109 protein-coding genes and 3 pseudogenes (1 of these 112 cut by a window edge) are annotated in these 111550 nt (G+C 70.7%); 54 read left to right on the top strand and 58 right to left on the bottom strand.

What is annotated here, in order from left to right:
- The 8 genes in view from AC3EO4_RS26195 to AC3EO4_RS26160 are tightly spaced (at most 44 nt apart) and all read right to left on the bottom strand, a layout consistent with a single transcriptional unit that may run on beyond the window.
- Positions 1-1483, bottom strand: partial view of a serine/threonine-protein kinase gene (locus AC3EO4_RS26195; protein WP_431898332.1) — the 5' portion only. It extends 17 nt beyond the left edge of the window; 1483 of the gene's 1500 nt are visible here — the first part of the coding sequence; the start codon lies at positions 1481-1483; its stop codon lies off the left edge, out of view.
- Positions 1484-1527: 44 nt separating this feature from the next.
- Positions 1528-2712, bottom strand: coding sequence for a sensor histidine kinase (locus AC3EO4_RS26190; RefSeq protein WP_431898330.1), 1185 nt, complete (start codon positions 2710-2712; stop codon positions 1528-1530).
- Positions 2709-3371 carry a response regulator transcription factor gene (locus AC3EO4_RS26185; protein ID WP_379580903.1) on the bottom strand — a complete coding sequence of 221 codons (663 nt, stop codon included), beginning with the start codon at positions 3369-3371 and terminating at the stop codon, positions 2709-2711. The genes AC3EO4_RS26190 and AC3EO4_RS26185 overlap by 4 nt, the downstream gene beginning before the upstream one ends.
- Before the next feature lie 10 nt (positions 3372-3381).
- Complete coding sequence (locus AC3EO4_RS26180) at positions 3382-4617, bottom strand: S1C family serine protease (RefSeq protein WP_431898328.1); 1236 nt, start codon at positions 4615-4617, stop codon at positions 3382-3384.
- A gap of 40 nt (positions 4618-4657) precedes the next feature.
- Positions 4658-5599 carry a VWA domain-containing protein gene (locus AC3EO4_RS26175; protein ID WP_431898326.1) on the bottom strand — a complete coding sequence of 314 codons (942 nt, stop codon included), beginning with the start codon at positions 5597-5599 and terminating at the stop codon, positions 4658-4660.
- Entirely contained in the window at positions 5596-6759 is a 1164-nt protein-coding gene (locus AC3EO4_RS26170) for a DUF58 domain-containing protein (protein ID WP_431898324.1), read from the bottom strand. Before AC3EO4_RS26170 ends, AC3EO4_RS26175 begins: the two co-directional genes overlap by 4 nt.
- Positions 6756-7733 (bottom strand): AAA family ATPase, encoded by a 978-nt coding sequence (locus AC3EO4_RS26165; protein ID WP_379580907.1) that lies wholly within the window; start codon positions 7731-7733, stop codon positions 6756-6758. The genes AC3EO4_RS26170 and AC3EO4_RS26165 overlap by 4 nt, the downstream gene beginning before the upstream one ends.
- Complete coding sequence (locus AC3EO4_RS26160) at positions 7730-7885, bottom strand: hypothetical protein (protein WP_379580908.1); 156 nt, start codon at positions 7883-7885, stop codon at positions 7730-7732. The genes AC3EO4_RS26165 and AC3EO4_RS26160 overlap by 4 nt, the downstream gene beginning before the upstream one ends.
- Positions 7886-8041: 156 nt before the next feature.
- Here AC3EO4_RS26160 and AC3EO4_RS26155 point away from each other — a divergent pair, with 156 nt between their 5' ends.
- Positions 8042-8953, top strand: coding sequence for a dienelactone hydrolase family protein (locus AC3EO4_RS26155; RefSeq protein WP_379580909.1), 912 nt, complete (start codon positions 8042-8044; stop codon positions 8951-8953).
- Positions 8954-8955: 2 nt separating this feature from the next.
- On the opposite strand, the gene AC3EO4_RS26150 is transcribed toward AC3EO4_RS26155, so the two are convergent.
- The 4 genes from AC3EO4_RS26150 to AC3EO4_RS26135 all read right to left on the bottom strand — a co-directional run bounded on the left by AC3EO4_RS26150 (position 8956) and on the right by AC3EO4_RS26135 (position 11944).
- On the bottom strand, positions 8956-9522 hold the full coding sequence (locus AC3EO4_RS26150; protein ID WP_379580910.1) for a hypothetical protein: 567 nt from the start codon (positions 9520-9522) through the stop codon (positions 8956-8958).
- Positions 9519-10046 (bottom strand): LGFP repeat-containing protein, encoded by a 528-nt coding sequence (locus AC3EO4_RS26145; RefSeq protein ID WP_431898321.1) that lies wholly within the window; start codon positions 10044-10046, stop codon positions 9519-9521. The genes AC3EO4_RS26150 and AC3EO4_RS26145 overlap by 4 nt, the downstream gene beginning before the upstream one ends.
- 136 nt (positions 10047-10182) lie before the next feature.
- The gene (locus AC3EO4_RS26140) at positions 10183-11568 is read right to left on the bottom strand and encodes a glycine--tRNA ligase (protein ID WP_379580912.1); all 1386 of its coding nucleotides are present in this window, start codon (positions 11566-11568) and stop codon (positions 10183-10185) included.
- A 94-nt stretch (positions 11569-11662) separates the two neighbouring features.
- Positions 11663-11944, bottom strand: coding sequence for an antibiotic biosynthesis monooxygenase family protein (locus tag AC3EO4_RS26135; protein ID WP_379580913.1), 282 nt, complete (start codon positions 11942-11944; stop codon positions 11663-11665).
- A 38-nt stretch (positions 11945-11982) separates the two neighbouring features.
- Here AC3EO4_RS26135 and AC3EO4_RS26130 point away from each other — a divergent pair, with 38 nt between their 5' ends.
- From AC3EO4_RS26130 to AC3EO4_RS26120, 3 genes are all read left to right on the top strand, one after another.
- The gene (locus AC3EO4_RS26130; protein ID WP_379580914.1) at positions 11983-12528 is read left to right on the top strand and encodes a hypothetical protein; all 546 of its coding nucleotides are present in this window, start codon (positions 11983-11985) and stop codon (positions 12526-12528) included.
- A gap of 9 nt (positions 12529-12537) precedes the next feature.
- Positions 12538-12876 carry a DUF6703 family protein gene (locus tag AC3EO4_RS26125; protein ID WP_379580915.1) on the top strand — a complete coding sequence of 113 codons (339 nt, stop codon included), beginning with the start codon at positions 12538-12540 and terminating at the stop codon, positions 12874-12876.
- A gap of 75 nt (positions 12877-12951) precedes the next feature.
- A complete protein-coding gene (locus AC3EO4_RS26120) occupies positions 12952-13827 on the top strand; it encodes an alpha/beta hydrolase (RefSeq protein WP_431898318.1) in 876 nt (291 codons plus the stop codon).
- Here the strand turns inward: AC3EO4_RS26120 and AC3EO4_RS26115 are convergent.
- The 6 genes from AC3EO4_RS26115 to AC3EO4_RS26090 form a co-directional block, all read right to left on the bottom strand.
- Positions 13760-15277, bottom strand: a complete 1518-nt coding sequence (locus AC3EO4_RS26115) for an aldehyde dehydrogenase family protein (protein ID WP_431898316.1) — start codon at positions 15275-15277, stop codon at positions 13760-13762. The genes AC3EO4_RS26120 and AC3EO4_RS26115 overlap by 68 nt on opposite strands.
- Before the next feature lie 10 nt (positions 15278-15287).
- The gene (gene gcl / locus AC3EO4_RS26110) at positions 15288-16997 is read right to left on the bottom strand and encodes a glyoxylate carboligase (protein WP_431898314.1); all 1710 of its coding nucleotides are present in this window, start codon (positions 16995-16997) and stop codon (positions 15288-15290) included.
- On the bottom strand, positions 16994-17821 hold the full coding sequence (locus tag AC3EO4_RS26105; RefSeq protein WP_431898312.1) for an NAD(P)-dependent oxidoreductase: 828 nt from the start codon (positions 17819-17821) through the stop codon (positions 16994-16996). The genes gcl and AC3EO4_RS26105 overlap by 4 nt, the downstream gene beginning before the upstream one ends.
- On the bottom strand, positions 17818-18576 hold the full coding sequence (locus tag AC3EO4_RS26100; protein WP_431898310.1) for a hydroxypyruvate isomerase family protein: 759 nt from the start codon (positions 18574-18576) through the stop codon (positions 17818-17820). Before AC3EO4_RS26100 ends, AC3EO4_RS26105 begins: the two co-directional genes overlap by 4 nt.
- 649 nt (positions 18577-19225) lie before the next feature.
- Positions 19226-20122 carry a succinate--CoA ligase subunit alpha gene (gene sucD / locus AC3EO4_RS26095; RefSeq protein WP_431898308.1) on the bottom strand — a complete coding sequence of 299 codons (897 nt, stop codon included), beginning with the start codon at positions 20120-20122 and terminating at the stop codon, positions 19226-19228.
- The gene (locus AC3EO4_RS26090) at positions 20122-21354 is read right to left on the bottom strand and encodes a succinate--CoA ligase subunit beta (protein ID WP_431898306.1); all 1233 of its coding nucleotides are present in this window, start codon (positions 21352-21354) and stop codon (positions 20122-20124) included. The genes sucD and AC3EO4_RS26090 overlap by 1 nt, the downstream gene beginning before the upstream one ends.
- Positions 21355-21452: 98 nt before the next feature.
- On the opposite strand from AC3EO4_RS26090, the gene AC3EO4_RS26085 reads away from it, so the two are divergent.
- The 3 genes from AC3EO4_RS26085 (at position 21453) to AC3EO4_RS26075 (ending at position 26195) form a co-directional block, all read left to right on the top strand.
- Positions 21453-23774 (top strand): hypothetical protein, encoded by a 2322-nt coding sequence (locus AC3EO4_RS26085; RefSeq protein WP_431898304.1) that lies wholly within the window; start codon positions 21453-21455, stop codon positions 23772-23774.
- A gap of 865 nt (positions 23775-24639) precedes the next feature.
- On the top strand, positions 24640-25374 hold the full coding sequence (locus AC3EO4_RS26080) for a GntR family transcriptional regulator (protein WP_379578185.1): 735 nt from the start codon (positions 24640-24642) through the stop codon (positions 25372-25374).
- Between the two features lie 644 nt (positions 25375-26018).
- Complete coding sequence (locus AC3EO4_RS26075) at positions 26019-26195, top strand: hypothetical protein (RefSeq protein ID WP_379578187.1); 177 nt, start codon at positions 26019-26021, stop codon at positions 26193-26195.
- Between the two features lie 111 nt (positions 26196-26306).
- Here AC3EO4_RS26075 and AC3EO4_RS26070 read toward each other — a convergent pair whose 3' ends face one another.
- The 7 genes and pseudogenes from AC3EO4_RS26070 to AC3EO4_RS26040 all read right to left on the bottom strand — a co-directional run.
- Positions 26307-27302 carry a TerC family protein gene (locus tag AC3EO4_RS26070; RefSeq protein WP_431898302.1) on the bottom strand — a complete coding sequence of 332 codons (996 nt, stop codon included), beginning with the start codon at positions 27300-27302 and terminating at the stop codon, positions 26307-26309.
- Complete coding sequence (locus AC3EO4_RS26065) at positions 27299-27748, bottom strand: hypothetical protein (RefSeq protein WP_379578191.1); 450 nt, start codon at positions 27746-27748, stop codon at positions 27299-27301. Before AC3EO4_RS26065 ends, AC3EO4_RS26070 begins: the two co-directional genes overlap by 4 nt.
- Positions 27748-29232: an Nramp family divalent metal transporter gene (locus AC3EO4_RS26060; RefSeq protein WP_431898299.1), complete on the bottom strand. Its 1485-nt coding sequence runs from the start codon at positions 29230-29232 to the stop codon at positions 27748-27750. Before AC3EO4_RS26060 ends, AC3EO4_RS26065 begins: the two co-directional genes overlap by 1 nt.
- A gap of 130 nt (positions 29233-29362) precedes the next feature.
- On the bottom strand, positions 29363-31480 hold the full coding sequence (locus AC3EO4_RS26055; RefSeq protein ID WP_431898297.1) for an acetate--CoA ligase family protein: 2118 nt from the start codon (positions 31478-31480) through the stop codon (positions 29363-29365).
- Positions 31480-32703: a formyl-CoA transferase gene (frc, locus tag AC3EO4_RS26050; RefSeq protein ID WP_379578197.1), complete on the bottom strand. Its 1224-nt coding sequence runs from the start codon at positions 32701-32703 to the stop codon at positions 31480-31482. Before frc ends, AC3EO4_RS26055 begins: the two co-directional genes overlap by 1 nt.
- A 10-nt stretch (positions 32704-32713) precedes the next feature.
- The gene (locus AC3EO4_RS26045; RefSeq protein ID WP_431898295.1) at positions 32714-34378 is read right to left on the bottom strand and encodes a thiamine pyrophosphate-binding protein; all 1665 of its coding nucleotides are present in this window, start codon (positions 34376-34378) and stop codon (positions 32714-32716) included.
- A 91-nt stretch (positions 34379-34469) separates the two neighbouring features.
- Positions 34470-34946 (bottom strand): annotated as a pseudogene (locus AC3EO4_RS26040) (hypothetical protein); the annotation flags it as partial.
- Here AC3EO4_RS26040 and AC3EO4_RS26035 point away from each other — a divergent pair.
- Positions 34878-35051, top strand: a pseudogene (locus tag AC3EO4_RS26035) (hypothetical protein); the annotation flags it as partial. The pseudogenes AC3EO4_RS26040 and AC3EO4_RS26035 overlap by 69 nt on opposite strands.
- A gap of 318 nt (positions 35052-35369) precedes the next feature.
- Here AC3EO4_RS26035 and AC3EO4_RS26030 read toward each other — a convergent pair.
- Positions 35370-36128, bottom strand: a pseudogene (locus AC3EO4_RS26030) (MoeA family protein); the annotation flags it as partial.
- Positions 36129-36283: 155 nt separating this feature from the next.
- Here AC3EO4_RS26030 and AC3EO4_RS26025 point away from each other — a divergent pair.
- From AC3EO4_RS26025 to ligD, 11 genes are all read left to right on the top strand, one after another.
- The gene (locus tag AC3EO4_RS26025) at positions 36284-37279 is read left to right on the top strand and encodes a 2-dehydropantoate 2-reductase (protein ID WP_431898293.1); all 996 of its coding nucleotides are present in this window, start codon (positions 36284-36286) and stop codon (positions 37277-37279) included.
- 122 nt (positions 37280-37401) lie between these two features.
- Positions 37402-39294, top strand: coding sequence for a molybdopterin oxidoreductase family protein (locus AC3EO4_RS26020; protein ID WP_379578205.1), 1893 nt, complete (start codon positions 37402-37404; stop codon positions 39292-39294).
- Positions 39294-40985: an NADH-ubiquinone oxidoreductase-F iron-sulfur binding region domain-containing protein gene (locus tag AC3EO4_RS26015; protein WP_431898291.1), complete on the top strand. Its 1692-nt coding sequence runs from the start codon at positions 39294-39296 to the stop codon at positions 40983-40985. Before AC3EO4_RS26020 ends, AC3EO4_RS26015 begins: the two co-directional genes overlap by 1 nt.
- Positions 40982-41824, top strand: a complete 843-nt coding sequence (locus AC3EO4_RS26010; protein ID WP_431898289.1) for a 2Fe-2S iron-sulfur cluster-binding protein — start codon at positions 40982-40984, stop codon at positions 41822-41824. The genes AC3EO4_RS26015 and AC3EO4_RS26010 overlap by 4 nt, the downstream gene beginning before the upstream one ends.
- Entirely contained in the window at positions 41817-42656 is an 840-nt protein-coding gene (gene fdhD, locus AC3EO4_RS26005) for a formate dehydrogenase accessory sulfurtransferase FdhD (protein WP_431898287.1), read from the top strand. The genes AC3EO4_RS26010 and fdhD overlap by 8 nt, the downstream gene beginning before the upstream one ends.
- 128 nt (positions 42657-42784) lie before the next feature.
- Positions 42785-43693, top strand: coding sequence for a metal ABC transporter substrate-binding protein (locus tag AC3EO4_RS26000; RefSeq protein WP_379578213.1), 909 nt, complete (start codon positions 42785-42787; stop codon positions 43691-43693).
- Entirely contained in the window at positions 43681-44463 is a 783-nt protein-coding gene (locus AC3EO4_RS25995) for a metal ABC transporter ATP-binding protein (RefSeq protein WP_379578215.1), read from the top strand. Before AC3EO4_RS26000 ends, AC3EO4_RS25995 begins: the two co-directional genes overlap by 13 nt.
- Positions 44460-45296, top strand: coding sequence for a metal ABC transporter permease (locus tag AC3EO4_RS25990; protein WP_431898284.1), 837 nt, complete (start codon positions 44460-44462; stop codon positions 45294-45296). The genes AC3EO4_RS25995 and AC3EO4_RS25990 overlap by 4 nt, the downstream gene beginning before the upstream one ends.
- Positions 45293-45682, top strand: coding sequence for a Fur family transcriptional regulator (locus tag AC3EO4_RS25985; protein WP_379578219.1), 390 nt, complete (start codon positions 45293-45295; stop codon positions 45680-45682). Before AC3EO4_RS25990 ends, AC3EO4_RS25985 begins: the two co-directional genes overlap by 4 nt.
- A gap of 117 nt (positions 45683-45799) precedes the next feature.
- Complete coding sequence (locus AC3EO4_RS25980; RefSeq protein ID WP_379578221.1) at positions 45800-46348, top strand: CGNR zinc finger domain-containing protein; 549 nt, start codon at positions 45800-45802, stop codon at positions 46346-46348.
- 7 nt (positions 46349-46355) lie between these two features.
- Positions 46356-47306: a non-homologous end-joining DNA ligase gene (ligD, locus tag AC3EO4_RS25975; RefSeq protein WP_379578223.1), complete on the top strand. Its 951-nt coding sequence runs from the start codon at positions 46356-46358 to the stop codon at positions 47304-47306.
- A gap of 9 nt (positions 47307-47315) precedes the next feature.
- On the opposite strand, the gene AC3EO4_RS25970 is transcribed toward ligD, so the two are convergent.
- A complete protein-coding gene (locus tag AC3EO4_RS25970; RefSeq protein ID WP_379578225.1) occupies positions 47316-48107 on the bottom strand; it encodes an isoprenyl transferase in 792 nt (263 codons plus the stop codon).
- Entirely contained in the window at positions 48104-48841 is a 738-nt protein-coding gene (recO, locus tag AC3EO4_RS25965) for a DNA repair protein RecO (RefSeq protein ID WP_379578227.1), read from the bottom strand. The genes AC3EO4_RS25970 and recO overlap by 4 nt, the downstream gene beginning before the upstream one ends.
- A 118-nt stretch (positions 48842-48959) precedes the next feature.
- Between recO and AC3EO4_RS25960 the strand changes: the two genes are divergently transcribed.
- Both AC3EO4_RS25960 and AC3EO4_RS25955 read left to right on the top strand, forming a co-directional pair.
- Positions 48960-50471 carry a CDP-alcohol phosphatidyltransferase family protein gene (locus AC3EO4_RS25960; protein WP_431898281.1) on the top strand — a complete coding sequence of 504 codons (1512 nt, stop codon included), beginning with the start codon at positions 48960-48962 and terminating at the stop codon, positions 50469-50471.
- The gene (locus tag AC3EO4_RS25955) at positions 50468-51172 is read left to right on the top strand and encodes a DUF5941 domain-containing protein (RefSeq protein ID WP_431898279.1); all 705 of its coding nucleotides are present in this window, start codon (positions 50468-50470) and stop codon (positions 51170-51172) included. Before AC3EO4_RS25960 ends, AC3EO4_RS25955 begins: the two co-directional genes overlap by 4 nt.
- Positions 51173-51430: 258 nt before the next feature.
- On the opposite strand, the gene AC3EO4_RS25950 is transcribed toward AC3EO4_RS25955, so the two are convergent.
- Positions 51431-52096 (bottom strand): class I SAM-dependent methyltransferase, encoded by a 666-nt coding sequence (locus tag AC3EO4_RS25950; RefSeq protein WP_379578233.1) that lies wholly within the window; start codon positions 52094-52096, stop codon positions 51431-51433.
- A 154-nt stretch (positions 52097-52250) separates the two neighbouring features.
- Entirely contained in the window at positions 52251-53531 is a 1281-nt protein-coding gene (locus AC3EO4_RS25945) for a serine hydrolase domain-containing protein (protein WP_379578235.1), read from the bottom strand.
- Positions 53532-53811: 280 nt separating this feature from the next.
- Here AC3EO4_RS25945 and AC3EO4_RS25940 point away from each other — a divergent pair, with 280 nt between their 5' ends.
- Both AC3EO4_RS25940 and AC3EO4_RS25935 read left to right on the top strand, forming a co-directional pair.
- Entirely contained in the window at positions 53812-54942 is a 1131-nt protein-coding gene (locus tag AC3EO4_RS25940; RefSeq protein ID WP_379578237.1) for a hypothetical protein, read from the top strand.
- On the top strand, positions 54939-55652 hold the full coding sequence (locus AC3EO4_RS25935; RefSeq protein ID WP_379578239.1) for a hypothetical protein: 714 nt from the start codon (positions 54939-54941) through the stop codon (positions 55650-55652). The genes AC3EO4_RS25940 and AC3EO4_RS25935 overlap by 4 nt, the downstream gene beginning before the upstream one ends.
- Positions 55653-55698: 46 nt before the next feature.
- Here the strand turns inward: AC3EO4_RS25935 and AC3EO4_RS25930 are convergent, their stop codons facing one another.
- The gene (locus tag AC3EO4_RS25930) at positions 55699-57141 is read right to left on the bottom strand and encodes a glycoside hydrolase family 64 protein (protein ID WP_431898278.1); all 1443 of its coding nucleotides are present in this window, start codon (positions 57139-57141) and stop codon (positions 55699-55701) included.
- 160 nt (positions 57142-57301) lie between these two features.
- Here AC3EO4_RS25930 and AC3EO4_RS25925 point away from each other — a divergent pair, with 160 nt between their 5' ends.
- Positions 57302-58663, top strand: coding sequence for a glycoside hydrolase family 16 protein (locus AC3EO4_RS25925; protein ID WP_431898276.1), 1362 nt, complete (start codon positions 57302-57304; stop codon positions 58661-58663).
- Here AC3EO4_RS25925 and AC3EO4_RS25920 read toward each other — a convergent pair.
- Positions 58647-59816 carry a hypothetical protein gene (locus AC3EO4_RS25920; protein ID WP_431898275.1) on the bottom strand — a complete coding sequence of 390 codons (1170 nt, stop codon included), beginning with the start codon at positions 59814-59816 and terminating at the stop codon, positions 58647-58649. The two genes, AC3EO4_RS25925 and AC3EO4_RS25920, sit on opposite strands and share 17 nt — an antisense overlap.
- Positions 59817-59960: 144 nt before the next feature.
- On the opposite strand from AC3EO4_RS25920, the gene AC3EO4_RS25915 reads away from it, so the two are divergent.
- The 3 genes from AC3EO4_RS25915 to rocD are packed head-to-tail and all read left to right on the top strand — an operon-like array spanning position 59961 to position 62533.
- Complete coding sequence (locus tag AC3EO4_RS25915; protein WP_358138444.1) at positions 59961-60473, top strand: Lrp/AsnC family transcriptional regulator; 513 nt, start codon at positions 59961-59963, stop codon at positions 60471-60473.
- A 51-nt stretch (positions 60474-60524) separates the two neighbouring features.
- Positions 60525-61322, top strand: coding sequence for a dimethylargininase (ddaH, locus tag AC3EO4_RS25910; protein WP_379578248.1), 798 nt, complete (start codon positions 60525-60527; stop codon positions 61320-61322).
- 2 nt (positions 61323-61324) lie between these two features.
- The gene (gene rocD / locus AC3EO4_RS25905; RefSeq protein ID WP_379578250.1) at positions 61325-62533 is read left to right on the top strand and encodes an ornithine--oxo-acid transaminase; all 1209 of its coding nucleotides are present in this window, start codon (positions 61325-61327) and stop codon (positions 62531-62533) included.
- A gap of 49 nt (positions 62534-62582) precedes the next feature.
- Here the strand turns inward: rocD and AC3EO4_RS25900 are convergent, their stop codons facing one another.
- The 4 genes from AC3EO4_RS25900 to AC3EO4_RS25885 form a co-directional block, all read right to left on the bottom strand.
- Complete coding sequence (locus tag AC3EO4_RS25900) at positions 62583-63812, bottom strand: CU044_5270 family protein (protein ID WP_431898272.1); 1230 nt, start codon at positions 63810-63812, stop codon at positions 62583-62585.
- The gene (locus AC3EO4_RS25895) at positions 63805-64380 is read right to left on the bottom strand and encodes an RNA polymerase sigma factor (protein ID WP_379578352.1); all 576 of its coding nucleotides are present in this window, start codon (positions 64378-64380) and stop codon (positions 63805-63807) included. The genes AC3EO4_RS25900 and AC3EO4_RS25895 overlap by 8 nt, the downstream gene beginning before the upstream one ends.
- Positions 64381-64446: 66 nt before the next feature.
- Positions 64447-65148: a class I SAM-dependent methyltransferase gene (locus AC3EO4_RS25890; protein ID WP_431898270.1), complete on the bottom strand. Its 702-nt coding sequence runs from the start codon at positions 65146-65148 to the stop codon at positions 64447-64449.
- On the bottom strand, positions 65138-66646 hold the full coding sequence (locus AC3EO4_RS25885; RefSeq protein ID WP_431898268.1) for an alkaline phosphatase D family protein: 1509 nt from the start codon (positions 66644-66646) through the stop codon (positions 65138-65140). The genes AC3EO4_RS25890 and AC3EO4_RS25885 overlap by 11 nt, the downstream gene beginning before the upstream one ends.
- A 201-nt stretch (positions 66647-66847) precedes the next feature.
- Between AC3EO4_RS25885 and AC3EO4_RS25880 the strand changes: the two genes are divergently transcribed.
- Together AC3EO4_RS25880 and AC3EO4_RS25875 are read left to right on the top strand one after the other, a co-directional pair.
- Positions 66848-68125, top strand: coding sequence for a Glu/Leu/Phe/Val family dehydrogenase (locus tag AC3EO4_RS25880; protein WP_379578258.1), 1278 nt, complete (start codon positions 66848-66850; stop codon positions 68123-68125).
- 58 nt (positions 68126-68183) lie between these two features.
- Entirely contained in the window at positions 68184-68663 is a 480-nt protein-coding gene (locus AC3EO4_RS25875; protein WP_379578260.1) for a cupin domain-containing protein, read from the top strand.
- A gap of 40 nt (positions 68664-68703) precedes the next feature.
- Here AC3EO4_RS25875 and AC3EO4_RS25870 read toward each other — a convergent pair whose 3' ends face one another.
- Entirely contained in the window at positions 68704-69075 is a 372-nt protein-coding gene (locus tag AC3EO4_RS25870; protein ID WP_379578262.1) for a VOC family protein, read from the bottom strand.
- A gap of 39 nt (positions 69076-69114) precedes the next feature.
- Positions 69115-69561: a MarR family winged helix-turn-helix transcriptional regulator gene (locus tag AC3EO4_RS25865; RefSeq protein WP_431898265.1), complete on the bottom strand. Its 447-nt coding sequence runs from the start codon at positions 69559-69561 to the stop codon at positions 69115-69117.
- A 48-nt stretch (positions 69562-69609) separates the two neighbouring features.
- Between AC3EO4_RS25865 and AC3EO4_RS25860 the strand changes: the two genes are divergently transcribed.
- The 4 genes from AC3EO4_RS25860 to AC3EO4_RS25845 all read left to right on the top strand — a co-directional run bounded on the left by AC3EO4_RS25860 (position 69610) and on the right by AC3EO4_RS25845 (position 74280).
- Positions 69610-70665 (top strand): substrate-binding domain-containing protein, encoded by a 1056-nt coding sequence (locus AC3EO4_RS25860; RefSeq protein ID WP_431898263.1) that lies wholly within the window; start codon positions 69610-69612, stop codon positions 70663-70665.
- A gap of 27 nt (positions 70666-70692) precedes the next feature.
- Positions 70693-72078: an APC family permease gene (locus AC3EO4_RS25855; protein ID WP_431898261.1), complete on the top strand. Its 1386-nt coding sequence runs from the start codon at positions 70693-70695 to the stop codon at positions 72076-72078.
- A gap of 51 nt (positions 72079-72129) precedes the next feature.
- Positions 72130-73140, top strand: coding sequence for an acetamidase/formamidase family protein (locus AC3EO4_RS25850; protein ID WP_379578269.1), 1011 nt, complete (start codon positions 72130-72132; stop codon positions 73138-73140).
- Positions 73141-73455: 315 nt separating this feature from the next.
- Positions 73456-74280: a trypsin-like serine peptidase gene (locus tag AC3EO4_RS25845; protein WP_431898258.1), complete on the top strand. Its 825-nt coding sequence runs from the start codon at positions 73456-73458 to the stop codon at positions 74278-74280.
- 137 nt (positions 74281-74417) lie between these two features.
- On the opposite strand, the gene AC3EO4_RS25840 is transcribed toward AC3EO4_RS25845, so the two are convergent.
- From AC3EO4_RS25840 to AC3EO4_RS25830, 3 genes are all read right to left on the bottom strand, one after another.
- Positions 74418-75329 (bottom strand): Gfo/Idh/MocA family protein, encoded by a 912-nt coding sequence (locus tag AC3EO4_RS25840; protein ID WP_431898256.1) that lies wholly within the window; start codon positions 75327-75329, stop codon positions 74418-74420.
- Between the two features lie 94 nt (positions 75330-75423).
- Positions 75424-76335: an NAD-dependent epimerase/dehydratase family protein gene (locus tag AC3EO4_RS25835; RefSeq protein WP_431898254.1), complete on the bottom strand. Its 912-nt coding sequence runs from the start codon at positions 76333-76335 to the stop codon at positions 75424-75426.
- A 108-nt stretch (positions 76336-76443) separates the two neighbouring features.
- Complete coding sequence (locus AC3EO4_RS25830) at positions 76444-76797, bottom strand: YrdB family protein (protein WP_379578277.1); 354 nt, start codon at positions 76795-76797, stop codon at positions 76444-76446.
- Between the two features lie 114 nt (positions 76798-76911).
- Between AC3EO4_RS25830 and AC3EO4_RS25825 the strand changes: the two genes are divergently transcribed.
- A complete protein-coding gene (locus AC3EO4_RS25825; RefSeq protein ID WP_379578278.1) occupies positions 76912-77610 on the top strand; it encodes a TetR/AcrR family transcriptional regulator in 699 nt (232 codons plus the stop codon).
- A gap of 104 nt (positions 77611-77714) precedes the next feature.
- On the opposite strand, the gene leuA is transcribed toward AC3EO4_RS25825, so the two are convergent.
- Both leuA and ddaH (AC3EO4_RS25815) read right to left on the bottom strand, forming a co-directional pair.
- Positions 77715-79421, bottom strand: a complete 1707-nt coding sequence (gene leuA / locus AC3EO4_RS25820) for a 2-isopropylmalate synthase (RefSeq protein WP_431898251.1) — start codon at positions 79419-79421, stop codon at positions 77715-77717.
- A 153-nt stretch (positions 79422-79574) separates the two neighbouring features.
- A complete protein-coding gene (gene ddaH / locus AC3EO4_RS25815; protein WP_379578282.1) occupies positions 79575-80333 on the bottom strand; it encodes a dimethylargininase in 759 nt (252 codons plus the stop codon).
- Positions 80334-80371: 38 nt separating this feature from the next.
- Between ddaH (AC3EO4_RS25815) and AC3EO4_RS25810 the strand changes: the two genes are divergently transcribed.
- The 5 genes from AC3EO4_RS25810 to AC3EO4_RS25790 all read left to right on the top strand — a co-directional run bounded on the left by AC3EO4_RS25810 (position 80372) and on the right by AC3EO4_RS25790 (position 85265).
- Entirely contained in the window at positions 80372-80617 is a 246-nt protein-coding gene (locus AC3EO4_RS25810) for a DUF2630 family protein (RefSeq protein ID WP_379578284.1), read from the top strand.
- Positions 80618-80680: 63 nt separating this feature from the next.
- Complete coding sequence (locus tag AC3EO4_RS25805; RefSeq protein ID WP_431898248.1) at positions 80681-81667, top strand: GNAT family N-acetyltransferase; 987 nt, start codon at positions 80681-80683, stop codon at positions 81665-81667.
- 143 nt (positions 81668-81810) lie between these two features.
- The gene (locus tag AC3EO4_RS25800; protein WP_431898246.1) at positions 81811-83181 is read left to right on the top strand and encodes an MFS transporter; all 1371 of its coding nucleotides are present in this window, start codon (positions 81811-81813) and stop codon (positions 83179-83181) included.
- Between the two features lie 78 nt (positions 83182-83259).
- Complete coding sequence (locus AC3EO4_RS25795) at positions 83260-83922, top strand: response regulator transcription factor (RefSeq protein ID WP_431898244.1); 663 nt, start codon at positions 83260-83262, stop codon at positions 83920-83922.
- Positions 83919-85265: a sensor histidine kinase gene (locus AC3EO4_RS25790; protein WP_379578292.1), complete on the top strand. Its 1347-nt coding sequence runs from the start codon at positions 83919-83921 to the stop codon at positions 85263-85265. The genes AC3EO4_RS25795 and AC3EO4_RS25790 overlap by 4 nt, the downstream gene beginning before the upstream one ends.
- On the opposite strand, the gene AC3EO4_RS25785 is transcribed toward AC3EO4_RS25790, so the two are convergent.
- Positions 85244-86155, bottom strand: coding sequence for a TAXI family TRAP transporter solute-binding subunit (locus AC3EO4_RS25785; RefSeq protein ID WP_431898241.1), 912 nt, complete (start codon positions 86153-86155; stop codon positions 85244-85246). The two genes, AC3EO4_RS25790 and AC3EO4_RS25785, sit on opposite strands and share 22 nt — an antisense overlap.
- A gap of 235 nt (positions 86156-86390) precedes the next feature.
- On the opposite strand from AC3EO4_RS25785, the gene AC3EO4_RS25780 reads away from it, so the two are divergent.
- The 7 genes from AC3EO4_RS25780 (at position 86391) to AC3EO4_RS25750 (ending at position 92678) form a co-directional block, all read left to right on the top strand.
- A complete protein-coding gene (locus AC3EO4_RS25780; RefSeq protein ID WP_431898240.1) occupies positions 86391-87920 on the top strand; it encodes an endonuclease/exonuclease/phosphatase family protein in 1530 nt (509 codons plus the stop codon).
- Between the two features lie 63 nt (positions 87921-87983).
- A complete protein-coding gene (locus AC3EO4_RS25775; RefSeq protein ID WP_379578298.1) occupies positions 87984-88286 on the top strand; it encodes an urease subunit gamma in 303 nt (100 codons plus the stop codon).
- Complete coding sequence (locus AC3EO4_RS25770) at positions 88283-88594, top strand: urease subunit beta (RefSeq protein WP_379578300.1); 312 nt, start codon at positions 88283-88285, stop codon at positions 88592-88594. Before AC3EO4_RS25775 ends, AC3EO4_RS25770 begins: the two co-directional genes overlap by 4 nt.
- Positions 88587-90284, top strand: coding sequence for an urease subunit alpha (locus tag AC3EO4_RS25765; RefSeq protein ID WP_379578302.1), 1698 nt, complete (start codon positions 88587-88589; stop codon positions 90282-90284). The genes AC3EO4_RS25770 and AC3EO4_RS25765 overlap by 8 nt, the downstream gene beginning before the upstream one ends.
- A complete protein-coding gene (locus AC3EO4_RS25760) occupies positions 90284-91030 on the top strand; it encodes an urease accessory protein UreF (RefSeq protein ID WP_431898237.1) in 747 nt (248 codons plus the stop codon). The genes AC3EO4_RS25765 and AC3EO4_RS25760 overlap by 1 nt, the downstream gene beginning before the upstream one ends.
- A gap of 143 nt (positions 91031-91173) precedes the next feature.
- Positions 91174-91845: an urease accessory protein UreG gene (ureG, locus tag AC3EO4_RS25755; protein WP_431898235.1), complete on the top strand. Its 672-nt coding sequence runs from the start codon at positions 91174-91176 to the stop codon at positions 91843-91845.
- The gene (locus tag AC3EO4_RS25750; RefSeq protein WP_431898234.1) at positions 91845-92678 is read left to right on the top strand and encodes an urease accessory protein UreD; all 834 of its coding nucleotides are present in this window, start codon (positions 91845-91847) and stop codon (positions 92676-92678) included. The genes ureG and AC3EO4_RS25750 overlap by 1 nt, the downstream gene beginning before the upstream one ends.
- A 111-nt stretch (positions 92679-92789) precedes the next feature.
- Here the strand turns inward: AC3EO4_RS25750 and AC3EO4_RS25745 are convergent, their stop codons facing one another.
- The gene (locus AC3EO4_RS25745) at positions 92790-93281 is read right to left on the bottom strand and encodes a MarR family winged helix-turn-helix transcriptional regulator (protein WP_379578310.1); all 492 of its coding nucleotides are present in this window, start codon (positions 93279-93281) and stop codon (positions 92790-92792) included.
- A gap of 101 nt (positions 93282-93382) precedes the next feature.
- On the opposite strand from AC3EO4_RS25745, the gene AC3EO4_RS25740 reads away from it, so the two are divergent.
- A complete protein-coding gene (locus tag AC3EO4_RS25740; protein WP_431898232.1) occupies positions 93383-94606 on the top strand; it encodes an MFS transporter in 1224 nt (407 codons plus the stop codon).
- Here AC3EO4_RS25740 and AC3EO4_RS25735 read toward each other — a convergent pair.
- Positions 94555-94917 carry a DUF1304 domain-containing protein gene (locus AC3EO4_RS25735; protein ID WP_379578314.1) on the bottom strand — a complete coding sequence of 121 codons (363 nt, stop codon included), beginning with the start codon at positions 94915-94917 and terminating at the stop codon, positions 94555-94557. The two genes, AC3EO4_RS25740 and AC3EO4_RS25735, sit on opposite strands and share 52 nt — an antisense overlap.
- Positions 94918-94957: 40 nt before the next feature.
- On the opposite strand from AC3EO4_RS25735, the gene AC3EO4_RS25730 reads away from it, so the two are divergent.
- Entirely contained in the window at positions 94958-95419 is a 462-nt protein-coding gene (locus tag AC3EO4_RS25730; RefSeq protein WP_431898229.1) for a hypothetical protein, read from the top strand.
- Positions 95420-95536: 117 nt separating this feature from the next.
- On the opposite strand, the gene era is transcribed toward AC3EO4_RS25730, so the two are convergent.
- The 8 genes from era to AC3EO4_RS25690 form a co-directional block, all read right to left on the bottom strand.
- The gene (gene era, locus AC3EO4_RS25725) at positions 95537-96439 is read right to left on the bottom strand and encodes a GTPase Era (RefSeq protein WP_379578318.1); all 903 of its coding nucleotides are present in this window, start codon (positions 96437-96439) and stop codon (positions 95537-95539) included.
- Positions 96440-96453: 14 nt separating this feature from the next.
- A complete protein-coding gene (locus AC3EO4_RS25720) occupies positions 96454-96936 on the bottom strand; it encodes an NUDIX domain-containing protein (protein ID WP_431898227.1) in 483 nt (160 codons plus the stop codon).
- 1 nt (position 96937) lies between these two features.
- Positions 96938-97258, bottom strand: a complete 321-nt coding sequence (locus AC3EO4_RS25715; RefSeq protein ID WP_379578322.1) for a cytidine/deoxycytidylate deaminase family protein — start codon at positions 97256-97258, stop codon at positions 96938-96940.
- 9 nt (positions 97259-97267) lie between these two features.
- Complete coding sequence (locus AC3EO4_RS25710) at positions 97268-97921, bottom strand: hypothetical protein (RefSeq protein WP_379578324.1); 654 nt, start codon at positions 97919-97921, stop codon at positions 97268-97270.
- Positions 97922-98370: 449 nt separating this feature from the next.
- Positions 98371-99663 carry a hemolysin family protein gene (locus AC3EO4_RS25705; protein WP_379578326.1) on the bottom strand — a complete coding sequence of 431 codons (1293 nt, stop codon included), beginning with the start codon at positions 99661-99663 and terminating at the stop codon, positions 98371-98373.
- On the bottom strand, positions 99660-100136 hold the full coding sequence (ybeY, locus tag AC3EO4_RS25700; RefSeq protein ID WP_431898225.1) for an rRNA maturation RNase YbeY: 477 nt from the start codon (positions 100134-100136) through the stop codon (positions 99660-99662). The genes AC3EO4_RS25705 and ybeY overlap by 4 nt, the downstream gene beginning before the upstream one ends.
- Before the next feature lie 40 nt (positions 100137-100176).
- Positions 100177-101211 carry a PhoH family protein gene (locus AC3EO4_RS25695; RefSeq protein WP_379578330.1) on the bottom strand — a complete coding sequence of 345 codons (1035 nt, stop codon included), beginning with the start codon at positions 101209-101211 and terminating at the stop codon, positions 100177-100179.
- A 90-nt stretch (positions 101212-101301) separates the two neighbouring features.
- Positions 101302-101646, bottom strand: coding sequence for a histidine triad nucleotide-binding protein (locus AC3EO4_RS25690; RefSeq protein WP_379578332.1), 345 nt, complete (start codon positions 101644-101646; stop codon positions 101302-101304).
- Between the two features lie 300 nt (positions 101647-101946).
- Between AC3EO4_RS25690 and AC3EO4_RS25685 the strand changes: the two genes are divergently transcribed.
- Complete coding sequence (locus tag AC3EO4_RS25685) at positions 101947-102426, top strand: SigE family RNA polymerase sigma factor (protein WP_183660508.1); 480 nt, start codon at positions 101947-101949, stop codon at positions 102424-102426.
- Complete coding sequence (locus AC3EO4_RS25680) at positions 102423-103040, top strand: hypothetical protein (RefSeq protein WP_379578334.1); 618 nt, start codon at positions 102423-102425, stop codon at positions 103038-103040. The genes AC3EO4_RS25685 and AC3EO4_RS25680 overlap by 4 nt, the downstream gene beginning before the upstream one ends.
- A 2-nt stretch (positions 103041-103042) precedes the next feature.
- On the opposite strand, the gene AC3EO4_RS25675 is transcribed toward AC3EO4_RS25680, so the two are convergent.
- From AC3EO4_RS25675 to hrcA, 3 genes are all read right to left on the bottom strand, one after another.
- A complete protein-coding gene (locus AC3EO4_RS25675) occupies positions 103043-103774 on the bottom strand; it encodes a 16S rRNA (uracil(1498)-N(3))-methyltransferase (RefSeq protein ID WP_379578336.1) in 732 nt (243 codons plus the stop codon).
- A gap of 129 nt (positions 103775-103903) precedes the next feature.
- Complete coding sequence (gene dnaJ, locus AC3EO4_RS25670; RefSeq protein ID WP_379578338.1) at positions 103904-105040, bottom strand: molecular chaperone DnaJ; 1137 nt, start codon at positions 105038-105040, stop codon at positions 103904-103906.
- 11 nt (positions 105041-105051) lie between these two features.
- Positions 105052-106056, bottom strand: coding sequence for a heat-inducible transcriptional repressor HrcA (gene hrcA / locus AC3EO4_RS25665; RefSeq protein ID WP_379578340.1), 1005 nt, complete (start codon positions 106054-106056; stop codon positions 105052-105054).
- A 141-nt stretch (positions 106057-106197) separates the two neighbouring features.
- On the opposite strand from hrcA, the gene AC3EO4_RS25660 reads away from it, so the two are divergent.
- Genes AC3EO4_RS25660 through AC3EO4_RS25650 form a run of 3 tightly spaced genes read left to right on the top strand, consistent with a single transcriptional unit; the run spans position 106198 to position 108429 of the window.
- The gene (locus AC3EO4_RS25660; RefSeq protein ID WP_431898223.1) at positions 106198-106812 is read left to right on the top strand and encodes a hypothetical protein; all 615 of its coding nucleotides are present in this window, start codon (positions 106198-106200) and stop codon (positions 106810-106812) included.
- On the top strand, positions 106799-107605 hold the full coding sequence (locus tag AC3EO4_RS25655) for a DUF3097 domain-containing protein (RefSeq protein WP_379578344.1): 807 nt from the start codon (positions 106799-106801) through the stop codon (positions 107603-107605). Before AC3EO4_RS25660 ends, AC3EO4_RS25655 begins: the two co-directional genes overlap by 14 nt.
- Positions 107605-108429 (top strand): DUF4870 domain-containing protein, encoded by an 825-nt coding sequence (locus AC3EO4_RS25650; RefSeq protein ID WP_431898222.1) that lies wholly within the window; start codon positions 107605-107607, stop codon positions 108427-108429. Before AC3EO4_RS25655 ends, AC3EO4_RS25650 begins: the two co-directional genes overlap by 1 nt.
- Positions 108430-108507: 78 nt before the next feature.
- Here the strand turns inward: AC3EO4_RS25650 and hemW are convergent, their stop codons facing one another.
- Positions 108508-109728 carry a radical SAM family heme chaperone HemW gene (hemW, locus tag AC3EO4_RS25645; RefSeq protein ID WP_431898220.1) on the bottom strand — a complete coding sequence of 407 codons (1221 nt, stop codon included), beginning with the start codon at positions 109726-109728 and terminating at the stop codon, positions 108508-108510.
- 123 nt (positions 109729-109851) lie between these two features.
- On the opposite strand from hemW, the gene AC3EO4_RS25640 reads away from it, so the two are divergent.
- Complete coding sequence (locus AC3EO4_RS25640; protein WP_379578350.1) at positions 109852-111099, top strand: glycoside hydrolase family 18 protein; 1248 nt, start codon at positions 109852-109854, stop codon at positions 111097-111099.
- Positions 111100-111550: the final 451 nt, after the last annotated feature.

Below are 111550 nucleotides of genomic sequence, written 5' to 3'. Positions count from 1 at the left end.
CGCGCACGTACCGCATCAGCGGGCCGTCCTTCAGCCTGCCTTTCCGCTCGGCCTTGATCAGGTCCCTGGTGAGCCTGAGGACCTTCTCCCTGGCGTCCGCCTCTTCGCCCTCCTGCACCTTCATCCCCGCCTCGCGGATGTCCTCGTGGGCCTTGTACGCCAGGTCGGGCTCGATCCCGCCGGCCGCCTCCTGCTCCAGGACCGCCCTGTCGAAGCCGCCGAGCCACTTCTGCCAGCCCCCGGCGGGCGTGTACTCGGAGGCCTCCCCCGCGTAGGGATCGTCGCCCTCGTCGCCCTCGTCGCCCTCGGTGTCGCCGGGGCTCGGCGTCTGCGCCTCGGTCAGCGACTGCACCGAGGAGGGCGACGGCGACGGATTCGTCTCGGCGGTCGTGACGGCCACCGCGGTGGGCGTGGGCGAAGGCTCCTCCCCCCCACCGCTGTTGAGCGCCGTCACCCCGATCGCCACCGCCGCGATCAGCGCCACCCCCGCGAGCGCCTGCACCACCAGCTTCCTGTTCGGCGAGGAGGATCCTGACGCTCCCTCACCGGTCAGCATCGCGCCCGTCACGGGCACCGGGGCGCCGCGCATGTCCGTCGTCCGCGAAGGGTCATGGGCCGGCAGGACCGCCGTCGGGTTCGGCGCGGCAGGAGGGATCGGGTTCGGCACGGTCTGAGGGAAGGCGAAGGCGGCGAAGGCCTGCCGGACCTGCTCGGCGCCGTCGGGCCGCTCGGCGGGGTCCTTGGCCAGCATCGACAGCACCAGCCTGTCGAGCGCGGCCGGGACGTCGGGGCGCACCTGACTGGGCGGCACGGGCGTCTCGAAGACGTGCTTGCGCATGAGGTCGGCCGCGCCGCCCGAGAACGGCGGCTGGCCGCAGAGCAGCTCGTAGGCGACGCAGCCCAACGCGTACAGATCGGAGGCCGCGGTGCCCGCCTCGCCGTTGATCTGCTCGGGCGCGAGGTAGGCGGCCGTGCCGACGACGGTGCCGACCGTCGTCAGGCGGGAGGCCTCGCTGGCCACCTGCGCGATGCCGAAGTCGACGATCTTGAGTGTGCCGTCCGCGGTCCTGTGCAGGTTCGCGGGCTTCACATCACGGTGGATCACGCCCGCCTTGTGCGCCGCGTCGAGGCCCGCGGCGGCCTGGCTCATCAGCCGGCACACCTCGGGGATGTTGTACCTGTGCCCGTCGGCCAGCTCGTCGGCCAGGCTGCGGCCCGTCAACAGCTCCATCACCAGGTACGGGCGCCCGTCCTGCTCACCGGTGTCGAAAACGGTCACCACGTTGCTGTGCACGATCTGGGCGGCGGCCCGCGCCTCGCGAGCGAACCGCTCACGTGCCGCGGGCTGCGTCACCTGCGGAGCCAGAATCTTGACGGCGACAGCCCTGCCGGTCCGCGGGTCGTGTCCCCGCCAGACCTCGCCCATTCCACCGCGCCCGATCGGCTCGTCCAGCTGGTAGCGCCCGTCCAGCATCTCCGGCATATTTCCCGCCAATGGCTCAGAAGTCCTCGGTATTCCGAGCCAACCTATATCTTGACGACCCCGCCGAGTGGATTGATCGTCGGCGCCGCCGTCTCCGCGCCCTCGCGGGACGGCAGCCACAGCACGAACGTGCTGCCGCGTCCCAGCTGGGAGAAGACCGCCACCTGCCCACCGTGCGACTCCACGATCTGCCTGACGATGGCCAGGCCGAGTCCCGTGTGCCGGTCCCTGCGGCTCGCCTCGCCCCGCCAGAACCTGTCGAACACCCGCGGCCTGTCCTCCTCCGACAGCCCGGGGCCCGAGTCTCTGACCGCCACCCACAGCCAGCCGCCCTCGCGTCCCGCCGCCACCTCGACCCTGCCGCCGGGCGGCGAGAGCCGTACGGCGTTGGACAGGAGGTTGGCCACCGCCCTGCGGAGCGCGTCGTGATCGCCCGTCATGTCGAGCTCCCCGGCGAACGAGCCGGCCAGCGTGAGGCCCCGCTCTCGGGCCGGTGCCGCGTACTCCTCGCCCGCCTCGGCCGCCACCACGGCCAGGTCGAGGTCGGCGTCGGAGAAGGCGCTGCCCTGGCGCCTCGCGCTGGCCAGCAGGTCCTCGACCAGCCTGGTCATGCGGGTGGTCGCGCGATCCACGATGGCGACCGCGCGCTCCCGCTCCTCCTCCGTCGCCTCGGGCGAGGCCAGGACGGCGTCGACGTTGGTCCTGATGATGGTCAGCGGGCTGCGCAACTCGTGGGAGGCGTCGTCGATCAGCTGCCGCTGCGCCCTGAACGCCTCCTCCAGCCGGTCCAGCATCGTGTCGACGGTGTCGGCCAGGTCCCGCAGCTCGTCCTTCGGCCCCCCGAGCCTGATCCGCCTGGACAGGTCCATGGCCTGGATCTCGTCGGTGGTGCGGGTGATCGCCCTGACCGGGCGCAGCACCCCACCCGACAGGATCCAGCCGATGCCGAGGCTGGCCAGGAACAGGAAGGCGAGCGTGGCCAGCGAGTAGTCGCGCAGGGTGGCCATCGTCTTCACGTTGATGGCGTTCTCGACCTCCCTGACGTAGACGACCTGCTCTTTGCCCACCTGCTGGCCGTTGATGTACGTCTTGGCGAAGGCGGTCGTGTACGGCCGCTGCTCGGTCGTCATGGAGACGGCGAGATAGATGCCGCCGAGCACGAGCGCGGCCAGCAGGAACAGCAGCGCCGAGTAGAGCACGGTCAGCCTGAACCTGATCGTGTGGATCATGCGTTCTCCCTCAGCCGGTAGCCCCTGCTGATCACGGTCTCGATCAGGCCGTCCTCCTGCAGCTTGCGGCGCAGGTTGCCGACCGTGACGCGGACGGTGTTGGTGAACGGGTCGGCGTGCTCGTCCCACACGTGCTCCAGCAACTCCTCACTGGAGACGACATGGCCGGGCCTGGTCATCAGATAGTGGAGCACGCCGTACTCCTTCGGCGTCAGGGCCAGCGACCTGCCCCCGAGCGAGACCTCCATGCGTGCGGTGTCGATCCGCAGCGCTCCCACCTCCAGCACGGAGGTCCCGCCGGTCTCCCTGCGCAGCAGCGCCCGCACCCTCGCCAGCAGCTCGGGGAAGGCGAACGGCTTGACCAGGTAGTCGTCCGCGCCCTCGTCGAGACCCCTGACCCTGTCGTCGAGGCGGTCGCGGGCGGTCACCATGATGATGCGCACGCCGCTGCCCGTCGCCCGCGCCATACGGCAGAGCTGGAACCCGTCCCCTCCTGGCAGGTTGAGGTCGAGCAGCACCAGGTCGTAGCCGTTCAGCTGGAGCTTCTCCGCCGCCGTCGGCGCGTCGTAGGCGACGTCCACGGCATAGCCCGCACGGACCAGGCCGACGCGCAACGCGTCCACCAGGTCTTCTTCGTCCTCCACGACGAGCAGTCGCATGCTGTGCACCCTAGTTTCGGATGAGTCGTTCCGCGATGGGCGCGGCCCTGTCCATGGGGATGGCGAACCCGATGCCGATGTTCCCCCCGCCCCTGCTCGTGGCGATCGCGGTGTTCACGCCCACGACCTCTCCGCGCGCGTTGACGAGCGGCCCGCCCGAGTTTCCCGGGTTGATGGAGGCATCGGTCTGTACGGCGGTGCGCCGGCTGCTCCCCAGGCCGACCTCCCTGTCCAGCGCGCTCACGATGCCGGCGGTGACCGTGCCCGACAGTCCCAGCGGTGAACCGATCGCGAGCACCTGGTCGCCGACGGCCAGGTCGCCCGACCGGCCGAGGGTCGCGGGCGTCAGGCCCGAGGCGTCGTCGACCTCCAGCACCGCCAGGTCCTCGTCCTGGTCGGCGCCCACCACCCGCGCGCCGAGCCTGCGACCGTCGTTGAGCACCACGGTGGCCCTGGAGGCGGCGCCGACGACGTGGGCGTTGGTGAGGACGTGGCCGCTGCCGTCGATCACGAACCCGGAGCCGCCGCCCCGCCTGGTCTCGACCGAGACCACACTGGGCAGCACCTGGGCCGCGGTGCCACTGAGCCCCTGGCCCGGAGTCGCCCGGCCCGGAGTCGCCCGGCCCGGAGTCGCCTGGCCCGGAGTCGCCTGGCCTGGGCTCGCCTGGTCTGGCGTCGTCTGACCTGGGCTCGCCTGGCCCGGCATCGTCTGGTCTGGGCTCGCCTGGTTCGGGCTCGTCTGGTCTGGCGTCGGCTGGCCTGTGCTCAGCTGGCCGGGGCTCGGGCGCTGGACGGCGGGCGCGCTGGGCAGGGCCGCGGGGGCAGGCTCGGACCCTTCGACGAGCCTCACCCCCGCGACACCCGCCACCCCACCGGTGACCGCGGCCACGAGCGCCGCGGCCACCAGAACACGGCCCCTGGACGCGCCCGCCGCCTGGGTCCCCGCGGCAGGCGGTGGCACAGGCCGTTCGGGCAGACTCGAGGGAAGCTCCCTGGAGTGGAAGTCGGGACCGCGCGGGCGCGCCCCGAGACCCGGCATGAAGGACCGCGAGCCGCCGGAACCCGCACCCGACCCCCCAGCCACCCCCACACTCGCCTCCACGGCAGACCCCACGCCGACGGCCGCGCCCTGCGCCATGCCCGCGCCCTGCGCCATGCCCGCGCCCTGCACCACGCCCGTGCTGTGCGCCGTGCCCTCGCCCTCGCCGCCGCCCGCACCCGCACCTTCGCCCACCCTCGTGCTCATTATGTGGTTCCTCATTGTGTACTGGTTCATTATCCGCACCTCACGGCAGCCTGGAGAACCACAGCATCGACCCGAGCGCGGCCAGCGCCGCCAGCAGCAGACCCGCGCCGACGAACCACGGCCAGACCTCCTGCCGCTCGACGCGGAACCCGACCGAGGTGCCGATGTCGTCGTACACCGCCTGCAACTCGTCCCCGCTGGCCGCCTCGTAGAAGCCGCCACCGGCCGCGCGGGCGAGCTCCTGGAGCGCGGGCCCGTCCACCGGTACGGGAATCCGGTTGCCCTGGATGTCGATGGCGCCGGTCGGTGTGCCGTACGCGATGGTCGTGACCGGCACTCCGTGCTCGGCGGCCTCTCCCGCCGCCTCGGAAAGCGAGCGGCCCGTGGTGTTGGAACCGTCGGACAGCAGCACGATGTGCGCGGGCGGCGGCTCCTGCTCGGTGTCCAGCCGCCGGATGGCCTCCAGCGAGGAGTGAACGGCCTCGCCGATGGCGGTGCCCGAGGAGGTGGTGAGCCTGCCGAGCGCGCCCAGCACCGCCTGCCTGTCGGTCGTCGGCGGTACGGCGACGCCCGCCTGCCCGGAGAAGGCGACCAGCCCCAGGTTGAAGCGCGGCGGGAGGCCGTTGACGAACTGGCGGGCGGCCTCGCGGGCGGCGGTGAAGCGGTCGGGGGCGACGTCAGTCGCCTCCATGGAGGCCGACACGTCGAACGCGACCATGATCGTGGCCCGCTCCCTCGGCACCTGGACCTCGGCCGTCGGCCTGGCGAACCCGACCACCAGCAGCACCAGCATCGCAAGCAGGGCGGCGGCGGGCGCGTGCCTGCGCCACCCCGGGCTCTCGGGCGCGACCTTGTCCAGGAGGTCGAGGTTGCTGAAGCGGACCGCGTAGGCGCTGCGCCGCATGGACATCACCACGTAGGTCGCGGCGATGAGCGCGACCGGGATCAGCAGGAGCAGCCAGATCGGCGAAAGGAGCGTCATGCCGCGTCACCTCCCGGTCCCCGCCATGACGATGGCCGGGGGCGACCCACGGAGCCCGGCCCCTGCCATGACGGCACCCCAGGACCGGCCGGGCGCTCCATGGAGCCCGAGCCACTCCGTGACGGCACCCCAGGACCCGCCAGGCCCTCCACAGAACCCGGGCCACTCCGTGACGGCACCCCAGGACCCGCCGGACCGTCCGCGGAGTCCGGGCCTGTGGGGCGGGAGCGAGCGCCGTCCGGGGGACGCGCGGAAGGGCCCGCGAGGCGGGCGAGTCTGCGCTGGCGCAGCACGTGCTGGACGAGGTCGCGCACCCAGTCCCCGTCTGTCCGCAGGCGTAGGTGCGCGGCGCCGACCGAGCGCAGCCCTGCCGCGATCCGCTCCCGCTGCTCGGCGGCCGCCTGCGCGTACCGCCGCCGCAGCCGGGCGTCGCCCGTCGACACCTCCCTGCGCCGCCCGCTCTCCGGGTCGACGAGCGTCAGCACGCCGACGTCCGGCAGGGCGAGTTCGCGAGGGTCGACGACCTCGACGGCCAGCACCTGGTGTCCTGCCCCGAGCCGCCGTACCGCCCCCGCCCACGTCGACGGATCGTCGAGGAAGTCCGACACGACGACGACGAGCCCGCGCCGCCGTACCAGCCGCCCGAGCTGCTCGGCGGCGGCCCCGAGGAGCGGCTCCCGCACCCCTGGCGAGGTGCGGGGCAGCGCGAACATCGTCTGGAGCAGCGCCATCAGGTGCGGGCGTCCCGTCCTGGCCGGCACCGTACGGATCCCTCCGCCGTGAAGCAGGTGGGCGCCGATCCTGTTGCCGGTGCGCTGGGTCAGGAATCCGACGGCCGCGACGGCGGCCAGCGCCAGCTCCCGCTTCTCCATCGCGGCCGTGCCGAAGTCCATGCTCGCGGTGGCGTCGAGAAGCGCCCAGATCTCCAGCTCCCTGTCCACGATCAGGTCCCTGACGTGCGGCGAGTCGGTGCGGGCGGTGACGTTCCAGTCGATCCGCCGCACGTCGTCGCCCACCTGGTACGGCCTTGCCTCGGCCGGCTCGCTGCCCTGCCCTGGCACGAGGCCGAGGTGCTCGCCCTGCAGCAGGCCGTCGAGGCGCCGGGTGACGACCAGTTCGAGCCTGCGCAACGCCGGTTCGGCGGCGAGGTGGTTCCTCATGCCGCCTCCTGCTGCGGGGCGATCACCGGCATCGGCACGGCCTCGATGAGCCGGTCGACGACGCTCCTGGCGGAGACGCCGTCGGCGAGCCCGTCGAACGACAGCACGAGCCGGTGCGCGATCACGTCGTGCGCCAGCGCGCGCACGTCGTCGGGCAGCACGTACTCCCTGCCCCTCATCAGTGCCAGGGCCCGCGCCGCCGCCAGCAGGCCGAGCGTGGCGCGCGGCGATGCGCCGAACGCCAGCGCCCGCCCGACGTCCTGCAGGCCGTGTCTGGAGGGCTCTCTCGTGGCGTGGACCAGGCGCACCGCGTACTCCGCGATCGCATGGTGGACGAACACCTCCTCCGCTCGCCGTTGCAGCGCGACGATCCGTTCAGGGTCGAGTACGGCCTGCGGAACGGGCGGGTCGACGCTCATCCGGTAGACGATCGCCAGTTCCTCCGACTCACTGGGATAGCCCACGTCGATCTTCATCAGGAAGCGGTCGCGCTGCGCCTCGGGCAGGTGGTAGACGCCCTCGGACTCGATCGGGTTCTGTGTGGCCAGCACCAGGAACGGCGCGGGCATGGGGTGGGTGACGCCGCCGATGCTGACCTGGCGCTCCGCCATGATCTCCAGCAGCGCCGACTGCACCTTGGCGGGCGCCCTGTTGATCTCGTCGGCGAGCACGAGGTTGGCCATGACGGGTCCGAGTTCGATGTCGAAGCTCTCGGTGGACGGGCGGTAGATCCTGGTTCCGACGATGTCGGAGGGCACCAGGTCGGGTGTGAACTGGATGCGCGCGAACGACCCGCCGACCACCGTGGCGAGTGTCTCGGCGGCGAGCGTCTTGGCGATGCCCGGCACTCCTTCGAGCAGGCAGTGGCCTTTGGCGAGGACGGCGACGACCAGGCGTTCGACCATGTGGTCCTGCCCGACGATCACCCTCTTCACCTCGAACAGCGCCCGTTCCAGCAGCTCTGGTTCGGTCATGGCTGGACCGGCCGCGGGCAGTCGTCCAGCACGACCCTCAGCTCGACGGCCTGCGGGCCGGGGTCGGCGAAGGAGGCGGCGCTCCCCGTCATGACGAGCGCGACACCGGCCAGGACGACGGCCCCCACCTTCCAGCGTGATGTGCGTGCCATGGATCCTCATGTCCCTTCGTAGGTTCACGAGGAATGTCATCAAACCGCCACGAAAACCGGCGTAACGCTCGCCTTTATCTGAATTTTCGGTCGCGCACCGCTGCGGCCGTGGAGAGCTTTACCGGGCCTTTCGGTCGCGCGACCTACGATCCCGGCATGATGTCACCCTTCAAGCGTTACCTCGCCGAAGAGATCGCACTCGATCACGTCGAAGGGCTCATCCCCCGCCGCGAAGCCCTGCGCAGGCTCGGCCTGCTCGGACTCGGCCTGCCCGCCGCCACCGCGCTGCTGACCGCGTGCGGGGCGGGCGCGGAGGGCGCGGCGACGGCCACGCCCACGCCCGGTCCCGCGTCCGGCGCGCCCGTCTCCCCCGCAGGACCCTCTCCGCTTCCGGCCGAGGCCGTCACGTTCGCGGGGCCCGAGGGCGTCACTCTGCTGGGAGCGTGGGCGCAGGCACAGGAGCCCAAGGGCGCGGTCCTGGTCATCCACGAGAACCGCGGGCTCAACGACCACACCCGCTCGGTCGCGGGACGGCTGGCGGCCGACGGCTACTCCTCGTTGGCGCTCGACCTGCTGTCGCGCGAGGGCGGCACGGACTCCTTCGGCGACACCGCGCAGGTCACGGCCAAGCTCGGCGAGATCCCGCCCGAGCGGTTCGTCGCCGACATGAAGGCCGCGCTGGGCGAGCTGTCCAGGCGGGAGAACGGCGCGAGGCTGGGCATGGTGGGGTTCTGCTTCGGCGGCGGCATGACGTGGCTGCTGCTGGCCAACGCGGAGCCGCGGCTGTCGGCGGCGGCGCCGTTCTACGGCCCCCTGCCCGACGGCGCCGACTTCGCCGGCAGCAAGGCGGCCGTCCTCGGCATCTACGCCGAACTGGACGACAGGGTGAACGCCACCCGCGACGCGGCGCGGACCGCGCTGGAGAAGGCGGGTCTCAAGCACGAGATCGTCACCTTCCCCGGCGTCGGCCACGCGTTCTTCAACGACACGGGCCCGCGGTACAACGCGCAGGCCGCGGCGCAGGCCTACCAGCGGGTCATCGCCTGGTTCGGCACGTACCTGGCCTGAGCTCAGCCGTTGTCGATCTTGACCTGGTACTTCCACTCGGCCCACGCCCACGGCTGCCCGTACGTGCCGGTCGAGCATCCGGGCCGCGTGCCGCAGACGTCGGCCCGGACGTCGAAGCGGTACGTGCGAGCCGAGTACGGATCGACGAGGTCATAGGTCTCGACGGGCTTGGCCGCCGAGGTGGTGAACGTCCTGGGGATGCGCGCGACGCCGTTCCCCCAGATGCGCATCGAGAACCTGCCGCCCTCGAAGGCGCGGCCGAACATGAACCTGATCTTGCGCTGGTGCCGCACAAAGCTGACCGACAGCACCCGCATCTGGCCGTTGACGTGCGAGAAGGCGATCTGCCCGTAGTCGAAGGACTGGCGGCGGCCGGGCGGCTCGAAGGTCTCCTGCGCGTCGCCGACCGGGCAGCCGAGGACGGCGCGGCCGCCGAGCAGGTCGTAGCGGATCCGGATCTGCTGGTCGCGGATCTCGAAGTCGCACGTCCGCGCGGACGCGGGGGCGGCGGGGAAGGCCAGGGCGGCGGACGCCACGACGAGGGCGGCCGCGGCGTTGAGCCCGCTCATGCGTCCGCCGACACCGACACGGTCCACCCCTGGCGGCAGACGTCGCCCAGCGGCTTGTCGTCGCAGCCGCGCACGCGGAAGGTGAAGTGGCCGCCGGGCCCGTGGAAGGAGGCCGTCCCGCGTACCCGCAGCCCGTCGCGCCTGGTGTAGGTGCCGTTCGCGATGTGCGTGGAGCGCACGAGGATCTCGAAGTAGTCGTAGTTGAACGGGTTGCTCGGGCCCCACCTGACGTAGGCCCTGCCGTCCTTGCCGTAGGCCGCGACGATCATGCGCCCGCCCTGGTCGGGCGACCAGGCGATCTGCCCGTTGGCGAAGGTCTGGCGGCGGGCGTTGCTGTTGGCGATGCCCTTCTCGGTCGAGGCGGGGCAGCCGAACACCCCGCCCTCACCGCCCATCGTCTGCCAGTACTCGCCGATGAGGCCGTAGGGCTGGATCGCGCAGGAGCTCGTCCTCGCCTGGGCGGGGGTGGCCGCGCCCGCGACGGCGAGCGCGGCGACCATCCCGAGAGTGATTGCTCGTCTCATGGGCGAAAACGTAGATCGCGCCCCGGATGGCCTACATGAGTACAGGGGTACTCAGATCCGGCGGAGAGGGGACTCATCGCCCATCCCCGCCGGCCGACCGCCGGTCGGCGGGCGGAGCCGCCCGCCGACCCCAGGCTCAGTCGTTGAGGTGCTGGCGGAGGTAGGACTCGACCTGGTCGAGCGCGATGCGCTCCTGCCCCATCGAGTCGCGCTCGCGGATGGTCACGGCATGGTCCTCGAGGGTGTCGAAGTCGACCGTGATGCAGAACGGCGTGCCGATCTCGTCCTGGCGGCGGTAACGGCGGCCGATGGCGCCCGCGTCGTCGAACTCGACGTTCCAGCGCCTGCGCAGCTGGGCGGCCAGGTCCTTGGCCTTGGGCGACAGGTCGGCGTTCCGCGACAGCGGCAGGACCGCGACCTTGACGGGCGCGAGCCTGTGGTCGAGGCGCAGCACCGTGCGCTTCTCCATGACGCCCTTGGCGTTGGGAGCCTCGTCCTCGTTGTAGGCGTCCAGCAGGAAGGTCAGCGTGGCGCGGTCGACACCGGCGGCAGGCTCGATGACGTACGGCACGTAGCGCTCGCCGGTGTCCTGCTCGAAGAACGACAGGTCGACACCCGACGCCTTGGAGTGGGCGGTGAGGTCGAAGTCGGTGCGGTTGGCGATGCCCTCGAGCTCACCCCACTCGGAGCCGGCGAAATTGAAGCGGTACTCCACGTCGACGGTGCGCTTGGAGTAGTGGGACAGCTTCTCCTTCGGGTGCTCGTAGAGGCGGAGATTGTCCTTGTTGATGCCCAGGTCGGAGTACCAGCGGTAGCGCTCGTCGATCCAGTACTGGTGCCACTCCTCGTCGGTGCCCGGCTTGACGAAGAACTCCATCTCCATCTGCTCGAACTCGCGGGTGCGGAAGATGAAGTTGCCCGGCGTGATCTCGTTGCGGAACGACTTGCCGATCTGGCCGATGCCGAACGGCACCTTCTTGCGCGCCGACTGCTGCACGTTGGCGTAGTTGATGAAGATGCCCTGCGCGGTCTCGGGGCGCAGGTAGGCCAGGCCCGACTCGTCCTCGACGGCGCCGAGGTAGGTCTTCAGCAGGCCGCTGAACTGGCGCGGCTCGGTGAAGGTGCCCTTGTTGCCGCAGTTGGGGCAGGTGATGTCGGCCAGGCCGTTCTCGGGGGCCTTGCCGTGCTTCTCCTCGTAGGCCTCGATGAGGTGGTCGGCGCGGAAGCGCTTGTGGCAGGACTGGCACTCGGTCAGCGGGTCGGTGAAGGTCTCGACGTGGCCGCTGGCCTGCCACACCTCAGGGGCCAGGATGACGCACGAGTCGAGGCCGACCACGTCTTCGCGGGCCTGCACCATCGACAGCCACCACTGGCGCTTCACGTTGTTCTTCAGCTCGACGCCCAGCGGACCGTAGTCCCACGACGCGCGCAGGCCTCCGTAGATCTCGCTCGAGGGGTAGACAAGCCCCCGTCGCTTGGCGAGGCTGACGATCGTGTCCATGACGTCGGTCCGGCGTGCCATTGGCTGAATCTCTTTCCGGCTGGAGGTCGGCGAGTGGAATGATGAGATCCCAGCTTAGGGGACATCCGGCCGCCTCCGCGCGCGACTATACGTCTCAGCTGGAAAGGTAGACGTCCTCGAAGGCGCTGGGCTCGTTGACCATGAGAATCATGAGGGGATACATCGCCATCCTGGCGGCCGACAGCGCGCGGCGGTAGAAGCCCGCGCCCTCCCACTCGCTGACCAGGGCCCACAGGTTGGGCTCGTCGACCGAGCGGCACAGTCGCCCGCGCAGGTAGCCGGGCTGCGCGGCGAGCACGTCGATGATCTCCTGGCCTTGCTTGAGGAACTCTTGGGAGCGGGCCTCGGGGACGGTGTAGCGAATCAGTGCGAGCACACGATCCAGGATGTCAGACAAGAGGCCTATCCTGATGCGTGCTCTTCAGGATCCGCCGCTCCCAGCTCGCGCTCGCCGCCGCGGCCGCCTACCTCGGCGTGGTCGGCTATCTGAGCGTCGCCACCCTCCTGGGGCAGGTCGACGAGCTCAGCGGCGAGAGCCCGCTCGGGGAGCTCACCTCACCTGTCTCGCTCCTCCCTTACGGCCTGCGCCGCCTGGGGCTCCTGCCTTCCGCCGCCGGTGCCTACACGATCGCGGGCGTCGTCCAGACGGTGCTCATCTGGCTGCTCGTCAGGGGCCGCCGCCCCGCCGAGACGCTCGGCCATCTGGCGGACGGCTACCGGCGAGGCCGGGTGGCACTGGCCGTCTCCCTGGCGTACCTGCTGCTCGTTACCGCGGCCGCGGTGTTCGGGATCGTGGCGGCCGCGCACGAGGCGGGCAGCTTCGCCCTCATCTACTGGATCCCGCTCGCGCTCCCCCTCTCGCTGGCCGCGTCGTACCTGCCGGGCTCGCTGCTGCCCATCGGGATGATCCAGGCGTGGGTTGTGTGGCGAATCTTCAGGGGCGGGCGGGTGCCGCGCTAGGCTCGTGAGGTGGCCACTCGAAAGCCCCTCCCGCCTGGCGAGCAGTTCTTCACGCCCGGCGCCACGGGCCTGCGCAAGGCGGTCGAGCAGCGCAGCGCCGTCCCCATCACGTTCCTGTTCACGCAGGTGCCGCGCTGGGTCGCGCCCGTGCTGCTGGTGATCCTGCTGCTGGCGGGGTTCGCTCTCGACAGCTGGCTGGGCGGGGTCGCGGTGGTGCCTGTGGTCGCCTTCGTCGGATGGCTCGCCTACCTGTCGTGGCCCTCGCTGGGGGCGGGCGGCAAGCTGCTGCGCGTGGCGATGCTGACCTTCCTCGTCCTCGTGGCGGCCGACAGGTTCGGCGCCTTCTAGTACTCAAGGTCCATCCAGGGGATCCGACCTCGGCGTGACGCGAGCTGTCTCCGCCGTGACGTACGGTCCGGAGTCATGCGTCGTTTTCTGGCCGGTGTCGTGCTCGTGCTGTGCGCCACGGGCGCCGGTTGCCTGCCCGGCCTGGGCCCGCTGGAGCTGCCCGCGATGACGTCCGCCGGGCTGGGCGAGCGCTACGCCGCCAACGGCGCGGTCGCCGGACGTGGCCGCCAGCTCCTGGCCTATGACGAGGCCGGCGACGGCCGGGCGATCGAGGTGGTCGGCGATCTGGCCGCGGCCACGAAGGTGATCGTCTTCGTGCCCGGCACCGGGTTCGGCCTGCACGACTTCGACGGCACCTCCGCCTCCCCCGCGGGCGCGGCCAGGACGTTGTACGCCAGGGCGGCGGCGCTGGAGCCGGGCGCGAAGGTGGCGGTCATCGGCTGGCTCGGCTACGACGCGCCCGAGATGACCGACTGGGACGTGCTGACCACGCTGCCGGCCGCCAAGGGCGCCAGGGCGCTCCGCGAGCTGGTGGCGGCCCTGGACGGTAAGGAGCGGATCAGCCTGGTCTGCCACAGCTACGGCACGGTCGTGTGCGGGAAGGCGGCGCCCGGGCTGCCCGTCGACGACATCGTCGCGCTGGGCAGCCCGGGCATGGGCGTGGCCACCGGGGCCGAGCTGCGCACGCCCGCCCGGGTGTGGGCCGCGCTGTCCAGGAAGGACGACGTGTTCAGGGCGGGTGTACGGATCGGCCCCGTCGGGTTCGGCGCCGATCCCGTCGGCGACGGATTCGGCGCCAGGGTCTTCGACGGGGGCGACGGCGGCCACAACGACTACCTGCGTCCCGGCAGCGCCACCCTGGACACCGTCACCTCCATCGCGCTCAGTGGGACAGCATCGTGTAGTTCGGGAAGTTGCCGGGCAGCCGCTCACCCTGCCGCCCTTGGGTGACGGCCCGCACCAGCAGGTCGCCGCCCACGAACGCGCCGCGCCACGACGCTCCGAGCCCGCCGAACAGCTCCTCCCTGTCGCCGCGTGAGCGGGGCTGGTTGATCCCCACCTTGAACGCCCGTACCTCGCCGGCCAGCCGCTCGGCCGTCTCCCGCGCGTCGCAGGAGATCGTGGCCACGAGCGCGCCGTTGCTGGCGTTCATCGCGGCCAGCAGCTCGGCCTCGGTGTCGACCAGGACGAACGTGTCCACAGGACCGAACGGCTCGGCGTGGAACAGCGGCGAGGAGCGGGGCGGATCGAGCAGCGCCACGGGAGCGAAGTAGGCCTCGCCCTCCACTTCAGGCCCCCGGTAGAGCGGTACCGCGCCCTTCGCGATCGCCTCCTCCACCTGGTCGGCCAGCTCCTTGGCCTTGGAGGCGTTGATGAGCGGCCCGAAGTCCAGCTCGGGCAGCGGGTCGCCGGGGGCCTCGACCTGGAGCGGATGGCCGTACCTGAGGTCCCGGACGGTTCCGAGGTAGGTGGCGAGGAAGTCGTGGAACAGCTTCCGCTGCACGACGAAGCGCGGGTAGGCGGTGCAGCGCTGCTTGCCGTAGTCGAAGGACTTCCTGATCTGCCCGGCCAGCAGGTCCCAGTCGGAGTAATCCCACACACCCCAGCAGTTGAGCCCCTCCTGCTCAAGGACGTGCCGGCGGCCTGCCAGGCCCGCGCCACCGGCGAGCGAGGTGGCCACCTGGGCGCCGACGTCCCTGCCGCCGACGAACGACACGCAGCCCAACTCCCGCGCGCCCACCAGGACCGGCGACAGCTCCGCGCCGCCGCCGCTGACCAGCGTGAACGGCAGCCCTTCGCGCACGGCGAGCGCCGTGGCCAGCGTGAGGCAGGACAGGCCGCCGTCGGTGGGCGTCTTGGCGACGACCGCGTTGCCCGCCAGCGCCTGGACGAGCATCGCGTGCATGAGCACGCTCATCGGGTAGTTCCAGCTGGCGATGTTGCTGACCGGACCCGGCAGGGGCGTGCGGCCCTCGATCATGCGGTCGATCTCGTCCAGGTACCAGCGGACACCGTCGAGGCAGCGGTCCACGTCCGCGCACGCCGTACGCCATGGCTTGCCGATCTCCCAGACCAGCAGCAGCGCGAGCAGGTCGCGGTTGGCCCGCATGGCCTCGACGGCGCCTGCGACCCGCGCCTTGCGTTCTGACAGCGGGACGTGCCGCCACTGGCGGTGCTCCTCGACGGCCGCGTTGACCGCCCGCGCCGCGCCCGCTCTGTCCATGCGCGGCGGACCTGCGGTGGCCGTGCCGTCGATCGGCGAGAAGACGGGCGAAGGACGGCCGTCGCGCTGCCAGAGGCCGCCCCAGTGGTTGAGCACCCTGTCGTCGTGGAAGGCCTCGGGCGCCACCGTGCGGCAGCCTTCGTAGGCGTCGGACCAGGCGGTCCCCGGCTTCAGCATGAACGCCTCCTCAGTCCGACCAGTCGACGGCCGGGATCGTCTCGAACTCCTTGACGGCGTCGAGCGCGGGCCCCATGGCCGCGTTGGCCTCGCGCTCGACCATCACCTCGACGAGCACGGGAAGCCTCTCCTTCTCCGCCTCCTTGGTCGCCCACGCGAGGGCGTCGCGGATGTCGCCGGGCGCCTCGACCCTGCGCGCGGGGCAGCCGAACGCCTCCATGGCCTTGACGTGGTCGACGCCGCCCAGCTCCACCGCGTAGTTCATGCCGTAGGGGATCTCCGCCTGGCGGATCAGGCCGAGGTACTCGTTGTTGATCATCACGATGACGAAGGGGATCCTGTACTGCGCGGCGACGGCCACCTCCTCCATCAGGAACTGGAAGGAGTAGTCGCCGACGACGGCGACGACCTGGCGTTCGGGGCAGGCGAGCTTGACGCCCGTCGCCGCCGAGACTTCCCACCCGAGCGGGCCCGCCTGCCCGCAGACGAGGTAGCGCCTGGGCAGGTAGGTCTTCTGGAACTGGCCCGACCAGATCTGGTAGAGGCCGATGGCGGTGACGAACGTGGTGTCCCTGCCGTAGAAGTCGTTGATCTCCCTGAACACCCTGGGCGGTTTGATCGGCACGTCGTCGAAGTCGTCCCTGCGGGGCATCGTGCTGCGCAGCGTGTCCACCCTCTTGATCCACTTCGTGCGCGTTCGCTCCGGGACGGCCTTCGCCTCCCCTGCGGCGCTCTTCGCCAGTTCGGCCAGGAACGGCCTGGCGTGCGAGACGATGCCGAGGTCGGGCTCGAAGACCTTGCCGAGCTGGGTGGGCTCGATGTCGACGTGGATGAACGTGCGGCCCCTGCGGTAGACGTCCAGCTCGCCCGTGTGCCTGTCGCCGAACCTGGCGCCTACCGCCAGCACGACGTCGCTCTCCAGGAAGACCGCGTTGCCCCATCTGGTCTGGGTCTGGATGCCCGCCATGCCGGCGAACAGCTTGTGATCCTCGGGGAAGGCGCCCTTGCCCATGAGCGTCACCTGCACCGGGATCCGCAGCCGCTCGGCCGCCTCCCGCAGCTCCTCCGCCGCGTCCGCGCCGATCACGCCGCCGCCGGCCAGGATGAGCGGCCGCTTCGCGGCCTCCAGCAACTCCAGCGCCCGCCGTACGGCCTGCGGCCGCGGCCCTGGGATCTCGACGGGCAGCGGCGCGTCGAGCGCGGGATCGTACAGGCAGGTGCCGCGCTGCACGTCGATCGGCAGGTCGATGAGAACCGGCCCCGGCCGGCCCGACCTGGCGATCCTGAACGCCTCGCGGAACACCCACGGCGCCTGGGCCGGCTCCTTCAGCTGGACCGCCCACTTGGTGACCGGCTTGGCGATCTCCACGATGTCGACGGCCTGGAACGCCTCCTGGTGCAGCTTGGCGGTCGCGGCCTGGCCGGTGACGCAGATCATCGGGATGGAGTCGGCCAGCGCGGTGTAGAGCCCGGTGATCATGTTGGTGCCGGCGGGGCCGCTGGTGCCGATGCAGACGCCGACGTTGCCGGTCACGCGGGCCCAGCCGTCGGCGGCATGGGTGCCGCCCTCCTCGTGCCGGACCGTGACGTGCCGGATGGAGCTGGTGCGCAGCGCCGCGTAGAGCGGCAGGATGGCGGCGCCGGGGATGCCGAAGACCGTGTCCACGCCCTCCGACTCCAGGACCGAGACGACCGCCTCCATGCAGGGGATCCGGTTCATGCGCTGTTGATCCTCTCGATCACTTTCAGCAGGGCGGAGTGGTCGAGCGAGCCGAGGCCCTGGGCTCTGGCCGCGGCGACGAGCTGGGTGACGATGGCGGTGAGCGGGAGCGACAGGCCCGCGTCCCTCGCGGCCGCGGTCGCGATGCCCATGTCCTTGTGGTGCAGGTCGACGCGGAAGCCCGGGGTGAACTCGCGGGCGACCATGCTGTGGCGCTTGAGCTCGAGGATCCGCGAACCGGCCAGGCCGCCCGCGAGCACGTCGAGACCCTTGGCCGCGTCGACGCCCGACGCCTCCATGAGCAGGATCGCCTCGGCGACGAGAGCGTAGGTGCCGCCCACGACCAGCTGGTTGGCGGCCTTCACGGTCTGGCCCGCCCCCGGAGGACCGACGTGCACGATCGTCTTCCCGACGGCATGGAAGACCGGTAACGCTCTCGCGAAGTCCTCCTCCGCGCCGCCGACCATGATCGAGAGACTGCCCTCGATCGCGCCCCTCTCGCCGCCGCTGACCGGGGCGTCGAGCGCTCTCAGCCGCTCGGCGAGCCGGCGCGACGTGCCGGGGTCGATCGTGCTCATGTCGATGTACAGCAGGTCGGGCCCGCCGTACTCGACGATGTCGGGAAGGACCTCCTCCACCTGCGGCGAGTCGGGCAGCATGGTGATGACCACGTCCGCGCCCGAGATCGCCTCCTTCGCGCTGCCCGCCGTCCTGCCGGGGCGGTCGGGGGCGAGGTCGAAGCCGCGGACGTCGAAGCCCGCCCTGTCGAGGTTCGCGGCCATGGGCGCGCCCATGATGCCGAGACCGATGAAGCCGATCCTCATGCCGTCCTCCAGTCGAACGCGCCCTGGCCCTCGTGCCGGTATTCCAGGCCGATGTGACCCCCGTAGGCCTCCAGCCGCTCGAAGATCTCCCGGTACGGCATGCGCCCGCTGCCCGGGTGGCCGCGCCCCGGGTCGTCGGCGATCTGGACGTGGCCGAACCTGTGCGCCTGGGTGTCGATCAGGTCGAGCACGTCCTCGCCCATGCGGTGCAGGTGGTAGAGATCGGCCAGGAACTTCACGTTGTCGCGGCCCACGTCGTCGATCACCTCGAAGGCGCGCTTGGACGAGGTGATGGGGTAACGCGGGTTCTCGTAGGTGTTGAGCGCTTCGACGACGACCGTCGCGCCGATGTCCGCGGCTCTGTCCGCGGCTTTCCTCAGGTTGGCCGTGGCGACGCGGCGACACTCGGGGGTGTCGTCGGCGTTGCCGTACAGGGCGTTGAGTATCCGGCAGCCGAGGCTCCCGGCCAGCTCGACCGCCGCGTCGACGTTGGCGAGGAACCTGTCGGTGCTGGTCAGGACGCCCCTGTCGCCGCCCGGCATGTCGCCCGCGTCGAAGTTGAGCGCCACGAGCCGGACACCCGCGTCGTCCACGGCGGACCTGAGCGCCTGAAGTTCGGCCTTGGGCGGGGTGGGGCCGTCGAACGGCCACCACATCTCGACCGCGTCGAAACCCGCCCGAGCGGCGGCGGAGGGGCGATCCAGGAGGGGGAGGTCGGTGAAGAGGATGCTCAGGTTGACGTCGAATCTCAGCACAGCGCCCGCCCTTCCTTCCCTGACCCGCGCTCGCTCCCCAGCCCGCACGCACGTCGTCGCCGGCTCCGGACCGCCCGTTCGCCCGACACGGCACCCCGCCCGCTGGGGCCCGCCCTTCGCACGTGTGTGACGGCACCCCGCCTGCCGGGGCCCGTCCCTCGCGCGCGTGGGACGACACCCCGCCGCCGCTTGGGGCGCGGAGACTCGACCATCGCCCTGACCCGCCACCTCCCCCGGCCCGGCGGCACGGCGGTCACGACGCCCGGCCCCTCCACCGCTCCCACGCCGACCACCGCGGGCCAGGCACAAGCCCGGCTTCCTCCCGCACCGGCCACGACGACGACCCGCCCCCGCGGCCGGGCAGACGCAACGCCGGACACGACGCCCGACCCCTCCACCGCTCCCACGCCGACCACCGCGGGCCAGGCACAAGCCCGGCTTCCTCCCGCACCGGCCACGACGACGACCCGCTCCCGCGGCCGGGCAGACGCAACGCCGGACACGACGCCCGACCCCTCCGCCGCTCCCACGCCGACCACCGCGGGCCGGCCGTACCCGCGGCTTCCTCGCACATCCGTCACGACGGCCCGTCCCAGGGTCGGCGGCTCGCCCCGCAGGACACTCAGCCCCCCGGTCGGCGGCGTGGCGGTCACGACGCCTCCCTGATCGGGCGGCCTGCGAGGACCGATCGCATGAGTCTGGCCGTCTCCGAAGGCGTCCTGCCGACCCTGACCCCCGCCGCCTCCAGCGCCTCCTTCTTCGCCTGCGCCGTACCCGACGAGCCGGACACGATCGCCCCCGCGTGGCCCATCGTCTTCCCCTCGGGCGCCGTGAACCCCGCCACGTACGCCACCACGGGCTTGGTCACCCGCGCCGAGATGAACGCCGCGGCCCGTTCCTCCGCGTCGCCCCCGATCTCCCCGATCACCACGATCGCCTCGGTGGCGGGGTCGTCCTCGAAGGCTCGCAGGCAGTCGATGTGCGTGGTCCCGATCACCGGGTCGCCGCCGATGCCGACCGCCGTGGAGAACCCGAGGTCCCGCAGCTCGTACATCAGCTGGTAGGTCAGCGTCCCCGACTTCGACACCAGCCCGATCCTGCCGTGGCCCGCGATGTCCGCCGGGACGATCCCGGCCGACGCCTGCCCTGGGCTGATGAGTCCGGGACAGTTCGGCCCGACCACTCTGGTACGGCCTCGCGCCTTGGCCAGGAACCGCAGTGTGTCGTGCACGGGAACGCCCTCGGTGATCACCACGCAGAGCGGCATCGCCGCCTCGGCCGCCTCCTCCACCGCGGCCCCTGCGAACCTCGGCGGCACGAACACCACCGACACGTCCGCGCCGGTCTCCTCCATCGCCTCGGCCACCGTGCCGAAGACCGGCACCTTCCTGTCGCCGAAGTCCACCGACCTGCCGCCCTTGCCGGGCGTCACGCCCGCCACGATGTCGGTGTCGGCCGCCAGCATCCTGGCGGTGTGCCTCGCGCCCTCCGCGCCGGTCATGCCCTGCACGAGGACCCTGCTGTCCTTGGTCAGAAAGATCGCCATCACGCACCTGCCGTCGCGAGCCTGGCCGCCAGCTCGGCGGCGCCGTCCATCGTGGAAACCTGCCGGAGCGCGGGGTGCCTGGCGTCGCTGAGGATGCGCCTGCCCACCTCGGCGTTGTTGCCGTCCAGCCGGACGACGATCGGGCGCGCCCGGCCGCGCTCGCCGAGGAGTTCGAGCGCGGAGACGATGCCGGTGGCGACGGCATCGCAGGTGGTGATCCCGCCGAACACGTTCACCAGCACCGATCGGACGTCGGGGTCGGACAGGATGATCTCCAGTCCGTCGGCCATCACCTTGGCCGACGCGCCGCCGCCGATGTCGAGGAAGTTCGCCGGCTGGGCGCCTGCCTGGGCGACGACGTCGAGCGTGCTCATGACCAGGCCCGCACCGTTGCCGACGATGCCCACCTGGCCGTCGAGCTTCACGTAGTTGAGACCGCGCCTGCGCGCCCTGGCCTCCAGCCCGTCTCCTTCGTCCTCCCGCTCCGCCCACTCCCCCACGGGACAGCCTGCTTCCCGCTCCCCCACGGGACGGCCGGCTTCCCGCTCCCCCACGGGACGGCCGGCTTCGCGAGCCGCCTGCCCGCCGTGCGGCCCCTCGTGCCTGAACAACCCGTTGCCGTCCAGCGTGATCTTCCCGTCGAGGGCCACGATGCGCTGGTCGGTCGTGCAGGCCAGCGGGTTGACCTCGACCAACAGGGCCCCCTCCTCGACCATCACGCGCCACAACCGGTCGAGCACCGGCGCTGCCGCGTCGGGCAGCCCCGCCGTACGGGCGAGCGCCGCCCCGTCCACCCCGCCGAGGGCGTCGATCGGCACCTTCGCCAGCGCCTCGGGCCTGGTCGCGGCGACCTCTTCGATGTCCATACCGCCTTCTGTGGACACCATGGCGAGGAAGCAGCCGTTCGCCCGGTCCACGAGAAAGGCGGCGTAGTACTCCTCGAACGGCACCGTGGCCTCCTCGACGAGCACCGAGTGGGCGGTATGCCCCTTGATATCCATCCCGAGGATGCGGCCCGCCGCCTCTTCCGCCGCGGCAGGTCCCGCCGCGGGCTTCACCCCTCCCGCCTTGCCCCGGCCTCCGGTCTTGACCTGGGCCTTGATGACAACCGGGGTGTCCAACTCCGCCGCGATCGACCGCGCCTCATCGGGGGTGACGGCCACCCCGCCGCGCGGTACGGGGACACCGTGCCGGTTGAAGAGCTCCTTCGCCTGGTACTCGTACAGGTCCATCGAGACTCCCTATGCGGTTCTTGTAGACGGTATACCGTATGGAATATGTCTCGTCTAGGGCCTCGACAGCCGACGGTAGACCGGATATCCCATACAGTATGGAAAATGCATTCCTCGTCCGGGACTGGCGCGGACGTTCCTACCTGGTGTCCGCCCCACCCGCCGACCGGCGCCGGATGTTCACGCTGGCCTGGCTGTCGATGCTCGCCATCGCACCCATGCAGTACGGCTACGCCGCCGCCGTACCGGCCTTCCTCGCCGAGGGCCGCACACTGGACACGGCGCTACTCCCCCTGGCGGTCTGGATCGCCTGCCAGTCGCTGGCCGCACTCCTCCTCCGCCCCCACGCGTCCGTCCCCACGCTGCACGCGACGACCACAGCCCTGCGACGCGACCCGGGAATCCGAGGGGATCCCCGTGGAATGACGGCGGACGACCCCAGGGCCGGATCCGACGATCAGGTCAGGTCGCCGGGCAGGCGGTGGGTCGTGGAGGGTGAGCCGGGGGCGAGTGACGACAGGGGCGCGCTCGGGGTTGACGGGCGGGAGTCCGAGGGCGGCGAGGATCGGCGGCAGACGGCGGACGCGAGATCCACGCCCACGGTGGACGAACCCGGGGCATGGAGCGATGAGGCGTGGCGACACGGAACCGGCATCCACGCGAGCCCCGTCCAGGGAACGGGTCAACCCGAGGCCCGAGGCAATGAGGCGCGGAGACACAGGACCGACACCCACGCCAGCCCCACGCAGGGAACAAGCCTCACGCAGGGAACAGACGGCCCCAAGGCGCGAGGCAACGAGGCGCGGCGGCACGCAACCGGCGTCGACGCGACAACCACAGCCGCAGCAGACCGACTCGAAGCACGAGGCAGCAAGGCCCGGGAACACAGGAGCGACACCGACGCGGGTCCCATACCGCCAGCAAGTGAGCCACGGGCACGGGGCAGCGAGGCGTGGGGGCATGCGACCAGCATCGGCACAGAAGCGACACCGGCGGCGGACGCGCCACGGGCGCGAGGCGGTGAGGGGCGGCGGCAGGGAACCGGTATCGGCGCGAGGACCTCACCCGCGCCGGGTGAGCGGAAGGTGCGAGAGGGAAGGGGCCGGTGGCGAGGGACGACCGGCATCGGGGTGAAGCCCGCCCTCGCGGTGGGGGCGGTGCTCAGCGGGCTGGGGCTGGCCACGGTCGCGCTGTCGAACCAGCTGTGGGTGTTGCTGGTCGGCTTCTCGATACTGGGGGGACTCGGGGGCGGGCTGGTGTATGGGGCGTGCAGTCACCTGGTGGCGAGCTGGTATCCGGAACGGGCGGCGGCGCGGGTCGGGTACGTGACGGGGGCGTTCGGGTACGGGGCGCTTCCGCTGGTCGCTCTCCTGGGTGTCGCGTTGTGGGCGGGTGACGTCGACCTCGCCTCCCGGACGGGCGATTCGGCCTCCGAGAGGGCAGGGGCAGTGGGTTCGGAGGTCTTGGGCCCGGGGGCCGTGGGCGTGGGGGCTATGGGCCCGGGAGCCACGGGGTCCGGCGCCTCCGGCGCCCTGGAGTCCGGGGTCATGGAGTCCGGGGTCATGGGATCCAGTGCTCTGGAGTCCGGGGTCATGGGGTCCGGCGCCCTGGGGTCGGGGGTCATGGGGTCGGGGGTCATGGGGTCGGGAGCCGTGGAGTCCTGGATTGGGGGCGTGTTGGGAGCGGGGTTCGGGGTTTGTGCGGCTGTTGCGCTGATCGCCATCGGGCTGGCCGCTCACCTCGTACGGGTGCCGCCGTATCGCTGGTGGCCTGACACGGTCGACCCCAGGGAGCGCGCGCTCGACGCCGTGATACTGCGAAGGACGCCGCCTGCGGTGCGGGAGTTCACGCTCGGCCAGGCCGTGAGGACGCCCGCACTGAGGGTGCTCGCCGGCATCCTGCTCTGCGCGGGGACGATCTCGATCTTCAACGTGGTGGCCGTGGGGACGTCGGGGTCCTGGCCGGCGTTGGCCGTGCTGATCGGGTTGAACGGAGTCGGACGGGCGTGCGCGATGCGGGTGTCCGAGGTGATGGGACGTAGGCGTGCGCTGGCCCTGACCATGGCCGTGCTGGGGATCGGGCAGATGCTGCTGGCGGCGGACGCGGTGATCCTCGGCGCGGTGGTGGCAGGAGCAGCGGGAGGTGCGTTCTACCCGCTGGTGGCGGCGCTGGTGCGGGAGTTCTTCGGAGAGGGGCAGGTACGGGAGATCCATGAGGTCGTCTACAGCGCCAAGGCGGTCGCGGGCGTTGTCGGTGTGGCGCTGGCCGGCACCCTTCTGAGTGGTACGGCAGCCGCCGGGCTCGGGGGGCCTTTCGCCGGTACCGGGTGGTTCGTGGTGATGGGCGGTGCGGCGTTGGTGGCCGCGATGGCGAGTCTCGGCCTGCGCGTGCCGGGGCGGCCAGCGACGATCCCCGTCTGATGCAACGTTTCGACATTGTTGTGGGGCGGAAGTGGCCCTGACGTCGGACGCGGCCCTGACGTCGGACGCGGCCCTAGCGCGGAGTGATCCTGGCGCGGACAGAACGCTGGGGAAGTAGCCCCTGAGGTGGAAGTGGTTGAGGCGGAAGAGGTCCTGGCGCTGACCTGGCGCTTGGGCGGAAGAGGTCCTGGCGCGGACGTGGACTTGGGACGGCGTGGCCCTGGGACTGCTCGGCCCTGCGACGGCTTGGCCCTGGCGCGGACGTGGCCCTGGGACGGCTCGGCTTTTGCGCTGAAGTGGACCAGGTCAGGACCTGGCACTTGGGCGGAAGTGATGGGACGGCTTGGCCCTGGCGTTGAAGCGGCCCTGGCGTTGAAGTGACCCTGGCGCGGAAGCGCGAGCGTGCGGCCGCGGCGGGGCATGCTGAGACTCAGGTGCTAGCGGTCGCATGGAGTGCCCGCTGGTGGGCGGAGTCCGTCCCCACGGTTGGCCGGATTGTCCCCCTCGGTTGGGTGGAGTGGGTTCCCGCGGGCAAGTGGTTCCTACAGGGCGGAGTGGTTTCGCGGGCCAAGTGGTTCTCGCGGGCCAAGTGGTTCTCGCGTGCGGAGTGGCTCCCCTCGGTTCTCGCGTGCGGAGTGGCTCCCCTCGGTTCTCGCGTGCGGAGTGGCTCCCCTCGGTTCCCGCGTGCGGAGTGGCTCCCCTCGGTTGGGCGGATCGGTCACTGGTGTCGGGCGGGTGCTTGTTTGCGGGGTGGCGGTGGGTTGTGTTGGGGGTCACCTTGAGGTTGTGACGCGGCTCACCAGGCACGTGAATGCGTGAAACTGTATGCTGTAGGCAGTCGACAACAAACCGTAGAGGTGCCGATATGTTGCAGTCTGAAACGGGGGCGGCGGCGAAGATCCCGCGGCCCGTGCCGCTCAGGGAGAGCGTGTTCGAGGCGCTGCTGGAGCTGATCGTCTCAGGGCAACTGCGTCCTGGGCAGCATCTCGTGGAAAACGAGCTCGCCGAGTTGCTGGGGGTGTCGCGGCAGCCGGTTCGTGAGGCGCTCCAGTTGCTCAGCGGCGAGGGCTGGGTGGACCTTCATCCTGGGCAGGGCGCGTTCGTGCACTCGCCGAGCGTGGAGGAGGCCGACCAGTTGCTCGCCGTACGTGCGCTGCTGGAGACGGAGTCCGCGCGGCTGGCGGCGCGTCATGCGGACGAAGACGGCGTGGCGGCTCTGCGGAGGTTGTGCGCGCGGGGGGCGTCGGCCGCGCATGCGGAGGACACGGATACGGCGGTCGCGGCCAACTCGGAGCTGCACGCGCTGATCACGGCCCTGTCGGGAAACAAGGTCCTGGCGGAGCTGGCGGCGCAGGTGGCTCGCAGGGTGCGGTGGTATCACACGCCGGTGGCCCGGCAGCGGGGGCTCACGTCGTGGCGGGAGCATGAGGACCTGATCGACGCCATCGCCGACGGTAACGAGGAGATGGCCGCGCAGATCATGCGGGAGCACACCGAGCACACCAGGGTGTCGTACCTGGAGCAGCGGAAGAACCAGCCGGAGGAGCCCGCCCCGCAGCCGGTACGGCGCCGCCGCATGAGGACCGCACCGGGGAGCTGACCTTGAGCCTCACACGAGCTTGAGTGGCGGCGGCCCGGACGCCACCTGATGATTCGCGTTCTCCAAGAGCCCGGCTGTTCGGAGAGGCCGGGGCCGACAAATCGGGGGGCCTGGAGGGTCGGCGAGTCAGCCGAGAAGGTCGGCGAGTCAGCGGGCCAGAAGGGTCGCCGAGAGAGCCGGCGAGGCGCACGGCCCGGAGGGTCGGCGAGTCAGCCGAGAAGGTCGGCGAATCGGCAGGCCAGAAGGGTCGCCGAGAGAGCCGGCGAGGCGGACGGCCCGGAGGGTCGGCGAGTCGGGGAGCCGAGGAAGTCGGCGGGGCGTGAGCATGAGGTGTCGGTGCGGGCTGGTGTCCTGTGCCTTCGCGCGGCGTGCGGCCTCTCCACAGGGCGCGGAACCCTCCCAGCAGTACCGGGGACCGGCGCATAGTGGGGGCGGCAGGTTCGTGAGGAGACGCCGGTGCGGGTGGGCGACCCACGATCGGCCGCCCCGCGCGAACCCACGACCGACCGCCCCGCGCGAACCCACGACCGACCGCCCCGGGCGAACACGCGACGCGGACGCCGGTCGAAGTGTTGACGCGGAGTTCACCTGTGGCCGTTTCACCGAAACACCCCGGGTAGACGATGGAAGGGAGGTGATGATCAATGAAGGCGATCGCCCGCTTTCTCCTCAGCGAGCCCCTGGGCCACTCGGCCGACGGGCGCATGCTGGGGCTTGCCGTCGGGCTGGCCGTGAAGCGGCACTATTCGGCGGAGGAAGCCGACCGCTACCTGCGCGCATGGGCCGCCGAGGCGGAGAGCGACAGGACGGCGCGCGGCTAGGCACGCGCCCCGGGGGCATGCCTGGCCGCGGGCGGGACATCACGCCCCGCCCGCGGGAATCGGTCGACACCCACGGGAACCGAGCCCTCGGGCGCCGTCCGGCCGTAGGGGTCAGGTCCGATCGGAGTCGGCCGAGGAGGCGGCGGTGGACGGCATCGCGGCCGCACCCCTGTCTCGGGCCGACTTGACCAGGCTCGCCACCGTGGTCACCGCCAGGGTCCCGACGATCACTCCGAGCGACACCAGGATCGGGATCTCCGGCGCCCACGACACCCCGTCGTGGTGCAGGGCCTCCAGGACGAGCTTCACCCCGATGAAGGCCAGCACCACCGACAGTCCCTTGCTGAGGTAGACGAGCCGGTCCAGCAGCCCTCCGATGAGGAAGAACAGCTGTCTGAGTCCCATCAGCGCGAAGGCGTTGGCGGTGAAGACCAGGTAGGGCTCCCTCGTCAGCCCGAAGATCGCCGGGATGGAGTCGAGCGCGAACAGCAGGTCCGTGGTGCCGATCGCGGTCATCACGATCAGCATCGGGGTGACCATCCGCCTGCCGTCCTGCCGTACCGTGAGCGAGGCGCCGTGGTAGGCGGACGTCGTCGGCAGGACCCGCCGCACCGCCCTGAGCACCGCGTTCTCGGAGAACTCGGCCGACTCCTCCGAGGAGGAGATCAGCTTCCACGCGGTGTACACGAGGAAGGCCCCGAAGACGTAGAACAGCCAGTCGAAGCGGGTCACGGCCTCCGCGCCCAGCGCGATGAACACGCCGCGCATGATCAGCGCCAGCACGATGCCGACGAGCAGGACCTTCTGCCGGTACCGCATCGGCACCTGGAACCTGCTCATGATCAGCAGGAAGACGAAGAGGTTGTCGACGCTGAGCGAGTACTCCGTGATCCAGCCGGCGAAGAACTCGCCGCCGTGCGCGGGCCCGGACAGCAGGAGCAGCCCCGCGCCGAACACCCCCGCGAGGGCCACGTAGAAGGTCACCCAGCCGACGCACTCCTTGAAGGACGGCTCGCGCGGGTTGCGCGCCACCAGATAGAAGTCGACGGCCAGCACGAGCACGAACCCCGCGATCGTGGCCAGCCAGATCCAGGGAGGCAGGTTCATGCGGGGGCCCTCCTCACGTAGTGGGTGAGCAGCCGCGCGGCGCGCGGGTTGCGGTCGCTCACCCGCAGCAGCCAGTACGGCATGAGCCGCTCGTGCAGCCACAGGAACCCGATGGCGAATCCGAGGCTCACCATCGCCTGGTAGGCCAGGAACGGCCAGACGCCGTCGGCCATGCCGCCCGTGGCCACGATGGACTCCTGGAGCAGCCGCGAGAGCGGGAAGGCCAGGAGCCACAGCAGTCCTGCGGGGGCGAAGGTGCCGGGGCGGAACGGGCCGTGGCCGAGCAGCATGCCGTACAGCCCGCCGAAGAGCGCCAGCGGCAGGGCGAGCACGGCCGCGCCCGCGGGCTGACCCGCGATGAGGGTCAGCCCGCCGGCCATGGTTCCGGCCAGTGCGCCGACGGCCAGCCCTGGAACGGCGAGTTCGAGGGTGTGAAGGAACTCCATCAGCCCACGACCACGCCGAAGGCGAACAGGCTGTAGAACAGCATGCCGAGGTAGAACACGGCGCCGAAGCCGATGATGACGTTCGACCACCATCGCGGCCTGATCGGCTTGGGCAGCATGCGGTTGTTGACCAGCAGCAGCGTCACGCAGTACGCGCCCATCGCGAACGTCGACAGGAACGCCAGCGTGTCCAGGATGCCGCTCGGCCCGTCGGCGGGTCCGAACAGCAGGATCAGGATGCCGAAGATGATCACGCCCCACAGGAAGCCCGCGTACAGGTGGGACATGCGCAGCTTCTTGGCTCCTGGCACGAAGTTGTAGGTCATGTCGGCCTGGCCTCGCGAGAAGGAGTCGAAGAGGCCGAGTGTCGCGTTCAGGCCGATCAGCGCGATGAAGCCGAGGAACACCACGCCGAGCACCGAGCTGCCGGCCGAGGAGACGGCGTCGGCCATGGCGCTGAGCGCGACCTCTCTGTCGTCGCCCTGGATGACCGTGCGCACGCCGGGGTTCTGCCTGACGGCCGCCTGCGCGATCACCGTGAACGAGATCGTCACCAGCATGGTGACGCCCCAGAACAGCAGGAGTGCGTCGAAGGTGACCCAGCGCCGCCAGCCCCGCCACTTCGCCATCTCGGCGGGGTCCTCGGTGTCGAACATGAAGCCACGCGAGGGCATGGCCTCCTCTTCACCCGCGTGCCGCAGGCCGCGGATGCGCGGGATGTGCACGCCCATGCCCGCGCCCGAGTCACGCAGGTGCAGCGTGTACCACATCTGTTGCATGCCGGACGGGCCCGCGAAGGCGCACGCGCCGACGATCACCGGGAACCACGCCGCCGACAACGCCTCGGACGGCAGGTAGCCGAACGAGAACATGCCGGTGATGGTGTTGACCACGTCGCCCCACGAGCCGACCATCGCCGCGACCACGGCCGTGCCGACGACCAGCGCGCCGATCAGCAGCGACAGCAGGTTCTCCAGGACGTTGTAGATCACCTTGGCCAGGCTGAAGACGACCCCGACCAGGATGAGTCCCGTGATGGCGGTCACCGTCCACGGGATTCCGGTGATCTCCTCGAACGCCGCCGCGCCCGCCGACAGGTGGCCGGGCCAGATGTAGACGAGGATCGCGACGGCGAAGAAGAACCACATGAGCGGTTTGAAGACGCGGGCGGCGCCGGAGAAGATGCTCTCTCCCGTCGCCATCGCGTAGCGCGCCATCTCCAGCATGACCACGGCCTGCAGGGTGACGCCGATCAGGAACAACCAGCGGATCTCCGGCCCGAAGAGCAGCACCAGGCGCGGCCACATGTAGGACTCGCCCATGCCCACTCCGAGGGCGACGAGGAACACGGTGGGACCGAGGATGTGCACCGAGGGTGGGGCGTCGGGCAGCTTGCGGATGGGCATCGGCTCGAGCCGGCCCGCTTTCCATACTCGCTTGTCTTCTACCGGCGGGGTGGTCACCGGCGTCTCGGACGTGTCCAACTGACGGACCTCCTGGGGGGTGGTTGTGCCGTGTCGCGATGGGCCCCCTTCAGCGGCTCGGCTCGTCGCCGCTGCTGACGAGAAACGTGCGTTCGGACCGCTACGGGCCGCTCTGGCCCGCGCGCGTCCCTCATTCGTGGAGCAGTCCCGCGGCCCTCGCCCAGCGGTACTTCGCGCCGAGGACCGCCACCGGCTTCTCCGTCGTGTACGGGTAGGCGATCACGCCGTGGTCGAACAGGTAGTCGCAGGCCTCCTCCACCTCGGTGTCCCCCGCGAGCGAGGCGACGACCGGCTTGACGTTGCCGTTGGCGCGCTCCTCCTCGACCACTCTGGCGATCAGCTCGGCGAAGACCATCGGCGGTGTGACGATCGTGTGCCAGTAGCCGAGGACCAGCGCGTGGATGCGGGGGTCGGTGAGGCCGAGACGAACGGTGTTCTCGTAGGTCGAAGGGGGTTCGCCCCCGGTGATGTCGATCGGGTTGCCGGCGGCGCCGAAGGGCGGGATGTAGGCGCGGAAGGCCTGGTCGAGGTCGTCGGGGATCTCCATGAGCGTGAGCCCGGCGTCGACGCACGCGTCGGACAGGAGGACGCCGGAGCCGCCCGCGCCCGTGATGATCACGACGTTCTCGCCCTGGGGTGTGGGCAGGAGCGGTAGCGACCTGGCGTACTCCAGCATGTCGTTCAGGCCTGGCGCCCTGACGACGCCGGCCTGGCGCAGGATGTCGTCGTAGACCTTGTCGTCGCCCGCCAGCGCGCCGGTGTGCGAGCCGGCGGCCTTGGCGCCCATGGCGGTACGGCCCGCCTTGAGCACGATGACCGGCTTGTGCTTGACGACCCTGCGGGCCGCCTCGACGAACCCGCGCCCGTCCTTGAGGTCCTCCAGGTGCATCGCCACCGCGCGGGTGTTGTCGTCCTGCTCGAAGAAGGTGAGCAGGTCGTCCTCGTCGACGTCGGCCTTGTTGCCGACGCCGACGATCGCCGACACCCCCATCCTGGTGGTACGGCTGAAGCCCAGGATGGCCATCCCGATGCCGCCGCTCTGGGAGGTCAGCGCCACGCTGCCCTTCACGTCGTACGGCGTGCAGAACGTCGCGCAGAGGTTCTCGGGCGTGTAGTAGTAGCCGTAGATGTTGGGGCCGAGCAAGCGCACGCCGTATCGTCTGGCGATGTCGACGATCTCCTGCTGGCCCTCGACGTTGCCGGTCTCGGCGAAGCCGGACGGGATCATGATGGCGCCGGCGACCCCCTTCTCGCCGGCCTGCTCCAGCGCGGCAGGGACGAAGGCGGCGGGGATGGCGAAGACGGCGACGTCCACGTCGAACGGCACGTCGGCCACGCTCTTGTAGGCGGGCAGCCCCATGATGTCGTCGGCCTTGGGGTTGATCGGGAAGATCTGGCCCTGGTAGCCGCCGTTGATGAGGTTGCGCATGACCGAGTTGCCGATCTTGCCCTGTTCGGCGGAGGCGCCGATCACCGCGACGGAGCGCGGCTTGAAGATGCGCGACATCTGCTCAAGGATCAGCTCGCGCGGCAGGCGTTCCCTCTCGGGCTGGGGTTCGCCGATGAGGACGCGCACGTCGGCGGCCACGGCGCCGTCCGGTCCCGCGAAGACCGGGTTGAGGTCCACCTCGACGATCTCGGGGTGGTCGCCGACCAGGGCGCCGACGCGTTCGATCATGTGCGCGAGCGCCTGTCTGTCGGCGGGCTCCGCACCCCGAGCACCTCGCAGCACTTCGGCCGCTCTGATGTCGTCCAGCATCCCGAGTGCATCATCACCCGAAAGCGGGGCAAGTCGGAAGGTCACATCCTTCAGCACTTCGACCAGGACACCGCCGAGACCGAACGCGACCACCTTCCCGAAGGTGGGGTCGGTGACGGCGCCGATGATGACCTCGTGGCCGCCGCCGACGAGCTGCTGCACCTGGACGCCGTCGATGACCGCGTCGGGGTCGTACGCGCGGGCGTTGGCCAGGATCGTGTCGTAGCCGGCCAGGACCTCCTCACCGGTTCTCAGGCCGACGAGCACACCGCCCGCGTCCGTCTTGTGCAGGATGTCCGGCGAGACGATCTTCAGGACGACGGGCAGGCCGATGCTCTCCGCGATCTCGACGGCCTCCTGGGGTGAGGTGGCCAGCCCCTCGCCGGGGGTCGCTATGCCGTACTCCTGGCAGATCCTCCTCCCCTCGGGGGCGGTCAGCGCCGTGCGGCCCTCGGCCAGCGCCTTCTCCAGAATCTCCCTCGTCGTCACTAGATGACTCCGTTCGTCTTCAGCTCCGCCAGCTCGTCGGCGCCCACGCCGAAGGCCGCGTAGATCTCCTGGTTGTGCTCGCCGAGCAGCGGCGGCGTCCTGACGTCGACGGGCGAGTCCGACAGCTGCAGGGGACTGCCGACGGTCACGAACTCGCCGCGCTCCGGATGGTCGACGGTGACGACGATGCCCTCCTCGCGCAGGCTGCCGTCCTCGACCAGCTCCTTCGTGGACAGGATGGGACCGCAGGGGATGTTCTCCGCGTTCAGCGTGTCCAGGACCGTCCACTTGTCGTGGCGGATGCTCCACTCCTCGATGAGCTGGAACATCTTGTCCAGCTTCGGCAGCCGCGCCTCAGGAGTGGCCCACTCGGGGTCGTCGGCCAGCTCGGGCCTGCCGATGATCGCCGACAGCGGCTTCCACCCGACGGGCTGCACGATCACGTAGATGTAGTCGTTCGGCCCTCCCGGCGCGCAGCGCACCGCCCAGCCCGGCTGGCCGCCGCCGCTGGCGTTGCCGGAGCGCGGCACCTCCTCGCCGAACGTCCTGTTCGGGTACTCCTTCAGCGCACCGTGCGCCAGCCGCTGCTGGTCGCGCAGCTTCACCCTGCACAGGTTCAGTACGGCATGCTGCATCGCCACCTGGACGCGCTGGCCCCTGCCGGTCTGCTCGCGCTGGTAGAGGGCGGCGAGAATGCCCGCGACCGCGTGGATGCCGGTGCCCGAGTCGCCGATCTGCGCGCCCGTCGCCAGCGGCGGACCCTCCTCGAAGCCCGTCGTGGACATCGAGCCGCCCATCGCCTGGGCGATCACCTCGTACGCCTTGAACTTCGCGTAGCGGCCCGCGCCGAACCCCTTGATGGAGGCGTAGATGAGGCGGGGGTTGAGCGACTGGAGGCGGTCCCAGGTGAACCCCATGCGGTCGACCGCGCCGGGGCCGAAGTTCTCCACCAGGATGTCGGAGCTCCTCACCAGCTCGGCGAACAGCTCCTTGCCCCGCTCGCTCTTCATGTTGAGCGTGATGCTGCGCTTGTTGCAGTTGAGCATCGTGAAGTAGAGGCTGTCGACTCCTGGCACGTCGCGCAGCTGCTGGCGGGTGATGTCGCCGGTGGGGGCCTCCAGCTTGACCACGTCCGCGCCGAGCCAGGCGAGGAGCTGGGTGGCCGAGGGGCCCGACTGGACGTGGGTCATGTCGAGGACGCGGACGCCTTCCAGTGCCTTCATCTGTCGGCTCCTACTTGTACATCGTCTGGTTCATGGTTCCTGGGGCGTAGACCTCCGGATCGACCCACACGTTGATGAGCGAGGGCTTGCCGGACTCGCGGGCGCGCTGGAGCGCGGGAGCGATCTGGCCCGGGTCGCGGACCTCCTCGCCGTGACCACCGAGGAGCTTGGCGAACTCGTCGTAGCGCACGTCGCCGAGGGTGTTGCCGATACGGCCGCGGTCCTGGCCGTACTTGGCGGCCTGGCCGTACCTGATCTGGTTCATCGAGGAGTTGTTGCCGATGACGCCGATGAACGGCAGGTCGAAGCGGACCATCGTCTCGAAGTCCCAGCCGGTGAGGCTGAAGGCGCCGTCGCCGAACAGCGCGACGACCTCCTTGTCGGGACGGGCCTGCTTGGCCGCCATCGCGAAGGCGACACCGACGCCGAGGGTGCCGAGCGGGCCAGGGTCCATCCAGTGGCCCGGTGACTTCGGCTGCACGACCTGCCCGGAGAAGGTGACGATGTCGCCGCCGTCGCCGATGTAGATGGAGTCCTCGGTGAGGAACTCGTTGATCTCGTGGACGAGGCGGTAGGGGTCGATCGGCTGGGCGTCGGAGTGCTGTCTCGGCAGGCGCTTGGTGTAGGCCTGCGTCTCCACCGTGCGCAGCTCCTCGATCCACTCCTTCCGCTTGGCGGCGGCGTTCTGTACGCGGCCGCTCGCGGCCTGGGTGGCGGCGGTGAGGATGGCTCCGGCGTCGCCGACGATGCCGAGGTCGACGTCCCTGTTCTTGCCGACGGTGCGGTAGTCGAGGTCGATCTGGACGACGGTGGCGGCGGGCGACAACCGCTTGCCGTACCCCATCCTGAAGTCGAACGGCGTGCCGACGATGATGATCAGGTCGGCCTCGGTGAAGGCGTACCTGCGGCTGAGCTGGAAGTGGTGCGGGTCGCCCGGCGGGAGGGTGCCGCGGCCCGAGCCGTTCATGTAGGCGGGCACGTTGAGCGCGCGGACGAAGTCGATGGCGGCGTCGGTGGCCCTGCAGGTCCACACCTGGCTGCCGAGCAGGATGCACGGCTTCTCGCTGTGGGCCAGCAGGTCGGCCAGCCGCTCGATGGCCTCGGGGTCCCCCGCCTGCTTGGTCGAGGCACGGTAGTTCGCCGGGATGCGCGCCTTGTCGAGCGGCACCTTGGCGTCGAGCACGTCGCGCGGGATCTCCAGGAACGACGGGCCGGGCGCGCCGTGATAGCACTCGCGGAAGGCCATCGACACCAGGTCGGCCACCCTCTCTGTGCTCGGCACGGTGGCGGCGAACTTGGTGATCGGGGCCATCATGTCGACGTGCGGGAGGTCCTGCAGCGAGCCCATCTTGTGCTGGCTCAGGGCTCCCTGGCCGCCGATGAGCAGCATCGGGCTCTCGGCGCGGAAGGCGTTGGCCACCCCTGTCACCGCGTCCGTGGTGCCGGGGCCCGCGGTGACGACCGCGCAACCCGGCTTGCCCGTGATCCGGGAGTAGCCGTCGGCCGCGTGGGCCGCCACCTGTTCGTGGCGTACGTCGATCACCTCGATGCCCTCGTCCACGCAACCGTCGTAGATGTCGATGATGTGGCCACCGCAGAGCGTGTAGATGACGTCCACGCCCTCCGCCTTGAGCGCCTTGGCCACCAGGTGACCACCCGAGATCATTTCGGTCATCGCTCGCCTTTCCAGGATGCTGTCTTCTCCATACTGCATACCGTATGTGCCACATGCTTACCCGGGCACCCGCGGCCTGTCTAGACCTTTCTCAGTCCGGCAGGTCGAGCAACTCCACCGGCTCGCCGTCCCACCCGGGCGGGATCACGGCCAGCGCGTCGGCGAGCGCCGCCCCCCAGAGCGAGCCGGGACGGTCGTGCCCCACGGGCACGGCCCCCTTCCCCGACCTGCGCACGGGCACCAGCCGTGTGTCCCGGGGATGCGCCAGCCTGTGGCCCTTGCGGGCCTCCGGGCCCCGCTGAGGCGCCGAGCCATGACAGCCCTCGGCGGGCGGTCGCGCGCTCGCCGCGCCGGCCAGGGTGGTGCGCTCGCCCGGCTCGTACCGCTCGCCCCTGAGCAGCGGGACCAGCAACGTCAACGCCGCCGCCAGTGCCGCGAACGGGTTGCCCGGCAGTCCGACGACGAGCCGCCCGTCGGGCAGGCGCGCCAGGAGCTGCGGATGGCCCGGCCGCACGGCGACGCCGTCGACCAGCACGTCGGCGCCCAACTCATCCAGCACGGCACGCAGGTGGTCGGCAGGCCCCTTGGACGAGGCTCCGCACGCCACGATCAGGTCCGCGCCCTGAAGACCGCCCAGGTCCGCGCCCTGAAGACCGCCCAGGTCCGCACCCTGAAGACCGCCCAGGTCCGCGCCCTGAAGACCGCCCAGGTCCGCGCCCTGAAGACCGCCCTCCGACCCCGGGCACGCTCGCCGGCCGGCCTCGGCATGTCTGCGGAGGGCGGCGTGAAGGGGCGCCGCGCCGTCCGGCAGCCTGAGCCGCGCGCCCATCCTGCCTCCCGCCCACTCGACCAGCCCAGGCAGGAACGGCCCGATGGCGTCCCGAACCCGGCCCGGCTCGGGCAGCCCCTCGTCGACCACCTCGTCCCCCGTCACCAGCACCGCCACCTCTGGCCGCCGGTGGACGGCGAGCACGTCGTGTCCGAGCGCGGCGGCCAGCCCGAGCACCGCGGGGGTCACCGTGGTGCCCGCGGCGAGGACGACCTCGTCCAGCCCGACGTCCTCCCCGCGCCGGCGGATGTGCCGCCCCTCGTCGACCACCCCGTGGACCATCACCCCCGCCCAGCGGGAAGCCCCCGGCCCTGCCATCTTTTCGCCCACCCCGCCCACCCCACCGGGCGACTGTTCACCCACCCCGGCCACCCCGCCGGGCGACTGTTCACCCACCCCGGCCCCCCCACCGGGCAGCTGCTCACCCGGCCCAGTCAAGCCGCCAGGCAGCTGTTCACCCACCCCGATCACCCCACCGGGCAGCTGTTCACCCGGCCCAGTCGAGCCGCCGGGCGGCTGTTCGCCCACACCGGTCGAGCCGCCGGGCGGCCCACCCGGCGGCTCGACCGCGGCGGAGCTCCTGCCAGGTGCGGGGGTGACGGTCGCCGCCTCGTACGCCAGGACCGCGATCGCGCCTTCGGGCACCTGCGCGCCCGTGGCGATCTCCACCGCCTCTCCCGGCTTCAGCACCTCGTCGTGCGCATGTCCTCCCGCCAGCACCCGGCCGACGACCTGCCAGGGGCCCTTCTCCCCCGCGACCGCGTAACCGTCCATGGCCGACACGTCCACACCGGGCACCGCGACGAGCGCCCGCAGCGGCCGGGCCAGGCGGCAGCCGTACGCCATGGGCAAGGACACCTCCGCCACCGGCCACGGGGGCGCGGCGCGCAGCGCGATGGCGCGGGCTTCGGGCCAGGTCACGCTTCCGCTGTGCCCGTGGCGGCCGGTCGTGTGGCCTCCTGCGTTCGTGCTCACGAGACGAACCTTCCCACGGACACCGGCATAAAGGCTCCCTTGACCGTAGTTTTTCCATACTGTATACCGAATGCACTGTCGACGCGAGGACGGAGCTTTGTATGAAGGTCGCTGTTCTCGGCGCCGGCGCCATCGGCGCGTACGTGGGCGCGGCCCTGCACAGGGGCGGCGCGGAGGTGCATCTCATCGCCAGAGGCGAGCACCTGAAAGCGATACGCGAGGCCGGTGTGCGGGTGCTGAGCCCGAGGGGTGACTTCACCGCCCACCCCCACGCCACGGACGACCCTGCCGAGGTCGGCACCGTGGACCACATCTTCCTCGGACTGAAAGCCAACTCCTACGCGGCGGCGGGCCACCTGGTCAGCCCGCTGCTGCACGAGTCCACGACGATCATCGCGGCGCAGAACGGCATCCCGTGGTGGTACTTCCATGGCCTCAAGGGCCCCTACCAGGGGCATCGCATTCAGAGCGTCGATCCTGACGGCACGGTCACCGCCGTCCTCCCCCTGGAACGGGCCATCGGCTGCGTCGTCTACGCGGCCACCGAGATCGAACGGCCGGGCGTGATCCGCCACCTCGAAGGCACCCGCTTCTCCATCGGCGAACCGAGCGGGGAGCTGACCGGCCGCTGCGGGGAGTTCAGCGCGGCGATGACCGACGGCGGGCTGAAGTGCCCCGTCGAGCAGGACCTGCGCAAGGACATCTGGATCAAGCTGATGGGCAACATCGCCTTCAACCCGATCAGCGCGCTGGCCAGGGCCACCATGGCGGGGATCTGCCGCCACGACGGCACCCGCGAGCTGGTGGTCGCGATGATGCGGGAGACGGTCGACGTCGCCAGGAGGGTGGGATGCGATCCGGGCATCTCGATCGAACGGCGATTGAGGGGGGCCGAGAAGGCGGGCGAGCACAAGACGTCCACCCTCCAGGACCTGGAGAAGGGCAAGCCGCTGGAACTGGACGTGCTCCTGGCGGCGGTGGTGGAACTGGCCGACCTGACGGGGGCGGAGGTGCCGACGCTGCGGGCGATCCATGCGGTGAGCGACCTCCTGAGCGAAAGCCTTGATCCCGTGGGCGCGAGGAGCACACCGGACTGAGCGCGGGGCCCCGGGAAGCCCGACCTCTGACCCTCGGAACGCCGGGGCCCGGCGCCCCGGGACCCAGGGGCAGGTGCGCGCGTGTGATACATACCGTAGGCTGTATACAGAATGGAGGGATCATGAGCTATGACCGCCTGACCCATCCACTGGTTCGTGAAGACGGCGTGCTGCGCAGAGCGAGCTGGACCGAGGCCCTCGACCTGGCCGCGGACGGTTTCCGCCGCAACATCGCCCGCCACGGCCCCGACAGCTTCGCCATGCTGTCGTGCGCCCGCTCCACCAACGAGATGAACTACGTGGGCCAGAAGTTCACCCGCGTCGTCGTCGGCACGAACAATGTGGACTCCTGTAACCGCACCTGCCACGCCCCCAGCGTCGCGGGACTGTCAGCCGTGTTCGGCAGTGGCGGCGGCACCTCCTCCTACCAGGAGGTCGAGGACACCGATGTGATCGTCATGTGGGGCTCAGCGGCCCGCAACGCCCATCCGATCTTCTTCCAGCACGTGCTGAAGGCGATCAACAAGGGTGCGCGGATGTTCGCGGTGGACCCCAGGCGTACGGGGACGGCCCAGTGGGCCGACAGCTGGCTGGGGCTGAACGTCGGCACCGACATCCCGCTCGCCCACGCGATCGCCCGCGAGATCATCGACGCCGGCCTGCACAACGAGTCGTTCATCCGGAGGGCGACCACCGGGTTCGAGGAGTTCGTCAGGAAGGTCGATCCGTGGACGCTGTCGACGGCCGAGAAGGTGACCGGCGTCCCGAAGGCGGCGATCCGGGAACTGGCCCACGCCTACGCCAGGGCCGACCGCGCGCAACTGTGCTGGACGCTGGGGATCACCGAGCATCACAACGCCACCGACAACGTCCGCGCGCTGATCAACCTGGCGCTGCTGACCGGCCACGTCGGCAGGTACGGCTCCGGCCTGTCGCCGCTGCGCGGGCAGAACAACGTGCAGGGGGGCGGCGACATGGGCGCCATCCCCAACCGCCTGCCGGGCTTCCAGGACATCCTCGACCCCGACATCAGGGAGCGGTTCGAGCGCTCGTGGGGCATCCCGATCCAGCCCCGCTACGGGCTGAACCTCACCCAGATGCTCGAGGCGATGGCCGAGGGCGAGGTGACCACCTGCTACCTGATCGGCGAGAACCCGGTGCAGTCGGAGGCCGACTCGCTGGCCTGCATCAAGCGGTTGAGCATGCTGGACCACCTCGTCGTGCAGGACATCTTCCTCACCAAGACCGCGCAGATGGCCGATGTCGTGCTCCCCGCCGGCGCCGCGTGGTGCGAGAGCGAGGGCACGTTCACCAACAGCGAGCGCAGGGTCCAGCGGGTCCGCAAGGCGCTCGACCCGCCCGGTGAGGCCCGCGACGACATCTGGATCATGTGCGAGATCGCGCGCAGGCTCGGCCACGACTGGCACTACGACGGCGCGGAGGAGGTCTGGGACGAGCTCAGGCGGCTCTCCCCCGTCCACGCGGGCATGACCTACCGGCGGCTGGAGGAGCACCAGGGCATCCAGTGGCCGTGCCCGTCCGAGGACTCCATCGAGCCGCCCTACCTGCACGCCCGTCTCTGGGAGACCGACCCGGTCAAACGCGGCACGCCCGCGCCGTTCGCGCTGCTGGAGCACTCGCCGCCGGTCGACCTGCTCGACGACGAGTACCCGTTCAGGCTCACCACGGGCCGCCGCCTCGACTCCTACAACACCGGCGTCCAGTCGTCGGGGTTCGCCTCGCCGCTCAGGCGGGGCGAGACGATCGAGCTGTGTCCCGAGGACGCCTCGCGGCTCGGCCTGGTGCGGGGCGAGGAGGTCAGGATCAGCTCCAGGCGCGGCACGGTGGTCGCGCCGGTCTACATCGATCCGGCTCTCAGACCTGGCCTGGTGTTCATGACCATGCACTTCCCCGACGAGGTCGACACCAACGCCCTGACGATCGAGGCCACCTGCCCGATCGCGGGCACGGCGGAGTTCAAGGCGGCCGCCGTACGGATCGAAAAGGTGGCCTGATGGACCTGCACTTCGGCGACGCCGAGCCGACGGCGGAGGAGCGGGCCGCGGTGGACGGGCTGCTCGGCCCGCCCGCGACGGCGTGGGAGGGCGGCGACCGCACCGAGGCCGACCTGCGCTTCGCCGCGCGCGCGGAGCAGGCGCGCGACCGGCTGCTGCCCGCGCTGCACGTGGTCAACGACAGGGTGGGCTGGATCAGCGAGGGCGCGCTGGCCTACATCTGCCGGCGCCTGACGATCCCGCCCGCGGAGGCGTACGGGGTGGCGAGCTTCTACTCCCTCTTCTCCCTCGAGCCTCGGCCGCCGAGGGTGCTGCACGTGTGCACCGACCTGGCGTGCCTGGCGAAGGGCGTGCGGGAGGCGCGGGAGGGCGTGCCCAGCCCGTGCCTCGGCCTGTGCGAGCGCGCCCCTGCCGCGTTGGCGCTGGAGGCGGGCGAGGTCCCCGGCGCCACGGTGTACGGCGGAGGCATGGAGGAGCGCCCCGAGCCGCCGGTCGCCGACGCGGTTCCGCAGGCGGGCGAGCCTGGCCTCGTCCTGCTGAGAAGGGTCGGCGTGGTGGACCCTTCGAGCCTGGACGACTACCGGGCCAACGGCGGCTACCAGGCTCTGCGCCGGGCGTTCGAGCTGGGTCCCGCGGGTGTGATCCGCGAGGTGAGCGACGCGGGCCTGGTCGGCAGGGGCGGCGCGGCCTTCCCGACGGGCCGCAAGTGGGACGCGACGGCCCGCCAGCCCGACCAGCCGCACTACCTGGTCTGCAACGCCGACGAGAGCGAGCCTGGCACGTTCAAGGACCGCGTGATCATGGAGGGCGACCCGTACGCGCTGCTCGAGGCCATGACGATCGCGGCGTACGCCACGGGCTGCCGCAAGGGCTACCTCTACATCAGGGGCGAGTACCCGAGGGCGACCGCGGCACTGGAGACCGCGATCAGGACCGCCAGGGCGAGGGGCCTGCTCGGCGGCGACATCCTCGGCCATGGCTTCGAGTTCGACATCGAGCTGAGGAAGGGCGCGGGCGCCTACATCTGCGGCGAGGAGACCGCGATCTTCAACTCGATCGAGGGCTACAGGGGCGAGCCGCGCACCAAGCCGCCGTTCCCCGTGGAGAAGGGGCTGTTCGGCAAGCCGACCGTCGTCAACAACGTCGAGACCTTGGTCAACGTCCTGCCGATCCTGCTGACCGGCGGCTCGGACACCAAGCTGTTCTGCGTCTCGGGCAGTGTCGGCAGGCCCGGCGTCTACGAGCTGCCGCTCGGCACGTCGCTGCGCGAGCTGCTCGACCTCGCACTGCCGGCGGGCAGGCTGAAGGCGGTACTGCTGGGCGGCGCGGCCGGTTCCTTCGTCACCGACCTGGACGTCCCGCTCAGCTTCGAGGGCACCAGGGCCGCGGGTGCGACGCTCGGCTCCGGCGTGGTCATGGTGCTGGACGAGGAGGTGGACCTGCCGGCGTTCCTGGTCAGGATCGCGGAGTTCTTCCGTGACGAGTCCTGCGGCCAGTGCGTGCCGTGCAGGGTGGGCACCGTCCGTCAGGAGGAGGCGCTGCACCGGCTGAGTTCGCGGCGCAGCGAGTCCGACCTGGTGTTGCTGCGCGAGGTCGGCCAGGCCATGCGCGACGCCTCGATCTGCGGTCTTGGGCAGACCGCGTGGAACGCCGTCGAATCGGCCATCGACCGCCTGGGAGCGTTCAAGTGATCCCTCTTCAGCCGCCGCGCCGCCTGATCGACGTGGAGATCGACGGCGAGGCCGTCAGGGTGCCCGAGGGCTCGACCGTCCTCGACGCCTGCCGTACCGCGGGCAAGGACATTCCGACTCTCTGTCACGGCGACACGCTCACCCCGAAGAACGCCTGCAGGGTCTGCGTCGTCGAGGTGGAGGGGTCGAGGACGCTCGCGCCCGCCTGCTCGAGGAAGGCCGAGCCCGGCATGGTCGTCGGTACCGGCACCGAGCGGGCCAGGCACAGCCGCAAGGTGGTGCTGGAGCTGCTGGCCTCCTCGGCCGACCTGTCGACGACGCCGCGCGCCAAGGAGTGGATGGCGGAGTACGGCGCCGACCCCGCCCGCTTCGGCGAGGAGGCGGCGACGGTCGAGCAGCCCGCCAAGGTGGACAACGATCTGTACGTCCGCGACTACGCCAAGTGCATCCTCTGCTACAAGTGCGTGGACGCCTGCGGCGAGCAGTGGCAGAACTCGTTCGCGATCAGCGTCGCGGGCAGGGGCTTCGACGCGACGATCTCGACGGAGTTCGACGTGGCGCTCACCGACTCGGCGTGCGTCTACTGCGGCAACTGCGTCGAGGTCTGCCCGACGGGGGCGTTGTCGTTCAAGACGGAGTTCGACATGCGCGCCGAGGGCACGTGGGACGAGTCGGCCCAGACGCAGACCACCACGATCTGCAGTTACTGCGGCGTCGGCTGCAATCTGACCTTGCACGTGCAGGACAACAAGATCGTCAAGGTCACGTCCCCTCACGACAGCCCGGTCACCCACGGAAACCTCTGCATCAAGGGACGCTTCGGGTACGGCTATGTATAGGACGAAGAAACGGCAGATCACACAGATCAGGGCGCACGTCCCGAGCAGGAGGCGGGACTCCCTGGCCGCCGAGGAGCCGTTGGAGATCAGGGTCGAGGGGCGGCCGCTGACGATCACCATGCGCACGCCCGGCGACGACTTCGACCTGGCCGCCGGGTTCCTGGTCGGCGAGGGCACGATCGCCTCGCCCGACGACGTCATGACCATGCGCCACTGCGCCGACCTCGACACCTACAACGTCCTCGACGTACGGCTGGCGGCCGGTGTGCGACCTCCCGAGGCCCGCAACTTCTACACCACCTCCTCCTGCGGCGTCTGCGGTAAGGCCTCGCTGGAGGCCGTCCGCACGGTGGCCAGGTGGAGCGCCCGCGAGGATCCCGTTCAGCTCGACAGTTCCGTGCTCGAAGTTCTTCCCGACCGGCTGCGCGCCGCCCAGCGCGTGTTCGACAGGACCGGCGGGCTGCACGCCGCGGGGCTGTTCACCGCCGAGGGCGAGGCGCTGTGCGTCCGCGAGGACGTCGGCAGGCACAACGCCGTCGACAAGCTGGTCGGCTGGGCGCTGCGCGAAGGACGCCTCCCTCTCGCGGGGACGGTGCTGATGGTCTCCGGGAGGGCCTCCTTCGAGCTGGTGCAGAAGGCCGTCATGGCGGGCATCCCCGCTCTCGCCGCCGTCTCCGCCCCCTCCTCTCTCGCGGTGGAGCTGGCGGCGGAAGAAGGACTGACGCTCGTGGGTTTCCTCAGAGGCGACTCGATGAACGTCTACACCGGCGAGCACCGGCTCACCCTGATGGGCTCGGGCCACGGCTCGGCCCGGGCGGCAGGCCCAGGGTGACAGGGGGTGCCGGTCGGCGCGCCGGGCCCCCTGCCGTCGCCGGCATCCCCAGGAGACTTTGACAACCATTTTCATTCTGGGCCATACTGACGGATGTGATGCCCCTTAAGACCCGTTTTCTCACTCTGTTGACCGGTGGAACGCTCCTGGTCACCGCCGCCGCCTGCGGGTCAGGCGCCGCCGAGACCTCGCCCGCCGCCGTGAAGCCCGGCGAAAAGGCGAAGGTCATGGCCGCCTTCTATCCGCTGCAGTGGCTGACCGAGCAGATCGCAGGCTCCGACGTCACTGTCGAGACGCTGACCGCGCCGGGGGTCGAGCCGCACGACCTGGAGCTGACGCCCCAGCAGGTCGCCGACGTCGGTGGGGCCACGCTGACCGCCTACATCAAGGGCCTGCAGCCCGCGGTGGACGAGGCGGTCGAGCAGAACGCGGGCGACAAGGGGTTCGACGCGGCCGGCGCCGTACCGACGCTGCCCGCGGTGGAGGCGGCGGCCGAAGAGGCGGAGGGGCACGAGCACGAGGTCGCCTACGACCCGCACCTGTGGCTCGACCCGAGCAGGTTCGCGGGGGTGGCCACCAAGCTGGGTGAGCGGCTCGCCGCGATCGACCCCGCGCACGCGCAGGCCTTCAAGGACCGCGCCGCCAAGACCGCCGCCGCGCTCACCGCGCTCGACCAGGAGTTCGCCAAGGGGCTGGGCACCTGCTCCACCAGGTCGATCGTGACCGCGCACGAGGCGTTCGGCTACCTGGCGGACCGCTACAAGCTCAAGCAGGTCGGCATCACGATGGACCCCGAGGCCGAGCCGTCGCCCGCCCGCATCGCGGAGGTCTCCAAGGTCGCCAAGGCCGAGAACGTCACTACCATCTTCACTGAGGCCCTCGTCAGCCCCAAGGTCGCCGAGGTCCTCGCCAATGAGGTGGGGGCGAAGACCGCGGTGCTCGACCCCATGGAGAGCCGCCCGTCCGGCGGCGACTACCTGTCGGCCATGCGCCAGAACCTCTCCACCCTGCGAACCGCACTGGGATGCACAGCGTGACAGCAGTATTCGACATGACCGGCGGCCAGGTGACCCTGGACCGCCGGTCCGTGCTTCGCGGCGTGGATCTGACCGTCTGCTCCGGCGAGGTCGTCGCCATCATGGGAGCCAACGGATCGGGCAAGTCCACCCTGGTCAGGGCCATGCTCGGCCTCACCCCCCTGTCGGGGGGCCAGACCCTCCTGTACGGCAGGCCGCCCGCGAGGTTCCGCGAGTGGTGGCGCGTCGGCTACGTGCCCCAGCGGCTCCAGGTCGGCGGCGGCGTGCCCGCCACCGTCCGTGAGGTCGTCGCGTCGGGCAGGATCGCGCGCCAGCGTCGCCTGCGCCCGACCACGGCCGCCGACCGCAGGGCCGTCGAGACCGCGTTGGAGTACGTCGCCCTCGCCGACAGGGCGGGCGACTCGGTCCAGAACCTGTCCGGCGGCCAGCAGCAGCGCGTGCTCATCGCCCGCGCCCTCGCCGGCGAGCCCGACGTGTACGTCATGGACGAGCCCAACGCGGGTGTCGACGCCGGCAGCCAGCGCCTGCTCGCCGACACCCTCACCACGCTGGTGGCAGGAGGAAAGACGATCGTGCTCGTCATGCACGAGCTGGGCCCGCTCGAGCCGCTCATCACCAGGGGCGTCGTCGTCCGCGACGGCGTGATCGCCCACGACGGGGTGCCGCCGCGGCCCGAGGGCGACTGCGCCAAGCCGGGGCACGAGCACGTCCACCCCCACGCCGAGGAGCCCGTCGGGGGACCGCTGGCCGGTTGGAGGGCGGAGGCGTGATCGAGCTGCTCCAGCTTCCCTTCATGCAGCGGGCGGTGATCGCCGCGCTGCTGGTGGGGCTCTGCGCGCCGCTCGTCGGCACCTTCATCGTGCAGCGCCGCCTCGCCCTGCTCGGCGACGGCATCGGCCACGTGGCGCTGACCGGCGTGGCGCTCGGCTTCCTCACGGGGACCGCGCCCGTGCTGACCGCCGTGCTGGTGTCGGTCGTCGGGGCCGTGGCCATCGAACTGGTACGGGCTCGCGGCCGTACCAGCGGCGACGTCGCGCTGGCGCTGCTGTTCTACGGCGGCATCGCGGGCGGCGTGATGCTGATCTCGATCGCGCCCGGCGGCAGCAACTCCAAGCTGACCTCGTACCTGTTCGGCGCGATCGCCAGCGTGACCCGCGAGGACCTGTGGGTCATCGGAGCGCTGGCCGTCACCGTGATCGCGGTCGTGGCGGTCTTCGGCAGGGAGCTGTTCGTGCTCTGCCAGGACGAGGAGGTGGCCAAGGCCAGCGGGCTGCCGGTGCGGTTCCTGAGCCTGCTCATCGCCGTCACCGCCGCGCTCACCGTCGTGATCGCCATGCGCGTGGTGGGGCTGCTGCTGGTCAGCGCGCTCATGGTGATCCCTGTGGCCACCAGCCAGCAGTTCACCAGAGGCTTCAGGGCCACCATGCTGCTGTCGATGGTCTTCGGCGTCGTCGCGGCCGTGGGAGGGCTGCTGAGCTCTACCTTCTCCGCCAAGGTGCCGCCGGGCGCCGCCATCGTGCTTCTCGCTCTCGCCGGCTTCGTGCTGGCCCTCGGGGTCGGTAGATTCGTACGGCGAGGCCGAACCCAGGAGAGCAACCCATGACCACACGTCGCGATGCCGTGCACGACACCCTTCGCAGGAGCGACGGTTTCCGCAGCGCGCAGGACGTCTACGCCGAGATGCGCTCCGACGGCGCCAAGATCGGCCTGACCACGGTCTACCGGGCACTTCAGGCGCTGGCCGACGGCGGCAAGGTCGACGTGCTGCGCACCGACGACGGGGAGTCGGTCTACCGGGCCTGCGCCAGTGGCGACCACCACCATCACCTGGTGTGCCGCCACTGCGGCCGTACGGTCGAGGTGGCCGGGCCCGACGTCGAGCGCTGGGCCGAGGCGGTCGGCGCCGATCACGGGTTCACCGAGGTCACCCACACCGTCGAGGTCTTCGGCACCTGCGCCTCCTGCTCAGCCGCCGTACGCGCTTCCTGAATCCCGCGCGGTCGGAGCGGGCGCGAACGGGTATGTGAACCTGTGGAAGGCCCCTTGCACGCCGTGCGGGAGATACGCTGTGCCCCCACGCTGGAGTAGGCCACGACAGGAGCTGACATGCCGTTCGGCCATGACATGGTGTATTCGCTCGCCACCGTCGTCGAGCTGGTGAACACCTCACCGGCGACCGGAGGCGACGAAGGCCTCAGCGACCTCGACGACCTCGCCGAGTTCGTCAGGGCACGCCAGGTCAGTGGCATCCAGACCCTCACCCAACGCGACCTGGGGCAGGTCAGGATGCTGCGCGAGGACCTTCACCGGGTCTTCACCGCGCCCGACCAGGCCGGCGCGCTTCGGCTGGTCAACGCGCTGCTCGCCGACACCCGCATCACGCCGCGCCTGACCGAGCACGACGGTCACCCGATCCACATGCACTACTTCGCGCCCGACGCCTCGCTGGCCGAGCACCTGGCCGCCGACTGCGGGATCGCGCTCGCCCACCTGCTGGTCGAGGACGAGTGGGAGCGGCTGCGGACCTGCTCGGCGCCCGACTGCGACCACGTCTTCGTCGACGAGTCGCGCAACAGATCGCGGGTCTACTGCGACAGCCGTACGTGCGGCAACCGCATGCATGTCGCCGCATACCGGGCGCGGCGCCGGGCATGATGGTCCGGTGACAACCGACGAGGTCCGGGACGAGGTCTCGCTGACCAATCTCGACCAGCCGCTGTTCGACGACGCGGGCGTGACGAAGCGGGACCTGGTCGACTATCTCGACGCCATGCACGACCGCATGCTGCCCGTGCTGCGGGAGAGACCCCTGTCGGTGGTCAGGGTCCGTGCGGGTCAGGCGCCGTTCATGCAGAAGAACGTGCCCTCCTACGCGCCGCCGTGGATCCGTACGGTCACGCTGTGGGCGGAGACGTCGCGGCGGGAGGTCTCCTACGCGCTGTGCGACGACCGCAGGACCCTGCTGTGGTTCGCCAACCAGCGCGCGGTGGAGTACCACCCGACGCTGGTGCGGGCGGCCGACTGGGAACACCCCACCCACCTCGTGCTCGACCTCGACCCACCGGCCGGCGACGACTTCCCCATCGTGGTGCGCGCCGCCGGGCTGATCCGCCGGGCGCTGGACGACGCCGGCCTGGCCGGGGCGGTCAAGACCAGCGGCGCGAAGGGGCTGCACGTCTTCGTCCCGCTCGAGAAGGGCGTGGCGATGGCGGACGCCGCCGCCGCCACCCGGGCCCTCGCCGCGCGGGCCGAGCGTCTCGACCCCGCCATCGCCACCACGGCCTTCATCAGGGAGGACCGCGAGGGCAAGGTGTTCCTCGACTCGACCAGGGCAGGCGGGGCGACGGTCGTGGCCGCCTACAGCCCCCGCGTCCGCCCCGGCGCGACCGTGTCGTTCCCCGTGGCGTGGGAGGACCTCGATCGGGTCACGCCCGCCGACTTCACCATCCGCACCGCCGCCGAGCTGGCAGGCGACGGCGACCCGTGGGCCGAGCTCATGCCCGAGCCTCAGCGGCTGCCCGCCGACCTCGTCGAGGAGGGGCACACCATCCCCGTCGCCAGGGTGCAGGCCATGCACGAGGGCAAGCGCAGGGCCCGAGCCCGCCGGGGCTGAGCCTTCGCCTCAGCCCGCCGGCGGCGCGGCCACCTGGTTGGGGACCGCTCCGCCGTACCGCCTGTCGCGCTTGGCGAAGATCTCGCACGCCTCCCACAGGTCCCTGCGGTCGAAGTCGGGCCAGAGCCTGTTGAGGAAGACCATCTCGGCGTAGGCCGACTGCCACAGCAGGAAGTTGGAGAAGCGCTGCTCACCGGACGAGCGGACGAACAGGTCGACCTCGGGGATGTCGGGCTCGTCGAGGTAGCGGGCGAACACCTTCTCGTTCACCTTGCCAGGCTTGACCCGGCCCGCGGCGATGTCGTGCGCGAGCTTGACCGCGGCGTCGACGATCTCGGCCTGCCCGCCGTAGTTGACGCAGAACTGCAGGGTGAGCGTGCGGTTGTTCCTGGTCATCTCCTCGGCGTCCTGCAGCTCGGAGATGACGCTCTTCCACAGCCGGCCCGGCCGGCCCGCCCAGCGCACCCGCACGCCCATCGCGTTCAGCTCGTCACGGCGGCGGCGGATCACGTCACGGTTGAAGCCCATGAGGAAGCGGACCTCGTCGGGCGACCGCTTCCAGTTCTCCGTGGAGAAGGCGTAGGCGCTCAGGTACGGGATGCCCAGCTCCAGCGCGCCCTCGATGACGTCGAACAGCGACGCCTCGCCCGCCTTGTGCCCCTCCGTCCTCGGCAGGCCGCGCTGCTTGGCCCACCGGCCGTTGCCGTCCATGACGATCGCGACGTGCTTCGGCACCAGGTCCCTGGGGATGGGCGGCGGCACCGCGCCCGAAGGGTGCGGGGCGGGAGGACGGACGTTCACCGTGCTGGTTCCCTTTCTACGTGGCGGAGAGAGCGGATGCCGTGTTCGAGGTGCCACTGCAGGTAGGCGGCGACCAGCCCGCTGCACTCCGCGCGGTGGCGCGTCTCGGAGACGTCCGCCGCGGCCCAGTCGCCGCGCAGCAGCGCCGTCATCAGGGCGAGGGTCTCTCCGGCCGGTACGGCGGCGCCCGCGGGACGGCACGCCCCGCACACCGCGCCGCCCGCCACAATGGCGAACGCCCGCACCGTCTCGGCCCTGCACCTGGCGCACTCCTGCAGCGCGGGCGCGTAACCGGCGACCGCGAGCGAGCGCAGGAAGTAGGCGTCGAGCACCAGCCTGGGCTCGTGGCTGCCGTCGGCCAGCGTGCGCAGCCCGCCCACCAGCAGCAGGAACTGCCTGAGCGCGGGCTCCTTCTCGCCCTGGGTGAGGCGGTCGGCGGTCTCCAGCATCGCGCTGCCCGCCGTGTAGCGGGGGTAGTCGTGGGCCAGCGCCTCGCCGTACGGGTGGATGGTCTCCGCCTGCGTGATCACGTCCAGTGTGCGACCTACGTGCAGTTGAAGATCGACATGTGTGAAAGGCTCCAGGCGCGCGCCGAACCTGGAGGTGGTGCGGCGCACGCCCTTGGCGACGCCGCGCACCTTGCCCGTGCGCTTGGTGAGGAGAGTCACGATCCTGTCCGCCTCACCCAGCTTCTGGGTTCGCAGGACGACGCCCTCGTCACGGTAGAGACTCACCGCTCCAGTCTAGGGTGACCTTCGGGTGGACCGGCTTTGCCCAAGTCTCACTAGACTTTGACGCCTGCCCCTGGTTTACCTGTTGTTCGACCCCCCGCAACTGCCTCGAAAGGGTGACATGACCCGCGTGGTCCTGCTGGGCTCTTCGCCCGGCCCTGACACCGCTCCGACCGGCCTCAGGCTGGCCGCTCTACCCGGCTCCCCCTCCGTCGGCGAGCGACTGCGCGACCAGGCGCTCTCGCTCGACCCGCAGCCGGCTCTGATCGAGCGCACCGATCTCGCCACCGCCCTGCGCGCCCTCGCCGAGGTCGCCGAGTCGGCGCAGGAGAACATCCTCTTCCTGCCGACCAACTCGGTCATCCACGACGAGTTGATCTACCAGATCACCAAGGCCAAGCGCGGCGCCATCGCTCTCGTGGCCAAGGAGCCGCGCGAGGAGGACGAGAACGGCGAGCGGATCGCCTACGACGTCCCCATCGAGGAGGCCCAGCCCGAGATCGGCGGCAACAGTCTCGAAGGGCTGATGGTCCGCACCCGCGTCGGCAAGTCGCGCGTCATCTCGGTCGGCACCGCCCACCACGCCGTCACCAGGCCCAACGCCGTCCTGCTCGGCCCGCTGCACCTCAACGCGCGCCACGCGCCCGTGCTGGCCGAGACCTGCCGCGAGCTCGCCGACCTGGCCCACCTGTTCAGCCCCGAGGACGACCTGGTCCAGCTGATCGTCTTCGGCCTGGTCCGCAAGGGCGTCTCCGTCGGCATCCGCGGCCGCCGCGACCTGTTCTTCCGCCGCATCACCACCCAGGCGGAGGCCAACGAGGCCGCCACCGAGATGCACGGCATGGACGAGGACCGCGCCAGGCTCAACAACGCGGTCAAGGGCGCCGACGGCTTCTTCACCACCTACTTCGTCAGCACCTACTCCCGTTTCATCGCCCGCTGGGCGGCGCGACGCGGGTTGACGCCCAACCAGGTCACCCTGATCTCCATCTTCCTCGGCGTGGCCGCGGCGGCCTGTTTCGCCACCGGCCAGCGGCTCGGCATGGTGGCCGGCGGCGTGCTGATCTACTTCGCGTTCGTCTTCGACTGCGTCGACGGGCAGGTCGCCCGCTACGCCCGCAAGTTCGGCGTGCTCGGCGCGTGGCTCGACGCGACGTTCGACCGGTTCAAGGAGTACGTCGTCTTCGCCGGACTGGCCGTCGGCTACGTGGTCGCCGGCCACAGCGAGGACATCTGGATCCTGGCGCTGGCCGCGCTCTCCCTGCAGTCGGTCAAGCACCTGCTCGACTTCTCCTTCGGCGCGGCCAACCGGCGCAAGCCGCCGTCCCCGCTGCCCACCACGCCGCTGACCGCTCCCGACGACAGCGGCCTGCGCAAGGCGCTGGAGCGGCGCAAGGTCGAGCGCAGCACCGGCATCCGCGGCGTGCTCAAGATGTGGACCAAGGCGGGCAGGTTCCGCTTCGTCTACTGGGCGCGCAAGATGGTCGTGTTCCCCATCGGCGAGCGGTTCGCGGCCATCGCGATCACCGCCGCCCTCTTCGACGCCCGGGTCACCTTCATCACCCTGCTGATCTGGGGAAGCGTCGCCGCCGCCTACACCGTCACAGGACGCGTCATGAGGTCACTCGCATGATCACTCAGCCGCAGGCCAGCACCACCGCCGCTCCCGACCCCGACGGGGAACGGCGGCGCATCCAGACCGCCAGGCTGCTCGCCTACCGCGACGACGGCCCCCTGGTCCACACCCTCGCCCCGCGCCTCGGCAAGGGCTTCCCCCCGGTCCCCACGCTGCTGATCGCGCTCCTCGCGACCATCGCCGTGGCCGTCACCGGCCTGTCGCCGCTGATCGCCGTCGGCGTCATGATCGTGCTCGTGCTCCCCACCGGAGCCCGCGACCACCTCGGCCGCCTCGACTGGCTGGTGCCGCCGCTGCTGCGCGGCACCGAGTTCATCGCGATCATCCTGATCGGCCTGACCTTCGACGCGCCCAAGTGGCTGCTGTTCGTGCTGCTGTACGTCGTCGGCTACCACACCTACGACACCGTCTACCGCACCAGGCAGAGCATCTGGCCGCCCACCTGGGTGTTCATGGCCGGCCTCGGCTGGGAGGTCCGCCTGCTGATCATCGCGGCGGGCGCGGCGCTGGGCGTCCTCACCCCCGTCCTGTACGTGCTGACCGCGTACCTGCTCGTGCTGTTCGCGGTGGAGAGCGTGACCAGCTGGGTACGGCTCGACAAGGCCTCGGCGCAGGCGAGCGCGGACGCCGAGCAGGACCTGGAGGCTTCGCCCGAGGAGGCGCTGGAGCAGGCGACCGGCGAGGCGGAGAAGGCCTGACCGCCGCCTACGCGACAAGCTGACGGGGGAGCTCCGGCTCCCCCGTCAGCTTTTTTGTGCGATGACCTTCGGTTGCGGGGTGAGGCCCTCCGATCTCCGATCTCCGATCTCAGGTCCCCGGTCTCCGGTCCCCGGTCCCCGGTCTCCGGTCCCCGGTCCCCGGTCCCCGGTCTCCGGTCTCCGGTCGAAGCTTTCGGGGTGAGGCCCGTCGGCCGGGACCCGGCTCCGGAGGAAGCCCTCGGGACGGGGAGCCGGGTGTCACGGACGGGTGGTGTCGGCCGCTTTGCGGGCCAGCAGGTGGGCCTGGGGGAAGCCCCGCCGTTCGTCCTGCTCCGCGGCGATGACCAGCCGGGCCACCTCCACGATCCCGCTCTCGCGCAGCAGGTCGGTGACGCGGTCGGGTGACCACCGGTAGGCGAGTGACACGGTGTGGTCGAACGCCTCCGCCAGTTCCGAGGGCACGTCGTGGGCCTGGAAGCTGAGCAGCAGATGTCCGCCGGGGGTGAGCACCCGGTGGAACTCGGCGAACACCTCCGGCAGCCGCTCCGGCGGGGTGTGGATGATCGAGTACCGGGCGAGGATGCCGCCCAGGGTGCCGTCGGGCAGGTCGAGAGCGGACATCGAACCCTCCGCGAACCGCAGGTCCGGATACGCCTGGCGGGCCAGCCCGATCATCTCCGGCGACACGTCGACGCCGAAGGCGGTCAGCCCGAGAGCGTGCAGGTGGGCCGTCACGTGCCCGGGGCCGCAGCCGAGATCGGCGACCGGTCCCGCGCCGGAGTCCTGGACGAGTTCGGCGAACACGCCGAGCATCGAACGGTCCAGCGGGTCGCGCTCGAGCTGGCCGCTGACGAACTCGGCGTACTGGACGGCCATCGAGTCGTAGGCCGAGCGGGTGGTGTGCAGGAAGTCCGGTCCGATCATGGCTGGGGATCGTAGTCCACCCGTCCAGGCGGCGCGCCCCAGGGCCTGCGGGGCGACGACGCCGCCGGCCACGGCACGCCGTGCCTGTCGCACCCAGGGCTCGGCGTTCGACATGGCTCCTCCTGCGGAGGTGGTGGGTGGGCGGAGAAGATGATCAGTCGTCGAGCGTCTGGTAGGCGGTGGTCCAGAAGTCACGGTGCAGGCGCGGAGTGTCGAGGGAGTCCATCGCCGCCTGGGTGAGCAGGATGCCGACGAGCCCCTCGGCCGGGTCGGCGTACGCGGTGGTGCCCAGCCCGCCGTCCCAGCCGAACTGGCCCACGGATGCCAGGTCGCGGCGATGGGTGCGGACGGCCATGCCGAAGCCGTAACCGCCGTGCCTGCCGAAGTGGTCGCCGAACGCGTCCTTCTCCACCTTCTGCTCCGGAGTGAGGTGGTCCATGGTCATCAGCTCGACCGAGGCCCTGGACAGCACGCGCCCCCCTCTGTGGGCCCCCTTGTTGAGCAGCATCCGGTAGAAGGCGTGGTAGTCGTCGACCGTGGAGACCAGCCCGTCGCCGCCGGCTTCGAAGGCCGGGGGCCTGCTGTACTTGCCGCCTTCGGCTTCGTCCCACACCGTCAGCTCGCCGGTCTCGGGGTTGTGCGCGTAGCTGGTGGGCAGGCGGTGGATCTTGTCGGCGGGGACGTGGAAGCCGGTGTCGGTCATGCCGAGCGGGTCGAGCAGCCGCTCGCGCAGGAACGTCTCGAACGACTGGCCCGCGACCCTGGGGATCAGGACGCTGAGGACGTCGGAGCCGGTGTGGTACTGCCACAGCGAGCCCGGCTGGTGCATGAGCGGCAGGCTGCCGAGCCGGGCGATCCATTCGTCGGGCCCGGCGGCGGGGGTGCTGCCGTCCAGGCCGAGTTCGCGCATGGCGACCTGGATGGGGTGGGTGTCCGGCGGGGCCAGGACCGCGCCGAAGCCGAAGGTGAAGGTGAGCAGGTCGCGCACGGTGATCGGCCGGTGGGCGGGGACCGTGTCGTCGAGGGGGGCGTCGATCCGGGTCAGCACCCGCCGGTCGGCCAGCTCGGGCAGCCAGGTGTCGACCGGGTCGTCCAGGCGGAGCCGGCACTCCTCAACGAGGATCATGACCGCGGCGGCGGTGAGGGGCTTGCTGAGCGAGGCCATCCGGAAGATGGTGTCGCGCCGCATCGGGGCGTCGTGGCCGGTGTGCATGGCGCCGATGGCCTCGACGTGCGTCTCGTCGCCGCGGCCGACCAGCGCGACCAGTCCCGGGATCGCGCCGGAGTCCACGTGGCCGGCGAGGACGTCGCGCATCCGGCGCAGCCCCGCCTGTGACAGACCCGCGGCACGCCTCTCCTCCCAGCGGCCCTGAGTCTCCCAGGCACCCTTCGTGTCCCAGGTGCCCTGCATGCTCCAGTTCGCGGACTTCGTCATGATTCTTCCTTTTCCAATTTGTTGCACACGTCGTTCTCGTATGCGAACACTGTACGCACGGAGATGGTCGTGCGCAACCATGCACGATGTACGCGGATGGACACCGGCGGCACGAGCGCCCGGGATTCTCGACGCGACCGGACACCGGTGAAGCCGCACGAGTCTCGATGTCGCCAGACAAGCCAGAAGATTTCCCGCTATGGACGCTGGATGACCGATTAGTGTGGGGATCTAGGGACACTCGGGCCGGAGACCGTTCCGGCAGAGCCGGGAGACGCGGATGGCGTTCTTGTCACGCCTGTTCAAGCGGGGGTCGGGCGATCCGCTCTCCGAACGTGATCACGAGCGGGAAGAGGCTCACCAGCAGGGCGTGAAAGACGCCCGCGAGCAGCCGTTACGCCACTTCACCGACGCTGAGTGCCAGCCCGCCTTCCTCTTCGAGATCAGGTCGCGGGCGCGGGAGCGGATCGCGCGGGTCGACCAAGGGGTGGCGGCTCGCCGTACGGACCTCTTACGGGAGGTCGGCCTGGCGCGGGAGACGGTGTTCAGGGAGACGGGGCGGGCGGATCTCCATCCCGGGGTGACACCGAACGGCGGGGCCGCGGAATCGGGGCGGGCGGCCGGTCGAGGTTCCGAGGGCGGCCGACACGACCCTCATGGCGACCATCCGGGGACCGGCCGCGCCCGGCCCGGCGAGGAGGATCCGTTCATCTCCATCGCCGAGGCCAGGCGGCGGCGGGCCGAGCGGGCGCGGCGCGAGGCGCTGCGGGAGGCGTCCGATCGGATCCACGGGGCGAGGTCGCGGATCGAGCAGCTGGCGCGGGAGTGGGACGGCATGCTCGTGGAACGCAACCACGAGGTGGAGGCGATCCACGCGTGGGCGCAGCAGGTGATCGCGGCCTACCGGCGTGGGGTGATGGGGGCGCATCCGCGGCGGGAGGAGATTCCGTCGCTGTGGAAGGGCGAGGTCGTGGCGATGGACTCCGTGGGGGACGGGGTCACCGCGATCTCCTCCAGGGAGGAGATCGGGGGGCTCCTGGAGGAGGTCGAGCACCGGATCGAGATCTGGCACAGCGAGGTCAGGGGGGTGGGCGAGCTTCCTCGCGGCCGGAGGTGGCGGGAGCTTCCAGCGGGAACTTCGGCCGACCTCCCGCGAGAGGAGCGACGGCGGGCGGACGGGAGCCCGCATGAGGACGACGTCCCGCGGGACGAGGGATCGCGGGAGGACGGCGGCTCGCAAGACGAGCGACCGCAGGAGGGCGGGAGCGTGCACGAGGGCGGGAGCCCGGACGAGGACAGGAGCCCGGACGAGGACGGGCGGGCACACGAGGAAGGGCGGGGCTCCCGCGACGGTTCGACGGGTCGGACTGGGGATGCGAACAGCGTGGGCGAGGCGCGGGGAGAACGATGAGGCGGGGGCGGTGGGTGGCGGGGCTGGTGACCGTCGGGCTGGTCGGTGCCGGAGTGGCGGGGTGCGGGACGGAGGCGAGGGCGGTCTGCGGGGTCATCGTGGACTCCACCAGCTACGCCGACCCGGCGGCCAGCCGTACCGATGTGACCTCCAAGTTGCCGGCCTTCGTGGACGGGTGTGACTGGGTCGGGTTCGCCGCGGTCACGGGCTCGTCGGAGAGCAGCACGTGCCGCGAGGACCCGGTCGCGGTGGCGGCGTCGGCGAGGGAGAACCCGAACGACAACCCGGTCGTGGAGGAGCGGATCCGCAAGCACAGGCTGACGCAGGTGCTGCCTCGCGCGGCCGAGCTGTTCGACTGCCCGGCCGAGGGTGAGGGGTCGGATGTGCTCGGGTCCTTCCGTTACGTCGTGAAGCAGATGGGCGCCCGGCGGCAGCCTGACGTGACGCACCGGATCATCGTGTTCAGCGACCTGATCAACAACAGGGGCGATCTGAACGTCAACAAGCTGGATCTGGGCGATGCGGCGAGGAAGCAGAAGATCAAGGAGCTCAGGGACGCGCGGCTGCTGCCGGATCTGACCGGGTACGAGGTGGCCGTCCATGGGTTCCTGCGCAAGAAGGGCTCGGATCCGGACCGCTTCCCGCTGCTGGAGAGCTTCTGGAGGGAGGCGCTAGAGTCGGCGGGAGCCGTCTCGGTGGATCTGCTCTAGCTCCCCGGTACGGCGGTGGCAGGCCGCCGTACCGGGGAGGTCGGGTTCACCAGCCGATGCCGATGGTCAGGCGGGTCGGCGGGTTGGCGTTGGGGAGGATCTTGACGCTGCTCTGGTCGTTGATGTCGTCGTAGGCGAAGCCGTAGGCGCGTCCCTGGAGCCCCACGGTGTGGAAGAAGCCGGCGTAGTCGTTCCTGGCGACACCCGCAGGGTAATAGCCCGAGGCGGTGCCCCACCAGGCCGCGGGGTTCATCGCGACGCCCCTGTTGAACGCGGCGCAGAACTCCGCGCCCAGCTCGAGTTCGACCGTGCTCATCCCGGCGGAGGCCAGCGCCCCCGAGCACTCCACCACGTCCTTGGTGGTGGGCTTGTTCAGGAAGTACGGCCCCGCCCCGTTCCTGGTGAATTGCAGGCGCCCGCCGGAGACCCGGCCGGTGAAGGTGACGCCGAGGCGGTTGAGCGTGAACTGGTTGGCGGTGTAGTGGTTCCACACCTGGTCGATGACGGGCTTGAGGTACTCGGACTGGCGGAACAGCGGTGAGGAGCGCGGTGCGACGATCCGGTGGTCGTTGACGAGGGGGCGGAACGGCGAGCCGACCGCGGCGGTGTAGCGGGAGCGGACCTGGTCGCGGGTGAGGGTGATGCCGACGGTCTCGTCGTATCCGATGGCGCTCTGCTGGAGCCTGGCGGTCATGGGGAAGCCGAACATGTCGACCTGCGTGGTGTTGCCGCCGAACGGGATGGCGCTGTGCGCGTAGGTGAACTCGTACCAGTCGAAGTGGACGTCCTGGTTGGGGTCGGAGGGGTTGGCCAGGTCGGGGCCGCCCCAGCCGCGGTTGTCGGGCGAGATGGGGATGTACATCGGCGAGCCGAGCGAGACGTACATCCTGGCGCCCTCGATGCGGCTGGGGATGGTGACGGTCCGCGCCTGGGCCAGAGTGAAGGACATGTCGGCGTAGTTGCGGCCGTTCTTGGTCAGGTGCCCTGGCGCGTTCTCCTCGGACTGATCGATGTGGGCGAGAGTACCGTCGGACTTCAGGTAGTGCCACTCCCCCGGGGTCGGCATGCCGAGGATCATGATGTGGATCTGGCTGTCGGACCATCTGCCGGCGGTGTTGTTGGTGAAGGTGACGGGGAACGTGCCGGGGCCTGCGCCGCCGGAGCCGTTGTGCGTGTAGGTGAAGCGCGGTGTGTCGTAGAGGGGGCCGCCCTTCTCGTAGGTGAACCAGTACTCGACGCGGGTTCCCGACGACAGGTCGCCGACGGTCTTCTCCCAGGTGCCGCCCCGGTCGGTCATGCGGACGTTCTGCTGGGGAACCCCGCTGACCAGATAGTGGACGTCGACGAGCGAGGCGGGCGTGGTCGGCTTGAACCAGATCACGGCCGAGGCGGCCCCCGAGGGGGTGACTCCCTGGGTGTGGTCGGCGGCCGACGGGGCCGAAAGCGCGCCCACGAACGTGATGATCGATACGAGCAGGCGTAACGACATGGCTCTCCTCTCAGGACCGTCCCGAGAGCGCTCTCTCACAGCATTCACACCCGTGTGCGCCGCTGTCAATATGGCATTGACACGACGGAAAAGCCATGTTCACATCAACCACAGAGAGCGCTCTCCCACATCAACCCCCCGCCCCGCTCGGAGAACCGCCATGCCATCGACATACCTCAGACGCCTGGTCGCGACCGTGGTCGCGCTCTTAGGCGCGGGAGCCCTCGTCGCCGCCGTGCCGCCGACCCCCACCGGCTGGAGCCTGGTGTGGGCCGACGACTTCAACGGCCCTTCGGGATCTCTGCCGTCGTCGAGCAACTGGATCGTCGACACCGGTCACGCCTACCCGGGAGGACCGGGCAACTGGGGCACCGGCGAGATCCAGAACTACACCGCCGACCCCGCGAACGTCAGCCTCGACGGCTCGGGCAACCTGCGGATCACCCCGATCGGCAGCGGGCAGAACTGGACCTCGGCGCGCATCGAGACCCGCCGCGCCGACTTCAAGCCCGCCGACGGGCGCATCCTGCGCATCGAGGGCAGGATCCAGATGCCCAACGTGACGGGCGACGCGGCGCTCGGCTACTGGCCCGCCTTCTGGGCGCTGGGCTCGCCGTACAGGGGGAACTACTGGAACTGGCCGGGCATCGGCGAGTTCGACATCATGGAGAACGTCAACGGGATCAACGCGGTCTGGGCCGTACTGCACTGCGGCGTCAACCCCGGCGGCCCGTGCAACGAGACCACAGGGCTCGGCGCCAACAGGGCGTGTCCCGGCTCGACCTGCCAGTCGGCCTTCCACACCTACCGCTTCGAGTGGGATCGCAGCGTCTCGCCCAACCAGCTGCGCTGGTACGTCGACGGGCAGCAGTTCCACAGCATCAGCCAGGCCCAGTTCGACGCGGGCACGTGGAACAACATGACCGGCCACGCCGGCTACTTCCTGCTGCTCAACGTGGCCATGGGCGGAGCCTTCCCCAACGCGCTCGCCGGGCCGACGCCGACCGCGGCGACCGTGTCGGGCAGGCCGATGGTCGTCGACTACGTGGCCGTCTGGCAGAGCGGCGGCGGCACCCAGCCCACCGACCCGCCGACCGACCCGCCGGGCGGCGTCGACGCCCGCTCGACCATCCAGGCCGAGCGCTACCAGGCCCAGTCGGGCACCATGGTCGAGACGACGACCGACACCGGCGGCGGCCAGAACGTCGGCGCCATCGCCAACGGCGACTGGCTGCGCTTCGACGGCGTGAACTTCGGCGGCACGCCCGCGCGGCAGTTCGTCGCCAGAGTCGCCTCGGGCGCGGCGGGCGGGGTGAGCGGCCTGGTCCAGGTACGGCTGGACAGCCCGACGGCGGCGCCGATCGGCGACTTCGCGATCGCCGGCACCGGCGGCTGGCAGAGCTGGCGGACCGTCCCCGCCAACATCGCGCCGACGACCGGCACGCACACGGTCTATCTGACCTTCAGCAGCGGCCAGCCCGCGGACTACGTCAACCTCAACTGGTTCACGTTCGCGACCTAGCCGCGCGGCGCCGGGCCAGGATGCGCTCGGCCCAGCTGGCCGCCTCCGGGTCGCGCAGACCCTCGACCACCCCGCCGAGGTAGGCGGTGGCCAGGCTCTCGAAGCCGTTGTCCACCTGACGTACCCTGCCGGCGCGGCGGCGGTCGGCGGCCTGGAGGTGCTGGCCGATGCTCTCGGCGTAGCCGGCGTCGCGCTGATAGTCGGACTGGGCCTGCGCGCACGCGCGCTGCTCGTGGTCGCGCTTGGCACGCAGCTCGCGCAGCCTCCTGTCGTTGGGGTTGTGCATGCGCCTGCCGAGGTCGGCGGCGATCAGCGCGGTGGCCACGAGCAGGGCGAGCAGCAGGATCATCGTGGGCACCTGGCTCACGCCCTCGGAGGTGGGGCCGATGTCCTGGCCGTCCACGACGAGCGGCCTGACGAGGGCGTCCCTGCGCAGCACGGCCACGGCGACGATCAGCCCCGCCCAGACCAGGGCGACCGCGACCAGCAGCCACCTGCCGCGGGCGGGGCTGCCGTTCTCCTGCCAGGTGCGAAACGCCCTGCCGTACATGTGGGGCGCCACCAGCATGATCAGGGCGGCGCCGGTGGCGATCAACGCGGTCATCTCCACGCTGTCGCCCCACGCCAGGATGACCTGGTACAGGATGGGCACCTCGACGATCACCAGCAGCAGGAGCAGCACGGCGGCGGGCAGCCAGCGGCGGATCGCGGGCCAGCGGCTGCCCGACAGGGCGATCGAGCTCGGCCTGCCGTCGCCCGGCCGCCTGCTCGGCTGCTCCAGCTCGGTGACGCGCTGCTGGGTGTCGTCGAGGGTACGGCGGGCCTCGGCGAAGCGGCGCTGCGACTCGGCTAACTTGATCTTCTGCGACTCGAACGCGGCCCTGTCGTGCTGGACCTCGCGCTCGGTGGCGTCCTCGATCCTGCTCAGCTCGGCCAGCCGCTCGTCCTCGAGCTCGTGGAAGCGGGGGACGCTGCCGGTCTCCAGCGTGAGGGTGTCGAGGTGGCCCCCTTCGGCATGGGCCCTGCCGAGCTCGCGTTCCTGCCCCCGGCGGGCGGCCCAGTCGGGCAGGTGGTAGAGATCGCCGTCGTAGGCCACGGCGGGCGCGATGCGCGTGACCTCTCCTTGCTCGGCAGGCTGGTCCTTGAAGCGCATCAGGCCTCCTACGCGGTCCGCGTCCTTCGATGCTAAACGCTGATGTCGCGCCCATGGCGGACGTGTTCGCTGGTGTCACGGCGCGGCCTCGCCTCGCGCGGTGCCGAACCGCTCGCCGTACAGGACAGGCTGTATACAGGGGTCGTGGAACTGGATCGGTTGGATCGGGACATCATCGGGGCGCTGGTCGACGATGCCCGAGCGACATATGCACAAATCGGACAGCGCATCGGTCTGTCGGCGTCGGCGGTGAAGCGCCGCGTCGACCGGCTGCGGGACGCCGGAGCGATCACCGGCTTCAGCGCCCGCATCGCCCCTCAGGCGCTCGGCTGGACCACCGAGGCCTACGTCGAGCTGTTCTGCCAGGGCAAGACCTCGCCCGCCGCGATCGGCCTGGCCATCGCCCGGCATCCCGAGGTGGTCTCCGCCTGCACGATCACCGGCGAGGCGGACGCGCTGCTGCACATCAGGGCCACCGACGTGCGCCACGTGGAGCGGGTGATCGAGCGGATAGCGGCCGAACCGTTCGTCGTCCGTACCAAGAGCTCGATCGTGCTGTCCCGGCTGGTGGACGAGGCGCAACGAATCGGTGCCGCAGCGCCCCAAGACGCAACAGACCCACCCCAACACGCAATATCGGGCGCTTGGCCTGCGTAAACACTGTTCCTAGGCTGCTGACGTCCCCCTCTGACGAGTTGGAGCCGCAGCATGCCCAAGCACTACCTGATGTGCCGTCCTGACTTCTTCGCGGTGGAGTACGCGATCAATCCGTGGATGGATCCCGATGCGGGCGCCGACCGCGAGGTGGCCGTCAGGCAATGGGAGGGGTTGAAGGCCGCCTACGAGGAGCTGGGCCACCAGGTCAGCCTGATCGACCCGATCGAGGGGCTGCCCGACATGGTCTTCGCCGCCAACGGCGCCCTCGTGGCGGGCGGCAGGGTCTACGGCGCGCGTTTCGCCTTCCCCGAGCGGGCCGCGGAGGGCCCCGCCTACCTGCGGTGGTTCTCCGAGCGCGGCTACCCGACCCACGAGCCCGTCCACGTCAACGAGGGCGAGGGCGACTTCCTCGCGATGGACGAGGTGATCCTGGCCGGCACCGGCTTTCGCACCTCGCGGGAGGCGCACAACGAGGCGCAGGAGTTCCTCGGCCGCCCCGTCGTCTCGCTCCAGCTGGTCGACCCGCGCTTCTACCACCTCGACACGGCGCTGTTCCCGCTGCACGGGCGGAATATCGCCTACTACCCCGGAGCGTTCTCCGAGGGGAGCCGGAGCGTCCTGCGCAGGATGTTCCCCGACGCCGTGATCGCGGGCGCCGACGACGCCGAGGTGCTCGGCCTGAACGCCGTCAGCGACGGCAGGAACATCGTGATCAATTCGGAGGCGCACGACCTCCAGCTCGATCTCAAGCGGCGCGGATACGAGGTCATCCCCGTCGAGCTCGGCGAGCTCCGCAAGGCAGGCGGGGGTCCCAAGTGCTGCACACTGGAAATCAGGGGGGAGAACTGACTATGACCACCAGCGCAGAAATCATCGAGGTCAGCGAGCACCGCAGCGCGCACAACTACCATCCGCTGCCCGTCGTGATCCACGAGGCGCACGGAGCCTGGGTGACCGACGTCGAGGGCAGGCGTTACCTGGACTTCCTGTCCGGATACTCGAGCCTCAACTTCGGCCACGGCAACCCGAAGATCATCGAGGCGGCCCAGGAGCAGCTCAAGAACCTCACGCTGACCAGCAGGGCGTTCTACCACGACCAGTTCGCCACGTTCTGCGCTGGACTCGGCGACCTGACGGGCAAGGACATGATCCTGCCGATGAACACCGGCGCGGAGGCGGTCGAGACCGCCATCAAGGTCGCCCGCAAGTGGGGCTACCAGGTCAAGGGCGTGGCGCGGGAGCAGGCCAACATCATCGTGATGGAGGACAACTTCCACGGCCGCACCACCACGATCGTCAGCTTCTCCACCGACCCCGACGCGCACGCGGACTTCGGGCCGTACACGCCCGGATTCAAGATCGTCAAGTACGGCTCGGTCGAGGCGATCCGCGAGGCGATCGACGCCCACACGGTGGCCGTGCTGGTCGAGCCGATCCAGGGCGAGGCGGGCGTGCTGGTGCCGCCGGACGGGTACCTGACCCAGGTGCGCGAGCTGTGCACGGAGCACAACGTCCTGATGATCGCGGACGAGATCCAGTCGGGGCTCGGCCGTACGGGCAAGACCTTCGCCTGCGATCACGAGGGCGTCGTGCCGGACATCTACGTGCTGGGCAAGGCCCTGGGCGGCGGCGTGGTCCCCGTCTCGGCCATCGCGGCGAACCGGAACGTGCTCGGCGTGATCCAGCCGGGCCAGCACGGCTCGACGTTCGGCGGCAACCCGCTGGCCTGTGCGGTGGCCAACGCGGTGATCGAGATCCTCAACACGGGCGAGTTCCAGGCCAGGGCGGCCAGGCTCGGCGAGGTGCTGCACGCCCGCCTGGGCGAGATGGTCGGCAACGGGGTGGTGACCGTGCGCGGGCGCGGGCTGTGGGCCGGCGTCGACATCGACCCGTCCCTCGCCACGGGTCGCGCGGTGTCCAAGGCGCTGATGGAGCGCGGCGTGCTGGCCAAGGACACCCACGGCTCCACGATCAGGCTCGCCCCGCCGATCGTGATCTCCGAGGAGGACCTGCACCACGCGGTCGACCAGCTGGCCGACGCGATCGCCTCCTTCAAGTAGTCCCCCGGGTACGGCTCGCGCCCCGCGCGGCGCGAGCCGTACCGCCGGATCAGCGGGTGGGCGTCACTGTCACGGTCACCGCGACCGTGGGCTCTTCGCTGGGCTCCTCCGTGGGTTCGCTCTCAACGGCCGGCCGCTCGGGGATCGACGTCGGGCTCGCCGAGCGGATGGGAGTGTCCGTGGGCGGTTCGGCGCCCGGCTCGCCGGGTGTGGGCGTCACGGTCACCGTCGGCTCTTCGGTCGGAATCGGCGACGGCGACACGCTGGGCTTCATCGTCGCCTCGGCGGTGTCGTCGCAGCTGCTGTCATGCCCCGCGGTCGCCGCTTCCGCCGGGAGCGCGTCCACGACCGAGACGGCGGTCTCCGTGGTCAGTGCGAGCAGCGAGCCGGCGGGAGCGCCGACGGTCTTCTCGTCCACGACGGTCCCGCGCTCGCCCATGAACATGAACGTCGCGGGGTCGAAGATGAGCTGGTCCAGCATGCCGTCCTTCCCCTTGTGGCCGAGCGCGGTCCCCTTGCGGCCCGCGCCGTCCTCGACGCCCTCGGCGACCTCCACACCGGGCAGCGACCTGGCGGCCGTGAACAGCGCCTCGCGCTGCGCCCGCGGCAGGTACGTCTCCCTGATCAGGTCGCCCACCGCCACGAAGGGCTCGGAGTTGGTGCCCTTGGCCCGCTTGTCGAGGAAGGCGCGCATGCCGTCCGCGTCCGTCGGCAGCGTGGCCAGGAAGGCGTAGTCGTTGCGGAACGCGCCCAGCCGGTCGGGGCAGGAGGCCAGCTGCATCCAGTCCTTGCCCTGCCAGTCCTTGGCCTCCTCCGGCAGCGGCCAGCCGGGGAACTGCCTGGGCTCCAGCCCCTCGATCGACAGCAGGCCGTTGGCGCCGCCGTCCGCCGACCGCCACAGTTGCCGCTTGGTCCGGTACAGGTAGCGGCTCTCCTTCGTGCCCATGGAGTAGGCGCTGTACATCGTCTCCGACTCCACCAGCACGAACTGCCCAGGCTTCGGCACGAGCTCCTCGCCCATGCCCACCGTGACCGGCGACGCGGGGCGGGCCACCGTGCCGTCCCGCGAGCCTGAGGAAAGGGCGAACGCCACCCCGCCGACCAGCGCCACGGTCAGCCCGAAGGCTCCCGCCGCCTGCCAGCCGAGACGGGGAAACCGGAAGCCGCGCCTGGCCGTCGTCTCCTGCACCAGGCGGCGGCGGGCGGCCTCCCGCGCCTCCTGCGGGTACGAGGGGACGGCCGGCCGCCCCTCGGCGAAGATCCTGATCTCGTCATCCATGCTCGGGCTCCTCCTGGAAGGGATCGGTGCCGCCGAGGGCCCTGCGCACCTTCGTCCTGAGCCGGTGCAGGCGCGAGCGAACGGTGCCTACGGGGATGTCGAGTGCGAGCGCCACATCCTCGTAGGTCAGATCCGCCCACGCCACCAGCAGCAACAGGTCCCGCTCGGCCGCCGACAGGCGGGTGAGCGCCTTGGCGAGCCTGGGCTGAAGTTGCTCCGCGGTGACCCTGTCGGCGCTGCGCTCGTCGAAGGACCCAGGACGGTCGGGCGCGAGGCGCGCCATGGCCTGGGTACGGCGGCGCTCGGCCCGGCGGTGCTGCGCCACGACGTTGGTCGCGATGCCGTACAGCCATGGCCTGGCGTCGGAACGCGAGCGGTCGTAGCGCGCCCTGCCGCGGAAGGCGGCCAGAAACACCTCGCCCACCGCGTCCTCGGCCAGTTCGGGGCCGAGGCGCCGTGCGGCGTACCTGAAGATCTCGTCGGCGTGCCGGTCGAACAGGGTGGCGAACAGCTCAGGTTCACTCACTGACTGCCCGACCAGCGTCGCGTCGTCCAACGCCTGCGCCATCACCACGGGAGGGATTCCTTTCTGCGGTCAACCAGTACTTGGCCGCAGCCCGCAGTCCGGTTCCACCTACTTTGCCAGCCTCCATGCCTGGAGTCCCTCGGGCGCCTCGTCGGGCGCGAACCCGGCCGCGGTCAGCTCGGCCCGCACCGTCGCCGCCGAGGGGCGGTAGGTGACGCTCTCGACGACGTCCTCGCTGATGACGGCGTCCCCGTGCCTGATCCGGTACGTGAAGCTCGCGGAGACCCGCTCGCCCTCCACGGCGTGCGTCCTGCCCCAGATCTCGTAGGTGTGCCTGCCGACCTGGTAGGCGGCCATCCGGGCGGGCTCGCTGGGCGTCGGCATGGGCCGCTCGGTGTAGTTGAACACCAGGCGCCCGCCGGGCACGAGCTGGCGGGCGAGGGTCTCCCACAGCTTCGCCCTGTCCTCGATCGCGTAGAGGACGGCGATCATCACCACCATGTCGACCGGCTCGTCGAGGTCGACGTCGAGCGCGCCGTACGGCAGGACGGTCACCCTGCCGAGGAGATCGGGGCGCCCCGCGAGCCTGGACAGCAGCACCGAGCGCATGCCGAGCGAAGGCTCCAGCGCGAAGATCTCGCCCTCGGTCGCTGCGGCGATGAGCTCGGTGATGAGGCCGGTGCCCGCACCGATCTCCAGCACGTCTCCCCTCACGAGCGGGGGGAGCTTCTCCCGCACCTCGGGCACATGCCCATCCTCATGCCAAAGGTCATAGAAGGGGACGGCCGCGGCGTACTGGTCAAAGGTCATGCACCGTTTCTAGCGGCTCCAGCGACTCGCCGTGCCACACCACGGTCACCCGGTCGCCGAACTCCAGCGACGCCAGCGCGTTCTGGAACAGCGGACCCTTGGTCACCCGCCAGTGGAACGGCGGGCGGGGGATGCGCGCGAGCGAGGCGAGCGCGCCGCCGATCAGCGTCGCGATGCCGAACTGGGTGAAGACGTTGGCCAGCCGCAGCACCTTGCTCAGCGGGTTGCGGATGGGCGAGCAGACGATCTGGTAGATCGGCCCGGGCGCCTGCGCCAGGTAGGAGTAGTGCACGTCGCCCGAGAGGATCAGCACCGGCTTGCCCAGCCGGACCAGCAGCCGCGCCAGGTCCTCGAACGAGCGGCGGAAGGCGCCCCAGTGCTCCAGGTCGAAGGCCTGCCTGAACCGCTCCGACAGCCAGGCGACGATCTTGCCCCACTTGCCGTCGCACAGGGCCTCGTTCCAGTTCTGCACGTAGTGGACGCCCTCGGGCAACAGGAAGGGGATCGACGAGCCGATGATCAGCCGGCCGTTCGCCTGCTCGATCTGGCCCTCCAGCCACTCCCACTCGCCCGGGTCGAGCATCCTGCGGTCGCCGGGGGTCAGCTGGCGGGCGCACCTGGTGTCGACGATGATCAGCCGGGAGTGTCCGAGGTCGCGGGCGTAGCTCCACCTGTTGCTGCTGGGGTCGGCGTCGGCCTCGGCGGCGAAGCTGTCGAGCGCCCCGGCGCCCTCGCCGCGCTTGAGCGCGGCCAGCAGCGGGTCGTCGGCGCGCTCGTCCGGCGACAGGTTGCCCAGGTGCTGATAGATCCAGTAGGCGCCCAGTCCCGACACCACCCTCCGCTGCCACCAAGGGGTGCGCGCCATCTTGGCCCGCCAGTCCTTGGAGGTGTTCCAGTCGTCGCGCAGGTCGTGGTCATCGAAGATCATGGCGGTGGGCACGGTCGACAGCAGCCACCGGATGTCGGGGTCGGTCCAGGCCTGGCGGTAGAGCTCGGCGTACTCCTCGAAGTCGGCGATCTCCTTGGCGGGCTCCTCGCCCGGCTTCCTGCGCGAGGCGATGAACTCCAGCATCGGCGCCGAGGGCTTGTCGGCGTAGACCTGGTCGCCGATCATCAGCAGCAGGTCGGGCAGCTCCCGGTCACTGCCCGCGAAGGCGTGCAGCACGTCCACGCCGTGCGTCGCGGTGTGCGCGGGGTCGTGGGGCACGCTGGTACGGCACGACCCGAACATCAACCGCGAAGGCCCCTGGGGCGGCATCAGCCTGATACGGCTGGGCCGGTCGACAGGCCACACCGGATCACCGTCCACCTCGACGGTGTACTCCCCCTCGAAACCCTCCAGGTCGACGATCGCGTAATGGTGGCCGTGGACGCTGAAGGTAGGGGTGTCCCATCTCCCGCACACCGTGACGACACCGGGCTGGTCGGTCTCCATCCAGATGGAGGCCCTTGTTGAGTCGACGTAGCGAAGCATCGGACCGACGACCAGTTCAGGCATTCGTCCCCTTGGTGTGACGTTTCGGCGTGGTACTCGTGTCAAGACTGCCAGAGTGTCACGTTCCCCTCACGTCGATCTCCGGCTTGGATTCTTGAGCATGAGGATCAGCTCCGGGTTACGCTGATCACTACAGAACCGCCCATGGGACAAGCAATGGCGCTTTCCCGCTTCTGGGCGTACATAACAGGAGGAAGTTCTTCCATGACCGTCATGGTGCCGTCAAGGACGCCGGCCCTGATCACTCCCGGGCGACAAGCTCTCGACTCCGCTCTCCACCAACTCGGCCAGGCGGCCGAACAGCTCGGCCTCGACGACGGCCTGCACACGATGCTCGCCACGCCGCGCCGCTCGCTGACCGTCTCGGTCCCCGTCCGCCGCGAGGACGGCACGATGGACGTCGTGCAGGGCTTCCGAGTCCAGCACAACGTCTCGCGCGGCCCCGCCAAGGGCGGTATCCGCTTCCATCCGGCCACCGACATCCACGAGGTCACCGCGCTGGCCATGTGGATGACGTGGAAGTGCGCGCTGGTCGGCATCCCGTACGGCGGCGCCAAGGGCGGCGTCTCCGTCGACCCGACCGTGCTCACCACCAGGGAACTGGAGCGGCTGACCCGCCGCTACGTCAACGAGATCCTCCCGCTCATCGGGCCCGAGAAGGACATCCCCGCGCCCGACGTCGGCACCGACGAGCAGACCATGGCCTGGATCATGGACACCTACAGCGTCAACGCCGGCTACTCCGTGCCGGGTGTCGTCACGGGCAAGCCGATGACGCTGGGCGGGTCGCTCGGCCGTACGGGAGCGACCTCCAGGGGCGTGCAGATCGCCACCCTGTCCGCGCTCGGCCGCTCGCCCGAGGGCGTGACCGTGGCCGTGCAGGGCTTCGGCAAGGTGGGCGCACTGGCCGCGCAGTACCTGTCCGACGCGGGCGCGAAGATCGTCGCGATCTCCGACGTCACCGGCGCGGTCCACAACTCCTCCGGCTTCGACGTGGCCGACCTGCGCGCCTGGGTGGCGGAGAGCGGCGGCGTCGCCGGCTACCGCCACGGCGACGCGATGGACCACGCCGCGCTGCTGGAGCTGGACGTGGACGTCCTGGTCCCCGCCGCGCTGGAAGGCGCGATCACGGCGGAGAACGCGCCGAGGGTGAAGGCGCGGCTCATCGTCGAGGGCGCCAACGGGCCGACCACGCCCGAGGCGGACGAGATCCTCGCCGCGCATGGGACCACGATCGTTCCCGACATCCTGGCCAACGCCGGTGGGGTGATCGTGTCGTACCTGGAGTGGGTGCAGAATATGCAGGCCTACTCGTGGAGCGCCAACGAGGTCGAGGTCAGGCTGCGCGACCTCATGGAAGGCGCCTTCGCCGAGGTCAAGTCGGTGGCGGCGGCGCGCGGGATCACCCTGCGCCAGGCGGCCCACGTGATCGGCGTGGGCAGGGTCGCCGAGGCCCACCAGATGCGGGGTCTCTACCCCTGACGTGTGACGGGGTGGCGCGGGTGAAGGTCCGCGCCGCCCCGGTTCGTAGGATCCCCCTATGACATATCCCGATCCGATCTATTTCGACGACAAGGGCGAGAACAGCGCCGTCCACCGCCCTGCGGGCTCCGAGCCCGACCTGGTCTACCCGACCGGCAACACCGTCGACTACCTGGCCACCGGCGCCTCCACCGGTGGCCTGTTCGGTCTGTATCGCTGGAACATGGGCCCGACGCCTTCGGGGCCCGGACCGCACTTCCACAAGACGATCACCGAGTCCTTCTTCGTGCTCGAAGGCTCGATCAAGATCTACAACGGTGACCGCTGGCTCGACACCAAGCCCGGGGACTGGGTCCATGTCCCCGCGGGCGGCGTGCACGGCTTCCGCAACGAGTCCGGGGAACCCGCCTCCATGCTGCTGCACTTCTCGCCCGGCGCGCCGCGCGAGGGCTACTTCGAGGGCCTGCTCGACATGGCGAACATGAGCGACGAGGAGAAGGCCGAGTTCTACCTGCGCCACGACAACTACTGGCTCTGAGCACCCTGCCGTCCGTTCGTCTTCGTCAGACCCCGGCGGGTCACGCATAGGGGGCGGTGATGACCTCCATGTTGTGGCCGTCGGGGTCGTCGAAGTAGACGCCGCGGCCGCCGTACAGGTGGTTGATCTCCCCCGCCTTCCTGTGCGCGGGGTCGGCCCAGTAGTCCAGGCCGCGTTCCCTGATCCGCGCGAAGATCTCGTCGAACTCGGGCTCGCTGACGATGAAGCAGTAGTGGATCGTCCGGAAGTCGGCGGAGTCGAGGTAGTCGAGCGTGACGCCGTTGGCGGTCTCGACGGGGACGAACGGACCCCACTGCGGGCCCACCTTCAGGCCCAGGATGCCCGCGATGAACTCGGCCGAGGCGTGCTTGTCGCTGCTCGGCACGATCGTGTGGTTCAGGTCGACAGCCATGCTTCCACCGCACCACCGATCACCGCTCGTGGCAATGCCTCAGGGGTGCGGGCCCGCGCCGTCGAGCGCCCGCACCAGGCCCTCCAGGTGCGACATCAGCTGCTCGGTGCTGTCGTCGCCGTAGGCCGTGGTGATGAGCCGCTGGTGCTCGGCCACGCTGCCCTCCACCCTGGCCAGCAGGTCCCGTCCGCGCTCGGACAGGAACACCGCCACCCTGCGCCGGTCGCCCGCCGAGGGCCCCCGGTAGACGAGCGAGCGGTCGATGAGCCTGTCGACCGCCTTGGTGAGCGTCGGATGCGGCATCAGCACGGCCGCCGCGAGGTCGCCCATCGAGTGGCCGAGACCGTCGGCGAGCGCGCGCAGGATGCGCCACTGCTCCACCGTGACGTCCTCGGAGGCGAGCGAGGCCGCGAGCCCCCTGTTGACCAGGCGTTCGGCTCGGCTGAGGAGGTAGGACAGGGACGAACCCAACCCGGTCGTCAGCATCCGACTGCCCCTTTCGCCCGCCACCTACCAGGGAGGATACTCGTCGGCGTGGCAGGGACCATCGCTCCCTTCGAAGCTCGGCTCTTCGAGACCGGCGCCCTCAGGGTCGGGCTCGTGGTCCCCGTGTCGGGGGTGCTCGGCCTGGTCGGCCCCTGCGCGATCAACTGCGCGGTGCTGGCCGCCGAGGAGGTCAACAGGTCGGGGGTGAACGGCAGGCCGATCGAGCTCGTGCTGATCGACGGCGGCAGGCCGCCGCGGGAGGTCGCGCGCGAGGTGGGCGAGCTGGTCGCCACGGGGACGATCGAGGCCGTCGTCGGCACCCACGCCTCCGATGTCCGCATGAGCGTCGCCAAGGCCGTCGCCTCCAGGGTGCCGTTCGTGTACGCCCCGCCATACGAGGGGATCGGGGCCGCGCCTGGAATCTACTTCCTCGGCGAGACGCCCGCGCAGCAGCTCGGTCCCGGGCTGTCTTACCTGCGCGGCAGGCGCAGGTGGTTCCTGCTGGGCAACGACTACGTGTGGCCCCGCCTGGTGCACGCCGCCGCCCGCCTCAGGCTCGGTCCCGCCGTCGCGGGCGAGCGCCTGGTCCCGTACGGCAGCGCGACCGCGGCCCTCGACGAGATCGCCAGGCTCAGTCCCGACGCCATCCTGCTCAGCCTCATCGGCAGCGACCTGGTGCGGTTCAACCGCGCCTACGCCGAGAGCGGCCTGACCGCGGCCAGGCTCTGCGGCGCGCTGGAGGAGCACGGCCTGCTCGGCGTCGGCGGCGACGCCACCGGCGAGCTGTACGCCTCGATGGGCTACTTCCACGGGCTGACCACCGACGCGGGCCTGGCCTTCGCCGAGCGCTACGCCGGCCGGTTCGGCCCCGACGCGCCGATGCTCAACGGCCACGGCCACGGCTGCTACGAGGCCGTCGCCATGCTCGCCGCGCTGGCCGTCAGGGCCGGCACGCTCGCCGTGCCCGACGTGGACGCGGTCGCCGACGGCACCACGATCACCAGTGGGCGCGGCCCGATCACCCTGTACGGCAGGCAGGTGCGCCAGCCGGTGCACCTGGCCAGGGCCGAGGGGCTGGACTTCCAGATTGTCTCTTCACGATGAAACCTTTTCTGTGGAAAGCTTTTGGGTATGACCACACCCCCTGAGCCCGAATCCATCGAGAAGTTCGGCTACCGCCAGGAGCTGCAACGCTCGCTCAGCTTCGCCGACCTGATGATCTACGGCCTGATCTTCATGGTGCCGATCGCGCCCTTCGGCATCTTCGGGACCGTCTATCAGGCCTCCGGCGGCATGGTGGCGCTCGCCTACGTCATCGGCCTGGTCGCCATGGCCTTCACGGCCCTGTCCTACGCGCAGATGGCCCAGGCCTTCCCCATGGCCGGATCCGTCTACACGTACGCGGGCCGCGGCATCGCCGCGCCCGTTGGATTCATGGCGGGATGGGCGATCCTGCTCGACTACGTGCTCGTGCCCGCGCTGCTCTACCTGGTGGCGAGCGCGGCCATGAACTCGTTCGTGCCCGCCGTGCCCGTGTGGGCGTGGCTGATCGGGTTCGTACTGCTCAACACCATCGTCAACTACCTCGGCATCCAGATGACCGCGCGGATCACCCGCATCATGCTGGTGGCCGAGCTCATCGTGCTGGCCGTCTTCCTGGTGTGCGGCGCGATCGCGCTGGCCATGGGCAGGGGCACGGCCGGGTTCCTGACACCGCTCTTCAACCCCGACACCTTCTCGCTGACCGTGGTCTTCGGGGCGGCCTCCGTCGCGGTGCTGTCGTTCCTCGGCTTCGACGGCATCTCCACGCTCGCCGAGGAGAGCAAGGAGGACGCCCGCAGGCTCGGCCGCTCGATGGTGGCCGCCCTGGCGCTGGCCGCGGTCCTGTTCGTGGTGCAGACGTGGGTGGCGGCGCTGCTCGTCGTCGACGGGCAGAAGCTGATCGCGGAGGGGGACCCGACCGGCAGCGCGTTCTACGACGCCGCGCGTTACGCGGCCGGCCCGTGGCTGAGCGTCCTGACCGCCGTCGCCACCGCCGTCGCCTGGGGCTTCGCCAACTCCCTCGTCGCGCAGGCGGCCACGTCCCGCCTGCTGTTCGCGATGGCCCGTGACCGGCAGCTGCCGTCCTTCCTGGCCCGTGTCGACCCCCGGCACAAGGTGCCGGTGAACGCCACGCTGGCCGTCGCCGCGGTCTCCCTGATCCTCGGCGTCTACCTCAGCACCCGCGACGACGGCATCCCACTGCTCAGCTCACTGGTCAACTTCGGCGCGATGACCGCGTTCCTCGTCCTGCACGTGTCGGTGGTCGTCCACTACGTCGTGCGCAGGCACAGCAGGAACCTGCTCGCCCACCTCGTCGCGCCCGTCCTCGGCTTCGTCGTCCTGGTCTTCGTGGTGATCAACGCCAGCGTGGCCGCGCAGACGCTGGGCTTCGCCTGGCTCGCCGTCGGCCTGGTGGTCCTGATCGTCACCTATGCCATCGGCCGCAAGCCCACCCTTCCATCGGAGGTGTCGTGAACATCGAGCGAACCCGGCGCAGCGAGCGAAGCGAACGAGGAGTGTGAGCGAGTGGTGAACATCGTCTCCTACCAGCCCACCGCCGACGAGCTGAGCTACACCTTCGGCGGCCGGGCCGCGGTCGGCAAGGTACGGCCCGGCACGATCCTGGAACTGTCGACCGAGGACTGCTTCGGCGGCAGGGTCCGGTCGGTGGGCGACCTGCCGTCGCGGGTGTGCGAGTTCCCCTACCTCAACCCCGTGACAGGGCCGTTCCATGTGGAGGGAGCCGAGCCGGGCGACACTCTCGCCCTGCACTTCGTCTCCATCACACCCGCCCGCGACTGGGCGGTCTCCACGACCTTCCCGCACTTCGGCGCGCTGACGGCCACGCACACCACCGCCATGCTCCATCCGCCGCTGGAGGAGCGCGTCTGGCGCTACGACCTCGACCTGGCCAGGGGGGTGGCGGTCTACCAGGCGCGCAACAGCGACTTCAGCGTCGAACTGCCGCTCGACCCGATGCACGGCACGGTGGGCGTCGCGCCCGCCGCGAACGAGGTCAGGATGAGCATCACGCCGGACGCACACGGCGGCAACATGGACACTCCCGAGCTGCGCGCCGGCGTCACCCTCTACCTTGGCGTCAACGTCGAGGGCGGCCTGTTCTCCATCGGCGACGGCCACGCCCGGCAGGGACACGGCGAGGTCTGCGGGACGGCGATCGAGGCCGCGATGAAGACCGTGGTCGCGGTCGAGCTGATCAAGGGCGTCGCCACTCCGTGGCCACGCCTCGAGGACGATCACCACCTGATGTCCACGGGTTCGGCCAGGCCGCTCGAGGACGCCTACCGCATCAGCCAGCACGACCTGGTCACCTGGTCCGCCTCGCTGACGGGACTGGACGAGCTCGACGCCTACCAGCTCATCAGCCAGGCGGGCGAAGCGCCCGTCGGCAACGTCTGCGACACCAATTACACAATGGTCGCCAAGGTCCCCAAGGTGGTACTCAAGGACCCCGAGGTGTACGGCGCGGCCCACGCCACGCTGTGTGACCTGGCAAAACGCTACAGCGCCCGATAGAGTTCGCAAGATCAATTCTTGGGGGAACGGGTGCTCAGGCTCGTGGTGGCGGCAGGGCTGCTCCTGCCGGCGGGAGAAGCCGCCGTCATGGACGTGAAGGACACGGCAGGCCGGAGCACCGGCGTCTCCGGCTCGAGCGTCTCCGGCCTCGACGTGGCACCGCCGGACGCCGCGCCTCCGGCATCCGGTCTTCCGGCGTCCGGTGTGGCCGTACCCGGTGTTGCGGCATCCGGTCTTCCGGCGTCTGGTGTTGCGGCATCCGGCGTTGCGGCACCAGATCTTCCGGTTCTCCGCCTTTCGGCGCCCGGATTCTCGGTGGCGCCTCCCTTGGCGCCGGAGTCGTCGGTGGCGTCCTCGGCGGCGGGCCGTTCGGTGCCGAATCGCCGGATCCTCACCACGGGCGGCGACCGGCTCGGCTACGCGCCGGTCGCCCGGCCGTACGGGGGGTCGCGCCAGCTCGTGGGGATCCTGGTCAGCCACGACCCCGTCGCCCGCACGGACCTCGTCTGCGGGGCCGTCGTGCTCAGGTCACGCAGCCGCAGCCTGGTCCTGACCGCCGCCCACTGCCTGTACGGCAACGGCCACCGCTACAGCCGTGTCGCCTTCATGCCCGCCTACAACAGCGACGGCACGGGCCAGGCGACGTTCGGCGTCTGGCCCGCCGTGCGCGTCTGGGTGCCCAAGCGGTGGCGTGCCAGGCCGTACTCCGCCGCCCAGCTGCCCTACGACATCGGCCTGGTCGGCGTGGCCGGCGGTGCACGCCAGCTGGAGGAGGTCACGGGCCCTGGGCTCAGGCCGTACCTCACCCGCAAGGGCGGCTCGCTGTCGCGCCTCGAGATGCTCGGCTACCCGATCAGCGGTGTCTACCCCGGCACCGACATGTACCGCTGCGTCGGCGACGCCACCGAGGGCGGTGCCCGCGGGCCCGGCGTGCTCGTCACCCGCAACTGCCACGCCGCCCCCGGCGCCAGCGGCGGTCCCGCCCTGTACGCCGGGGCGGTGGCGGGCGTGGTCTCGTCGTCCAGCCCGATGCGGGACGCGGCGGGGTTCACGGTGATGACGCGGCTGACCCCCAAGCCGTTCGGCAAGCTGTTCGCGGCCGCCGACCGCGCCATGCGCCCACGGACCTTCGCTCCCTGACCCTGCCTCCACTACCCCACAGGCCTCGGGAAGATAACGGGCGCAGGAGACGACGGGCACGCGGCAGACGAAAGGCGCGCGGGAAGGAAAGGCCCTGCGGATGAGGGCGGGCACCCGGCAGACGATGGGCCGGCGCGTCAGGAGACGAGGGCTGCCTGGCGCTCGCAAGCGGCGACGATCTCCTCGCACACCTCGTGCGTGGCCAGCGCGTCCTGCGCGCCCAGCACCTCGCCCGCCCGCACCGCGTCGATGAACGCCATGGTCACCTGCTCGATCCCCCGCTGCCGCGACACCGGCACCCAGTCGGGCCGCCGCGTCAGTGTCTCCCCCGCGGGGCCGTAGTCGACGACGTCGCCCAGGTTGACCACCCGCCGCTTCACGCCCTCGCCCAGCACCTCCAGACTCTCCTCGGAGGCCGCGCCGACCCTGTTCATGACGCCGTGGGCCATGAAGCCCTCTCCCGCCAGCTCCAGCACCAGGTGCTCGACCAGGCCGTCGCGCATCCTGGTGCGGATCCGTGTCTCCGTCACGGGGCCGGGCGCCAGGAACCGCAACGTGTCGACCACATGGATGAAGTCGTCGAACACCGCCCTCCTCGGCGTGTCCGGCATGACGGGGCGGTTCTTCTGCATGAGCACCAGGTGTCGCGACAGGTCGAGCATCCCCGCGTAGCCGGGGGCGTGACGCCTGTTGAAGCCGACCATGAGGGAGACGCGCTCGGCGGCGGCCAGCCGTACCAGCCGGCTGGTCTCCTCGAGGGTGTAGGCGACGGGCTTGTCGACGTAGACGTGCACCCCCGCCCTGAGCAGCGACTCCACGATCTCCGGGTGCGCCTCGGTGGCCGCGTGCACGAACGCCGCGTCGACGCCGGCCTTGATCACCTCCTCGACCGACGTGTACCCGCCGGCAACGCGGTGCGCGTCTTCGAGCCGCCGCAACGTCTGCTCGTTGCGGGTGCACAGGTGCAGGTCGAGGCCGGGCTGGGCGGACAGCACGGGCAGGTAGGCCTTCTCCGCGATGTCACCGAGGCCGATCATGGCAATCTTCATGCACCGAGCGTAGTGCGCCCGCCGCCGCGTGCCCGCCGCCCCGTGCGCGCCTGAAGGGGCCCCGCGCCGCGGGGCCCCTCCTTCCAGGCGGTGCTTACTCGCCGAGTGACGCGCGCAGGGCGTCGTCGATCGGGGTGGGCTTCACCCCGAAGGTGTCGGTGAAGGCCGACGAGTCGAGCACGTACGGCTCGACGAACTGGTAGCGAGTGTGCCGCAGCTCACCGATCAGCGGGTTGACCAGTCCGATCGCCCGCACCAGAGGCCACGGCAGCCGGCTCATCCTGGGCGCGGGCCGTCCGAGGATGCCCGCCATCAGGGAGCCGATCTCGCGGAAGGTGCGCGGCTCGCTCGTCGGCACGTGCCAGGCATCGCCCCACGCCCGCTCGTCGCTCGCCGCGACGATGAGGGCCTCGGCCACGTCCGGCAGGTACGTCCAGCTGTGCGGCACGTCGGCGGGCCACACGAGCGGGATCGTCTTTCCCGCCCTGAGCGGCTTGATGAACCTGTCCCCCAGGAAGGACTGGTCCGTGGCGCCCGGGCCGAAGTAGTCGGAGCCGCGCACCTCGGTCGCCCTGATCCTGCCCGCCCGGTGCGCGGCCTGCATGTCGGTCCACATCTTGGCCCTGACCTGCGCCTTAGGGTTGGTGGACGCCAGCGGCAGATCCTCGGTCATCGGCCCGCTGACGGGGCCGTAGGCGTAGAGGTTGCCCACCGCCGCCAGCACCGCCCCGCTCGACTCCGCGGCCGCCATGAACGAGGCCGCCATCGGCGGCCAGTCGGTGAGCCAGCGGTGGTACTTCGGGTTGACGCAGTTGTAGATGGCGTCGGCTCCCTTGGCGATCTCGGACAGCCTGGCGGCGTCCGCCACGTCGGCGGCGATCTTCGTGGCACCCTCGGGACCGCTGCCCGAACGGGTGACGACCACGACCTCGTGACCCTGCGCGATCAGCTTGCGGGCGACGTGCGGACCGACCTGACCGGCGCCTACGACGACGTGCTTACCCATGATCAACCTGCTTCCTGAGGAACGACGGACAACTTTAGACGCGACTCCCGGGCGGCGGCGCGCCCGGTCCAGGAGGCCCTCACCGTCAGCGCGGGCGGGCCGTGACGGTCAGGCCTGGTGCCAGACGAGGCGGAGGACCGCGTTGACGGCGAAGGCGGCAGCCAGGATCACGGCGGGGGTGAGCGCACCGGCGGCGTAGAGCGCGAGGGCCCCACCGCCGAACCAGGCGATCTCGAACAGGCCCCTTGCGATCCCCGTCAGCGGGTAGGTGGCGTTGGCGCCGCCGCCCGCCGCGAACAGCCCCCACAGCACTCCGAACAGGACAGGCGCGCCCAGACCCGCCACCAGCTTCAGGCCCCAGTTCGAGCCGGTGGTGAAGCCCCAGTAGCCGACCGCGACAAGGACGCTGAGCTCGAGGATGAACATCAGGGCCATGTTGGCGCCCTTGGCGATGGCGAGCATGTGAACCTCTTCGTGAGTGCCGTTCGCTTACGAGAGCAATGCTCTCTCAAGAGAGCGCTATTCGTCAAGAGCAGTGCTCTCGTATTTTGGCGGCGCTCTGGTAACGTGCTTCGCATGACGAGCGCTAGCCGTACCGCCAGAGAACGTGTCCGCGCGGAGCTGATCAGGGAGATCACCGACATCGCCCGGCGTCATCTGTCCACGGACGGCGCGGCGGGGCTGTCGTTGAGGGCCGTCGCGAGGGAGATGGGGATGGTCTCCTCGGCCATCTACCGCTATTTCCCGACGAAGGACGACCTGTTGACGGCGCTCATCATCGACGCCTACAACGCCGTCGGCGAGGTGGTCGAGCAGGCCGACGCGAGCCGCGCCCGGCAGGACTTCATGGGGCGCTGGCTGGCGATGTGCCGGGCGATCAGGGAGTGGGCGCTCGCGCATCCGCACGAGTACGCCTTGATCCACGGCACGCCCGTCCCCGGCTACCAGGCGCCGCAGGACACGATCGACCCCGCGGCCCGCGACGGGATCATGCTCGGCAGGCTGTTCGCGGAGGCCCAGGCCGCGGGCGCGATCCGGATACCCGACGGCACGACCGCGCCCGAGGAGTTCGCGGGCGACGCGGCCGCCCTCAGGGAAGCGGTCTTCCCCGGCCTGCCCGACGAGGGCATCCTGCGCGGGCTGCACGCGTGGACGTGGATCTACGGTGCGGTCAGCTTCGAGCTGTTCGGCATGTACAACAACGTGATCACCGACAAGGCGGCCACCTTCGAGCACGGCGCCATCTCGATCGCGCACTACGCGGGCCTTCGCTGACGGGGACGGTCTCCGGCCGGCGGGCGAGCCGGAGCGCCCGGCACGCAGGAGGACGCCGAAGGGGCACGGCTCGGCGAGCCGTGCCCCTTCGGTGGGAGATCAGGTCAGCGCGAGGCGCGGTTCACCGCCGAGATGATCGCCTTGAGCGAGGCGGTGGTGGTGTTGCCGTCGACGCCCACCCCCCACAGCACCTCGCCGTTGACGTCGCACTCCAGGTAGGAGGCCGCCTTGGCGTCGCTGCCCGCGCTCATCGCGTGCTCCACGTAGTCCAGCACCCGCACCTCGACCCCCAGCGCCGAGATCGCGTCGATGAAGGCCGAGATCGGGCCGTTGCCGGTGCCCGCGACCTCGCGGATCTCCCCGTCGACCCGCACGTCGGCGCTGATCCGGTCCTTCTCGTCGACGGTGGACTCGTGCCGGTGCGCCATCAGGCCGAGACGGCCCCAGCGGTTGGCGGGGTTCGGCAGGTACTCGTCCGTGAAGATCTCGAACATCGCGGCGGGCGAGATCTCGCCGCCCTCGGCGTCGGTGCGGGCCTGCACGACCTTGGAGAACTCGATCTGCAGCCTGCGCGGCAGGTCGAGCTGGTGGTCGGCCTTCATGATGTAGGCGACACCGCCCTTGCCCGACTGGCTGTTGACCCTGATGACCGCCTCGTAGGTGCGGCCGATGTCCTTCGGGTCGATCGGCAGGTACGGCACCGCCCACGTGAACGAGTCGACCGGCACCCCCGCGACGGCAGCGTCGGCCTCCAGGTGCTCGAAGCCCTTCTTGATGGCGTCCTGGTGGGAGCCGGAGAAGGCGGTGTAGACCAGCTCGCCGCCCCACGGGTGACGCGGGTGCACGGGCAGCTGGTTGCAGTACTCGGTGACACGACGGATCTCGTCGATGTCACTGAAGTCGATCTCGGGGTCGACGCCCTGCGAGAACAGGTTCATGCCCAGGGTCACCAGGCAGACGTTGCCCGTGCGCTCGCCGTTGCCGAACAGGCAGCCCTCGATGCGGTCGGCGCCTGCCATGTAACCCAGCTCGGCGGCGGCCACGGCGCTGCCGCGGTCGTTGTGGGGGTGCAGCGACAGGATGATGGAGTCGCGGTTGGCCAGGTTGCGGTGCATCCACTCGATCTGGTCGGCGTAGACGTTGGGGGTGGCCATCTCGACCGTCGCGGGCAGATTGATGATCACCTTGCGGTCGGGGGTGGGCTGCCACACCTCGTTGACCGCGTCGCAGACCTCCACGGCGTACTCCAGCTCGGTGCCGGTGAACGACTCGGGCGAGTACTGGTAGCGGACGTCCACGTCGGAGGCCTCGGCCAGCTTGCGCACCAGCTTCGCACCCTCGACGGCGATCGCGGTGATGCCCTCCCTGTCCATCCCGAACACGACCCGCCGCTGCAGTGTGGAGGTGGAGTTGTACAGATGGACGATGGCCTGCTTGGCGCCCCGGATGGCCTCGAAGGTCCGCTCGATCAGCTCGGGCCTGGCCTGGGTCAGCACCTGGATGACCACGTCGTCGGGGATCCGGCCCTCGTCGATGATCTGTCTGACGAAGTCGAAGTCGGTCTGCGAGGCGGCGGGGAAGCCGACCTCGATCTCCTTGTAACCCATCCGTACCAGCAGCTCGAACATCTTGAGCTTGCGGTGGGAGTCCATCGGGTCGATCAGCGCCTGATTGCCGTCGCGCAGGTCGACGGCGCACCATCGGGGCGCCTTGGCGATGACCTGATCGGGCCAGGTGCGGTCGGTCAGCCTGACGGGCTCGAACGGCTGGTAGCGCTGGAAGGGCATGGAGCTGGGCTGCTGAGCGGTCATTTCACGGTCCTCGTCGGTCGAAAGGAGGCGGCCGACGCGCATGACTCGCTCCGCGACGAGGGAGCCGGCCTTCTAGAGGCCCCCGCCGCGGCAGCTAAGAAGCAGTCCATGCAGCACGTCAAGCACGTTACCAGACGCTCAGGAACGGTTGTGTCAAGGTCTCACATCGCGAGACACGAGAACGGAGAGACAGGTCACGCAGCCTTCGAGCTTCTCGAACTCCGAGATGTCCACCCGGACCACCTTCAGCCCCCGCCGTTCGAGCGAGGCGGCGGTCGCGAGGGCCGAGGCGGCCATCAGCACCGTGTGCCCGCCCAGCAGCACGACGTGGGAGCCAGCCTCCTCCTCCGGGACGAGCAGGTCCGGCAGGTCGACGCACGCGGGGTCGCCGATGAGCGTCCCGTCGGGCAGCGCGGTGACGGCCGACTTCAGGTGGAGCACGCCGCGCATCTCGACGGGGACGACCTCGCGCTCGGGCAGGTGCGCGGCGAGCTGGGCGATGCCCTCGTCGTTGGTCCTGGCCGACCTGCCGACGTAGACGCGCGAGCCGACCTGCAGGACGTCGCCGCCGTCCAGCGTGCCGGGCCCCTCGATGCGCCTGACCTCCAGGTCCAGCTTCCGCACGGCCGCCGCCACCGTCTCCACCTCGGGCCGCCGCTCGGGCGCTCCCGGCCTGGTCAGTACGGCGGTGCCCGCGCTGACCACGACCGCGTCCTCGACGAAGACCCCGTCGGGGAGGTCGTCGGCGCGCTCGACGTGCCGGACCTGCCAGCCGTGCTCGCCGAGCGCCTCGACGTAGCGAGCGTGCTGGCGGGCGGCCAGGTCCGCGTCGACCGGCTCGCGCGCGATGTTCGTGACGATGCCTTCGGCGAGTCGGGGACCAGGCGTTCTGACCAGGGCAATACCAGACATGGGACGATTTCTACCACGCTGTGACTAGAGTCTGATCCATGCAGGACAACGAGATTCTCAGCAGGATCAGCTCCCTCGTATCGGAAGAGCACGAACTGCGCAGCAGGCTCGCCTCGGGCGAGGTGACCACGGACGAGGAGAACGCCCGGGTCAAGGAGCTCGAGGTGTCGCTCGACCAGTGCTGGGATCTGCTCCGGCAGCGCAGGGCCCGCCGCGGTGTGGGCGACGACCCCGACTACGCGGCACCGCGCCCGGCCAACGAGGTCGAGAACTACCAGCAGTAGCGGCGGGCCGCCCGGGCGGAAAATCGATGGCGTTCGCGCAGGTCCGTGCGGTTGCCTGACCTCATGGACATCCAGCGCATCGACTTCGACTCGCCCGGCGGGCTGCTGACCGGGCTCCACGCGGCGCATCTGGCCGCCTACGCCCATCTTCCCGGCCCCAGCATGTCACTGCCGAGCTTCGTCAGGATGGTGTCCCGCGGCGCTCCCGCCACCGTGACGGAGGCGTGGACGGTGGTCGAGGACGGCCGGGTCGTGGCCGGGTACGGCCTGAGCCTGCCGATGGCCGACAACACCCATCTCGGGGTGCTGCACTCGCCCATGGTCGTGCCCGAGCGCCGCCGCCGCGGCATCGGCGCCGCGCTGGTCGGCCACGCCGCGGGCAGGGTCCGCGCGACGGGCCGCCGCCTGCTGCTCGCCGAGGCGGACGCGAGCGACCACGCCGACGGGTTCGCCCTCGCGACAGGGTTCCGGCCCTCGATCGGTGAGGCGCGCAGGGTGCTCGACCTGCGCACGGCCGACTGGGGCGCGCTCGAACGCATGCGGGCAGAGGCCGCGGGGCACGCCGCCGGCTACCGGCTCGAGCGGTGGTCAGGAGCTGCGGGCCCGGAACTGCACGCCGACCTGGCGCTGATGATGGAGGGCATGAACGACGCGCCGCACAGCGACGACGTCGACGGCCTGAAGTGGGACGCCGATCGCGTGCGGCTGGGCGAGGCCATGGACGTCGAGTTCATGCAGCACACCTACTCCACGATCGCCAGGCGGGCCTCCGACGGCGCCGTCGCGGGCTACACCCGCATCTACGTCGATCGCGCGGAGCCGGACGGCTGGGGCCGCCAGGCCGACACCGTGGTGCTGCGCGAGCACAGGGGACACCGGCTCGGGCTGGTGCTGAAGCTGGCGAACCTGTTGTGGTTCCGCGAGATGGAGCCCGAGGTCGAGCGTGTCATCACCTGGAACGCCCGATCCAACGCGCACATGCTGGCGATCAACGAGGCCATGGGATTCGAGCTGCTCGACGAGTGGAACCAGTGGCAACTCGAGGTCTGACCGGACCCGGCCGAAAAATTCATCCTACATTCGGTTGATTTCCGTTGTGTTAAGCGGACGTTAGATAACCGGTCATCCCCCTGGACGGAAGAACCTTCCGCGGAGAGCCTACGACCTGCAACGACTCTCGCAGGAGGTCCCCCTTGACGACACACGCACCCGCGCGCACCCCTTGGAAGGCGGTGCTCGGCGGATCGATCGGAAACCTGGTCGAGTGGTACGACTGGTTCGTCTACAGCAGTTTCGCCGTCTACTTCGCGAGCTCGTTCTTCCCGAAGGGCAACGCCACCGCCCAGTTGCTCAACACGGCGGGCATCTTCGCGGTCGGCTTCTTCATGCGGCCGATCGGCGGGTGGCTGCTCGGCCGCTACGCCGACAGGAAGGGCCGCAAGGCGGCGCTCACGCTGACCGTCACGCTGATGTCGGCCAGCGCGCTGCTGATCGCCATCGCCCCGACCTACGCCGCGGCCGGGTACTTCGGCGCTGCGGTCCTGCTGGTGGCGCGCCTCCTGCAGGGCATCTCGGTCGGCGGGGAGTACGCGGCCAGCGCCACCTACCTGACGGAGGCCACCCCCGCGGGCAAGCGCGGCTTCGCCTCCAGCTTCCAGTACGTCTCGATGACGGCGGGCCAGCTCGTTGGCCTCGGCCTGCAGATCATCCTGCAGAACACGATGACCGAGGAGGCGCTGAAGTCGTGGGGCTGGCGCATCCCGTTCATCGTCGGCGCGCTGGCCGCGGCCGTGGTGTTCTACCTGCGCCGCAACCTCATGGAGACCGAGGTCTTCGACGAGGAGGAGAAGGAGGTCAGGCGCGAGCGCGGCACGCTGCGCCAGCTGTTCACGCACAAGCGCGAGTTCTTCCTGGTCATCGCGCTCACCATGGGCGGCACGGTCGCGTACTACACCTACACGACGTACCTCACCAAGTACCTGTCCAACACCGCGGGCCTGGAGAAGACCACGGCGACGCTGGTCAGCTTCTGCGCGCTGTTCATCTTCATGTGCGTCCAGCCGCTGGCCGGCGCGCTGTCGGACCGGATCGGCCGCCGCCCGCTGCTGATCACCTTCGGCTTCGGCTCGATGCTGGGCACGGTGCCGCTCATGACCGCGCTGTCGGGTGTCACCGGCTTCTGGGGCGCGCTGCTCCTCTCCCTGACCGGCCTGATCATCATCACCGGCTACACCTCGATCAACGCGGTGGTGAAGGCGGAGCTGTTCCCGACGCACGTGCGGGCGCTGGGCGTGGCGCTGCCGTACGCGATCGCCAACGCGCTGTTCGGCGGCACCGCCGAGTACGTGGCGCTGTGGTTCAAGGACAGCGGCATCGAGTCCGGCTTCTACTGGTACGTCTCGGCCTGTGCCGCGGTCTCCCTGGTCGTCTACTTCACGATGCGCGAGACCCGCGACGCGGCGCTGTCCTCCCGCGAGCAGGCCGAGCCCCCAGCTCGTCCGCGCGTAAGGAGGAGACCCAGGTTCAGGGACGAGACCCAGGAACGAGGCCCGGGAGCGACATGATGGAACGACGAACGCGTGCGACAGACCGCCGCGAGCCCGTGGTCCCCACCACGCGTTCGTTGTCACTACGCTCCTAACATGCGAGTTCTCCTCGTCGAAGACGACGACCGGCTCGCGGCCGCCCTGACCACGGCCCTGTCGCGGCATGGTCACCAGATCGTGCGCGCGGGGCTCGCGGTCGACGCCCTCCGTCTCTCGGGGGGCGTCGACTTCGTCCTGCTCGACCTCGGCCTGCCCGACATGGACGGGCTGGAGGCGTTGCGCCGCGTCCGCCGGGTCTCGGCCGTGCCGATCATCGTGGTCACCGCCCGCACGGACGAGCGCGAGATCCTGCGGGGCCTGCGCTCCGGCGCCGACGACTACCTGGTCAAGCCCTTCCGTACGGCGGAGCTCATGGCCCGCATGGAGGCCGTCGTGCGCCGCGGCACCCGCCCCATGCCGGTGAGGGACCATGTGATCACGGTCGGCGACGTGCGGATCGACCTGGGGACCCGCCAGGTGAGCGTGGGCGGCGAGCCGGTGACGCTGACCAGGCGGGAGTTCGACGTGCTCGCGCTGCTGGCCAGGGAGCCCGGCGTGGTGCGCAGCCGCGAGGAGATCCTCGACGAGGTGTGGGGCGACCCGCTGCTGTCGGCGTCCCGCTCGCTGGACGTCCACGTCGCGGGCCTGCGGTCCAAGACCGGGCGGCCCGGCCTGGTCGAGACGCTGCGCGGCACGGGTTACCGGCTGGGCGGGCAGTGAGACACCGCCTGGTCGTCACGTTCACCACGCTGATCGTGTTGATGATCGCGGCGCTGGCCGTGCCCCTCGGGATGGCCTACGCCTCGCACCGCACCAACCGGCTGCTGCTCGACCGCCGCGCCGACGCCACCCGCTTCGCCGAGCTGGCCGACCAGGCCGCGCGGGAGGGGGACAGGACGGCGCTGAGGGCGGAGGTCATCCGCTACGCCGACCTGTACGGCGCCGCCGTACAGGTCAGGGACCGCGACGGCGCGAGCCTGGTCGACGCCGGTGACATGAGCGCCGACACCTCGGCCGCGGTCCGCCTGGCGCTGTCCGGGCAGACGACCGAGGATCTGCCGACGATCAGCCCGTTCGGGCCCGACCACGTGCTCATCGCCGAGCCGGCGGGCCGCGACGCGCAGCTGTCGGGCGTGGTGCTGCTGCTCGCACCCACCACGCAGGCGCGCGCCGACGTCTCGCTGGTGTGGGCGGGGCTCGCGCTCGGCGCGCTCGTGGCGCTCGGCTACTCGGTGCTGGCCGCCAGGGGGCTGGCCAGGTGGATCCTGCGGCCCGTCACCGAGCTCGACCGCACGACGCAGGCGATCGCCGAGGGCCACCTCGACGCCCGCGCCCACCCCGGCGTGGGCCCCACCGAGCTGCGGCGGCTCGAAGAGCGGTTCAACGCGATGGCCGACGCGGTCTCCACGACGCTCGACCGGCAGCGCGCCTTCGTGGCCGACGCCTCGCACGAGCTGCGCACCCCGCTCACCGTGCTGTCGCTGCGGCTGGAGAACCTGGAGCCGCATCTGAAGGACGAAGGCTCGATGGAGTTCGAGGAGGCGCTGGCCGAGGTCGACCGGCTGGCCGGCCTCGTGGAGGACCTGCTCGCGCTGGCCAGGGTCGAGGCAGGCGCGGTGACCCAGCAGCTCGACGCGGTCACCTCGCTGGGGCCGCGGCTGGCGGGCTGGAGGGAGGTCTACACCGCCAAGGACCTCACGCTCGACGTCGATCTGGGGCAGGACGACGCCGCGGTGCCGGAGGCGGCCGCCAGGGTCGCCGACATCGCGCTGGACAACGCGCAGAAGTTCGTCCATCCAGGGGGCACCGTCACCGTCACGCTGAAGGACGGGGTGCTGCGCATCGCCGACGACGGCCCCGGGCTGCCGGAGGAGGAGCGGGCGCAGGCGCTCGGCAGGTTCTGGCGGGCGGGCACGCACGCGAACGTGCCGGGCAGCGGGCTCGGCCTGGCCATCGCCGCCGAGCTGGCCAGGGCGTGCGGGGCGACGCTGGGCCTGGCGGCCAACGAGCCGCGCGGCTTGGTGGTCGAGCTGCGGCTGGCTCAGCCGTACACGGACCTGTAGTAGCGGGCGGCCCCCGGGTGCAGGGGGACGGCGCCCGTGCCGATCGCGTAGCGCTTGTCGAGCCGCCCGCCTGGCGCGTCGGGAGCTTCGAGCCTGTCGCGGCTGGCGAAGAGGGTCTCGGTGACGGAGAACGCGATCTCGTCGGCGAGCCCGGCCCTGCACACCAGGTAGCTGGGGGTGCCGACAGTGGGCACCGGTGCCGGCTGGGCGTACTCCTCCGCCGGGACGATCGCGCTCTCGTAGAGCGGGCCGTACTGCCTGCGCAGCGGCGCGACCAGGTAGTCGAGCGGCAGGAGCCTGATCGGGTGCGCGCTGGTGACCAGCGCGGGCGTGGGCACGCCGCCCGACCAGAAGAAGGCGTCGACCCCGCCGACGGCCAGCGCCCTGAGCGACTCGTCCAGGCCGAGCCGCGAGGTGCGGGCACGCTCCTTGAGCGCGGCCTTGGCCAGCACCCGCTCGGCGGTGAAGGCGGTGCCCGAGCCGTCCGCGCCCGTCGAGACCGCGCGGCCCGCCAGGTCCTGGATCCTGGTGATGGCCGAGTCCTTGCGGACGACCAGGTGGACGTAGTTCATGTACATCCTGGCCAGCGCGGAGACCGGGTCGTGGCGCACCCGGACCGCCTCGTCGGCGCTGTCGGCGAGCGACAGGCCGAGATCGGCCCTGCCGTCGGCGAGCATCGCGAGGTTCTCGATGCTGGCGGCGGTCCGCAGCACCGTGACGCCGAAGCCACGTCGCCGCAGCTCGGCGGCGAGCCGGTCGCCCAGCACCTCGTATGGACCGCCGACGGGACCTGTGGCGATGCGCAGCCTGGCCGTCTCGTCGGGGCCGGCCGCGCAGCCCGCGGCCAGCCCCGCCGCCAAGGCGAGGAAGGCGCGGCGGGTGACGGACATGCCCCCAAGGTATCCGGTCACACCGCCGAAAGCCCCCTGACCTGCTGTTGCCGTCCGACCGGCAGGAAACCCGCGGGCCGCCTGAGCAGGGCTTCGAGCGAGGGGAGGATCTCCAGCCGGAGTCGATTGCCGACACTTGTTCAGACAAGAGGTGCACACTTGTCCAGCTAGAGGCGATGACGACTGGTCAATCTGCGTACATCTGGTCTTTACTCTCGTCATGGATGCTTCCTCCATGCGCAGGACTCTCTCCATCGCGGCCTCCCTCCTGGCCGCACTCTCCCTCACGGCGGCCGCCCCCGACGGCACGCTGACCCCCGTCTCCGCCTCGGTGAAGGCGGGCGACCCCATCCAGCTCCGCTACTCCACCCCCGCGCCCGACCCGAAGAACTGGATCGGCCTCTACACCGACCCCGGCAACGGCCCCGTCGACCAGAAGTACGTCGGCCCCTCCCTGAAGTGGGTCTACGTCCGCGAGAGCAGCGGCACGGCCTCCCTGGACACCGACGGCCTCGAGCCGGGCAACTACGTCGCCTACGCGCTGGCCAAGGACGGCTACCAGTGGCTGGCCGATCCCGCCAAGCTGAGGATCGTGAGCGACCAGCCCCTCCACTTCGTCACCGGCTCGATCCCGCTGCGCAACGCCCGCGCCAAGAGCCCCTACTCCGCGACCGTCCACGGCCTGGTCAGGGGCGAGGTGACCGGATTCCGCAAGGTCAGCGGGCCCGGCTGGCTCGACGTCGGCCATGACGGCACCATCACCGGCACCCCGCCCGCCTCCACCTCCGCCAAGACCGTCACGGCCACCGTCGAGGCCGCCAACGCGGCGGGCGAGACCGCCACGACCCAGGTCAGCATCAGGGTCAGGCCGCCCGGCGCGCCGCTCGTGCCCGAACTGAAGGCGCTCAGCTGGAACCTCTGGCACGGCGGCACCCAGGTGCGCGGCGGCAGGGAGAAGCAGCTGAAGTTCCTGCTCGACCACGACATCGACGTGGTCGGCGTGCAGGAGAGCAGCGGCACCTCGGCCAAGGACCTGGGCGAGGCGCTCGGCTGGGACTACCACCAGGCCGGCCCCGACGTCGGGGTCATCAGCCGCTACCCGATCACCTCACGCGGCCCGCTGCCGTCGGAGTCGGGGCTGCCCGCCTCCAACGTGCGGATCAGGGTCGATGACCGGCGCGGCAGCGAGGTGGCGCTGTGGAACGTCCACCTCGGCTACACCCCCTACGGCCCCTACGACGCGTGCTTCGGCAAGTACCCGGTCGACAGGCTCATGGCCAGGGAGGCCGAGTCCGGCCGTACCGCGCAGATCGAGGGCGTCATCAAGGCGATGAAGGGCGACCTGGCCGCCTCCGAGCGCACCCCCGTCCTGCTCATGGGTGACTTCAACGCCCCCTCCCACCTCGACTGGACGCCCGCCATGCGGAAGTGCGGCTACGACTCGGTGGCCTGGCCCACCTCCGTCGTCCCCGAGCGGGCCGGGCTGAAGGACTCCTTCCGCGTCGCCCACCCCGACCCCGTGGCCGAGCCCGGCACCACCTGGTCGCCGATCTACACCACGTTCACCGGCGGCTACGGGCACGACTCCCACAAGGGCGAGCCGGAGCCGCAGGACCGCATCGACTTCATCCACTACAAGGGCGGCCTGCGCGTCCAGAGTTCGGCCGCGGTCGTCGAGGGCACTCCCGCGCCGATCCCCGGCCACAAGGACAACGCCTGGACCTCCGACCACGCGGCGGTGCTGACGGTGTTCTCGCTCCAGTAGCGCGAAACCTGTCCGACACGGCCGCGCAACGCCTGGGAAACCGCGCCTCTCTAAGGTCCGGCCATGCGGCTCACCCCACACGAGCAGGAACGCCTGCTCATCCATGTCGCCGCCGGGGTCGCGCGCGACCGGCGGGCCAGAGGCCTGCGGCTCAACCACCCCGAGGCCACCGCACTCATCGCGTCGTTCCTGATGGAAGGGGCAAGGGACGGACGCACCGTCGCCGATCTGATGGAGGCGGGCCGGCAGGTGCTGGCCCGCTCCGACGTCATGGACGGCGTGCCGGAGATGCTCGACTCGGTGCAGGTCGAGGCCACCTTCCCCGACGGCACCAAGCTCGTCACCGTGCACAGGCCGATCCCGTGATCCCCGGCGAGTACGAGCACCCCGCGGGCGGCCTCCCTCTGAACCCCGGCAGGGACCGGGTGACCGTCCGCGTCGTCAACACCGCCGACCGGCCGATCCAGGTCGGCTCGCACTACCACTTCTCCGCCGCCAACCCCGGCCTGGACTTCGACAGGAAGGCGGCGTGGGGCATGCGGCTCGACGTGCCTTCAGGGACCGCGACCAGGTTCGAGCCCGGCGTGGAACGCGACGTGACGCTGGTCCCGCTGGCGGGGCGGCGGATCGTGGCCGGGCTGCGTCCCGAGTGGGCGGGGCCGCTCGATGCCTGAGATCTCCCGCGCCCGCTACGCGGCGATGTACGGCCCGACCACGGGCGACAGGATCAGGCTCGCCGACACCGACCTGTTCATCGAGGTCACCGAGGACCGCTCGATGGGTCCCGCGGGCGCAGGCGACGAGGCGGTGTTCGGCGGCGGCAAGGTGATCCGCGAGTCGATGGGCCAGTCCCGTGCGACCCGCGCCGAAGGCGCCGCCGACCTGGTCATCACCGGAGCCGTCATCCTCGACCACTGGGGCGTGATCAAGGCCGACGTCGCGGTCGTCGACGGCCGGATCACCGCCATCGGCAAAGCGGGCAACCCCGACACCATGGACGGCGTCGACATCGTCATCGGCCCCTCGACGGAGATCCTCGCGGGCAACGGCAAGATCCTCACCGCGGGCGCCGTCGACTCCCACGTCCACCTGATCTGCCCGCAGATCCTCACCGAGGCGATCGGCTCGGGCGTCACCACGATCGTCGGCGGCGGCACCGGACCCGTCGAGGGCACCAAGGCCACCACGGTCACCGGCGCCGGGTACCTGCGCCACATGCTGGAGTCGCTCGACTCCTTCCCGGTCAACATCGCGCTGCTGGGCAAGGGCAACACCGTCAGCTCCGAGAGCCTGCTCGAACAACTGCGCGCCGGCGCGTCCGGCTTCAAGCTGCACGAGGACTGGGGCACCACACCTGCCGCGATCGACACCTGCCTGGCGGTGGCCGACGCGACAGGCGTGCAGGTCACGATCCACACCGACACGCTCAACGAGGCGGGGTTCGTCGAGTCGACGCTGAAGGCGATCGGCGACCGGACGATCCACGCCTACCACACCGAGGGCGCCGGCGGCGGGCACGCGCCCGACATCATCCGCGTGGCCGCCTACCGCAACATCCTGCCCTCCTCCACGAACCCGACCAGGCCGCACACCGTCAACACGCTCGACGAACACCTCGACATGCTCATGGTCTGCCACCACCTGAGCCCGTCGATCCCCGAGGACCTCGCCTTCGCCGAGTCGCGGATCAGGCCGTCCACCATGGCCGCCGAGGACGTCCTGCACGACATGGGCGCGATCTCGATGATCGGCTCGGACTCCCAGGCGATGGGACGCGTCGGCGAGACGATCATCCGCACGTGGCAGACCGCGCACGTCATGAAGGGGCGTCGCGGCGGCATGGACGACAACCTGCGCGCCCGGCGCTACGTCGCCAAGTACACGATCTGCCCCGCCATCGCGCACGGGCTGGAGTCCGAGGTCGGCTCGGTCGAGGTGGGCAAGCTGGCCGACCTCGTGCTGTGGGACCCCGCGTTCTTCGGCGTGAAACCCACGCTCGTGCTCAAGGGCGGCGTCGTGGCGTGGGCGCAGATGGGCGACGCCAACGCCTCCATCCCCACGCCCCAGCCGGTCATGCCCAGGCCGATGTTCGGCGCCGCTCCCGTGACGGCCGCCGCCACCTCGGTGCACTTCGTCTCCCCTCTCGCGCTGGAGGCCGGCCTGGGCGACCGGCTGAACGTGGGCCGCCGACTGGTCCCCGTCGCCGACGTACGGCGGCGCGGCAAGGACGCCATGCCGCTCAACGACGCGCTGCCCAGGATCGACGTGGCGCCCGACACCTTCGAGGTGCGGGTCGACGGTGAGCTGATCGAGCCGGCGCCGGCCGTGGAGTTGCCCATGGCACAGCGCTACTTCCTGTTCTGATGAGCGCCGCCGCCCTGCTGCTCCTGGCCGACTCGCGGCTGCCCGCCGGTGGTCACGCCCATTCGGGGGGCACGGAACAGGCCGTCAGAGCGGGGGCCGTGCACGACGTGGCGTCCCTGCGCGCCTTCCTCGTGGGCCGCCTGCACACGACGGGCGTGGTGAGCGCGGCCCTGGCCGCCGCCGCGTGCCGTACGGCGGGTGCGGCGCCCATGGGCGGCCCTGTGAGTGACACGGCGGGCGCGGCGCCTGCCGGTGGTGCGGCGGGCGCGTTCACGCCGGGCGCGCCGTTGAGCTGGGCGGAACTCGATGCCGAGGCCGACGCGGTCACCGCCTCGCCCGCCCAGCGCGAAGCGGCCAGGCAGCAGGGCAGGCTCCTGCTCAGGGTGGCCAGGCGCGTCTGGCCGTCGGACCCGCTGGAGGCGCTGGCGCTGGCAGTACCGCATCCTCACCATCCCGTCGCCCTCGGCGCGGTGGCGCACGCGGCCGGGATCGCGCCCGAGGCCGCCGCCACGGCCGCGGCCTACCACGCGGTGTCCGGGCCGGCCGCGGCGGCGGTACGGCTGCTCGGCCTCGATCCCGTCGAGGTGCACCGCCTGCTCGCCGCCCTCGCGCAGGACCTGGAGTCGGTGGCGGACAGGGCCGCCCGCGCCGCCCGCGACGGCCCGCTGCCCGCGCCGTCCGCGCCCGCGCTCGACCTGCTCGCCGAACGGCACGCGCAGACGGCCCAACGTCTGTTCGTCTCCTGACCCGCCGCCACAACCCTTCCGACCCGCCCCAAAGCCTCCTGACCCGCGGTAGGGGTCTCCCTCCCTGCTCAAGAGTCTCCTGACCCGCGCAGGAGGCTCCCGACCCGCTCAAGTGTCTGCTGACCGCTCGAGAAAGGACCCGCATGGGAGCCGACCACGAGGATCACCACCACGCCCCGGACGGCCACGGACGCGCCCTGCGCCTCGGCATCGGCGGGCCGGTGGGCAGCGGCAAGACCGCGCTGGTCGCGGCGCTGTGCCGCGCGCTCGGAGCGCACCTGCGCCTCGGCGTGGTCACCAACGACATCTACACCACCGAGGACGCCGACTTCCTGCGCAGGGCCGGCGTGCTCGACCCCGAGCGCATCCTCGCCGTCGAGACGGGGTGCTGCCCGCACACCGCGATCCGCGACGACATCGCCGCGAACCTCGACGCGGTGGAGACGCTGGAGGAGCGGTTCGGGCCCCTCGACCTGGTGATCGTGGAGAGCGGGGGCGACAACCTGACGGCGACGTTCAGCAGGGGACTGGCCGACAGGCAGATCTTCGTCCTGGACGTCTCCGGCGGGGACAAGGTGCCGCGCAAGGGCGGCCCGGGAGTGACCGCGGCCGACCTGCTCGTGGTCAACAAGACCGACCTCGCTCCCCTGGTGGGCGCCGACCTGGACGTGATGGAGCGCGACGCGGCCGCCGTACGGGAGGGCAGGCCCGTGCTCTTCACGTCCATCAGGCGGGACGGCGGCGCGGCCGAGGTCGCCGCGTGGGTGGCCGAGCAGGTCCACGACTGGGCGCACGAGCACGAGCCCGTCGGCTGATGACGGGAGCGACCCCGCCGGGCCGGCGAGCCATGCACGCCCGCGCCGCCGTGGCGACAGCGCTGTCCGGCGGGCGGACCGTCCTGCCGGTGCTGCGCTCGGCACCGCCGCTCACGCTGCGCCAGACCGGGCCGCACGCCGTGCACCTGGTCTCCACCGCGGCGGGCCCGCTGGGCGGCGACCGCTTCGAGCTCGACCTCGACGTGGCGCCTGGCACCAGTCTGCGGGTGGGGTCGATCGCGAGCACGCTGGTGCTGCCGGGGCGGGGCGAGTCGCTGTCGGTGGTCACGGCGCGGGTCGGCGAGGGCGCCGCTCTGTCCTTCGCTCCCGAGCCGACCGTCCTGGCGGCCGGCTGCTCGCACCGGATGGTGGTACGGCTCTCGCTGGCCGAGGGCGCCCGGGTGCGCTGGCGGGAGGAGATCGTCTTCGGCCGCCACGGCGAGGCTCCCGGCCGGTGTCACGCCAGGTTCGACGCCACGGTGGAGGGCGTGCCGTTGCTGCGTCAGGAGTTCGTCGTGGGGGATCCCGCGCTGGACGCCTCCCCCGCCGTCTACGGGCCGGCCCGCTGCGTCGGCACCACCCTGCTCGCCGCTCCCCCGCGCCGCTCGCCGTCGCAGACCGTCACCGGAGAGACCGTCACCAGGGAAGCCGTGATCAGGGAGGCCGCCCCCGGGAAGGCCGCCCCCGGGAAGGCCGTCGTCAGGGAGGGCGTCGCCGTCCTCCCGCTGGCCGGCCCCGGCACGCTCGTTTCCGCACTGGCCCGTGACGCCGTCGAACTGCGCCGCCTGCTGGAGTGGGGCGAGGCTCAGGTGACGGGCGGCGCGGACCGCTGAGACGCCTCACTCGCCCGGCAGGCCCGCCTCCCTGCCCAGGACCCCGAGGATGCGGGCGCCCTCAGGTCGGACCGCCCCCGTGTGCACCTGCGGCGTCGCGAGGGTAGGGGATCACGCTGCTCCCGTGCGCGCCCCTGCGGCGTCGGCGGGGGCGGATGGCGCGGGCCAGCTCGATTCGAGCGACCGTACAGCGGCCACCAGCGGCGCGAGCTCCGGCTGCCGCTCGGCCTCGGCGAGCGCCGCGGCCAGCGCCGCGTCGTTGGTCGGCTGCGCCAGGCCCAGCAGTTCGCGGCCCTCGGGCGTCACGTCGGTGTAGATGCCCCTCCGGTCGGTCGCGCACAGGTAGCGCGACAGCAGCCCTCTGTCCTCCAGCCGGGTCACCAGCCGGGTGGTCGCGCTCTGGCTGAGGCCGACGGCGTCGGCGAGCTGGTTCATCATCAGGTGCCCGCCCTCGCCCGAGTGCTGCCCGCTGAGCACGAGCAGCGCGGAGAACTCGCGCACGCTCAGGCCGTGCGCGGACTGCAGCGCGCGCTCGATGTGCGCGTCGATCCTGCCGTGCAGCGCCGACAGCGTGCACCAGCTCTGCGCCAGAAGGTTCCGCATGCCCCCAGGATACCTCCCACGTGCAATATAAGGCGCTTGCATATATCCCGCGTATGCAACTATTGTGGACGCGTTCCACTCTTCTAGTCGGGGGATCTGTCATGCCCATCGCACTCCTGGCCCTGGCCATCGGCGCCTTCGGGATCGGGACGACCGAGTTCGTCATCATGGGGCTGCTGCCCCAGGTCGCCGTCGAGTACGGCGTCTCCATCCCCACCGCCGGATACCTGGCCTCGGGATACGCCGTGGGTGTCCTCGTCGGGGCTCCGCTCATGACGATTCTCGGTACCCGCGTCTCGCGCAAGACCATGCTCATGGCCCTCATGGGCATCTTCGTCGCGGGCAACCTGCTGTCCGCGGTCGCGCCCGCGTTCAGCCTGATGCTGGCCGGGCGGATCGTCACCTCGCTGGCCCACGGCGCCTTCTTCGGCATCGGCTCGGTGGTGGCCGCCAACCTGGTCGCACCGCAGAAGCGGGCCAGCGCCATCGCGCTGATGTTCACCGGGCTCACGCTGGCCAACGTCGTCGGCGTGCCGCTCGGCACCCTTCTCGGCCAGCAGACCAGCTGGCGCCTCACCTTCGCCGCCGTCGCCGTCCTCGGCGTCCTCGCGGTGATCGGTGTCGCCCTGCTCATCCCCGCCGACGAGGCGCCCAGCGCCGCCAACAAGCACATCCAGGGGGAGCGCGGCCTCGTCCGGCGCGAGCTGGCCGCCTTCCGCGATGTTCAGGTACTGCTGGCCATGGCCATGACCGTGCTCGGCTTCGGCGGCGTCTTCGCGGCGATCACCTACATCGCGCCGATGATGACCGAGGCGGCGGGTTTCGCCGAATCCGGCGTCACCTGGATCCTGGTGCTGCTCGGCATCGGCATGGTGATCGGCAATCTGGTCGGCGGCCGCCTGGCCGACCGCGCGCTGATGCCGCTGCTGTACGTCTCGCTAGCCGCGGTCGCCGCGGTGCTCGCGCTGTTCGCCTTCGCCGCCTACTCCCAGATCGCCTCGGCGGTCGCCGTCGTCCTGATCGGCCTGCTGGGCTTCGCGACCGTACCGCCGCTGCAGAAGCGGGTGCTCGACCTGACCTCGGGCGCGCCCACGCTCGCCTCCGCCGTCAACGTCGGCGCGTTCAACCTGGGCAACGCGCTGGCCGCGTGGCTGGGCGGGCTGGTCATCTCCGGCGGGTTCGGCATCACCGCCCCCAACGTGGTGGGCGCGCTCATGGCGGGCTCGGCGCTCGGGCTGGCCGTGATCTCAGGGCTGCTGGAGCGCAGGCGGGCTCAGCGCCCGATCAGCACGGCCGCGAGCGTCACGACCGCCGGAACGGTCTGAACGAAGAGGATCTTCCTGCTCGCGGTGGCCGCGCCGTACAGACCGGCCACCGCCACGCAGACCAGGAAGAACACCTTGGCCTGGAAACCCACGGGGTCGGCCGCCACCAGGCTCCAGATCAACCCCGCCGCGAGAAAGCCGTTGTAGAGGCCCTGGTTACCCGCCAGGGCCTTCGTCTGCTCGGCGAACTCCCTGGTCATACCGAAGGCCTTCATCGCCCTCGGGGTCGTCCACAGGAACATCTCCAGAACCAGGATGTAGACGTGCAGCAGCGCGACGGCCGCCACCAGGATGTCCGCCACCACGCTCACATGATCAGTCTCTCACGCGCTCGCGGCGTATCGTGAGGGCGTGGCCGACACTCTCGCACGCCCCAGCAGGCGCGGCGTCGCCGTCGCCGTGGTCCTCGCGGGTCTGCTCCTCGCCCTGTCAGCGCTGTTCCCCTGGGCGGGCATCGACGCCAGGTTGGAGGTGCTGGGGGCGGGCGTCAGCCAGGACGTGCGCGGCGTCGACGACCCGTTCGGCGTCTACACGCTCGTCGCGGGCCTGGCCGCCGCCGCGCTCGGGGTCGCGGGGCTGCTGCGGGGCCGGCTGCTGACCGCGCTCGCCGTACTGCCCGGCCTGGTCGCGGCCGTGCTCCTGGTGATGTACGTGGCCGATCCTCGGGGCATCGGCGACCGGGTGTCCGTGGACCTCGGGGTGCTGTCCATCGAGCCTGGGCTGCGGCCCGGCTGGTTCGCGGCCCTGGCGGCGGCGCTCGCCGTCACCACCCTGGCCCTGCTCGCCCTGACCCGCCCGCGCAGCCTGGACTGATCCGCGACGCATCCCACGCCGGCCGGCCCGCACACACCTCGCGACCCCACCCCCGCGCTGATCCGCCCGCGCGTCCCGCGATGAACCGCACCGGGCCGGCGTGCCGTACGGGAGACCTCAGTCGTAGAAGCCCAGCCTGCGCAGCTGCTTCGGGTCGCGCTGCCAGTCCTTGGCCACGCTGATGCGCAGGTCGAGGTAGACGCGCGTGCCGAGCAGCGCCTCGATCTGCTTGCGGGCCCTGGTGCCGACCTCGCGCAGCCGCTCGCCCTTGTGCCCGATGACGATCGCCTTCTGGGAGGGCCGTTCGACGAACATGTGGGCGTAGATGTCGAGCAGGTCGTCGCGCCCCTCGCGCGGAAGCATCTCGTCGACCACGACCGCGATCGAGTGGGGCAGTTCGTCGCGCACGCCTTCGAGCGCCGCCTCCCTGATCAGCTCCCCCACCAGCACCTGTTCGGGCTCGTCGGTGAGCTGCCCGTCCTCGTACAGCGGAGGCGACTCGGGCAGCTCCGAGATCAGCACCGACCCCAGCGCGTCGAGGTTGTCGCCGTTCTCTGCCGACACCGGCACGACGTGCGCGAACTCGGCCAGCTGCGACACCGCGAGCAACTGCTCGGCGATCTGCTCCTTGGACGCGAGATCGCACTTGGTGACCACGGCCACGACCGGCGTGCGCTTGACCGCGGCGAGCTTGTCGGCGATGAAGCGGTCGCCCTTGCCGATCGGCTCGTTGGCGGGCACGCAGAAGCCGATGACGTCGACCTCGGTGAGCGTGGACAGCACCAGGCTGTCGAGCCGCTCGCCGAGCAAGGTGCGCGGGCGGTGCAGGCCAGGCGTGTCGACGATGATCAGCTGTGCGTCGGGGCGGTGGACGATGCCCCGGATGGCGCGCCTGGTGGTCTGCGGCTTGGAGGAGGTGATCGCCACCTTGGTGCCGACCAGGGCGTTCATCAGCGTGGACTTGCCGACGTTGGGGCGGCCGACGAAGCAGGCGAATCCGGCGCGATGGTTACTGGTCACCTAAGAATTCTCGCCTATGCCGACCAGCGCTCTCGCCACCAGCCGAAAGCCCGCGGCAGGACCCGCGGGGACCAGGCGGGCATCGACAGGCCCTCAAGCTCGGCCTCGGTGGCGAAGCGGGCCTCGGTGATCTCCTCGCCGTCCGGCGTGATCGTGCCGCCGGTGAGCGCGCAGCCGTACACGGCGTTGACGTAGGCCACCTGGTGGCCGTTGGGGTAGGTGGTGCGGAACTCGGGCCCGCCGAACACGCCGATCAGGCCGCGCACCTCGATGTCGACGGCGAGTTCCTCGCGCAGTTCGCGGACCACCGCGTGCTCGGGGCCCTCGTCGGGGTCGATGCCGCCCCCTGGCGGCGCCCACATGCCCGTCTCTCCTGCGTGGCGGGCCACCAGCAACCGTCCCTCGTCGTCGAAGACGCAGCCGGTGGCGGCGGGCAGCATCAGCAGGCTGTTGCCCACCAGCTTGCGCAGGTCGGCGAGGAACGGCGACATGGCCATGTCAGCCCCTGAGTGTGCCGTCGGGGCCGGCCACGTACAGGGCCTTGGCGCCCAGCTCGCGCACCACCGCCTCGTCGTTCTCGCTCGCGTTCTCGCCGTCCGTGACCAGCGCCGCGGCCTCGAGCGACTGGGCGCCGCTGGAGACCGCCATGGCCACGGCCACCTGGACGGCCGACAGCGTCAGCGAGGCGAGGTCGACGTTGGTCGCGGAGTAGGTGCGGCCCGTCTCGTCGCGCACCGCCGCACCCTCCCGCGCCCCGTTCCGCGCCCTGGTCGCGCGCGCCAGCGTGATGATCTTGGAGTCTTCGGCATCGAGAGTCACGAGCCCAGGTTAGCGAGCCAGCTCGACGAACGCCTTGGCGAGCTCCTCCGTCTGGTGGACGTCGACCGTGCCGAGCCCGGTGTGCACCACCGACAGGAGCCTGTCGCCTTCGCGGACGAACACCACGTCGAGAGCGTAGGGGTAGCCGTTCAGCCGCCCGCGCAGTTGCCTGCTGACCACGTCGCCGCCCAGTTCGGGAAGCACGAGCGGCGACAGCCTCAGCCTGGTGGCCCTTCCCGGCGCGCCCGCCTCGATCACGGGACAGCGGTCCATCGCCCTGCCGAGTTCGCCCAGGTGCCATCCGGCCTGCGCCGCCCCGTAGACGGCCACCCCGACCGCGGCCAGCTCGCCGAGCACGTCTCCCTGGTAGCTGGCCGCCGCGTGCGCCTCCAGCGACCGCACCGGCGGACGTCCGCTCGCCGTCTGGAACGCGGCCATGCAGCTGAGATCGCCCTTGGGGAACGGCGAGCGCCACGCGTCGTGCGCCTTGGGAGAGAAGCCGTCGGGCAGCGCGGGTTGCTCGCGCAGGAGCCGCCGCAGCCTTGCGCTCTCCTCGGTGGCCGCCGACTCCGCGTAAGGACGCCGTTCGCCGCAGCCGACCAGGCACGTCGCGAGCAGCCCGCAGGCCATGGCGGCGAGCGCCGCTCTCATGATCAGCTTCATGATCTCCCCCGATGATCGCTCAGCCGACGGCATATCTGCCCCGTCGACGAATGCGGCAATCCACCGGAGTCGCCAATTCAGTGCGTGTTATCGCAAACCCACATCGGCGGGCGGCACACAAGCAAGGGTGCCCTCGCCCGGTTCCACCCGGGCGAGAGCACCCTTTACGAAATGCAACGCCTGGCCGCGGCTAGCAGGCCGGGCGTCGCGTTTCCCCCCGGAGCCCCCTCCGCGCCGCGAACCCCTTCCGGCACTTCGGAGACCCCCTGCGACACCCACCGCACAGGGTGTCGAGAAACATCGTGTACGTGGGGCCTTGCAAGATGCTTGTAGAACACTTGCGGCTTTGGCGGCTACATCGACCTCTTGTGATAACAGGAGCTCAGCGCGGCTTTTGCCCCGCGACGGGCCGCGCTCCCGGGGGTAGAGCGGCCGCCTGGGGGCGGGGGTCAGTCCTGCTCGGCGGCAGCGACGACGGCCTCGTCCTCGGGCGGCGTGACGCGCCTGACCACCACCGTGCCGATCCGGTTACGCCGCCCCGCCAGGCTCTCGGCGGTCAGCTGCAGCCCCGCCACGACCGCCTGTGATCCGGCGATCGGCACCCGGCCCAGCGCGTGCGCGAGCAGCCCGCCCACCGTCTCCACGTCGTCGACGTCGATCTCGGTGTCGAACAGCTCGGCCAGCTCGTCGACCGGCATCCTGGCCGTCACCCGCATCGCCCCGTCGGGCTGGGTCTCGACACGGGGAGCCTCCTGGTCGTACTCGTCGGCGATCTCGCCGACGATCTCCTCGAGGATGTCCTCGATGGTGACCAGCCCTGCCGTGCCGCCGTACTCGTCGATGACGATCGCCAGGTGGATCTGACGGGCCTGCATCTCCCGCAGCAGCTGGTCGATCGGCTTGCTCTCGGGCACGTACGTGGCCGGCCGCATGATCGACTCGACCTTCGCGCTCGCGTCGTCGGACGATTCCTGCACGCGCCGCGCGATGTCCTTGAGGTAGGCGATGCCGATGACGTCGTCCTCGTTCTCGCCGGCGACGGGCACGCGGGAGAAGCCGCTGCGCAGCGCCAGCGAGAGCGCCTGGTTGAGCGTCTTGCCCCGCTCGATGAAGACCATGTCGGTACGGGGCACCATGACCTCGCGCACCAGCGTGTCGCCGAGCTCGAACACCGAGTGGATCATCTCGCGCTCGTCGGGCTCGATCACCCTGCGCTCCTCGGCCAGGTCGACCAGGTCGCGCAGCTCGGCCTCGGAGGTGAAGGGCCCGTCGCGGAACCCCTTGCCAGGCGTCAGCGCGTTGCCCAGCAGGATCAGCAGCTTGGGCAGCGGCCCGAAGATCCTGGTCAAGCCGTACACGATGGGAGCGCTGGCCAGCGCGATCGGTTCGGCGTGCTGGCGGCCCAGCGTACGCGGCGAGACACCGACGATGACGTAGCTGACCACGATCATGACGGCGGCCGCGGCGGCGTAGGCCGAGCCCTGGTCGCCGAGCAGGTCGATGAACATCAGCGTGGCGATCACCGTGGCGATCAGCTCGCAGCTCAGCCTGAGCAGCAGGAGCAGGTTGAGGTAGCGCGGTGGGTCGGCGACGATGGCCTGCAGCCGCTCGGCCCCCCTGCGTCCCTCACGCACGAACTCCTCCGCACGCACCCGGGAAATGCGGGTCAGGGCCGTTTCCGCACTGGCGATCAAACCGCCGATCACCACGAGAACGACGGCCGAAAGCAGCCACGCGTTCACCGCTGGGTGCGCACCTCCCGCCACGACTCCAGGAGCTTGGCCTGCAGGCCGAACATCTCCTTGTGCTCTTCCGGCTCGGCGTGGTCGTAGCCGAGCAGGTGCAGGATGCCGTGGGTGAGCAGCAGGTCGAGCTCGTCCTGGGTGCTGTGGCCTGCCGCGGTGGCCTGCTTGGCGGCCACCTGCGGGCACAGCACGACGTCGCCGAGGAGCGCGGGGTCGGTGGCGCTGTCGCCGTCGCCTCGCGCGCCCCCGCCCGGGCGCAGCTCGTCCATCGGGAAGGACAGCACGTCGGTCGGGCCAGGCTCGCCCATCCACTTCTCGTGCAGGTCGGCCATGGCCCCCTCCTCGACCACCAGGATCGACAGCTCGGCCAGAGGGTTGATGCCCATCTCCTGCAGCACGTGCCCGGCGAGGGCGGCGAACCCCTGCTCGTCGACCTCGACGCCGGACTCGTTGTTGACCTCGATGCTCATACGTCCTCCTCCACCGGCCGCATGAGCATCCGGCGCTCGCTCATGGCCGCTTCCCCCGTCGCTGCTGGTGGATCTGCTTCGGCTCCTGGAGCGCGTCGTAGCGCCCGTACGCGTCCACGATGTCGCTGACCAGCTTGTGACGAACCACGTCGGAGCTGGTGAGCCGCGCGAAGTGGATGTCGGGGATGCCGTCGAGGATCTCCTGCACCACGCGCAGGCCGCTCGTCGTGCCACTGGGCAGGTCGACCTGGGTGACGTCACCGGTCACGACGATCTTGGAGTTGAAGCCCAGTCGCGTCAGGAACATCTTCATCTGCTCGGCCGAGGAGTTCTGTGCCTCGTCGAGGATGATGAAGGCGTCGTTGAGCGTGCGACCGCGCATGTACGCCAGCGGCGCGACCTCGATCGTGCCCGCGGCCATCAGCTTGGGGATGGACTCGGGGTCGATCATGTCGTGCAGCGCGTCGTAGAGCGGGCGCAGGTAGGGGTCGATCTTCTCGTAGAGCGTGCCGGGCAGGAAGCCGAGCCGCTCTCCCGCCTCCACGGCGGGCCTGGTCAGGATGATCCGGTTGACCTTCTTCTCCTGAAGCGCGCGTACGGCCTTCGCCATGGCGAGATAGGTCTTGCCGGTGCCGGCGGGGCCGATGCCGAACACGATCGTGTGCTTGTCGATCGCGTCGACGTAGCGCTTCTGGTTGACGGTCTTGGGCCGGATGGTGCGCCCGCGCGAGGAGAGGATGTCGAGGGACAGCACCTCGGCGGGGCGTTCGGAGGTCATCTTCAGCATGGCGATGCTGCGCTCGACGGCGTCGGCGGTCAGCTCGCCGCCGTTGCGCAGCACCTCCACCAGCTCCTCGAAGAGGCGCACGACGGCGCCGCTCTCGTCGGGGCTGCCGGTGATGGTGATCTCGTTGCCACGGACGTGGATGTCGGCGCGGAACGCGCCCTCGATGACACGCAGCAACTCGTCACGAGAGCCAAGGAGGCTGACCATCGGGTATTCGTCCGGAATCAGCACCTTTGCCTGAGTGCGCGAGGGTGGTGCCGTTCTGCGGGATTCGTTTAGCTCGGACATGGGCAGGCCTGTCGGCCTGATGCCTCCCGGTCTCGGTCGGGTGTTCTCACTTCATGGTAGCCGGGCACCCCTACCTGGTTCGCGTCAATATCAGCCGGGTGGCCACTGCAGGCCACGACCGCCGAGAACGTGCGCGTGCACGTGGAAAACGGTCTGGCCCGCGCCGGCTCCCGTGTTGAAGACCACGCGATAACCGCCCTCCGCCACGCCCTCCTGCACGGCCACGGCGTGCGTGGCCTTGAGCACGTCGTCGGCGAGGCCCTCGTCGGCCTCGGCCAGCGCGGCCGCGTTGGCGTGGTGCGCCTTCGGGATCACCAGGACGTGCGTGGGCGCCTGCGGATTGATGTCGCGAAAGGCCAGCGTCCTGTCGTTCTCGTAAACGATCTCGGCAGGAATCTCCTTGGCCACGATCTTGCAGAAGAGACAGTCGGTCACGTCGGAACCCTATCGTCACTCAAGAGAAAGGAGGTGATCCGCTGTTGCCAATCGGTAATCCGTCATACCGTGCGTACAAAGATCCCCGCGGTTAGGGTGTCTGTGCGACAATCCACCGGAAACTAAGACGATTCAGGGTCGGGCGAGGCCACCTGGCGAGGACACGACTGGGTCATGCCCCCTAAGGAACCGCAAGAGCGTAAACCCTCCGGGAAGGCTGAGCGTCCCACTGATGTGACCACCGAAACCCTTCTGGCCGACAGGTCGTTAGGGGCGGTGCCGGTCGGGTGGGATGCCGACATGGCCGTGACTGCGCTTTACAGCGCGCACTTTCGGTCATTGGTGCGTCTCGCTGTGTTGCTCGTACGCGACATAGCAACCGCGGAGGAAGTCGTGCAGGACGCGTTCGTCGCCATTCATGGCGCCTGGCGCAGACTTCGCGACCCCGACAAAGCACTCGCCTACCTACGTCAATCTGTCGTCAACCGGTCCCGTTCCGTGCTGCGTCACCGCGCGGTCGTCGAAAAGTATGCTCCCAAGGGTCTGCCCGACGCCCCGAGCGCCGAGAACGGCGCGATCGGCGAGCTTGAACGCTCGGCGGTCATCGAGGCACTGCGGGCCCTGCCTGCGCGACAGAGAGAGGCGCTCGTTCTTCGTTATTACGGTGACCTGTCCGAGGCCGAGATCGCCCATGCCATGGGCATCAGCAAGGGCGCCGTCAAGAGCCACACGGCTCGTGGCATGGCCGCCCTGCGTTCCGTTCTGGAGAAGATGTCATGACCCTGCCGCCCGACGAGCACGGCGAGATCCTGCGCCGGGTGCTGCGCGCGGAGGCGGACGCGGTCGTGCCGTCTCCCGAGGGTTTGGAGATCATCCGCGCCCGCATCGAAAGGCGCGGGCTACGGGGACTCTTCTGGTTGCGGGCGGGCGCCGCGGCGGCGGGCGCGGTCCTCGTGGCAGGGACGATCGTGATGGTCGTCCCCGACCTCCGCAACATGGTGGTCGTCCCCTTCGCCCCCGTCGACAACATCACCGAGCTGCCGCCTGACATCTCCTCGACCACCCGCCCGCCGACCAAGGCGCCGCCGACCAGGCGCAGCCAGCCGGCCGTGCCGCCGCCTCCCGTGACCAGCGCGCCGCCCACCGAGCGGTCGGAGACGCACGCGCCGAGCAAGAAGACGCCCACGCCGACCCCCACGCCCACGCCGTGCGCGAAGGGGAGCTCCGAGCCGCCGGAGGAGTGCGCGGACGGCACCCCGACTCCGACACCGTCGGCCACCCCGTCGGAGACGCTGCAGAACCCCGACAATCCTGACTGCGGCGCCGACCAGTGCTCGCCCGAGGACCCCGCGCCCTCGCCCAGCGAGATCGCCAGCCCGCTGTCCAGCCCCTAGCGCTACCAGCGCCCCGTGCGAGCCTGCACGACGGCGGCCGCCGCGACCCCCGCCGTCGAGGTTCGCAGCACCGTCGGCCCGAGCAGCGCGGGTACGGCCTTCGCCGCCGTGAACCTGTCGAGCTCCTCCCCCGCGATCCCGCCCTCGGGCCCCACGACGAGGACGATGTCACCCGCCGCGGGCAGCTCGACCGTCGCCAGCCCCTCCTCGGCCTCCTCGTGCAGCACCAGCGCCAGCGCCGCACCCGCGAGCAGCTCGGCCACCTGCGCCGTCGAGTGCTGAGGGGTGACCGTGGCGGCGTGGAACCTGCGGGCCTGCTTGCCCGCCTCCCTGGCCGTCGCCTGCCACTTCGCGAGCGACTTGGCCGCCCTGTCGCCCTTCCACTGCGTGACGCTGCGCGAGGCCGACCACGGCACGATCACGTCCACGCCCGCCTCGGTCATCATCTCGACGGCCAGCTCGCCCCTGTCGCCCTTGGGCAGACCCTGCACCACGACGAGGCGCGGCGAAGGCGCGGGCACCTCGAAACGGCGCAGGACCTCCACGCGCAGGGAATCCTTGAGCACCTCCCTGGCCACGCACTCGGCGCCCAGCCCAGCGCCGTCGGTCAGGTCGATCCGCTCACCTTGACGGATGCGCCGCACGGCCGCGGCGTGGCGGCCCTCGGCGCCGCCGAGCACGAACTCGGCACGGCCGAGGTCCGCGGCGTCGGCGAGGAACAAGGGCACGGTCACAGCAGGCTCCCCCTTGGGCGGGCGATGTGACGGCGGCCGGCCGGAGTCCCGCTGGAGTCGCGTGATGGACGGGCCCCGGCCACGTGACCGCGGTGGGGCCGGACCGGCCTGCCGTACAGGAGAAGAGGGTCAGCGGCCGTTGAAGGCGTCCCTGAGGCGGGAGAAGAAGCCTTGCTGGCCTGGAGCGAACTTGCCCGGCGGGCGTTCCTCGCCGCGCAGCTTGGACAGCTCCCGCAGCAGGTCCTCCTGCGCCTGGTCGAGGCGGAGGGGGGTCTCCACGTTGACGTGGATCAGCAGGTCGCCGCGGCCGGTCTCGCTGAGACGCTGGACGCCCCTGCCGTACATCGTGATGACCTGGCCCGACTGGGTGCCCGGCCGGACGTCGATCTCCTCCGCGCCGTCGAGGGTCTCGACGGTCAGCGACGTGCCGAGCGCCGCGGCGGTCATCGGGATCTGGACCGTGCAGTGGAGGTCGTCGCCACGCCGCTCGAAGATCTCGTGCGGCTTCTCGACGATCTCCAGGAACAGGTCTCCGGGAGGGCCGCCGCCGGGGCCGACCTCGCCCTCGCCCGCCAGCTGGATGTGGGTGCCGTCCTCGACGCCCGCGGGGATGCGGACCTTGATCGTACGGCGGGTGCGGACCCTGCCGTCGCCCGAGCACTCCTGGCAGGGGTGCCTGATGATCGAGCCGAAGCCGCCGCACTGGGGGCACGGCCTCGAGGTCATGACCTGGCCCAGGAAGGACCTGGTGACCTGGGAGATCTCGCCGCGCCCCTGGCACATGTCGCAGGTGTCGGGATGCGTGCCCGGCGCGGCGCCCGAACCCGAGCAGACCTCGCACAGCACGGCCGTGTCGACGTTGAGCTCCCTGGTGGTGCCGAACGCCGCCTCGCGCAGGTCGAGCTCGACCCTGATCGTGGCGTTGCGTCCTCTCCTGGCACGGGAGCGGGGGCCACGGCTGCCGCCCGCCCCGCCGAAGAAGGCGTCCATGATGTCGCTGAAGGGGAAACCGGCTCCGAATCCGCCGGCTCCGGCGCCCGCACCCGCGCCCGCGAACGGGTCGGCGCCCAGGTCGTACATCTGCCGCTTGTTGGGATCGGACAGGACCTCGTAGGCCTGCGTGATCTCCTTGAAGCGCTCCTGGGTCGCAGGATCGGGGTTCACGTCGGGGTGAAGCTCGCGAGCCAGCCGACGATAGGCCTTCTTGATCTCGTCCTGACTGGCGTCACGGCGTACCCCGAGGGTGCCGTAGTAGTCGTTTGCCACTTATCGACCTCTTATGAAGCAGCCAGGATCTGGCTGACGTAGCGTGCCACCGCGCGCACAGCGCCCATCGTCACGGGGTAGTCCATCCGGGTGGGACCGAGCACGCCGAGGCGAGCCCCCGAACCGTACCCTGTGGCGACGAGGGAGGTGCCACGCAGTCCTGTGTAGGGGTTTTCCGAGCCGATCCTGACGGTGAGCGTGGTCGGCATGTCGGAGGTCTCGCCCAGCAGGCGCATCAGCACGACCTGCTCCTCCAGCGCCTCGAGCACGTCGCGCAGACCCGTGGTGAAGTCGGCGCCCGCCAGGTTGGCCGCGCCGGCGAAGACGATCTTCTCGTCGTGGCGCTCGACGAGGGTCTCCAGCAGCACCGAGAGGATCGTCGCCGCGGCGGGCCGGTCCTCTACGGGCAGCCGCTCGGGCAGGTCCGAGACCTGCTCGGGCACCTGGTTGAGCCCGCAGCCGTCGAGGCACGCGTTGAGCACCGCGCGCAGGTGCGCGACCCTCGACTCCTCGATCGTCTCCGGCAGCTCGATGACACGCTGCTCGACCCGGCCGGTGTTCGTGATCAGCACGAACATCACCCGCCTGTCGGTCAGCGGCACCAACTCCAGGTGACGAACCGTCGACTGGGAGAGCGTCGGGTACTGCACCACCGCGACCTGCCTGGTCAGCTGCGCCAGCAGTCTGACCGTGCGGGTGACCACGTCGTCGAGGTCGACCGCGCCCGCAAGGAACGTCTCGATCGCCCTGCGCTCGGCGCCCGACAGTGGTTTGATCTGCGAGAGCTTGTCGACGAAGAGCCGGTAGCCCTTGTCCGTCGGCACCCGTCCCGCGCTGGTGTGGGGCTGGGCGATGTAGCCCTGCTCCTCCAGCGCGGCCATGTCGTTCCTGACCGTGGCCGGAGAGACGTTCAGGTTGTGGCGCTCGGCCAGCGCCTTGGAGCCCACCGGTTCGTTGGTGGACACGTAGTCCTCGACAATGGCGCGGAGCACCGCAAGCTTTCGATCATCGAGCACGTGCTCACCTCCCTGCCTGTAAAGGAAACGACAGGTCTAGCACTCTGTGTTCCCGAGTGCCAAGTGTACGGCTCTCGCCCACAGGGTGCGATAACACACCTAGTCAAGCTGACTGCAAGCCGCAGGTCGACAATAGTGGTCATGACCGACGTTCCACCGCCGTACCGGCAGGACCCGAGGTACGGCGCCTACGTTCCACCTCCTGCCCCGGGGCAGATCAGGCCGCGTGCCTGGTGGATCGCGGTCGTCTGGACGGTGGCGTTACTGACGGCGGTCAGCGGTGTCGTCGGGTTCGCCTCGGACCTCGACTCCACCCTGAAAGAGCTGGTCCCCGCCAGGTCCTTCGCCCCTGGCGAACCCGTCACGGTGACGATCGACCCCGCCGACGAGCCGGGGCTCTACCTGTCGAGCAGGCGGCCCGTCCGCTTCTCGTGCGAGATCGACGGGGGCGGCCTGTCGGAGCCCAACGGAACGCAGACCGTCAACGAGTGGGAGCTCGTCCACGTCATCGACGTGCCGGAGAAGGGCGAGTACGAGGTCTACTGCAGCGCCGAGGAGGACGCCGAGGCGCGCTTCGGTGTCGGCCGCCTGCTCACCGCGGCGATGGGTGAGATCGCCGGCAGCGTCCTCGTGCTGCTGGCCGTGCCGGGAGCGGGCATCCTGTTCGCGATCATCATGACGATCGCGATCCTCGTCCGCAGGAGCAACGCGCGCAGGAACGGCGATTTGCTACGGTCCCCCCATGTACGAGCGTGACGTTCTTGCGGGGAACTGGCGGCGCCCGGGCAAGGGGAAGATCCCGGCCGTGCCGGCCGAACGCGACCTGGTCGTGGAGGACGCCGACAGCGGGTTCTGCGGCGCGGTGGTGGCCTGCGACAAGGAGGCCGTCACGCTCGAGGACCGCTTCGGCAAGCGGCGCCTGTTCCCGCTGGCGCCCGCCGCCTTCCTGCTGGACGGCAAGCCCGTGACGCTGGTGCGGCCTGCCGCGTCCGCCCCCGCGGGCCCGCGTCGCAGCGCCTCGGGTTCCATCGCCGTCGAGGGCCTGCGCGCCAGGGTGGCCAGGGAGAGCCGCATCTACGTCGAAGGTGTGCACGACGCGGCGCTCGTGGAGAAGATCTGGGGCCACGACCTGCGCGTCGAGGGCGTGGTGGTGGAGTATCTGGAGGGCGTGGACGACCTGCCCTCGATCGTCGAGGAGTTCGGTCCAGGGCCGGAGCGCAAGCTCGGCGTGCTGGTCGACCATCTGGTTCCCGGCTCGAAGGAGAGCCGGATCGCCGCTCAGGTGACCTCGCCGCACGTGCTGGTCGTCGGGCATCCGTTCGTCGACATCTGGCAGGCGGTCAAGCCCTCCGTGCTGCGCATTCCCGCGTGGCCGCAGGTGCCGCGCGGGCTGCCGTGGAAGGAAGGCGTGATCGCCGCGCTGGGCTGGGGGCTCGAACCCGCCGACGCGTGGCGCAGGATCCTGGGCGCGGTTTCCACATATGCCGACCTCGAGCCTTCTCTGCTCGGCAGGGTCGAAGAGCTGATCGACTTCGTGACGGAGACATGATGAGCGAGAACTTCCCTCAACCGCCCGACGGGGACGCCACCAGGCGCGTCGAGCGTTCCGACCTGCCGGGTTCCGGCCCGCAGCAACAACCGGGGTACGGCCCGCCGTCAGGCGGTCAGCCCTCGGGGGGTCACAACCCACCGTCAGGCGGTCAGCCCTCAGGGGGTTACAACCCGCCGCCGCCCGACTACGGCCAGCCGTCAGGGGGTTACGGCCAGCCGTCCGGCGGTCATGGACAACCTCCCTCAGGAGGTTACGGTCCTTCGCAGGGGTACGGCCCTTCGCAGGGCTATCCGCCACCGCTGGGCTACGGCCAGCAGGCATACGACCCGCAGGGTTACGGCCAGCAGGCATACGACCCGCAGGCATACGACCCGCAGGGATACGGCCAGCAGGGATACGGCCAGCAGGGTTACAGCCAGCAGGGATACGGCCCGCAGCCCGGCTACGGTCCTGCCGGCTACCAGCGCCCGCCGTACACGCCCGGCCAGTACGGCCCCAGGCCTGGCAGCGACGACACCAGCATGGCGATGCTGGCCCACCTGCTCGGCATCCTCACCGGCTTCGTCGGTCCGCTGATCCTCTACTTGGTCAAGCGTGACGAGTCCCCCTACGTCCGCGACCAGGCGGCGCAGGCGCTCAACTTCCAGATCACGGTCTTCATCGGCTACATCGTCTGCATCGTGCTGTCGTTCGTGCTGATCGGATTCCTGCTGATGTTCGTGCTGTGGATCGCCGCGTTGATCTTCGAGATCATGGCGGCGGTGGCGGCCAACAGAGGCCAGAACCACCGCTACCCCGTCAACATCACCTTCGTCCGCTGACGGTCCTGAACCCGCGGTCGCCCGAGGCGGAGCCCGGCGTGTTCGACGAGCGCGCCGCCGCCTTCGCGATCCGGCGCGCTACAGGGTCAGGTCACGGATCAGGGCGTCGGCCAGCAGCCTGCCGCGCAGGGTGAGAACCATGCGCCCCGCTTTGAACGGCTCGGTCTCCAGCAGCCCGTCGCCCAGCGCTCTGGCCACGACGGTGCGCGCCTCCTGCGCCACGCCGTCCAGCGGGTAGCCGGAGGCCAGTCGCAGCTCCAGCATCAGCCGCTCCACCTCGCGGTCTCCGGCGGTGAGCACCTCGCGCGCGTGCGCTGGCGAGGTGCTCACCGCCAGGCGCTGCGCGTAGGCGGCCGGATGCTTGACGTTCCACCAGCGGGTGCCGCCCACGTGGCTGTGCGCGCCCGGCCCGACCGCCCACCAGTCGCCGCCGGTCCAGTAGAGCAGGTTGTGCCGGCACCTGCCCTCCGTGGAGGTGGCCCAGTTCGACACCTCGTACCACTCGAAGCCCGCCTGTGACAGCAGCTCGTCGGCGATGAGATAGCGGTCGGCCGCCACGTCGTCGTCGGGCATCGGCAGCTCTCCGCGCCTGATCCTGGCCGCCAGCCTGGTGCCGTCCTCGACGATCAGCGAGTAGGCGGAGACGTGGTCGGGCTCGGCCTCGATCGCCGCCCGCAGCGAGGCCCGCCAGTCGTCGTCGCTCTCTCCTGGCGTGCTGTAGATCAGATCCAGGTTGACGTGGTCGAACCCGGCCTTCTTCGCCTCCTGTACGGCCTGCGCCGCCCTCCCCGGGGTGTGGTGCCTGTCGAGGACCTTCAGCACGTGTTCCCTGGCGCTCTGCATGCCGAAGCTGACCCGGTTGAAGCCGCCGTCGCGCAGCCTGTCCAGGTAGGCGGGGTCGACCGACTCGGGGTTGGCCTCGGTGGTCACCTCGGCGCCCTGGGCCAGGCCGAACTCCTCGTCGATCGCGCGCAGGATCCTGGCCAGGTCGGCCGCGGGCAGCAGCGTGGGAGTGCCTCCGCCGAAGAACACGGTTTCGACGGGCAGCTCGGCGGCGCCGAGGACGCGGCGGGCCAGCCGTACCTCCTCGATGGCGGTGTCGGCGTAGTCGCGGTGGGAGGCGCCGGGACCCAGCTCGGCGGCGGTGTAGGTGTTGAAGTCGCAGTAGCCGCAGCGGGTCACGCAGAAGGGCACGTGGACGTAGAAGCCGAACGGGCGCTCGCCCAGGCCGTGCAGGGCGCTCGCGGGCAACTCGCCCGACGCGGGCGCGGGATCGCCGTCGGGAAGGGTGGATGGCACGCTTCCAGTCTGCCGTGCGCCGCGGACCACCCCGTCCCGCCCATTGACGCGCCGATCACGCGGGCCTACGATCCGGGTCAACTTTAAGGAAAGTTTCCTATAAGTTCGCCACTGGAGACGCCCGTGAAGAGAGCCCTCATCATCCTGTCCTCCTTAGTCCTGGGCCTGACGGCGGTGGCGCTGCCGGCCGAGGCCCACGGCGGTTTCAAGCGAGTCGCCTACTTCATCCAGTGGGGCGTCTACGGCAGGAACTTCCACGTCAAGGACATGGACACCAGCGGCGCGGCCGCCAAGCTGACCCACATCAACTACGCCTTCGGCTTCGTCGCCGCCGACGGCACCTGCGTCTCCGCCGACCCGTGGGCCGACTGGCAGCGGCCCGTCCCCGCCGAGCAGAGCGTGGACGGCGTCGCCGACGCCCCCGGCCAGGCGCTCAACGGCAACCTCAACCAGCTGCGCAAGCTCAAGGCCAAGCACCCCGGGCTGCGCGTGCTGCTCTCCCTCGGCGGCTGGACGGGCTCCCGCCACTTCTCCGACGCCGTCCTCACCCCCGAGGCGCGCGCCAAGCTGGCCACCTCCTGCGTCGACATGTGGCTGAAGGGCAACCTGCCCGGCCTCGAGGCGGGCGCGGCCGTGGGCGTGTTCGACGGCCTCGACCTCGACTGGGAGTGGCCCGGCTCCGAGGGCGCCCCGGGCAACGTGATCAGGCCCGAGGACAGGCGGAACTTCACCCTGTTCCTGTCCGAGCTCAGGTCGAGGATGGACGCGCACTCCCGCTCCGCCGAACTCACCGCCTTCCTCCCCGCCGCGGCGACGAAGATCGACGCCGGGTTCGAGGTGCGCAAGGTGTTCAAGCTGCTCGACTTCGCCACCATCCAGGGCTACGACCTGCGCGGCTCGTGGGAAGCGCAGACCGGGCACAACGGCAACCTCCTGACCGACCGCCGCGACCCGAACCCGGTGCGCTACAGCGTCGACCAGACCGTCCGCGACTACCTGTCCCGCGGCGCCCCCGCCAGGAAGATCGTGGTCGGCGTGCCCGCCTACGGCCAGGGCTGGACCGGGGTCACCGCCGGCGGCGACGGCCTGTACAAGCCCGCGACCGGGCCCGCCCCCGGCAAGTGGGCGGCCGGTACCGAGGACTACAAGGACCTGGTCGGCAAGCCCGGCAAGCGCTACCGCGACCTGCGGACCGGCACGGTGTGGCTGTACGACGGGAACGAGTTCTGGTCGTACGACGATCCGGCCGTGATGGTGCAGAAGGCCGCCTACATCCGGCTCAAGGGGCTCGGCGGGTCGATGATGTGGTCCATCGACCAGGACGACGCCAAGGCCTCCCTCACCTCGGCCCTGTACCAGGTCCTCCGCTGACCTTCCTCGCGTGCCCGCGAGCATGGTGAACGGCAGGCGAGGGGCTCGACCCGCGGGGACGGCGCAAGGGGTTCGCGCCGTCCCCGCGACCACGCGCCAGATCTGCCGTCACCCACGCCCCCTTCGCTTCATCTCCTCTGCTTCATCTCCTCTGCTTCGCCCCCACTGCCTCGTCCCCGCGCGGTGGCGATCCAGGGGATCTCCCTCGTCGGCACGGGCGGGAGCCGGCACTACTCCTCCGGTGGTGCCGGTACCGGCGCAACTGCGCCCCCCGGCGTACGCGGAAAGGCCACCCACAGGGGACGATCACGGACCCCGGAGCGGCGACGATTCCCCCGTCCCTTTCCCGCCGCCGTGCACGCGCTCACGCCTGCACCCCGTCGCCTGGAGTCAACCCATGCATGTCGTACCGCGACGCCTGTCGTCCATCCTCGCGGTCACGCTCGTCACG

The organism is Nonomuraea sp. bgisy101 (genome assembly GCF_057708945.1).
This window is presented reverse-complemented; position numbering and strand designations above follow the sequence as displayed.

Bases quoted from the DNA above. Each gene is read 5' to 3' on its own strand.
- AC3EO4_RS25810 (WP_379578284.1), top strand. From the start codon at position 80,372: ATGCAGGACAACGAGATTCTCAGCAGGATCAGCTCCCTCGTATCGGAA.
- AC3EO4_RS25695 (WP_379578330.1), bottom strand. From the start codon at position 101,211: ATGTCCGAGCTAAACGAATCCCGCAGAACGGCACCACCCTCGCGCACT.
- AC3EO4_RS26045 (WP_431898295.1), bottom strand. From the start codon at position 34,378: ATGACCGAAATGATCTCGGGTGGTCACCTGGTGGCCAAGGCGCTCAAG.
- ddaH (WP_379578282.1), bottom strand. From the start codon at position 80,333: ATGTCTGGTATTGCCCTGGTCAGAACGCCTGGTCCCCGACTCGCCGAA.
- AC3EO4_RS25785 (WP_431898241.1), bottom strand. From the start codon at position 86,155: ATGTCCGTCACCCGCCGCGCCTTCCTCGCCTTGGCGGCGGGGCTGGCC.
- AC3EO4_RS26170 (WP_431898324.1), bottom strand. From the start codon at position 6,759: ATGAGGAACCACCTCGCCGCCGAACCGGCGTTGCGCAGGCTCGAACTG.
- AC3EO4_RS26070 (WP_431898302.1), bottom strand. From the start codon at position 27,302: ATGAACCTGCCTCCCTGGATCTGGCTGGCCACGATCGCGGGGTTCGTG.
- AC3EO4_RS25880 (WP_379578258.1), top strand. From the start codon at position 66,848: ATGACCGTCATGGTGCCGTCAAGGACGCCGGCCCTGATCACTCCCGGG.
- AC3EO4_RS25760 (WP_431898237.1), top strand. From the start codon at position 90,284: ATGAGCGCCGCCGCCCTGCTGCTCCTGGCCGACTCGCGGCTGCCCGCC.
- AC3EO4_RS25835 (WP_431898254.1), bottom strand. From the start codon at position 76,335: ATGGGTAAGCACGTCGTCGTAGGCGCCGGTCAGGTCGGTCCGCACGTC.
- AC3EO4_RS26015 (WP_431898291.1), top strand. From the start codon at position 39,294: ATGGACCTGCACTTCGGCGACGCCGAGCCGACGGCGGAGGAGCGGGCC.
- AC3EO4_RS25935 (WP_379578239.1), top strand. From the start codon at position 54,939: ATGAGGCGGGGGCGGTGGGTGGCGGGGCTGGTGACCGTCGGGCTGGTC.
- AC3EO4_RS26025 (WP_431898293.1), top strand. From the start codon at position 36,284: ATGAAGGTCGCTGTTCTCGGCGCCGGCGCCATCGGCGCGTACGTGGGC.
- AC3EO4_RS25750 (WP_431898234.1), top strand. From the start codon at position 91,845: ATGACGGGAGCGACCCCGCCGGGCCGGCGAGCCATGCACGCCCGCGCC.
- AC3EO4_RS25955 (WP_431898279.1), top strand. From the start codon at position 50,468: ATGATCACTCAGCCGCAGGCCAGCACCACCGCCGCTCCCGACCCCGAC.
- AC3EO4_RS26115 (WP_431898316.1), bottom strand. From the start codon at position 15,277: ATGCTGAAGCCGGGGACCGCCTGGTCCGACGCCTACGAAGGCTGCCGC.
- AC3EO4_RS25945 (WP_379578235.1), bottom strand. From the start codon at position 53,531: ATGACGAAGTCCGCGAACTGGAGCATGCAGGGCACCTGGGACACGAAG.
- fdhD (WP_431898287.1), top strand. From the start codon at position 41,817: ATGTATAGGACGAAGAAACGGCAGATCACACAGATCAGGGCGCACGTC.
- AC3EO4_RS26175 (WP_431898326.1), bottom strand. From the start codon at position 5,599: ATGACGCTCCTTTCGCCGATCTGGCTGCTCCTGCTGATCCCGGTCGCG.
- AC3EO4_RS25680 (WP_379578334.1), top strand. From the start codon at position 102,423: ATGACCCTGCCGCCCGACGAGCACGGCGAGATCCTGCGCCGGGTGCTG.
- AC3EO4_RS25825 (WP_379578278.1), top strand. From the start codon at position 76,912: ATGACGAGCGCTAGCCGTACCGCCAGAGAACGTGTCCGCGCGGAGCTG.
- AC3EO4_RS25765 (WP_379578302.1), top strand. From the start codon at position 88,587: ATGCCTGAGATCTCCCGCGCCCGCTACGCGGCGATGTACGGCCCGACC.
- AC3EO4_RS26120 (WP_431898318.1), top strand. From the start codon at position 12,952: ATGCGTCGTTTTCTGGCCGGTGTCGTGCTCGTGCTGTGCGCCACGGGC.
- AC3EO4_RS25890 (WP_431898270.1), bottom strand. From the start codon at position 65,148: ATGACCTTTGACCAGTACGCCGCGGCCGTCCCCTTCTATGACCTTTGG.
- AC3EO4_RS26085 (WP_431898304.1), top strand. From the start codon at position 21,453: ATGGAAAATGCATTCCTCGTCCGGGACTGGCGCGGACGTTCCTACCTG.
- AC3EO4_RS26140 (WP_379580912.1), bottom strand. From the start codon at position 11,568: ATGGCACGCCGGACCGACGTCATGGACACGATCGTCAGCCTCGCCAAG.
- AC3EO4_RS25840 (WP_431898256.1), bottom strand. From the start codon at position 75,329: ATGAAGATTGCCATGATCGGCCTCGGTGACATCGCGGAGAAGGCCTAC.
- AC3EO4_RS25805 (WP_431898248.1), top strand. From the start codon at position 80,681: ATGGACATCCAGCGCATCGACTTCGACTCGCCCGGCGGGCTGCTGACC.
- AC3EO4_RS25950 (WP_379578233.1), bottom strand. From the start codon at position 52,096: ATGATCGGACCGGACTTCCTGCACACCACCCGCTCGGCCTACGACTCG.
- AC3EO4_RS25995 (WP_379578215.1), top strand. From the start codon at position 43,681: ATGCACAGCGTGACAGCAGTATTCGACATGACCGGCGGCCAGGTGACC.
- AC3EO4_RS25980 (WP_379578221.1), top strand. From the start codon at position 45,800: ATGCCGTTCGGCCATGACATGGTGTATTCGCTCGCCACCGTCGTCGAG.
- AC3EO4_RS25900 (WP_431898272.1), bottom strand. From the start codon at position 63,812: ATGGATGACGAGATCAGGATCTTCGCCGAGGGGCGGCCGGCCGTCCCC.
- AC3EO4_RS26155 (WP_379580909.1), top strand. From the start codon at position 8,042: ATGATGTCACCCTTCAAGCGTTACCTCGCCGAAGAGATCGCACTCGAT.
- AC3EO4_RS26075 (WP_379578187.1), top strand. From the start codon at position 26,019: ATGAAGGCGATCGCCCGCTTTCTCCTCAGCGAGCCCCTGGGCCACTCG.
- AC3EO4_RS26150 (WP_379580910.1), bottom strand. From the start codon at position 9,522: ATGAGCGGGCTCAACGCCGCGGCCGCCCTCGTCGTGGCGTCCGCCGCC.
- ybeY (WP_431898225.1), bottom strand. From the start codon at position 100,136: ATGAGCATCGAGGTCAACAACGAGTCCGGCGTCGAGGTCGACGAGCAG.
- ddaH (WP_379578248.1), top strand. From the start codon at position 60,525: ATGCCCAAGCACTACCTGATGTGCCGTCCTGACTTCTTCGCGGTGGAG.
- AC3EO4_RS25720 (WP_431898227.1), bottom strand. From the start codon at position 96,936: ATGGCCATGTCGCCGTTCCTCGCCGACCTGCGCAAGCTGGTGGGCAAC.
- AC3EO4_RS25865 (WP_431898265.1), bottom strand. From the start codon at position 69,561: ATGCTGACGACCGGGTTGGGTTCGTCCCTGTCCTACCTCCTCAGCCGA.
- gcl (WP_431898314.1), bottom strand. From the start codon at position 16,997: ATGAACCGGATCCCCTGCATGGAGGCGGTCGTCTCGGTCCTGGAGTCG.
- AC3EO4_RS25985 (WP_379578219.1), top strand. From the start codon at position 45,293: ATGACCACACGTCGCGATGCCGTGCACGACACCCTTCGCAGGAGCGAC.
- AC3EO4_RS25685 (WP_183660508.1), top strand. From the start codon at position 101,947: ATGGCCGTGACTGCGCTTTACAGCGCGCACTTTCGGTCATTGGTGCGT.
- AC3EO4_RS25740 (WP_431898232.1), top strand. From the start codon at position 93,383: ATGCCCATCGCACTCCTGGCCCTGGCCATCGGCGCCTTCGGGATCGGG.
- AC3EO4_RS25655 (WP_379578344.1), top strand. From the start codon at position 106,799: ATGTACGAGCGTGACGTTCTTGCGGGGAACTGGCGGCGCCCGGGCAAG.
- AC3EO4_RS25780 (WP_431898240.1), top strand. From the start codon at position 86,391: ATGCGCAGGACTCTCTCCATCGCGGCCTCCCTCCTGGCCGCACTCTCC.
- AC3EO4_RS25885 (WP_431898268.1), bottom strand. From the start codon at position 66,646: ATGCCTGAACTGGTCGTCGGTCCGATGCTTCGCTACGTCGACTCAACA.
- AC3EO4_RS26165 (WP_379580907.1), bottom strand. From the start codon at position 7,733: ATGACCGAACCAGAGCTGCTGGAACGGGCGCTGTTCGAGGTGAAGAGG.
- AC3EO4_RS26080 (WP_379578185.1), top strand. From the start codon at position 24,640: ATGTTGCAGTCTGAAACGGGGGCGGCGGCGAAGATCCCGCGGCCCGTG.
- leuA (WP_431898251.1), bottom strand. From the start codon at position 79,421: ATGACCGCTCAGCAGCCCAGCTCCATGCCCTTCCAGCGCTACCAGCCG.
- AC3EO4_RS25775 (WP_379578298.1), top strand. From the start codon at position 87,984: ATGCGGCTCACCCCACACGAGCAGGAACGCCTGCTCATCCATGTCGCC.
- AC3EO4_RS25745 (WP_379578310.1), bottom strand. From the start codon at position 93,281: ATGCGGAACCTTCTGGCGCAGAGCTGGTGCACGCTGTCGGCGCTGCAC.
- AC3EO4_RS25710 (WP_379578324.1), bottom strand. From the start codon at position 97,921: ATGAAGCTGATCATGAGAGCGGCGCTCGCCGCCATGGCCTGCGGGCTG.
- AC3EO4_RS26180 (WP_431898328.1), bottom strand. From the start codon at position 4,617: ATGAGCACGAGGGTGGGCGAAGGTGCGGGTGCGGGCGGCGGCGAGGGC.
- sucD (WP_431898308.1), bottom strand. From the start codon at position 20,122: ATGGCGATCTTTCTGACCAAGGACAGCAGGGTCCTCGTGCAGGGCATG.
- AC3EO4_RS26105 (WP_431898312.1), bottom strand. From the start codon at position 17,821: ATGAGGATCGGCTTCATCGGTCTCGGCATCATGGGCGCGCCCATGGCC.
- AC3EO4_RS26160 (WP_379580908.1), bottom strand. From the start codon at position 7,885: ATGGCACGCACATCACGCTGGAAGGTGGGGGCCGTCGTCCTGGCCGGT.
- AC3EO4_RS25925 (WP_431898276.1), top strand. From the start codon at position 57,302: ATGCCATCGACATACCTCAGACGCCTGGTCGCGACCGTGGTCGCGCTC.
- AC3EO4_RS26020 (WP_379578205.1), top strand. From the start codon at position 37,402: ATGAGCTATGACCGCCTGACCCATCCACTGGTTCGTGAAGACGGCGTG.
- AC3EO4_RS25940 (WP_379578237.1), top strand. From the start codon at position 53,812: ATGGCGTTCTTGTCACGCCTGTTCAAGCGGGGGTCGGGCGATCCGCTC.
- frc (WP_379578197.1), bottom strand. From the start codon at position 32,703: ATGAAGGCACTGGAAGGCGTCCGCGTCCTCGACATGACCCACGTCCAG.
- AC3EO4_RS26185 (WP_379580903.1), bottom strand. From the start codon at position 3,371: ATGCGACTGCTCGTCGTGGAGGACGAAGAAGACCTGGTGGACGCGTTG.
- AC3EO4_RS25870 (WP_379578262.1), bottom strand. From the start codon at position 69,075: ATGGCTGTCGACCTGAACCACACGATCGTGCCGAGCAGCGACAAGCAC.
- AC3EO4_RS26145 (WP_431898321.1), bottom strand. From the start codon at position 10,046: ATGAGACGAGCAATCACTCTCGGGATGGTCGCCGCGCTCGCCGTCGCG.
- AC3EO4_RS25650 (WP_431898222.1), top strand. From the start codon at position 107,605: ATGAGCGAGAACTTCCCTCAACCGCCCGACGGGGACGCCACCAGGCGC.
- AC3EO4_RS26190 (WP_431898330.1), bottom strand. From the start codon at position 2,712: ATGATCCACACGATCAGGTTCAGGCTGACCGTGCTCTACTCGGCGCTG.
- AC3EO4_RS25660 (WP_431898223.1), top strand. From the start codon at position 106,198: ATGACCGACGTTCCACCGCCGTACCGGCAGGACCCGAGGTACGGCGCC.
- AC3EO4_RS25855 (WP_431898261.1), top strand. From the start codon at position 70,693: ATGACCACACCCCCTGAGCCCGAATCCATCGAGAAGTTCGGCTACCGC.
- AC3EO4_RS25795 (WP_431898244.1), top strand. From the start codon at position 83,260: ATGCGAGTTCTCCTCGTCGAAGACGACGACCGGCTCGCGGCCGCCCTG.
- AC3EO4_RS26090 (WP_431898306.1), bottom strand. From the start codon at position 21,354: ATGGACCTGTACGAGTACCAGGCGAAGGAGCTCTTCAACCGGCACGGT.
- AC3EO4_RS25875 (WP_379578260.1), top strand. From the start codon at position 68,184: ATGACATATCCCGATCCGATCTATTTCGACGACAAGGGCGAGAACAGC.
- AC3EO4_RS25930 (WP_431898278.1), bottom strand. From the start codon at position 57,141: ATGTCGTTACGCCTGCTCGTATCGATCATCACGTTCGTGGGCGCGCTT.
- AC3EO4_RS25920 (WP_431898275.1), bottom strand. From the start codon at position 59,816: ATGCGCTTCAAGGACCAGCCTGCCGAGCAAGGAGAGGTCACGCGCATC.
- AC3EO4_RS25830 (WP_379578277.1), bottom strand. From the start codon at position 76,797: ATGCTCGCCATCGCCAAGGGCGCCAACATGGCCCTGATGTTCATCCTC.
- AC3EO4_RS26065 (WP_379578191.1), bottom strand. From the start codon at position 27,748: ATGGAGTTCCTTCACACCCTCGAACTCGCCGTTCCAGGGCTGGCCGTC.
- rocD (WP_379578250.1), top strand. From the start codon at position 61,325: ATGACCACCAGCGCAGAAATCATCGAGGTCAGCGAGCACCGCAGCGCG.
- ureG (WP_431898235.1), top strand. From the start codon at position 91,174: ATGGGAGCCGACCACGAGGATCACCACCACGCCCCGGACGGCCACGGA.
- AC3EO4_RS25895 (WP_379578352.1), bottom strand. From the start codon at position 64,380: ATGGCGCAGGCGTTGGACGACGCGACGCTGGTCGGGCAGTCAGTGAGT.
- AC3EO4_RS25960 (WP_431898281.1), top strand. From the start codon at position 48,960: ATGACCCGCGTGGTCCTGCTGGGCTCTTCGCCCGGCCCTGACACCGCT.